Raw genomic sequence first — 113,734 nt, forward strand, 5'->3', positions numbered from 1 at the left:
GGTGCCTTTCAATCCGCGTTGGCGCGGTTTCCAGTTGGCGAATACACCGAACACGGCGTAGCTGTCGTTCTGCGCCTCGTCGTAGGGGGAATCGCTGGCCCAGTCGTCGCTGGGTACGCGGTCGGTTTTACGCACGTACTCGGCTTGCCAGCCCACTTGCATATCCAGCGGCACGATCTTCGCGCCGAGGGTGCCGTTCCATTTTGGTGATGGAATATCGCGCGCCCACACGTCGGGGCCCCAGGGGTTGAGGTAGGCACCGTCGTGTTTGCCGGTCATCCACGAATAGCTCAGCGAGCCGAACACCCAAGTGGAGTCGTAGAAGCTTTCGACCTCGAAGCCCTTGATGGTCGAGCCATTGATATTGCGGTAGATCGGCCGGTTGCCGGCGCCGCAGCGGGCGGTCAGGGAGCCGCCGTTAATGGACTGGTTTTCACAGTCGACGCCGAGGTTTTTGAAAATCTCGTCTTTGATTTCGTTGCGGAATACGGTGGTGCGCACTTGCAGGTTGTCGGCGCGGCCGATGTCGAACGACAGCACGGTGCCGGCACGCAAAGCGGTGATGCGCTCGGGGTCCAAATCACGGCTGGTGCGGTTGCGGGTGCTGGTGGCGCTTTGCACTTCGTACTGTTCGTCGATCACCGGCGCGCGCCAGGTTTTGCTGTAGTCGGCGAAGAAGCCCACCTGCGGCAGCGGCGCCCAGAATAATGACAGGCGCGGCGACCAGCCGCTGTAGGTCTGGCTGCTGTAGTCGTGGACGCCTGGCGTGTTGTACAGCGGCGCCAGGTTCTTTTTACCGTCGTTGCGCACTTGGTCGAAGCGCAGCGATGGCGTGAGGGTCAGGTCGCCCAGGGTGATGGCGTCTTTGATGTAGTGACCCTGGCTGTCGACTTCGCCGCGCGGCATAAAACCCGGCTGGTAGTAGCCGTAGTTGTACTGCGGTCGGTTGTAGGTGCTGCCGGGCATGTACATCAGGGTGTCGCGTTTGTGCTTGCGCAGTTGGCTGCCAACCGTGACGGCGTGGGCCAGCGGGCCGGTGTCGAACAGGCTGGTATTGCGCAGTTCGATGACATCGTCGCGGTACGAGGTGTCCATCTTTCGGCCACCCGTGGCGGGCTGGTAGAAGGCGTTTTCGCCGCGCTCGTCGGTCTGCTCGGTTTTGGAGTGCGAGTAGCTCAGCTCCAGGTCCACCAACGGGTTGTCCAGCGGCTGGTATTCGTACTTGGCCGACCAGGTGGTGTCGACCGTGGTGCGGTCGGCGAGCAAACGGCGCAGGGCACCTTCATAACCGTACAGGCGGATGTTGGTGGCGATTGGCGGCGTGGGGTAGCTGTTGGAGGAAAACGGCGTCATGCGCTCGCTGTTCGAGCGGGTGTAAGACAGGCCCAGGCTGTGCTCATCGTTGGGGTGCAAGTTGAGTTTGAACAGTTCGGCGTCCAGGTCTTGCGCGGAGTTGGGCAAGCGCTTGGGGTTGATCGGGTAGCGGTTATCCGGGTCGGGACGTTGATCGGCGAGCTTGAGGTCGCCGCCGTCGCGCTTGGTGTAATACACCAGCGCGTCGATCATGCCGTCTTCGGTACGGCCATACGTCGCACCGGTGTAGATCTGCTGATGATCGTTGCTGCTGTAGCCGTACTTGAGCATGGCGCCGGTGTCGCGGCCTTGTTCGAGCAGGTCGGGAGCGTCCTTGGTGGTCATGTTCACCGTGCCGCCGAAGCCGCCGTTGCCAGTGAAGGGCGAGTGCGGGCCTTTTTCCACTTCGATGCTCTTGATCAGCTCCGGCTCGATGAAAATGGTGCCTTGCTGGTAGCGCTCAAAGCCGGATTTGGGCGCGCCATTGAGGGTTAACGGCACGTCTTCGGCATCGCCCATGCCCCAGATATTCAAGGTTTGGCCGCCCGGCTTTGGCGAGCCGCCGGCGGTGACGCCCGGCAAGGTGGAAAGCAGGCTGCCAATGTTGTTGGGCTGGCGGCGGTCGATCTCAACCTGGCTTAACGTGGAACGGCCGACTGTCGCCGAATCCACCTGCGCGCCGTCGCCGACAATACTCAACGCGCCGAGGCTGATGCCCTGTTCCGTGGCCGGTACTTCGCTGGCGCGCACCACGTAGGTGTTATCGACCTTCACCAGGGTAAACGCGCTGCCGCGTAGCAATTGGCGAATGGCCTCGTCGGGGCTGAATTGGCCGCTAAGGGCCGGCGCCTGCACGTTGCGCAGCACAGTTTCGTCGAACAGCAACTGCGCCTGGGTTTGTTGCGCCACTTGGCTAAGGGAGACGGCCAGCGGCTGGGCGGGCAGGTTCAGGCTGAATGTCTGCGCCTGGGCTTGCAGGCTGAAGGCCACGCACAAGGCCAGCAGCGATGGGCGGGCGTAGCGGCTTTGGACGTAGTGGTGCACGCGAAACATGACTTCCCCCAAGGTGGCAATTGCCGAAAATTGGCCTGCACGGACGATGCAGACGGGAGGAAGACGCGGCACGGAGCAAAACCCTCATATGCAAATAACAAATATTCGCATCTATTTTTTTCGTGGCTCGATCTTGGCGCGTCCGTCGCCAAGAATCACCGTTCTCACCGGCAGCAAGGCCGGCAGCGCGCGCAGCAGAGCGTCCGGGTCGTTGACGTCCAGACTGCCGGACACCGTGTAGTTGGCTAACGCCGGATCGCTTAACTGCACCGGCTGGTCGCGGTACAGCGCCAACTCGTCGATCAGGCTGGCGAGGTCGCGGTTGCGAAACACCAAATGGCCACTGCGCCAATCGGCGACCTGGCTGGCATCGAGCAGCGTTTGCTGCACGCGGCCGCTGCGGTAGTCGTAACTGGCGCGCTGCTGGGCACTGAGCAGCGTGGGCGTGGCATCGGCCGTCGGGATCAGCGCAACCTGGCCATGGGCGACGGTCACCACCAACTGCCGCTGGCCGCGCCGCACGTCAAAGCCGGTGCCCACCACGCGCACCTGCGCTTCGCCGGAGTGCACCCAGAGCGGCCGTTCTTTGTCGGGCGCCACCTCGATATACAACTGACCCTGGAGCAGATGGATGTCGCGACGGTGGGCGGTGAAATCGATGCTCAGCCGGGTATTGGCGTTGACGAATAACGTACTGCCATCGGGCAATTGAACATCACGAACGCCCTTGGCCTGCGCCGCAATGTGTTGGCTGAACACGGTGTGTGGCGCGCCGAGGGTCATGGCCAGCAGGGCACAGAGCAGCGCGGCGGCAACGGCCAGCGCCGGCCGCCAGCCACGTCGACGACGGGCTGGGCGAAGCGCCGGCGCGCCGCGCAGTTCGCCCAGCTCAGCCCACAGGGCTTCGAACTCGGCATAGGCGCGGGCATGTGCCGGTTCGGCCAGCCACTGGGCGAAGGCTTGCGGGTCGGGGTTGCTGCCTCGGTTACGGCTGAACCACTCGGCGGCCTGGGCGTCGATGCTGTCGTCGCCCGGGTTATCGGCGGGCGCGTTCACTGCGCCGGCTCCTGAGTGTGGTCCTGCTCCAGCCGGCGCTTGCAATGCAGCAGGGCGAAGGCGATGTGTTTTTCCACCATGCTTACGGAAATTCCCATGCGGTCGGCGATCTGCGCCTGACTCAAGCCATCAAAGCGATGCAGCATAAGGGCTTCGCGGCGCCGCGGCGAGAGTTCGTCCAGCACGGTGCTGAGGCGTTCCAGATGTTGCTGCTGCTGGGCGCGGGCAAGCGGCTCGTTGCTGTGCAGGGGCGTCACGTGCACCTCGACCTCGCTGGGCTGCGCGCTGTGCTCGGCAAATACCGAATGCCGAACCTTCTGTTTACGCCAATGATCGCGCAGTAAATTGCGCGCCATTTGAAACAGAAACGCGCGCGGTTGCTCGACGCTGGCCTGGTCGCGATAGCCCAGCCATTGGGTGAATACGTCCTGGGTCATGTCGGCCGCATCACTGGCGTTATCCGTGCGTTTGCGCAGGTAATGCAGGATGTCCGCATAGAAGCTGCGATACGTGTGCGCGTCTTCAGGGTCGGGGTGGCGGCGAGACATGAGCGTCCTTTTCGGTGAGCGGCGGAGCAGGGCGCGGCGATGTTATCGAGAATGGTTAGCATTTGTCTCGTGCGAAATGTGTTTCGGTGAAATTCTCTGTTTCGTACAAATGACTTTCTTGCCGCGCCGCTTTCTCTTGTTGCGGCATCTGGCTAAGCTCGGCGTTCGTTGCCGCTTTCGTTGCCGCTTTCAAACGCAGCCGACCTTCACCTGCCGACCTTCACTGCCGAGAGTTTCTTATGCCCCAGCAATGGCCCGCCGCCGATATCGCCCGGTTGATCCTCGACGGCTTCGATGACTATCGCGAGCACTTCAAACAGATCACCGACGGCGCCCGCGCTCGCTTCGAACAGGCGCAATGGCAGGAAATTCAGCAGGCCTCGGCGGCGCGCATCAATTTGTACGAAGAGAAAGTGCACGAAGTCAGCCTGCGCTTGCGCCAGGCCCACGCCGATGAAGTGCTGCTCGACGTGCACCTGTGGCCGCTGGTGAAAAGCGCTTACATCAACCTGATCGACAGCCGCTTCGACGACGAACTGGCCGAAACCTGGTTCAACTCGATTTTCTGCGGTCTGTTCAGCCACGACCTGATCAGCGACGGCTGCATGTTTATTCACACCACGCGGCCGTCCTTGCGCAGCCACGAACGCGGGGCGCAAACCCGCACCTACATGCCGCAAGTGAACCTGGCCGGCATGCTTGAGCAGGTGTTCACCGACTACCAATTCAGCGTGCCCTACGAAGACTTGAACCGTGACCTGGCGCGCCTGGAAGGCCAACTGCGCGCCAACCTGCCGGACTGGGTGTGCAAAGACCCGGAGCTGTGCATCGAGCTGTTTTCTTCGGTGCTGTACCGCAACAAAGGTGCCTATCTGGTGGGGCGCATTTACACCCGCGATGAACAGTGGCCCCTAGTGATTCCGCTGCTGCACCGCGAGGAGCGCGGTATTCAGATTGACGCGCTGATTACCGATGAGGCGGAAGTGTCGATCATCTTCTCCTTCACCCGTTCGTACTTCATGGTCGATGTGGCGATTCCCGCCGAGTTTGTCGGTTTCCTCAAACGCATTCTGCCGGGCAAGCACGTCGCCGAGCTGTACACCTCGATTGGCTTTTACAAACACGGCAAGTCCGAGTTTTACCGCGCGCTGATTAACCACCTGGCCAACACCGACGACCGCTTCATCATGGCGCCCGGTGTGCGCGGCATGGTCATGAGCGTGTTCACGCTGCCGGGCTTCAACACCGTATTCAAAATCATCAAAGACAAATTCCTCGCCGTCGAAAAACGTCGACCGCGCCACGGTGATCGAGAAGTACCGCATGGTGAAAAGCGTCGACCGGGTAGGGCGCATGGCCGACACCCAGGAATTCGCCGACTTCCGTTTTCCCAAGTCCAAATTCGACCCGGAGTGCTTGGCCGAGCTGTTGGAAGTGGCACCGTCCACTGTCGAGCTGGAAGGCGAAACCGTGCTGGTGCGCCACTGCTGGACTGAACGGCGTATGACGCCGCTGAACATCTACCTCGAACACGCCAACGAAGCCCAGGTGCTCGAAGCGCTGGAAGACTACGGCCTGGCCATCAAGCAACTGGCGGCGGCGAACATATTTCCCGGCGACATGCTGCTGAAAAACTTCGGCGTCACCCGCCATGGCCGCGTGGTGTTTTACGACTACGACGAAATCTGCGCCCTCACCGAAGCTAACTTTCGCGTCATTCCGCCACCGCGTTATCCCGAAGACGAAATGTCCTCCGAGCCGTGGTATTCGATTGGGCCGCTGGACGTATTCCCTGAGGAATTCCCGCCGTTCCTGTTCGCCGATATGGGCCAGCGCAAGCTGTTCAGCGAGCTGCATGGCGACCTGTACAACGCGGACTACTGGAAGAGCCTTCAGGACGCGATTCGCGCCGGCAAGGTGATCGACGTGTTCCCGTATCGGCGCAAAGAGCAACTGAACTGACTGCCCATGGCAGAGGCGATTTTCTCCCGCTCCTCGTGGCTTAACTCGCTGCATATGTCGACGCTCACCGTGAGCCTGTTGCAGGCCCACGGGCACGCCGCCGAGACCGTGCTCGAAGGCAGCGGCATTTCCACCGACGACCTGCGCGGCATGAAACGCCTGATTGGCCCAGGCCAGGAACAGCAGGTGTTCGCCAACGCCTTGCGCCTGAGCGCGCAGCCGGCGTTGGGCTTGCAACTGGGCGTGCGCACCCGTATTTCTGCCTATGGTTTGCTCGGTTACGCGCTGCTCTCGGCGCCGACTTTTGGGGAAGCGCTGCGCATTGGTTTGAGCTACCCGGTGCTGCTGGGCACTTACTTCAACCTCAGCCTGGTGCGCGAAGGCGACGTCGCCTGGTTGGTGGCCACCGGTTATGGCGAAGACGAAGCGCTGCGGCCGTTCAACGTCGAGCTTTGCCTGGCTTCGCTGAACGTGGTGTGCGCCGACCTGCTCGGCCAGCCGTTGCCGCTGGAGGCCGTGCAGTTTGACTACGGCGACACGCCTGAACGGCGTCAGGCCTACCGCGACTGTTTTGCCTGTGCGCTGCACTTCGACCAACCGCGTAACGCCATCGGTTTCGCCGCCCGCTGGCTTGATGCAGCGCTGCCGCTGGCCGACCCGATCACCCACCAGGAAATGCTCGACCAATGCCGCCGGCAGAACGCCGAACTGGCCGCCAGCCGCGCCTGGCTGGAGCGTGTGCGCGAGCTGCTGGCCGAGCGCTTGCAGCAACCGCCGAATCTCGACGAACTGGCGCGGCACATGAACTGCTCGGCCCGCAGCCTGCGGCGCTATTTGCAGCAACAACACACCAGCTACCAGCAACTGCTCGACGAGCTGCGCTTCAGTCGCGCCAAAGAGCTGCTGCAACAGGGCGATCTGCCCATCTACCGCATCGCCGAGCTGCTCGGCTTCAGCGAAACCGCAGGGTTACGCCATGCGTTCCAGCGCTGGAGCGGGCAGCCGCCGAGTTATTTTCGCGTTTAGTTCTGGCGCTTTCTTTTCCAGGATTCGAGGCTAAAGCCTCTCCTACAGGGAACCGAAGCCGTCCTGTAGGAGAGGCTTTAGCCTCGAGCTTGTGTTCTGTATTCGGCCAACCAAATTGGCCATTTCGATCCCCTTTTGGCCACTGCCAGCGTTCTCGCCAGCGCGGTTGCGTGCCCACAATGCGGGCACAACAACACTGATGAGGTAGCGCCCATGTTGACCGTGTATAGCGACGATCACCGTCTTCACCATGGCCAGTCGGAACTGGTCGATGGCCAGCTGCAGCCCTGTTTCGAAATGCCTAGCCGTGCCGACACGGTGCTGGCGCGGGTGCAGCAGCAACAGTTAGGTGAGGTGATTGCGCCCAAGGATTTCGGCCTGGCGCCGATAGCGCGTGTCCACGACGCGGCCTACCTGACCTTTCTACAAAACGCCTGGGCGCGCTGGGCGGCAGAAGGGCACAGCTGCGACCTGCTGCCCTCGACCTTTCCCGGCCGCCGCCTGCGCCGCGACGGCCCGATTCCCCGCGCGCTGATCGGTGAGCTGGGCCATTACCGCTTCGATACCGAAGCGCCAATTACCGCTGGAACGTGGCAAGCCATCTACAGCTCCGCGCAAGTTGCGCTGACCGCCCAGGACCACATGCGCCAAGGCGCGCGTACCGCCTTTGCGCTGTGCCGCCCGCCAGGCCATCACGCGGGTAGCGACTTTATGGGCGGCTACTGCTTCCTCAATAACGTCGCCATCGCCAGCCAGGCGTTTCTCGACCAGGGCGTCAAGCGCGTGGCGATTCTTGACGTCGACTACCACCACGGCAACGGCACGCAAGAGCTGTTCTACAAACGCGGCGATGTGCTGTTCGCCTCCATTCACGGCGACCCGCTGGACGAATACCCGTACTTCCTCGGCAACGCCGATGAAACCGGCGAAGGCGAGGGCGCCGGCTGCAACCACAACTACCCCCTGGCGCTCGGCAGCGGCTGGGCGCAATGGAGCGCGGCGCTGGACGACGCCTGCGAGAAAATCGCCGCCTATGCACCCGACGTGCTGGTGGTTTCCCTGGGCGTAGACACCTACAAAGACGACCCCATTTCCCAGTTCAAACTCGACTCGCCGGACTACCTGAGCATGGGCAAGCGCATCGCCGCCCTCGGCCTGCCGACGTTGTTTGTGATGGAGGGCGGTTATGCGGTGGAGGCCATCGGCGTGAATGCCGTGAACGTGCTGCAAGGTTTTGAAGAGGAGGCTGCCCATGCGCCGGAATAAATTGCTCAGCCTGGTCGCCAGTGCCAGCCTGCTGGCCAGCGCCACACTGATGGCGGCAGAGCCGGTGGTGCGAATCTACAACTGGTTCGACTACATCGGTCCGGACACCCTCAAAGGCTTCAAACAGGAAACCGGCATCGAACCCAAGTACGACGTTTACGACAGCAACGAAGTGCTCGAAGCCAAACTGCTTTCCGGCCATTCCGGCTACGACCTGGTGGTGCCCAGCGATGTTTCTTGCCCAACTACATGAAGGCGCAGGTGTTCCAGAAACTCGACAAGAGCAAGCTGCCGAACTGGAAAAACCTCAACCCGGAATTGCTCAAGGTGCTGGCCGCCAAAGACCCCGGCAACCAGTACGTGGTGCCGTACATGTGGGGCACCAACGGCATCGCCTATAACGTCGACAAGGTCAAAGCCATTCTTGGCGACGACGCGCCGCTGGATTCGTGGGACTTGCTGTTCAACCCGGAAATTCTCGCCAAGCTCAAACAGTGCGGCGTGGCGTATCTGGATGCGCCGACGGAAGTGATTCCTGAAGTGCTGCAATACCTTGGCCTGTCGCCCAACAGCCACAACCCCGAAGACTACAAAAAGGCCGAAGCGCACCTGAACAAACTGCGCCCGTCGATTACCTACTTCAGCTCGTCGAAGTTCGTCACCGACCTGGCCAACGGCGACATCTGCGTAGCGCTGGCCTGGTCGGGCGGCGCCATGCAAGCGGCGGCGCGGGCGGAGGAGGCGAAGAACGGCATCAAAATCGAATACCGCATTCCCAAAGAAGGCACGGCGGCATGGTTCGACGTACTCGCCATTCCACGTGATGCGCAGAACGTTGACGAGGTACACGCCTTTATCAACTACGTGCTGCGCCCCGACGTGGTGGCGCCGATTTCGGATTACGTGGCGTACGCCAATCCGAACAAGGCGGCCGACGACTTGATCAGCCCGGCGTTGCGCAATAACCCCAACGTGTATCCATCGGCGGAAATGCAGGCGAAGTTGTACAGCGTGGAGATGCTGCCGCCGGCGTTGGAACGGTTAAGGACGCGGACGTGGACGAAGGTTAAGACGGGGAAGTAGGGGCTTTTTGGCTGGTGATGGTGGGGACTTGGGGGCGGTGTTCGACGCACCATTCTGGATCCCCGCGTGCGCGAGGATGACGGAAGTCTATCTTCACATCACCGTCATCCTCGCGAACGCGGGGATCCAGAATCTTTCAGGAAAAGCCACTCGCTCTGCCAACCGCCTTTACCATTAGCCCGATTCTGGATTCCCGCCTTCGCGGGAATGACGGTGATAGGTGGAAAACCTCCGTCATTCCGCGCAGGCGGCGGTCCGACGATTCGGAATCCAGAATCTTTTCAGGAAACGCCGCTCGCGCTGCAAAACCTACCCACCAAAACCCCCTTGATCCCAACGCCCCCACTAAGCCACGCTTCAACCTCCCCAATCCCACCCGGAACCAACCGTGGTCCTACTCAACTGCGACATGGGCGAAAGCTTCGGCGCCTGGTCCATGGGCCTTGACGCCGAGGTCATGCCTTTTATCGATTGCGCCAACATCGCCTGCGGTTTCCACGCCGGCGACCCCGGCACCATGCGCGCCACCGTGGCCTTGGCGCTGGAGCACAAGGTGCGCATCGGCGCGCACCCGGCGTACCCCGATCTGGTCGGCTTCGGTCGCCGCTCCATGGCCTGTTCCTCGCAAGAAGTCATCGACCTGCTGCACTACCAGATCGGCGCATTGGCGGGCGTCTGCCGTGGGCAAGGCGGGCAGGTGGAGTACGTGAAGCCGCACGGCGCGCTGTACAACGACATGATGAAAAACCCGGCGCTGCTGCGGGCGGTATTCCAGGCCGTGGCCAATTCTGGCGACGGCCTGCGCCTGATGCTGATGGCGCGCGCCGACGACGCGGCAGCCGAGGCGCTGGCCGCTGAGTTCGATGTGCCGCTGTGGTTCGAAGCGTTCAGCGACCGCGCCTACGACGGCGCCGGCCATCTTCTGTCGCGCCAGCTGCCGGGCGCGGTGCACCACGACCCCGAGCGCATCGTGGCCCAGGCGCTGGATCTGGCGCAGGGCAAACCGTTGCTGGCGAGCGACGGCAGCGCTCTGCAATTGCACGTCGACAGCCTTTGCGTACATGGCGACAACACAGCCTCGGTGGCGGCGGTGCGGCGTATTCGCGAGGCGTTGGACGCGTTGAAGTCGGTATGAAACCAAAGGTCGAAGCGGTGGCGGTCGATTGCCTGATGCTGCGGCTCTTCGACGACATCAACGAAGCCCACATGCCCTGGCTGATCGCCGCCGCCCAGCGTTTGCGCGCGGTGTTTGCCGATTCGCTGATCGACCTGGTGCCGTCGTACACCACGTTAATGCTGCATTACGACGTGCTGCGCATTGACGGCGCCCAGGCCCGCACATTGATTAACGATGCCCTGCGCGACTTGCAGCCGGCCGATGAAAACAGCGGTCGCAGCCATGCGTTGCCGGTGTGGTACGACCCGCAGGTCGGGCCGGAATTAACGCGGTTGGCGCGGCGCAGTGGCCTGTCGGTCAGCCAGGTTATTGCGCTGCACAGCGGTCACGCCTACCGCGTATTCGCCCTCGGTTTCGCGCCCGGTTTCGCTTACATGGGCCTGGTCGACCCGCAACTGGCAGCGCCGCGTCTGGACACGCCACGGCCGCGTGTTCCCCGAGGCAGCGTGGCGTTGGCGGAGCGCCAGACCGCGACGTATCCGCAGGTGTCGCCCGGCGGGTGGAATGTACTGGGACGCACGCCGGTGGCGCTGTTTGATCGCGCCCTGGACGGCTACAGCCTGTTGCAACCTGGCGACCGCGTGCAGTTTGTGCCGGTGGAGCGCGCCGAGTTCCTGCGCTTGGGCGGCGACGATACGGCGCTTGAGGCCTTGCCATGAGCCACGCAACGGTAGAACAGAGCACGCCGCTGGTGCAGCTGCAGGACGGCGGCCGCTTCGGCGTTCGTCATTTGGGCGTAACCCAGGGCGGTGCGGCGGATTGGCTGTCGATGCGTTGGGCCAATTGGCTGCTGGGCAATGACTTAAACGCGGCGGTGGTGGAAGTCACCTTGGGCGGCTTTGCCGTGCTGATGGAGCACGACGGTTGCCTGGCCCTGACCGGCGCCGACCTGGGCGCCACGCTGGACGGCGAGCCGTTGCCGCCTTGGCGCAGCTTCAGCGTGCGCGCCGGGCAACGGCTGCACTTCAATACGCCGCGTCAGGGCATCCGCGCTTACCTGGCGGCGCCGGGCGGCTTCGATTGCGCGCCGACACTCGGCAGTGCCAGCACGGTGAGCCGCGAGGGATTTGGCGGGTTGCATGGCGACGGCACGGCGCTGGTCCGTGGCGATACCTTGACGTGGAACGGGCCGACCGTGGCGCCTCGGCAGTTGCCTGAACAGCACATTCCCGTGTTGAGTCTGGAGCAGCCGCTGGAACTGATGCTCGGTGCGCAACTGGGCGAGTTCAGCGGCCAGGCGCTGTTCGATTTATTCAATGCCAACTGGCACCTCGACACCCGCGCCGACCGCATGGGCATTCGCTTGCTGGGCCCGACGCTTGGCTACCAAGGCGCTGGGTTGATTTCCGAAGGCATCCCGCTGGGCGCCGTTCAGGTGCCGCCAGACGGGCAGCCAATTGTGCTGCTCAACGACCGGCAAACCATCGGCGGCTATCCACGCGTAGGCGCGCTCACACCGCTGGCGCTGGCGCGTCTGGCGCAAGCGCAACCCGGTGACAGCGTGCGTTTCAAACCGGTTGTCCAGCACGTTGCCGAGCGCGAATACGTGCAGCTGCTCAAACGCTTGAGCACCCCGGCTTAAGCCGGTACCAGATCGAAGCCGGTGGTTCCCAGGCGCTCGCCGTTCACCAGCACGTGCACGGCGTGATGCCCCATGTAGTGTTTGCGCGTAGTCAGCTCGCGCATCTGTTGCGCGCGTGACAACACCACGCTGGCACCGCCGGGCAAGTCGAAGGTTTTCAGCTTGAACACTTTGCTGGCGGTTTTGCCGGAGGCTTTGACGTAGTCGATGGCGTAGTCCACCACCAGGCGCTGGGACTGCGCGTTCGTGGAGGTGAGCGTGAACGCCAACGTCATGCTGTGGCCCAGCGGCACGGTTTCGGGGCTGACGCTCAGCGCGGTTAGCTTCACCTGAGCCGGTTCGCCGGCACCGAGCACCGCCAGCGCGCGGCGGTCGCCAGCCTTGATCAGCGTGCGCAGGGCATGGCGGGCAATCCAGGCGGTGCGCGGCTGGTGCAGCGGCCAGGCTTCTATTTGGTCGAGCAACGTGTCGGGATGGTCTTTGCTGATGTCGTTTAAATGGTTGGCCACCGACTTGCGAACATACAGGCTGGGGTCGTCGTTCAGCGCCTGCAGAATCGGCCAGGCGCGCCACGGTTCAGCCTGCATTTGCGGCAGCCTGAACGACCACGGTAAACGCGGGCGGCTGCCTTCGCTGGCGAGGCGGCGCACATGCTCGTTGCTGTCGAACGCCCAGTCATTCATCAGCGCCAGGCTGCGCTCCAGGTCTTGCAGCAAGAAATGGCGGATGGCGAATTCGGACGAGCCGAAGCAGGTGAAATACTTGAGCGCCTGCATCGACAGTTCGAACTGGTCACGCCCGTAGACGGCGACGTATTGCGGCAAACACATGCTCACAAATCCACTGTTCAGGCGCGGCGCCAGCTCTTTGAGGAAGGCCCAGCGCCGTGGCGAAGTCGGCGGGCAGAGTGGCGTGCAAACTGTCACTGACCCGCGCCATGCGCTGCATCACTGACAAATTATCGAGGCCGTCTGTGGCCAGCGTCAGGAACCGTCTGCGGTCGAACGCCGGGTAGACCGCTGCGGTTTGCTCGGCGATGTGGTGCAGTCGGTCGCGGTTGAAAATTTCCTTGAGGGCGGGGGCGCTGGTTTGCGTAGTGCTCATGGCTGACCTGGGGAAGATTGCTGTCAGGGAAGTCTACCGGCTGGGTAGGACATACCGTATATCGGCAAAGCGCTACTTTTCCCGCTCCGACAGGGCCTGGCAAGTGGCGCGGTGCCAGTGTTAGTGCCACTCTCAGCGTGTAGCCCGGCCGATGTGGCGGACTACAAAAGAGTAACGTGACGTTGCCATCAATCAATCGGACCGGATATCCATCGGAATAGGCTGCTATAAACGTAAGCAGATTCTGAAAAACTTCCTGATAAGCCAACGTGACTGTTTAGGCTTGAGTTCCGAGGAGACGGCCGCACTTAACAGGCGACCGCCCACTCGCTGTTTAGAGAGGAACAAACGATGAAAATGTGGCTGCGTACTTTGGCCTGGAAACTGTCCGTTCTGTTGGGCACCGCCCGCCTGCAACCCATCCCGATTCCAACCGAGGAACAGCAACGCCGGATGGCTGCGCAGCGCCGCAGACGTTAATCGACGTTGCGATTCCAGCCTGGCCGTGTAAACGCCGGGCTGGCCGATTATGTCCCCCAGCGTGGCGCTTTTCGTGACTCCTGGGCGTTCTGGCCGGTGCTAGCATCCTCGGACTTTTCCGGGGAGCAGTGCATTCGATGGAGCGTCTGATTCAGGCCAATGGCCAAGCGCATTACGGCATTTTTCCCCACGCGGTGGATGAGGTTAACTACCGCGACTTCGACTTCCGCTCGCCGATGGGCCGCCGTCTCGGCGCCTTGGCCAAGTGGCGACGCTTCCACCAATTCCAATATTTCGGCGTCATCAGCGACCAGCTGATTGGCGGCTGCGCGCTCGCCAACTTGAGCCTGGCCGGCATCGGTTTCGTCTACCTGTACCACCCAGCGAGCGGGCGCATGATCGAGCGCCAGTTCAAGTTGCCGCTGGGCATCGGCAGCCAATTTTCCCAACACCCCAATGACGGCGTTTGTGAGCTGCACAGCGGCAAAAATCTGCTGCGCCTGGAAAACAGTGGCAGCGAAAAACGCCTGTGGGTTGAGCTGGATGACGGCACGCGCATAGACGCGCGTTTCAACGAACACGAGCCGCCGTTCCAACCGATGTGCCTGAACACTCCAACGGCCAGCAACGGCTGGGTGTATGCGCAAAAAGTCGCGGGCGTGCGCTGCGCGGGCAATGTAAACAGCGCGCTGGGCAATTTCGACCTCGGCGCCATCGACGCCTTTGCTCATCACGATTGGTCGGCCGGCTATATGCGCCCGGAAACGTGCTGGAATTGGGCCTGCCTGTCGGGGCAGGCGAGGGCGCAGCGCGTAGGGTTGAATCTGTCGTGCGGGGTGAACGAAACCAGCTTCACCGAGAACTGTTTCTGGCTGGACGGCGAACTGATCAAGGTCGACACCGTGCGTTTTGACTTCGATCGGCAAGACCCAATGAAGCCTTGGCGCATTAAGTCCTTTGACGGCCAGGTCGACCTGCATTTCGAAGCGCGCGGCCTGCATAAAGAGCGGCTGAACTTGGGAATTATCGCCAGTAACTTCAAGCAAATTTTCGGACAATTCCGAGGCGAGCTGCGGCCAAAAGGTCGGCCAGTACTGGCAATCAATGACCTGTGGGGCTTTGTTGAAGACCAATACGTGAAGTGGTAACTGCGACAATTTCGCCTGCACGAAGCGACTATGTCTTACAACTCAACGTCTTCCACTTTACCGAGGGTTATGGTTAGCTGGCTAATTATTAGTTTTAGCTATGACCACGAGCGTTTTCTTATGCCCCACACAGATCAACACCGTTTTGGTATGCAATTGGCCCAACTGTCGCGCTCGTGGCGCGGTGAGTTGGACCGCCGTCTGGCCGGGCTGGGTTTGTCTCAGGCGCGCTGGTTGGTGTTGCTGCACCTGGCCCGTTTCCGCGATGAATTGCCCACTCAGCGTGAGTTGGCGCAAAGCGTTGGGGTAGAAGGCCCGACTTTGGCGCGTTTGCTCGACAGCCTGGAAACCCAGGGCTTGGTGCGCCGTCAGGCAGTGGTTGAAGACCGCCGCGCGAAAAAGATCAGCCTCGACGATTCGGCCCGGCCATTGATTGAGCAGATTGAGGCGATATCTACGCAACTGCGTAAGGAGTTGTTTGACGGCATCGACGAAGACGAACTTCGCCGCTGTCAGTTAGTTCACGCGCGCATCCTCAGTAACCTCGAAAAGCGTTAAGGCCGGCGCAAACGGGGAGGGCTGCAATGGCTTTCCCCTGTAGCCAAAACCTCTTTTGTAGGGCTTTTGACACTGGCGTCCTACGTCGCTAAGTGCATCTTTTCTTTGCCATTTATTTGACTGTTTTTCCGCTGTTTTGCGTATCATGGCCAAATGCCGGGATAACTGCGTCACAAATAAAAGAATCGTGACCATACTCTTAGGCAAGGGCCTACATGGATGTCCTCCCTACTTCAGTCTTTTGCTAAACCTTTTGTTAGCACCACAACGTTGGAACTGCGCCGATAGGTGCGCTGTGGTGTGAACATGGAGCAGTACTTTCCGGGAGGCGTCGATGGTGCAGGTTCGACATTTATTACTTGGCTTGGCCTCCGGCTCGGTTTTGTATTCGGGGTTGGCGTCCGCCTTGGGCTTGGGCGACATCACGTTGCATTCAGCGCTCAACCAACCCCTGGAAGCCGATATCGAACTGCTGGAAGTGGGCGACCTCAGCGCCGCTGACATGAAGGTGCACCTGGCGCCCGATGCCGTTTTCGCCCGTTCCGGTGTCGACCGCATCTACTTCCTCAACGACCTGCGCTTCACGCCGTTACTACGTGGCGGCAAAAGTGTGATTCGCGTGGTGTCGAGCAAGCCGGTGCGCGAGCCCTACCTGAATTTCATCGTCGAATTGGCGCGGCCCAACGGCCAGTTGTTCCGCGAATACACGCTGTTGCTCGATCCACCCAATTCCTCCGCCTATAACGCAGTGGCTGCCACGCCAGCGGCGACCTCAGCCAAACCTGCCACGCGTTCCACGGCTGGCGCACCCGCTGCGGCGAAGCCAAAAACCGCGCCGCCGCCAGCCGCGCTCGGCAAGCGCTATGTGGTAGCCCGAGGCGACAACCTGTGGACCATCACCGCCCGGCTGCGCGCCCAAGGCAGCAAGTCGTCGCAACAACAGTTGATGGATGAAATCCACGCGCTGAATCCGCAGGTATTCACCGGCGACGACACCAGTCGCCTGCAAGTAGGCGATAGCTTGCTGCTGCCGGACACTGCTCCCGCAACGGCCACTGCATCGACCCCGGCTAACGCGTCTGGCCCGGCTTCCAACGTCGGCGCTGCCAGCGATGCCGAGGCGCCGCCAACCCTCAGCGTGGTATCGCCAGACGATGAGCCGCTGCCCGTGCCGACCACGCCGCTCGACCCGCAAGCGGAAATGATCGTGCAAATGCAGCGGCGTCTGGACAACGAACTGGCCCAGCGCGCCGACGAGAACACCAAGCTGCAACAAAGCCTGGCGGAGCTGACGCTGCAAGTGCAGCAGTTGATGGAGCAATCCGCCGCCAAGGACAAACAGCTGGCCGACCTCAAAGCCCAGCTCAGCGCCCAGCAGTCGCCGACGCCGGTGCAGGACAGTAACGCTGCCAGCCCATCAGCCCCCGTGGTTGCGCCACAGCCTGCCGATAACACCTGGTATGGCGCGCTGTGGGCCTTGGTGGGCGCGCTGCTACTGGCGCTGCTTGGCGTGCTGTTCTGGCGCCGCAAGCGTCAGGAGCCCGAGCCGCAGCCGGTGATCGTGGTCGCCCCAGCAGGCCAAGCGCAGGATGAAGACGACGACTTCGACCTGGACGATTACGACAGCGAACCCGTTGCCCCCGCGCCGGTAGTGGCCAAGCCACGCGCCGCCGTCGCCCCAACCGAAGCGCGTGCCGCCAGCCCGACCGACACCCTGGAAGGGGCCAACATCTACATCGCCTATGGCCGTTTCAGCGAAGCGGCCACCAGCCTGCGCCGCGCCCTGGATGCAGAGCCGCAGCGCAGCGATATCCGCTTCCGCCTGCTTGAAGTGTTGGCTCAGCTGGGCGATGCCCGTGGCTTCCAGCGCGAGGAAGAGATTCTGCTCGACGCCGGTTACCCCGACGCGCCCATCGCTCAGCTCAAAGCCCGCCACCCGGAAATGTTTGAACGCCCGCTGGCCGAAGAACCGGCTGCCGACGTGTTCGACGACGCCGTGTTGGCGCTCGACGAGCCGCAGCCGCTGGTAAGCCAGCCGGTGGCCGAAGACGATCAGTTCAACCTCGACGACTTCTCCCTCGACCCCGACTGGGACCTGATCAGCCCGTTCTCTGCCAACGCCCGCAACAAAGCCGAAGCGGCGCAGAAAGCCAGCAATGATCCGGCGCCGGAGATGGAGAAATTGGACTTGAACAGCCCGTTCGCCGAGTCGTCCATGGTGGTCGAAGAAACCCACGACGAGGGCTGGTTCGGCAAGGGCGTGGACGACGGCGAATACCTCAGCCAACCACTGGTTGAAGAGGATGAGCCGCTGGCGGACCTTGACCATCTGGACTCGCGCCGCGATAACCTGGCCAAGTTCAATCAGGCCCTCGCTTATATCGAGCAGGGCCACTTGGAAAGCGCCTGCGACATCCTCAATGAACTCGTCAACGAAGGCGACGAAGAGCAGAAGCGCGAAGCCTCGAGGCTGCTGGCTAAAATCGCCTGAGCCAGGCCCTAGCAAAAAGCCCGCGTGTTCTATGGCCGCGGGCTTTTTTTATGTTTTCAGGAGTGCACCATGGACCGTAAAACCGACGTCAGCATCACCTACTGCACGCAATGCCAATGGCTGCTGCGCGCCGCCTGGTTGGCGCAGGAATTGTTGTCCACCTTTGGCCAGGATTTGGCCAAGGTCAGCCTGGAACCCGGCACCGGCGGCGTGTTCCGCATCACCTGTGGCGACGTGCAGATTTGGGAACGCAAGGCCGATGGCGGGTTTCCCGAGGCCAAGGTGCTGAAACAGCGGGTGCGCGACGTAATCGACCCTGAGCGCGACCTCGGCCATAACGACCGGGCCACGCCAGCGGCGGACTAGCCGCTCATGGCCGCGCGGGTTGGGCGTCCACCGGCTCGACCGGCTTGCCGTCGCCCATGCGGGCGGAAAGAAAAATAGCGAAGATGATCAACGCACCGCCGCCCATCATGCGCAGCGTCGGCGTTTCGGAAAAAATCAGCCAGGCGAAGGTGATGCCGTACACCGGCTCCAGGGCGAACACCACGGCGGCGGTGCGAGCTTTGAGTACGTCCAGACTGGCGACGAACAAGCTATGGGCGACGCCGGTGCAGAACACGCCAAGCAGCGCAATCCACAACCAATTCATGGCCGACACGCTCGGCAGCTCCGGTGCCGCAAAGGGCAGCAGACACAGCGCCACGACCAGGTTCTGACACAACGCCGACTGCACCGGCCCGACCTTGCCGGAGCCGGCGCGGTTAACCAATGACAACAGGGCGAACAGCAGGCCCGAGAGCACGCCCCACAGCAGTCCGGTGGTGGCGCCGCTGGCCAAGTTGAAATCAGGTGTGACCAGCACCAAACCGATGCTCACCAGGCACACCAGCACAATCTCATTGCGGCGAATGCGCTCGCGGAAAATCAGGCCTTCGAGAATCACCGTCAGCGCTGGAAAGCTGGTGAAACCGAGTGTGGCGATGGCCACGCCGGCCACCTTCACCGAGATAAAAAAGCTCACCCAATGCCCGGCCAGCAACACACCGCCCAAGGCCAGCCGTGCCCAATCGTTGGCGCGTAAACGCTGCCAGGGAATGCGCGCGATCAGCGCCGCAAACACCGCCAAGGCCAGCACCGCAAACAGCGCGCGGCCGAACACGATCATGCTTGGTGTGGTGGTCGCGAGCTTGCCCAGCACGCCGGTAAAGCCAAACATCAGGGCGCCGCAGTGCAGAGCGGTGAGGGCGGAGCGGTGATTCATGGGGGTCCTTAAATTTGATTCAAAAGCATCGCGGCGAAGCCGCTCCCAAAGGGCATTGAGAACCTGTAGGAGCGGTTGGGCGGCATTCCGATTAGCCGCGATCCCTGGAAACACAGCTATTCAGATAATTCTAAAAAAGCATCGCGGCTAAAGCCGCTCCTACACGAGGGTGAATACCTACGCCAACCGCGCACCGTTAGGCAACGCATGCTCAAAGCTGGCCAAGACTACCCGATTTTCCCCGTCATACGCGCCGGTCACCAGCACCTCGGAGCGCACGCCCGCGATGGACTTTGGCGCGAAGTTGCACACGCATAGCACCTGCTTGCCGATCAGGCTTTCGGCGCTGTAGTGGTCGGTAATTTGTGCGCTGGAGGTCTTCAGCCCGAGCGGGCCGAGATCGATTTGCAGCACATAAGCCGGCTTACGTGCCTTGGCATTGGGTTCGGCGTGGCAGATGGTGCCGACGCGTAGCTCCACGCGCTCAAAGTCTTGCCATTCGATGGTGTTCATAGCAGCTCCAGGGACACTGATCGGCGCAGTGTAGGCAGCGCCCCGGAGTCTGTCTGTCGCCAGACTCGCGGCCATTGTCGCCAGGCTCTCGCCGTTAGTGCGCGCGCCGCAGTTGCCGGGGCGTGGTGCCGACATGCCGGGCGAGGGCCGCCGTGAAAGCGCTTTGCGAGCTGTAGCCGACCCGCTGCGCCACCTCGCCGACTGGCAGCGCGGTGTCGCGAAGCAGGTCAATGCCCTGTTGCAGTCGACGCTGGCGAACGTAGTCCATCGGCGTTTGCCCGGTTTGTTGGAGAAACCGGGCGTGAAAGCGCGCTGCCGACAAACCGCTGAGGCGCGCCAGGTCGGCGACCTGCAAAGGGTGCGCGGCATGCTGGTCAATGTAGCGATCAAGGCTCGCCAGCGGCAGTTCGCCAGCAACAGGCGAAGCGGAGGGCGCGCTGGCCAGGCTGGCTAGTAGCAGCGCCGCGCCTTGCTGGGCGATGACCGGGTCGGCAATCGGGCTGGCGATCAGCCAATTCACCAACTGCTGTTGTGCGCCGCCGAGGGTCAGCGTTTGCGGGCGGTCGAGCAGGCGTTGGCCATTATCGGCGTGGGCGCCGAGGCGACTGCGCAGCCAGTGGCTGTCGGGCACATCGAACACCATGCAATCGCTGCCTTCACGGCTTTCGCAGGCGTGGTGCGAGCCGCTGGGAATCACCAACAGCTGTTGGCCGCGCAGCAGGCTGCCGTGGCCTTCCACTTCAAATTCCAGGCGACCGTTAAGGCCGAAGACAATTTGCGCGTGGCTGTGGCTATGGGCGATCAACTCATCGCTGTAATGGCGCAGGGACAAAATCGAGTGCATGGCGGGCTCCTCAGCACAGAGGCGCAGTTTACCGATGTGCACCTTTGGGGGAAGCGTTGTCATCAGTTTGTCTTGGGCATGTCACACGCAGGTCACCCGCAGCCTTCAACCTCCATTAAACCCTGCCGGAGGCCGCGCCCATGAGCAGCGCTCAGCTCGTAAAACCCAGCCGTAAGCAACGTGTACGTACCCTGTGGATTTCCGACGTGCACTTGGGCACGCGCGATTGCCAGGCCGAACACCTGTCGCAGTTTCTCAAACGCTACCAGGCTGACAAGGTTTACCTGGTAGGCGACATCATCGACGGCTGGCGCCTGCGCAGCGGCATCTTCTGGCCTCAGGCCCACACCAACGTGATTCGCCGGCTGCTGACCATGAGCAAGCGCGGCACCGAAGTGGTGTACGTCACCGGCAACCACGACGAATTCCTGCGTCGTTATTCCAAGCTGATTCTGGGCAACATTCAGTTGGTCGACGAAGCCGAGCACATCACCGCCGATGGCCGTCGCCTGCTGGTGATCCACGGTGACCAGTTCGACGTAATTACCCGCTACCACCGCTGGCTGGCCTTTCTCGGCGATTCGGCCTACGAATTCACCCTCACCCTGAACCGCTGGCTCAACCACTGGCGGCGCAAGTACGGCTACGGCTATTGGTCGCTGTCGGCGTACCTGAAGCACAAGGTGAAAAGCGCGGTGAACTTCATCAGTGACTTCGAAGAAGCCATCGCCCACGAATGCAACAAGCGCGGCTTCAATGGCGTGGTGTGCGGCCATATTCACCATGCCGAAATCCGCCAGATGGGCGAGGTGGAATACATGAACTGCGGCGACTGGGTGGAAAGCTGCACCGCGCTGATCGAACACCTGGACGGCAGCATCGAGCTCTATCGTCTGGCCGACGACCACGCCCGCCAAGCGCAGCAAGCCGCTGCGGAACAGGCCGCAGGCGACGTGGCCACCGCCGCCCTTGGTACCGTGATGGCGACGCCGCCGGTCGTGGCTGCCGATGCAGCCGCCCGCGAAACCACTGCATGAGGATTCTGATCGTCACCGACGCCTGGACGCCGCAGGTAAACGGCGTAGTCACCAGCCTGCAAGCGCTCATCGCCGAACTGCGTGGACTGGGCCATCTGGTCAAGTTGCTGTCGCCGGCTGACTTTCGCCACGTGCCGTGCCCCACTTACCCAGAGATTCCGCTGGTGTGGGACCTATGGCGCGTCGGCCCGGCGATTCGCGACTTTCGCCCCGACTGCGTACACCTCGCCACCGAAGGCCCGCTGGGCTGGACCGCGCGGCGCTGGTTGAGCAAACGCGGGCTGGCGTTCTCCAGCGCCATTCACACGCGCTTTCCCGAATACGTGCACACCCGCTGGCCGCGCATTCCGTTGGCCTGGGGCTACGCCTACCTGCGCCGGTTTCATCAACCGAGTCAGGCCGTGCTGGTCAGCACCGAGCGGCTGCGCAGCGAGTTCGCCGGTTGGGGGCTGCAACGCCTTGGACTGTGGAGAAAGGGCGTCGACCTCACGCGCTTTACGCCGACCCTGCACACGCCGGGGAAACTGGTGTTTCTCTATGTGGGGCGGGTCGCGCCGGAGAAAAATCTGGACGCGTTTTTGCGCCTGGATCTTCCCGGCGAGAAACACGTGATCGGCGACGGCCCGCAGCGTGCCGAGCTGCAAAGCCGCTACCCGCAGGTGCGTTTTCACGGTTATCAGCACGGCGCTACGTTGGCCCGGGCGTATGCCGAAGCCAGCGTGCTGGTGTTTCCCTCGCGCACCGACACCTACGGGCTGGTGATGCTTGAAGCGCTGGCCTGCGGCACGCCGGTGGCAGCGTTTCCCGTGGCGGGTCCGCTGGATGTGCTGGAGCAGGGCGTTAGCGGCGTGATGGATGAAGATTTGCGCGGCGCGTGTCTGGCAGCGTTGAGCCTGGATCGGCAGCGCTGCGCCGAGGCGGCGCAGAAGCAATCGTGGCGGGCGTCGGCGTTGGAGTTTTTGGCGCAGCAGCCGCTGATTGATGGGGAAGTGGTTGAGCCGGTGGTTGAAAAGGCTCTGCTGAACTAACCGCTTTTCGTAGGAGCCAGCTTGCTGGCGAAGCCTTGGGGAACTGAAATCAAGGGCTTCGCCAGCAAGCTGGCTCCTACGAGCACCGCGTGATTTACACGATCACCTTATCGCGCAACTTCTCCGCCGCCAGGTTCAGCGCCTGAATCACGCGCTCTTTGTCGTAGTTCTGAATGCCGTTGGTATCCAGATACATAGAGAAGCCTGGCAATTCGTGCTCCACATAGCTGGACGCAGCGCCCAGGTCGCGACGGAAGTCGACCACTTGGTAAATCTGCACCGGGCGGGTGAAGCCTTTGACGGTGATCTGGCCTTTATCGCGGCACATGATCACGTCTTTGATCAACGAGTAGGTCTCGTGGGAAATCAGAATCTCCCCGGACTCGGCGGCGCTTTCCAGGCGGCTGGCGAGGTTCACGTCGCGGCCGATGATGGTGTAGTCCATGCGCGTGTCGGCGCCGAAGTTGCCCACCGTGCAATAACCGGTGTTCAACCCCATGCGAATTTCCAGCGGTTTGGTGATGCCCTGCGCTCGCCATTGTTGGCGCAACACTTTCATGTGCTTGCGCATGGCGATGGCCATGGACACGGCGTTCACCGCATCTTTCTTGGCGCCCTGGCTGGACGGGTCGCCGAAAAAGACCATCACGCAGTCACCAATGAACTTGTCGATGGTGCCGCCGTATTTCAGGGTGATCTTCGACATTTCATTGAGGTAGGTGTTGAGCAGATCGGTCAGCGCTTCGGCTTCCAACTCTTCAGACAGCTCGGTAAAGCCCTTGATGTCAGAGAAAAACACCGTGAGCTTTTTGCGCTGGGTTTCCAGGCGCACGCTTTTCTTGCCGCTGAAGATCGATTCCCACACCTGCGGAGACAAGTATTTGGCGAGGTTTCGCGCCAGGCGTGCGGCTTTTTCCTGCTCGCGCTTGATTTCGTTGCGCGCTACGTCCAGACGCAGCCCTTGTTGGTGCACGAAATAGGCGGTGATGCAGATGTACAACGTGCTGAACACCACGCTGATCAGCGACACCAAGGTGGGCGTGGTGGCTTTGACTTCCGGCTGCACGATGACGCTGGTGAGCACCACGCCGCTAACGGTAATCAGCAGGGCCAGGCCCAGGTAACGCAGGCCGCCAATGATCAGCGCGCTAAACACCAGCGTTAGCACGATCATCAAACTCGGCACCACCGAAAAACCCAGCAGGGCAATGGCGGCGCCGCAGTGCAGCGAGTCGATAAACAGCAACACCAAATCGGTTTCGCGCGCGTGCTCGCGTTTGAAACGCTGGCTCAGGTGATGGGCAAGATGGGGATAAAGCAGGGCGTAAGGCACCATCCAGAGGATGTTGTAGCCGAAATACTGCACAAAGGTGCCAGCCGCGATGCTGGCCGCCATGGCGATATAAGCCAGCACCCGCGAGTAGTACTCGCGCAGAGGTAAAGAAGGTAAGTCAATCGGACGATCGATACTGGCTGACTTCATAGCGTTGACACGATCCCTGCTGGTTTTCTGACGTCTCTGTAGGACGTCTTCGCTCTCTGCAAAACAGAGGCCATGCTTTTGGTTGGTGCGGGATCATAACCAGCAAAAGATGGACCGCCAATACCGCCCGCCGAAAGGCTGGAGACAAGGGCTCCAGCGGTCGGTGATAGCACTATGGTTTCAGATCGATGGCTCGGTTACAGCCTTATAAACCGAGTTTTTTGGCTGGGCAAACAGGCGCCGCAGCATCGGTTCGAAGAACTCCAGCGGCAGGTGCTCATAGGCCGGGTCGAAAGCGGCGGCATCGTACTTGGCGCAGAACTCAATAGTGCGCAGGTACTGCGGGTGGTCCTTGAATTGCTCACGCAGCAGCCGGTCCATGCCCAGGTGATGAAAGAAGTAATAACCCTGGAAAACGCCGTGTTTCTCCACCATCCACAGGTTTTCCTCACTCACAAACGGCTTGAGCATGGCTGCGGCGATATCCGGGTGGTTGAAGGTGCCAAGGGTGTCGCCGATGTCATGCAGCAGCGCGCACACCACGTATTCCTCATCGCGGCCATCACGGTGGGCACGGGTGGCGGTTTGCAGTGAATGGGTCAGACGGTCGACGGGAAAACCACCGAAATCGCCATCCAGCAGCTTGAGGTGCGTCATCACCCGGTCGGGCAACAGCTTGGCAAACGCCATGAAATCTTGAGCGATGATCGCCCAGTCCTCGGCGGTTCCGTCTTGCATATGGGTGAAGCGGGCGTGAGCGTTCATCAGGTTCTCCGCGATTGTTTTTGTTTTTTTAGATGAAAGTTGCGTAACGGGTCTGAGCGAGGGCCAGGCAAGGCGAAAGTGGGTGAGAAAAGCGGAGTTGGCTGTAGCCAATGAGCATTTTCGAATCCCGCTTTCAACGCCGCATGGCCGAAGATCTGCCACGTCTTAACGGGTCTGAGCAAAGGCCAGGCAAGGCGAAAGTGGGTGAGAAAAGCGGAGTTGGCTGTAGCCAATGAGCATTTTCGAACCCGCTTTCAACGCCGCATGGTCGAAGATCAGGCCCGTTAAAAGGGAATTCGGCCGGTGAAGGCATCTTTGAGCATCACCCAATCTCCGGCGAGACTCCACAGCGGATAGTCAAAAGTAGCGGGCCGATTTTTCTCAAAAATAAAATGCCCCACCCACGCAAACCCATAACCGGCGAGCGGCATGGCCAGCAGCCACAACCACTGCTGCGTAAAAAGGGCATAGCCAAGAATGCTCAGCACCAACAGGCTGCCAACGTAGTGCAGACGGCGGCACACCGGGTTGCTGTGCTCTTGCAGGTAGTAGGGATAGAACTGCGCAAAGCTGGTGAAGCGTTCGGCGGTTTGCGTGCTCATGGCACACCTCCTGTTGTTTTCTTAGGTATGGCTGTCTGTAGGACACGGTGCACTGAAGTGTAGGTCGAGTGTCTTCGTGGGCCAGTGACAATCAGCGCCACTTTAGTATCCTTGCGCTCGTTCCGCCTTCGCGCGGCTCCCGTGACTAGAACAAGAACTCTTGCATGAGCGAACGTACGACTTCTTCGAGTTGGGTACTGGCCATCGTCAATGGGCTGGAAATGGGTGGCGTCGATTGCCGTCAGCTGTTTGCCGAGCTGGGACTGGATTACCAAGCCTTGAATGACCCCGATGCGCGTTTTTCCCAAGACGGCATGACCCGCGTCTGGGGCCGCGCGGTGCAGCTCTCCGGCAACCCGGCGATTGGCCTGAACCTGGCCAAGGTGGTGCGCCCGGCGTCGTTTCATGTGGTGGGCTACGCGTGCATGTCCAGCCGCACGCTGAAAGAAGCCTTCACCCGCCTGGTGCGTTTCCAGCGAATCATCGCCGAAGGCGCCGACCTCAACTTCCGCCCGCTGCCTGAAGGCTACGCCTTGACCCTGGCGATTCACGGTGATCGCCTGATTCCGGCGCGGCAGAGTGCCGAAGCCTCGTTGGCTTACACCCTGTCGTTTTGCCGTTGGATCACCGGCAAGGAATTGCGCCCGCTGAAAGCCTGCTTTCAGGGCGAACCGCCGGCTGATCTGGCGCCGTATCAGCAAGTGTTCCAGGCGCCGCTGCAATTCAACGCCGAGCACTACGCCCTGGTGTTTGAGCGCGCCGACCTCGACGCGCCGATCCCGAGCGCCAACCCGGCACTGGCGCAATTGCATGACCGCTTTGCCGGCGAATACCTGGCGCGCTTTTCGGAAAGCCGCATGACCCATCAGGCGCGCCAATTGCTCTGCCGCTTGCTGCCGCAAGGCGAGCCCAAGCGCGACACCGTGGCGCAGGCGTTGCACCTGTCGCAACGGACCTTGCAGCGCCGCTTGCAGGAGGAGGGCACTAGTTTTCAGCAGTTGCTCGACGACACCCGCCGCGAGCTGGCGGTGCAGTACCTGGCGCAGCCGGAGCTGACGTTGTTGGAGATTGCGTACCTGCTGGGATTTGCCGATCCGAGTAATTTTTTCCGCGCATTCAGGCGCTGGTTCGACAGCACGCCGGGGGAATACCGGGCGCAGATGTAGCAGTTACCGCGGCGCTCAAGCTGTCAAAGCGCCTGAAGGATGGCCGGGAAATCCGGCCGCTCTGCCACGTTCGGCGTCACACAGGCGCGCTGCAACTGCCACAACCGCTCCGGCGCCTCGCCGCAGCGTTCCAGCAATTCCTCCAGCAAACAGCCAAACGCTCGCGCTTCGATGCGTTGCAGCGCGTGGCCCTGCGCGCTTCCTGGGTCGAAGAACGAGGCGGCGCCGAAGTCGCCGAGCAGGCTGTGGCCGGCGTCGTTTACCAGCAGGTTATGGGCGTAGAGGTCGCCATGCAGAATGCCGTTGCCATGCAGGTGGGCGGCCGCCGATGCCACGGCGCGGGCGATGGCCACGGCTTGCTTCAGCGTAAAGCGGCGCGCTTCGGCATAGCAGTCGCGGATGCAGCTGGCTAACGACGGCGGCCCGGCCAACACTCGGTAGTCTGCATTGATGCGTTCCAGCAACAGGCCAGGCGGCGCGCCGGCTTGCGCCTGAAGGGGGCCGGCCACGCCGATCAGATTCGGATGATTGCCCGCCGCCAGGCATGCGGCCATTTCACTGTGGGGCAGGCCGTCGCTGGTGACCTCGCCGCGAAACAACTTGGCGGCCATGGCGCGCGGCGCCTGGCCCGGCGCTTGCCACTGCGCCGCGTGAATCACCCCCGAGGCACCTTCGCCCAACACGTCGCCTAGCTGCAACTGCGCCCGGGCAATGGCCGCCACCGGGTGAGCGGCCAACACCGAGCGCTCTGCGACATCACTGGCCGGATTGCCGGCATACGCCAGCCACGCCAGCTGCGGCAACTCCAGCAACCAGCCAGGAAGATGCTCGAAGCGGTTGGCGGCGATACGCAGCAGTTGCAGGTTGGAAAGAGCGCTCAGGCTTTCGGGTAGGACGCTCAGGCGATTGCCCGCCAGCATCAGTTTTTGCAATCGCGGCCGCTCGCCCAGTTCAGCTGGCAAGTCGCTCACTTGGTTGTCGCTCAGAATCAGCCAGCGCAACCGAGTCGGCAACGCAGCCGCCGGCACATGGGCGATGCGGTTGGCCTTGAAACCGACCATCTCCAACTGCGCGCAATCACCGAGCACTTCGGGCACGTGGGTGAACGGGTTGTCGGAACAGAACAGCACCTTGAGCTTAGGCAGGCGCGGCAAATCCGAGGGCAGGGCGGTGAGCTGGTTGCCGGATAAGTTGAGCACTTCCAGGCTGTCGGCCAGCGCAAAGATCTCGTCGGGAAACTCAGTCAGCCCGCAGGACAAATCCAGCCGCGTAATGCCAGCCAGCTCGCCCCGGCGCAGTTGTTCAAGCGTATGCATAGAAAAGAGTTACACGCGTATAGATTCCCCTCTCCCGTTTCGGGAGAGGGGCTAGGGGTGAGGGCAAAAACCGAATGTAGGTTGGGTTGAGCAAAGCGAAGCCCAACGAGTTACGGATTAGTTGTCATACCCCAAATTCGGCGCTAACCACCGCTCGGTCACGGCCAAGTCCTGGCCCTTGCGCGCCGTGTAGCTCTCGACCTGATCCTTATCCACCTTACCCACCGCGAAGTACTGCGCCTGCGGATGGGCGAAGTACCAGCCGCTGACCGCTGCCGCCGGGAACATGGCGTAGTGCTCGGTCAGGAACACGCCGCTCACGCCCGCTTTGTTCTCCTCGGCGGCCGGGTCGAGCAGGGTGAACAGCGTGCCTTTCTCGGTGTGGTCCGGGCAGGCCGGGTAACCGGGGGCAGGGCGGATGCCCTTGTAGGCTTCCTTGATCAGCTCGTCGTTGCTCAGCGTTTCTTCCGGGTCGTAGCCCCAGTGGGTTTTGCGCACTTGTTGGTGCAGCCACTCGGCGCAGGCTTCGGCCAGGCGGTCAGCCAGGGCTTTGACCATGATCGAGTTGTAGTCGTCGCCGGCGTCTTGATAAGCCTTGGCCACTTCCTCGGCGCCGATGCCAGCGGTGGTGATAAACCCGCCCACGTAGTCGGTGACGCCGCTGCTTTTCGGCGCCACGAAATCGGCCAGCGAGAAATTCGGCTTGCCGTCGGTTTTGATGATTTGCTGGCGTAGGTGATGCAGCTTGGCCAGCGGTTTGCCGTCGTCGCCGTACAGCTCGATGTCGTCGTCCTGCACCTGATTGGCAGGCCAGAAGCCAAACACCGCGCTGGCTTTGATCAGCTTGCCGTCGATGAGTTTGGTGAGCATCTCGCGGGCGTCTTTGTACAGCGCGGTGGCCGCTTCGCCGACCACTTCGTCGGTGAGAATGCGCGGGAATTTGCCGGCCAGGTCCCAGGAGATAAAGAACGGCGTCCAGTCGATGTACTCGGCCAGCACGTTGAGGTCGATGTCTTCCAACACCTTCACGCCGGTAAAGGTCGGCACGCTGGGCTGGTAGCTGGCCCAGTCGAACTGCGGCTTCTTCGCCACGGCGGCGGGGTAGCTCAGGCGCTCGGTGCGGGCGCTGCGGTTGGCGGTGCGCTCGCGTACTTCTACGTAATCTTTGCGGGTGCTTTCGACGAAACCGGCTTTCAGTTCCTTGGACAGCAACTGCGTGGCGACGCCCACGGCGCGCGAGGCGTCGGTGACGTACACCACGGCATCGTTCTGGTACTTGGGCTCGATCTTCACGGCCGTGTGCGCTTTGGAGGTGGTGGCGCCGCCGATCATCAGCGGCAGGGTGAAGCCCTGGCGCTGCATTTCGCGGGCGACGTGCACCATTTCGTCCAGCGACGGCGTGATCAGGCCCGACAGGCCGATGATGTCGCACTTCTCGGCAATCGCCGTTTGCAGAATCTTCTCTGCCGGCACCATCACGCCCAGGTCGACGATGTCGTAGCCGTTACAGCCCAGCACCACGCCGACAATATTCTTGCCGATGTCGTGTACGTCGCCTTTCACCGTCGCCATCAAAATCTTGCCCTTGGCTTCAGGCTTGTCGCCTTTTTCCAGCTCGATAAAGGGAATCAGGTGAGCCACAGCCTGCTTCATCACGCGGGCGGACTTCACCACCTGCGGCAGGAACATTTTGCCAGCGCCGAACAGGTCGCCGACCACGTTCATGCCGGCCATCAGCGGGCCTTCGATCACCTCGATGGGCCGCTTGCACTGCTGCCGCGCTTCTTCGGTGTCTTCGACGATGTGTGTGGTAATGCCTTTGACCAGCGCGTGTTCCAGGCGCTTGCCGACGGTCCAGGAACGCCACTCTTCGGTTTCCGCTTCTTTAACGCTGCCGTCGCCCTTGTAGTTGTCGGCGATGGCCAGCAGGGCGTCGGTGCCGTTGGGCGTGCGGTTGAGCACCACGTCTTCCACGCGGTCGCGCAGCTCGGCGGGAATCTGGTCGTAAATCTCCAGCTGGCCGGCGTTGACGATGCCCATGGTCAGGCCGTTTTTGATCGCGTAGTACAGGAACACCGAGTGAATCGCCTCGCGCACCGGGTTGTTGCCCCGGAACGAGAACGACACGTTGGACACGCCGCCCGAGCTCAAGGCGTAGGGCAGGTGGTCGCGGATGTAGGCGCAGGCGTTGATGAAGTCGACGGCGTAGTTGTTGTGTTCCTCGATGCCTGTGGCCACGGCAAAAATGTTCGGGTCGAAGATGATGTCCTGCGGCGGGAAGCCGACTTGATCAACGAGAATGTCGTAGGAGCGTTTGCAGATTTCGATTTTTCGTTGTTCGGTGTCGGCCTGGCCGAGTTCGTCGAACGCCATCACCACCACCGCCGCGCCGTAGCGCTTGCACAGTTTGGCGTGGTGAATGAACTGGTCGACGCCTTCTTTCATGGAAATCGAGTTGACGATGCCCTTGCCCTGAATGCACTTGAGGCCCGCTTCGATCACTTCCCACTTGGAGGAGTCGATCATGATCGGCACGCGGGAAATGTCCGGCTCGGAGGCGATCAGATTGAGGAAGGTGACCATCGCCTTCTTCGAATCGAGCATGCCCTCGTCCATGTTGATGTCGATCACCTGGGCGCCGGCTTCCACCTGTTGCAGCGCCACTTCCAGGGCTTCGGTGTAGTTGTCCTCACGGATCAGGCGGGCGAACTTGGCGCTGCCGGTGATGTTGGTGCGCTCGCCGACGTTCACAAACAACGACTGACGATCGATGGTGAACGGCTCCAGCCCGGAGAGGCGGCAGGCTTTGGGAATATCCGGAATCACGCGCGGCTTGTACTTGCCCACCGCCTCGGCGATGGCCTTGATATGCGCCGGCGTGGTGCCGCAGCAGCCGCCGACGATGTTAAGAAAGCCCGAAGCGGCAAATTCTTCGACCACCACGGCCATTTCCGCCGGGCTTTCGTCGTATTCACCAAAGGCATTCGGCAAGCCGGCGTTGGGGTGAGCAGACACATGGGTGTCGGCCTTGCCGGCCAGTTCTTCCAGGTACGGACGCAGTTCCTTGGCGCCGAGCGCGCAGTTCAAACCAACGGAAATCGGCTTGGCGTGGCTCACCGAGTTCCAGAACGCTTCGGTGGTCTGGCCGGAAAGGGTGCGGCCGGAGGCGTCGGTGATGGTGCCGGAAATCATGATCGGCAGCTCGAACCCCACTTCTTCATAAACGCCTTGCACGGCGAAAATTGCCGCCTTGGCGTTGAGGGTGTCGAAAATAGTTTCGATCAGAATCATGTCCGCGCCGCCTTCGATCAGGCCGCGGGTGGCTTCGGAGTAGTTCTCCACCAGCTCGTCAAAGGTGACGTTGCGGTAGCCGGGGTTATTGACGTCGGGCGACAGCGAACAGGTGCGCGAGGTTGGGCCAAGCACGCCGGCAACGAAGCGCGGACGGTCCGGGGTCTCCAGGGTTTTCGCATCCGCCACCTGGCGCGCCAGACGGGCGCCTTCCACGTTCAGCTCATACACCAGCGCTTCCATGCCGTAATCGGCTTGCGACACTTGCGTAGCGTTGAAGGTGTTGGTTTCCAGAATGTCGGCGCCGGCATCGAGGTAGGCCTTTTCAATGGCCTGAATCACATCGGGGCGGCTGAGCAGCAGCAGGTCGTTGTTGCCCTTCACATCGCTCGGCCAGTCGGCGAAGCGCTTGCCTCGGTAGTCTTCTTCCTCCAGGCGATAGCTCTGAATCATCGTCCCCATCCCGCCGTCGAGAATCAGAATGCGCTCGCTCAGGGCGTGCTGAAGAGACTGGAGTCGGGCTTGGCGATCGGACATGTAGGCATTACCTGAAAAGCGCGGAATTTAGTGGGCGCGATAATAGCAAAGCTGCAACGGGCTGGAGCACATGGCGGGTTTACATGAATTTGGCTCATGTTGGAGCTGCTCCACTCCCTGTAGGAGCCAGGTTGCTGGCGTACCGTGCGCACACCGGCCTGAATATCGGCTGCGGCATTCGCCCGCAAGCTGGCTCCTACCAAACCAATTAGCGGGCGCCCGCGATTACAAAAAAACACCGCGAAACCCCTCGCCGTCGGTGCCTGGGGCCGCGCATATCGTTAGACTCGCGGCTTGAGATTTCAGGATGTTTCCATGTCATACCGCTCCTACGTCGCAGCCGTCTTATGGTTTTTTGCCATGGGTGCCGACGCCGACTCCATCTCCTACAACCGCGACGTTCAACCGATCCTCACGGAGAAGTGCGTGGCCTGCCACGCCTGCTATGACGCGCCGTGCCAGCTGAACATGGGCAGTGCTGAAGGCGTGTCGCGCGGGGCGAGCAAAATTCCGGTGTACGACGGTGGCCGGACGGTAGCGGTCGACACCACGCGCCTGTATCTCGATGCCCACAGCCCGGCGGCGTGGCAGCGCAAGGGCTTTTCGTCCGTGCTCGACGCCCAGGGCGGCCAGGCCGCGTTGATGGCGCGCATGTTGGAACTTGGACAGCAACACCCGGTAGAGCCCAACGCCAGGCTGCCCGAGAGCATTCAGCTCGGGGTAGAGCGGCCAAATTCCTGCCCCACGCCGGGCGAATTCGACGGTTACGCCAAGACGCATCCGCTGGAAGGCATGCCGTTGGGCGTGACGGGGCTGACGGCGGGTGAATTACAGACGCTGCAACAGTGGCTGGCCGCCGGCGCGCCGCTGGACCAGCAGGCGCTGGTGGCCAACGGTATAGAACTGGCGCAAATCAAGCAGTGGGAAGCCCTGTTCAATGCCCCAGGCGCGCGCGAGGGTTTGGCGGCACGTTGGCTGTACGAGCATTTGTTCCTGGCGCACCTGTACTTCCAGAACGGCGACAACCGCCATTTCTTCCAAGTGGTGCGCTCGCGGACGCCAAGCGGTACGCCGGTTGATCTGATCGCCAGCCGCCGACCGAACGACGACCCCGGCACCGTCTTCTATTACCGCCTGATTCCGGTCCAGGGCGTGATCGTGCATAAAACCCACATCACCTATCCGCTCAGCCCGCAAAAGCTGGCACGGGTGAAGGAGCTGTTTTACGGCAATGACTGGCAGGTTCAGGCCTCGCCGGGGTATGGCCCGCAGCGTCGCGCTAATCCATTCGATACCTTTGCCGCCATTCCGGCGCGGGCGCGGTATCAGTTCATGCTGGAAAACGCCGAATATTTTGTGCAGACCTTCATTCGCGGTCCGGTATGCCGGGGCCAGATCGCCACGGACGTGATCCGCGATAACTTCTGGGTCATCTTCCAGGATCCCGACCACGACCTGTTCGTCACCGACCCCAACTACCGGGGCCAAATCACCGAGAAGCTCGCCTTGCCCGGTCAGCTCGACGACTTGGGCGCCACCTTGAGCCTGTGGCGGGCGTACCGCGACAAACGCAACGACTACGAAAACGCGCGCAAAGATGCTTACGCCGACGCGCCGGCGCCAAGCTGGTCGCACATCTGGGCGGGCAACGACAACGCCGTGTTGTCGATTTTCCGCAACTTCGACAGCGCCACCGTGAAGAAGGGCTTGATTGGCGAGGTGCCGCAAACGCTGTGGTGGATGGACTACCCGCTGCTGGAGCGCACCTATTACCAGTTGGTGGTCAACTACGACGTGTTCGGCAACGTCTCGCACCAGGCGCAGACGCGGCTTTATTTCGACTTGATCCGCAACGGCGCCGAGCAGAATTTTCTGCGCCTGATGCCGGCCGACGCGCGCGACGAGATACTCAGCGACTGGTACCAGGACGGCGGCAAACTGAAGATGTGGATGGACTACCAAGACATCGACGACGACAGCCCCACGGGCTTGTTCCTGCCGGAAGCCAATGCGAAAAACATCTTCGCCAAGCAACTGATCCAGCGTTGCGCCGGCTTCAACATGCGGCCCGACCCGATCAACCGCTGCGCCGACGCCAACTGTTACCGCCGCAACTTCCCGAAACCGCAGCAAGACGCCGAGCAGGCGCTTAGTCGCCTGACCAACAAACCGGCGGCCGGGCTGAAAGTGATTCAGGACCTGCCCGAAGCGACCCTGTTGCGCGTGGAAGAAGCAGACGGCAGCTACGACGTCTACAGCCTGCTGCGCAACCGCGCCCACAGCAACGTGGCCTTCATGATGGGCGAGAGCCTGCGTTATCAACCCGGCCTGGACACGCTCACCGTGTACCCCGGCGTAATGAGCAGCTACCCGAACTTCATGTTCAACGTGCCGGTGAAACAGGTGCCGGAGTTCGTCGCGACCCTGGAGCGCGTGCGCGACGACGTGGCGTTTGAACAAGTGGTGCAGCGCTGGGGCATCCGCCGCTCACATCCGCAGTTCTGGCAGTACTTCCACGACCTGGACCGCTACATCCAGCGCACCGAGCCAGTCGAGGCGGGGGGTTCTCGACATGAATAGGTACGAGAATTTATAGGCTGCGAAACCCGCCTTCCTCCTGTGGGGGCGGTTGGGCGGCATTTCGATTAGCCGCGATTCTTTGGATATTCGAGATCCAACAGCATCGCGGCTAAAGCCGCTCCTGCGGGAATGTGTTTCTGCGGCATCATTAGCGCTTCCCCCTGATTTATGGACCTTTTCCCCCGCCGTTACGGTCAACCCTGTAACGCGAGGTGGCGCGCCGTGGTGTCGGTTTGCCATGTGCGCGCCGGGTTCTGGCGCCTGACGGCGTCGTGGTTGGGAGCAGCGGATTTATGCTGATTTCAGTGCAAGCGCTAAGGGCGCTGGCGGCGTGGTTGGTGGTTGGTCATCACATCATGCAAGTGTTCTTCGATTTCAAAGCCGACAGTGCGTTTGGCCAATTTTTTATCGACAAAGGCGCCGTGGGCGTCGACATTTTTTTTGTGATCAGTGGCTTTGTCATCTACCTCTCCACCCAGGGCAAAGATATTGCCGCCGGGCGCTTTCTGCTCAATCGCGTGCTGCGAATCGTGCCGGCTTACTGGCTTTTTTCGTTAATGGCGGCCTTGCTGATTGTCTACGCCCAACCCGTGATGCCGGGACAAAGCTTCGAGCTGCAGCACTTCGTGCTATCGCTGCTGTTTATACCTGCCGACAACCCTGGCGGCTTCGGTCTTTACCCCCACCCTCAGCGTGGGCTGGACCCTCAACTACGAGATGTTCTTCTACCTGCTGTTCGCACTTGGCTTCAGTGTGCCGGAGCGCTACCGGCTGTGGCTGATTGCCGGTGCGCTGTTTCTGATTGGCACGGTGGCGACTCGGGAAAGTTGGGTGAGCGATTTCTACCGCAACAGCATCGTTTATGAATTTCTGTTCGGCATCGTGCTGGGCATGGTGTATCAGCGGGGTTGGATTCAACCGGGGCGCTGGCTACCAGTTATGGTCATTGTGGGGTCGTTATTGACCATCTATCACCTGGACACCGCCGTGCGCATGTTGCATTGGGGCGTGCCGAGCGCCTTGATTGTGGCGAGCTGCATTTCGCTGGAAAGCTATTTCCGTGGCAGTCGCGTGCTCAAGTCGCTGGGCGATTGCTCGTACTCGGTTTACCTCGTGCACGTGCTGGTTCTGTCGCTGGGCTGGTACCTGACGCAGCGCTTCGACTTGAACATTTATTGGGTGATCGGCGCCTGCATTCCGGCTATCGTGCTCGCCTCTTGGGGGAGCTACGAGCTGATCGAGAAGCGCTTTTTCCAGCAAGCCAAAGTCTGGCTGGACGATCAGAAGCCCCTTACGAACAGATCGGCTATTCCTGACTGATTTACTAGGGCTTTATTCGCCCGCCCCATGGGCGTAAACTGCGCCCATGTTTGCGAGGAGTTGCCATGACTGCCATCACCATTACTGAAGCTGCCCACGATTACCTAGCCGACCTGCTGAGCAAGCAGAGCACCACCGGCATCGGCATCCGCATCTTCATCACCCAGCCGGGCACCCAATACGCTGAAACCTGCATCGCCTATTGCAAGCCAGGCGAAGAGAAGCCAGACGACCACGCCGTAGCGTTGAAAAGCTTCACCGCTTATATCGACGCCTTCAGCGAAGCCTTCCTTGAAGACGCGGTAGTCGACTACGCCACCGACCGCATGGGCGGCCAGCTGACCATCAAGGCACCAAACGCCAAAGTTCCGATGGTTAACGAAGACAGCCCCATCAACGAGCGCATCAGCTATTACCTACAGACCGAAATCAACCCGGGGCTGGCCAGCCACGGCGGTGAAGTTAGCCTGATCGACGTGGTCGAAGACGGCATTGCCGTACTGAAATTCGGCGGCGGCTGCCAAGGTTGCGGACAGGTTGACCTGACTCTTAAAGAAGGCATCGAGAAAACCTTGCTCGAGCGTATTCCCGAGCTCAAAGGCGTTCGCGACGTGACCGATCACACCAACAAAGAAAACGCCTACTACTAAATAGCGTTCGATGACAAAAAAGCGGCCCTCGGGCCGCTTTTTTCATTTTTGCAGGTTCGTTTCTGCCCCCTTCACTGGGGAATCCGTGGAGTTTTAGCTTCGTTCTGCAAAGCTAATCGGAGCCTTCATACAGGCTCTAGGTCGTGCTTTTCATAGGGTTTATGTATTGAGCCCTAGGGGAAGAAACGCCATGAACAAACACTGCTTTCGTCTTATTTTCAGCAAGCCTCTGGGCTTTTTTATTCCCGTCGCCGAAATCACTCGCGCCCAACGCAAACCTGGGCAGCGGCAGGGGCCTGCTGCTAGTGCAGTTGCACCTAAACCGCCGGCTTTTTCGATTAAGCATCTCGCACTTTCTATGTGGGTGGCCGCTGTTCCAAGTTGGGCCACCGCAGAAATTTTGCTGGATCGCAGCACCGGCGCCACGGTATCCAGCGCCGTCAATGGCGTGCCCGTGATCGAGATCGCCAAAGGGGGCATTGTTGACGAGGTGCGATACCTGCTCAATACAAAGGAAGATATTCAAACGCGCGTCAAAGGTTACTCCACATCGATCATTATCGATGGCAACGGTCACAAACTGCCTGTTTCGGCTGATACCGTCGGCGCGCTGGGAAAAGACGATCCGCTTAGTCCGGGTGAAAGTACCCCCCACCTTACCGGCACCGAAAACGATCCCCATAGCGAAGGTCCAGAAACAGCAAAGCCCAACCATATCTGGGAAGCCTACAATAAAAAGATGATTAGCATGGAGGCTGCCGAGTTTCTGTCTCATGTGAAAAACAAAGTCGAGTATGACTTGCAACTGGGGCCAGTTTTTCTGGGTGAGGCCCATAATTTACCTTCGGCGTGGTTACTGACGAAGCAGTTGTTATCCGACGGGGCGTTAAAGCGAGCTGTCTTGGAGAGTGTTCCGATCTACGACTCGTATGAGCTCGCGGATAATGCGGCTGTCGAACAGGCGCTGGCAATGAAAGGTTATTCATCGCTGGATGATTATTTTAGTAATTTCGACTTGCTGGAAAAAGATACTACCGGTTATAAAATTATCAAGCAGGAGTTTGCCGCTGAAGTAGCAAAAATTAATCGCTATTATGCTGGGCTCTTGCGGTCGGACGTACTGAATAACGATATCAGATTTGACTTTATTGACAGTGGGCGATTGGAGGACCGACCCGCCAATGATCTGGAGGAAATAACCGTGCGAAATATCGCGATGGCTGAACAACTAAATAGTGATCTTAAATACAAGCTGCCGGGTGTGCTTGGAATATTCGGCGCCGAGCATCTGCGCAGGCACCCGACTCATAACAATACGGCGGGTCCGGCCGTTCAGGAATTGGTGGATCTACCGCAGTACAGAACGTATGACTTAACGCCGTTATTTAACGATTATTCAACCGGAAAGGATCTGTATCGGTGGTCGCAGCTTAGTGATAGCCGGCCCCTGGATGCGGGAATATCGGAGGCGACCCCTTACAAACCTTCAGGCGCCAACATTGGGGAGCCTATTCAAATTAGAAAATATAAAAAACCAACTGGTACTCAACGCAGCAGGTGAGCATGCGCAGCCGGCAATAGATCAAGTCAGAGCAAATTATCCATCCACCTCTATCGTCTTCGATGCTCAGGAAGGGGGCAATCTCGAATATGTCGACGGTGCGGCGGCAAGCACTTCTCGCGAGCGGCTGACGAAGGTATTTCTTTGCCGATAAAGAGCCCGCTCTATCCGATAAGCACCGCTGGTTAACACTGGCCAGTAATAAATTGTACCGAGCCCCCAAATACTTGAACCTCAAGGAGTTTCATCTAACGGCTCAGGGCACATTCGAGTTCGTCCCCCCCGGCTCGCTGTCCAACCCAGTGCCGTTTAATGATCCTACGCAGTAGGGACCGCAGGACGCGTTAAAGCGGCGTAACCACGCGCCGCTCCCTGGCCGGCCATAGCATCACCAGCGCCAACGCTACTAAGGGCAAGACACCGAGGTTGATGGCGGTCCAACCCAGCCCGGTGATCAAGGCACCGGAGGCAAATGAGGCACAGGCGGCGACGGAACCGTTGACCAGTTCCATGACGCCTTGCGCCTGACCACGTTCGCTTGGGGCGTGACCTTCTGCGAGCAAGGTGGTGCCCGCGATCAGTGCCAGGTTCCAGCCCAGGCCGAGCAGGAATGAACTCACAAGAAAATGCCCGTTTGCTCAGGCCGACGAGCGCGACCACGGCGCTGGCGAGCAAAATGCAGCCGCCGAGCACGGCGACGCGGCGGCTGCCGAGGCGGTCTACCAGCGGACCGGCGACAAATGCTGGAAGAAACATGCCGAGCATGTGCCACTGAATGACGCCCGCGCCCACTGCCACATCAAAGCCACAAAAACTCATGGCCAGTGGCGTGGCGTTCATTACCAACACCATCAAGCCGTGGCCGATAGCGGTGGTGGCAACCGCTGCGCGCACCACTGGCCGTGCCAGCAGTTCGCGCATGGCGGCAAAGCCCGCTTTGCCTGGCGCCGGCGCGGCACCTTCGCGTAATCGGCTGAGCAACAGCAAGCCGAAAGTAGCGAGCGCCGCGATGGCCAAATACGCCCCCACATACGGTTTACTCAGCACGGTGCGCGACCACAACGCCAAGCTGGGTGCCAGCAAAGCCGCAAGCACACCGCCTCCGACGACATACGCGGTGGCACGGCCTTTCTGATGTTCGTCTACCGCTTCCAGCGCGGCGAAACGGTAGTACATGGCCGACGCTTGATAGGCGCCGATGGGCAAAGCGCCGAGGCAGAACACGATGAAGTCGCCCACCCAAACGCCCAACGCGCTGAGTAAGCCGCCCGCCACGCCACAAGCCGCACCGAGCATCAAGCCCGGTCGCCGGCCGTGACGCTGCATAAACAGCGACAGCGGCTGCACGGCCAGCAAATTGCCGAGCACCAGCAGCGCCAAGGGAAGGGTGGCCAGCACGTTGCTCGGCGCCAGTTGCAAACCGACCAGCGAGGTCAGGGTGATGCCGATGAGCGAGCAGGACCAATACAGGGCCTGGCCGGCGAACAGCAGCCGAACGGAGGCATTACGCAGCAGCAACATGATGGTGTTTCCTTGGCGGATGGTGACGTCAGCTGGCGTTGGCGCAGCCAGCTGGTTTGTGCACGCGTTCGGTGGAAGCGGGGTTGTTGAGCAACTTGGCTGCCGGGCGGCGAGGGCGTTGCAGCAGTTCGCCGCCGCAGTTCGGGCATTTGCCCTTGAGGTGGGTGTCGGTGCAGTCCTGGCAGAAGGTGCATTCGAACGTGCAGATGCGCGCGTCTACCGAGTCGGGCGGCAGGTCGCGGTCGCAGCATTCACAGCTTGGGCGTAGTTCGAGCATGGCGTAGTCCTTACGTGGGTGGCTTTGAATGAGGATGGCGGGCGCTTATAGCGCCGGCTCGCGCAGTGGGGCGTCGCCAAAGCGCTGCGAATATTCCTGGGGGCTGACCGCCAGGTGGTTGTGAAATGTGCGCCGCAGGTTTTCCGGATGGCCGAAGCCGGTCAGGCGCGCCACGGTGGCAATCGAGGCTTGGGCGTCTTGTAGGAGCAAGCGCGCCGCTTCAAGCCGCACGCGCTCGACATAGCGCCCCGGGCCCATGCCCAATTCCTGGGTAAATACGCGCGACAAGGTACGCGGCGTCATTTTCGCCTGGTGCGCCAGGGCTTCCAGCGACAAGTCTGCCCCGATGTTGGCGGGCAGCCAGTCGAGCAGCGCAGCCAGGCGCGGCACGCGGGTCGGTTCCGGGGTGAGCAGGGCGCTGAACTGCGTTTGTCCACCAGGACGACGCAAAAACATCACCAAGCGCCTCGCGACGCTCAAGGCCATTGCTCGGCCCAGGTCGGCTTCAACCAGGGCCAGCGCCAGGTCGATACCGGCCGTGACGCCCGCCGAGGTGAACACATGGCTGTCGCCGTCGAGATTGCGCGGGTCGAAGGTGTGCAGGCGGTCGCTTTCGATCAGCACCGAGGGAAACCGGCAGCGCAGCTCGTCGACGTCGGCCCAATGGGTGGTTGCCTGGCGGCCGTCGAGCACGCCAGCGGCGGCCAGTATCAGTGCGCCGGAACAGATCGACCCCCAGCCGCCGCACCTGCGGCTCGGCCTGGCGCAGCCACTCAAGCAACGGCGCGGCGAGCATTTGCTCGTTAACGCCGAGGCCGCCGGGCACTAGCAGGGTGCTCTAGCTGCGCGACATTCAGCGTTTGCCAGGTGCGGTCCACACACAGGCGCATGCCGGCAGACGTGGGCACGGGCGCAAGGTCGGCGCCTACCAACAGCAACTCATAAAACGGCGGCAAGCCCTGTCGCCCGCGCTCGACGTTGGCCGAGGCGAACACTTGCATGGGGCCGGTGACATCCAGGCTCATCACCTGCGGGAAGATCAGGCAGGCGACGGTGCGCAAGTGGTTGGAATGAGGAGGCGTGGCCATGGGGGGCACCTTCTTGACGAGGGTGCCATTCTGTCGCGCGATGGGCTTGGCAACAATGACAATAAGCCCACAGATCTTGCCAATTTATTGGGCTTGTAGGAGCCAGCTTGCTGGCGAATCCTGGACACTCCGATGTGGAGATCGCCGTTTCCAGGGTTCGCGACCAAGGTCGCTCCTACAAAAAAACAGCGCTGGGCAGCCGCCAGCGTTTGGTCGGTACATGTCCCTCATTGCGGATTCAGCCGCTCCAAAACCGCATCAACGTAGTCTCTTCATCCCGCAAACCTTGCGGCTGCGCGACTTGTTCAACGAGGCCAATTCACCTGCAATGAAGTGTTCCAGCACGGCCGGATGCACGTAGCACTTGCGGCAGATGGCAGGGGTGTTGCCGAGCTGGCTGGCGACATCTTTGATCACTTCGTTGACGAGGCGTTTTTGCTCGGTGGCCGAGCGTTCCTCGTGGGGCAATTGGCGCAGGCGGTCGAGGGCCAGGGCGGTGCCGGCCCAGGTGCGGTAGTCCTTGGCGGTGAAGTCGCTGCCGCTTTGTTCTTGCAGATACTGGTTGATATCGGACGAGGTCACGACACGGCGCTGACCGTCGTCGTCCAGGTATTGGAACAGGTGCTGGCCTGGCAATTCGAGGCAGCGGCGAATGATTTTCGCCAGGCGCGGGTGCTGCAGGCTCACTTCGTGCTCGACGCCGCTCTTGCCGCGAAAGTGAAAGCGGATGCCGGCGCCTTTCACGTCCACGTGGCGGTTACGCAGGGTGGTCAGGCCGAAGGATTTGTTGTCACGGGCGTACTGCGTGTTGCCGACGCGAATCAGGGTCGAGTCGAGCAGGGCCACCACCGTGGCGACCACTTTGTCATGGCCAAGCCCCGGCAGTTGCAGGTGTTCTTCGGTGCGCGTGCGCAGTTTCGGCAGGGCGCGACCGAATTCCAGCAGACGCTCGTATTTGTCGGCGTCGCGAATTTCGCGCCAGCGCGGGTGATAGCGGTACTGCTTGCGCCCACGGGCGTCGCGGCCTGTCGCTTGCAGGTGGCCTTGCGGGTCGGGGCAAATCCATACGTCTTCGTAGGCCGGCGGAATGGCCAGCTTGTTGATGCGCTGAATCACGTCGGCGTCGCGGATGCGCTCGCCCTTAAGGTCGAAGTAGACGAACTTGCCGCGCAATTTACGTCGGCGAAAACCCGGTTGGCTGTCGTCAACGTAGTGCAAGTCGGGCGGCAATGCGGGACAGAGCAGGGTGCCGGTGTCGCCGCCTTCATCATCGGGGAGCGGCCGTTCGCCTTTGGCCAACGGCAATACGTCGGGCTTGATTGCGCTGGTCATGGTTAGCCTTGCCTCGGAGTGTTGATGGCTTCGCTCCATTCATCATGCTCGCAGCGCTGACATGTGGCGTGCTCGCCGGCCTGCAGCTGCGTGGTGTTGCCGCACCAGATGCAGGCGTACAACGCGCTGCTCGGCACTTCCCGATATTGCTGGCGAAGCGGGCTGGGCAATACCGACAGGCCATAGCGCACCTGGTCGTCGGGCAGGAAATACAGGCTGACGTCGCCGTTCACTTCCATGATGCCGATGCGCACTTGGCCCAGGTGCTCGACGCCTTTCTGGCGCAGCTCCATAAAGAATTCGTCGGTGGAAATGTTCTTGCGGGCCAGCGCCGGCACGTCGCACACGCCGTTTTCAATGATCAGCGCCGGGCGGCCCTCCAACCAGTCACCGAACCGCGGCAAGCGCTCCATGGCGAAGGTGGTGACGCGGTAGAGCAGCAGCAACGTAGCGAACACCACAACGATGGGCAGCAACGGCACGTCGTCATAGAAGGTGACGTCGCCTGCGGCCGAACCGAGGGTGAGGATCACCACGAGTTCAAACAGGGACAGCTGCCCAACGCCACGGCGTCCCGAGATTTTCAAAAAGGTGAACACCACCAGATAAGCGAACAGCGTGCGCACCGTGACTTCGAGCAAAAACGGTACGGGCAGCTTGTCGATCAGCATCCGCTGCCAATCGAAAGCGGTCATGGCCAGAGGCCTTGGTGACGAGGGGACATGGGCGGTTTCCTACCTGACTGCGGGTAACAAAATAGACGCTGACCGGCGGTTTTAGGTTCGGTGTATTTGTGCGTCAGGGGCAGGTGAACGCCGGCTCGACGCGTAATGCCTGAAAAGCATGTTTTTTATGCTCTTTAGGTTTGAATGAATAAAAAGTCATGAAAATCAATGTGTTAAAAATTGTAATTCTTTTAGGTTATTACAAAATAGTTAAAAGTTACTTTTTGAGATAAGCCCTCTCCTCAATCATTGCGCCCAACACGTCGAACCGCTCTGCAACGGCCACTTGCCAGACAGCGCGGGCGCTGGGTCACCGCGCTGTTGACCGGCGACATACGCAATTGCGAGGAGTTTTAAATGGGCAATGTTCAACCAGCCGCATCAGCGCAGCGGCAATGGCAGGCGCCGGCCAGCGCCGATCTGGTCGACCTCGGTCACCGCCACCGCGAGCCGCTGGCCCAGAGCCGGCGGCATCACGTGGCGCCAGTCGGCGTATTGAGTCGGCGCGAAAAGCTGTTGCTGGCGGTGCTCGCGGTGGTCGCCCACGGTGGGCTGATTTACTGGCTCAACCAGCAGACCCCGCCGCCGCTGCCGGTAGTGCCGCCAGAAATTCCGCCCATGGAAATCGAATTCACCCGTCCGGCGCCGCCGGTGGTGGAACCGCCGCCGCCGCCACCGCCACCGCCCGTGGTTGAGCCGCCACCACCGCCACCGCCTGTGGTGGATGAGTTGGCTGCGAAGCCGGCGCCAAAACCGATTCCGAAACCCAAGCCGACACCGCCGCCCAAACCGGTACCGAAGCCGGCACCCAAGGCCGTGGAACCGCCGCCCCCAGCGCCGACACCAGCGCCCGTTGCGGCACCGGCGCCACCCGCGCCGCCGGCTCCGGCGCCGGTGACACCGCCATCGGCCAACGCGGCGTATTTGAAGAACCCGGCGCCGGAATACCCGTCGCTGGCCCAGCGTCGCGGTTGGGAAGGCACGGTGGTGTTGCGGGTGCATGTACTGGCCAGCGGCAGCCCGGCAGAGATTCAGATTCAAACCTCCAGCGGCCGCGAGCTGCTGGATAACGCAGCCGTACAGGCGGTCAAGCGCTGGTCGTTTGTGCCGTCCAAGCAAGGCGATGTGGCGCGGGACGGTTGGGTCAGCGTGCCGATCGGCTTCAAGTTGCACTGACAGCGACCACGCATTAGCGAATTTATAGGAGAGAGTTGAATCATGAGCGTATTGGCCACATCCCCCCTCGAGTCGATTGAAAGCGCGGTCATCTGGCTGCTGGTCGGTTTCTCTGTTGTGACCTGGGGCCTGGCCCTGCTGAAGGCCCTGCAATTCGGGCGTCTCAAGCGCCAGGACCGCAAATTTCAGAAGCTGTTCTGGGGCGCCTCCAGCCTCGATGGTGCGGCGGAACTGGTGAACTCCCAGCCCGGCGCCGTCTCCCGTGTTGCCCAAGCCGGCTTTGGCGCGATTCAGGTGCAAGAGCACGCCCAGGACCTTAGCCAGGCGATCAATCACCAAGACCGCCTCGAGCGCGCCCTGCGTCAGCAAATTCAACGGGAGCGTCGTTCGTTGGAATCGGGCTTAGCGGTGGTCGCATCCATCGGCAGCACGTCGCCCTTTATCGGTCTGTTCGGCACCGTATGGGGAATCATGGAAGCGCTCAAAGGCATCAGCCTGGCCGGCTCGGCCAGCCTGGAAACCGTGGCCGGCCCGATTGGGGCTGCGCTGGTGGCCACCGGTGTGGGCATCGCCGTCGCCGTGCCGGCGGTGCTGGTTTACAACTACTTCCTGCGCCGCCTGAAGCTCAACTCGGCTGACCTGGACGACTTCGCCCACGACTTCTACAGCCTGGCGCAGAAATCAGCCTTCAAACTCATCCAACTGCCTGGCGGTAAAGCCGCACCGCAGAAAGTGAAGGAGGCTTCGTAATGGCGTTCTCCACTCAAGACAGCGATGAAGTGCTCAGCGAAATCAACGTAACGCCGCTGGTGGATGTGATGTTGGTTCTGCTGGTGGTGTTTATCGTCACGGCGCCGCTGCTGACCAATGCCATCCCGATCAACTTGCCGAAGACCGAAGCCGTGGCGCCGGTTGAGCAGAAAGACCCGCTGGTGGTCAGCATCGACGGCGCCGGCAAAGTGTTCCTTAACAAGGACGAGATTCAGGCCGACTTGCTGCAAACCAGCCTGGAAACCGCCAAGGCCAAAGATGCCGAATTGCGGGTGCAGTTGCAGGCCGACGAGAAGGTCGACTACGGCCAGGTGGCCAAGGCCATGGCGTCGATCGAACGGGCTGGGATTACCAAGCTGTCGGTGATTACTGCGCGTTAACGACCTCCCGATTTTGGTCGCCCTGCTTCAGGCAGGGGCAGGGCGGCCGCTTTTGTTTGTTCCCGGACACGGTGAAACCGCTGCGCTCGCTACGTTTCATCGCGCCCGGACCATAAAGAACGCGTTTTGGCAGGGGAAACCTGATGACTTCCACGCTCTATATCTCGCCGGGCGCTTGCTCGTTCGCCGCTCACGTGGTCGTGCATGAGCTGGAGTTGCCGATTCAGGTAGAGCGCGTTGCGTTGCGTACGGCGGGCTCGCCGATTCACCAAATCAACCCTTTGGGCCGCGTGCCGGTGTTGCAGTTGGACGATGGCCGCCGCATTACCGAGAACAGCGCGATTTTGCCGTATCTCGCGGACCTCAAACCGGGCACTTCGCTGTTCGCGCCGGCGGGCAGCGTGGAGCGCGCGCAGATTCAGAGTTGGATGGGTTACCTGGCCGCCGAGGTGCACGCCGCCTCGTTTCGCCCGCTGAACCGGCCGGAGCGCTACAGCGCCGATGAAAGCGCCCACCCGGGCATTCGTGCGCAGGCGCTGGAGCAGTTGTACAAGGCGTTTGCGCACATCGACCAACACCTGCAAGCCCAGCCTTTCTTGGGCGGCGAGCAGGTACAGCATTGCCGATGCTTACCTGGGCGTGTTCGCTGGCTGGGCAGGGCGCGTGGGCGGGCGCTTGGATGAGTTGAAGGCGTTGGCGCGCTTTCGTGAGCACTTCAACGCGCGGCCGGCGGTCCAGCGCGCGTTGGTGGCTGAGGGCTTTTAGGCCTCAGCCGTTTTCCTCTTCGTAGCGGTCCAGCGTGTCGCTGGTGATGATGCGGCCCAGTTCGATCAACTCGGGCGCTTTGTAGAACTCGAAAAAGCGGCAGGCGCGGCGCGGTACGTTGACCAGAATGTCGGGCGGGTAGCCCGCGATCTTGTATTGCGCGAGTGAGGTTTGCATCACCTCGAAGCTCTGGTTGACCAACTCCAGCAGTGACGCAGGGCTGCCCGTTTCCGCAACCCGTGAACCGGTGGCCGAGTTTGGCGTCGGGCTTTCGTCCGGGCGCGGCGAGGGCGCGGCGGCCGGTGGGTCGAGCCAGGGGTTGGGCTCGGCGCTGGCGGCGGCTTCGAGTAACGCCGCTTCTTCGGCGGGGCCGGCCAGTTTGCGGCGAAACGGAATGCGTGAACCAATGCTGTCCATCAAGCCGTCGAGCTTGCCTTTGAATGCGGCGGGGCGCTCGATGACCGGCAGTTGGTAATGGCGCTGGCCGTTGGCGTTGAGGTTCACGGCCACAATCAAATCGCAATGACTGGCCACCACCGGCACGATGGGCAACGGGTTGAGCAGGCTGCCGTCTACCAACATGCGCTTGCCCTGGATCACCGGGGTAAACAGGCTGGGAATAGCGGCCGAGGCGCGCATGGCCTGGTGCAGGTTGCCTTGCTGAAACCAGATTTCCTGCTGGAAGGTGAGGTCGGTGGCGACGGCGGTGTAGGGGATGCGCAGGTCTTCGATATTGATCTCGCCAACCATTTCGCGAATGCGCCCGAAGACTTTTTCGCCGCGAATGGCGCCGAGCCGGAAGCTGACGTCGAGCAGACGCAGCACGTCGATGTAGTCGAGGCTTTCAATCCACTCGCGGTATTCCGGCAGCCTGCCGGCGGCATAGATGCCGCCGACCACCGCGCCCATGGAGCAGCCGGCGATGCAGGCGATGTCATAACCGCGCCGCTCCAGTTCCTCGATAGCGCCAATGTGCGCATACCCCCGTGCGCCCCCCGCACCCAACACCAGCGCCACGCGTTTACTCATCACCCGCTCCTGATTACTATCGCCGACCGCTTGGCACGGCATTTTGCGACCATACGCGCGCCGGCTTGCGCCGCCAAGGCGTAGGCGATCGCCGCTTCGCTTGATCGCACTTTTTCGCGGCGCTGGCGTCTGATCAACACACGTGCTTAATGACGTTTAACCTGCTGTTTCTCTTATTTGGAGCAATGTTATGAAAGCCTGGATCTGCTTACCCCTGATGGTGCTGGCGTTGTCCGGTTGCGCCGCCAAAACTGCCTACCGCGACAGCTGCGCCGCGCAGTCGGACGCCGCCTGGCGCGAGCTTGATCTGGCCAAGGCCGAAGGCTTTGCCGGCACCGTCAGCTACTCCAAAGCGCTGTCGCTGCTGACCGGCGCCAAGACCTCGCAACAATTCGAGGGCTACGAAAGCTGCACCAAGAACGCCAAGAAAGCGCGCTTCTACATCAGCGAATCCCGCGCGGGGCGTTGATCTCGGTTGAGTTGTAGGTTTGTTGGGCTTCGCCTTCGGCTCAACCCAACAAGGCGTCCCGCAATCCAGGTCGTAGGTTGGGCTGAGCCATCGGCGAAGCCCAACACGCCACTTCTGTAATCCAGCACAGCAATACAATCTCTTCCCATCTGCATCTCTCACTATCAGCTCATACGAATCTGACAGTGAGCGCCCCATGGCCAATCCCGTTTCCCGCAGCGCTTTCACCGCCAGTGATTGGGGCTTGCTGTGGCTACGCGTTACCGGCTCTGCCTTGCTGCTGCATGTGCACGGCTTGCCAAAACTCCTGCACTTTCAAGAACAACTCAGCCTGATCGAAGACCCCTGGCACCTGGGCGCGACCTTCACGCTGAGTCTGGCGATTTTCGCCGAAGTGCTGTGCCCGCTGCCGATTCTGCTCGGCGTGCTCACCCGTCTTTCTTGCTTGCCCATTCTCGCCGTGCTGCTGGTGGCGCTGGTGGCCGTGCACCCGGAATGGAGCGTGGCCGACGGCCAGTTCGCCTGGTTGCTGCTGATAATTTTCAGCACGGTGTTTATCGCTGGCCCAGGGCGCATTGCCTTGTCGCAACGCCTGCCCGGTAAGGCGCGGGCGCTGGTCTATCTTCAGTGACGGCTCGGTTTCTTACGTTCAAACAGGAGGCGTCAGCCCATGAGTAGTGTGGAAGTATTCGAAGAGGTGGCGACCTTGCTGGTCCGTCACCGCGTCAAAGCTGGCCAAGACGCCGCCTATGAAGCGTGGCTGCGCCGCATCATCAGTACCGCGCGCGAGTACGCCGGGCACTTGGGCATCGACGTGATGCGCGGCCACAGCCAGGGCCTGACGCAGTTCACCTGCGTGCTGCGTTTCACCAGCACCGAGCTGCTGCAAACCTGGCTCGACTCCGACGACCGCCGCCGCTTGGTGGCCGAAGTGGAACCGCTGCTGGCCGACGGCGATAAAACCGAAGTGAATGCCGACCGCGAATTCTGGTTTACCCCCGCTGAAATCGGCACCGCCAAACCGCCCGCGCGCTGGAAACAGGCGTGCGTCACCTTTCTGGTGATTCTGCCGCTGAGCATGGGCGTGCCGCTGTTGTGGAAGCCGGTGTTCGCCAAACTGCCGTTTTTGTCTGGCTACCTGGCCAGCAGTGTGGTGATCACGCTGAGCATCGTCCTGCTTGTGGTGTACGTGTTTATGCCGCGAGTGACACGCCTATTTGCGCGCTGGCTTAACGCCTAGCGCTGCTTTGTGAAAGGAGAGTAATCCTCATGGCTGATGAAACCCCCTCCAAAGGCCCCCGGGCGCCGCCAATTTCTGGCAGCCAGTTCAGTGCTTGGCGCTGCTGGCGCGCTGTGGTCTGCCTTGCCTTTTTCCGCTTACGCCACCTCATCAGGAGCTGCGATGAACGCCGATCTAATTCTCTTCAATGGCCGGTTGCACACGGTTGACCGAGAAAAAACCGACCGCCACGGCCGTCGCCATCAAAGACGGCAAGTTCATTGCCGTGGGCAACGACGGCGAAGCCATGGCCTTTCGCGGCGGCTCGACCCGCGTGGTCGACCTGCAAAAGCGCACGGTCATTCCGGGCCTCAACGACTCGCACCTGCACTTGATCCGCGGCGGCCTCAACTACAACCTGGAGCTTCGCTGGGAAGGCGTGCCGTCGTTGTTCGATGCCTTGCGCCTGCTCAAAGACCAGGCCGACCGCACGCCCGCCCCGCAATGGGTACGCGTAGTGGGTGGCTGGAACGAATTCCAGTTTGCCGAAAAGCGCTTGCCAACCATTGAAGAGTTGAACAAAGCCGCGCCCGACACCCCGGTGTTTGTGCTGCACCTGTACGACCGCGCCTTGCTCAACCGCGCCGCGCTCAAGGTGGTGGGCTACACCCGCGACACGCCGAACCCACCGGGCGGCGAAATTGTGAAAGACGCCAATGGCGAGCCCACCGGCATGTTGGTGGCGCGCCCGAACGCCATGATTCTGTACTCCACGCTGGCCAAAGGGCCGAAGCTGCCGCTGGAATACCAGGTGAACTCCACGCGTCAATTTATGCGCGAGCTGAACCGACTGGGCGTTACCAGCGCCATCGATGCCGGTGGTGGCTACCAGAACTACCCGGACGACTACCAGGTTATCCGCGAGCTGGCCGCCAACGACCAACTCACCGTGCGCATCGCCTACAACCTGTTTACCCAGAAGCCCAAAGAAGAACTGGTGGACTTCAAAAACTGGACGCAAATCGTCAAGCCCGGCGATGGCAATGACTTCTTCCGCCACAACGGCGCCGGCGAAATGCTGGTGTTCTCGGCCGCCGACTTCGAAGACTTCCTCGAACCGCGCCCGGATCTGCCGCAAACCATGGAAGAAGAACTGGAACCGGTGGTGCGTCACCTGGTAGAGCAGCGCTGGCCGTTCCGCCTGCACGCCACCTACGACGAATCGATCTCGCGCATGCTCGATGTGTTCGAGAAAGTGAACCGCGACATTCCGTTCAACGGCCTGCACTGGTTCTTCGACCACTGCGAAACCATCACGCCGAAAAACATCGAACGTGTACGGGCGCTGGGCGGCGGTATCGCCGTGCAGGACCGCATGGCGTTCCAGGGCGAATATTTCGTCGACCGCTACGGCAAAAAAGCCGCCGGAGCCACGCCGCCGATCAAACGCATGCTCGCCGAAGGCGTGCCGGTGGGCGGCGGTACGGACGCCACGCGGGTGTCGAGCTACAACCCGTGGACCTCGCTGTACTGGATGGTCAGCGGCAAAACCGTCGGCGGCATGGAGCTGTACCCCGAAGGCTTGCCGCGCGAAACCGCACTGCAACTGTTCACCCACGGCAGCGCCTGGTTCTCGACGGAGCAGGGTAAGAAGGGCCAGATCAAAGTGGGCCAGTTGGCAGATTTGGTCGCGTTGTCGGCGGACTTCTTCAGCGTCGATGAAGAAGCCATCAAGTGGATTGAATCGGTACTCACCGTGGTGGACGGCAAGATCGTTTACGGCACCGATGAGTTCGACAAGCTCGCACCGCCTGCGCTGCCGGTGACCCCGGACTGGTCGCCGGTGGTGAAAGTGCCCGGCCACTGGCGTCAGCAAACTGCACTGGCCGCGGCCGTGCACCAGTGCTCCGGCCCGTGCGGCGTGCATTCCCATAGCCATGAAAAAGCCCGTCTTTCCTCGGCACCGGTGAGCGATCACCAGGGCTTCTGGGGCGCGTTCGGCTGTTCCTGCTTCGCCTTCTGAATTCGTTATCCAACCCATCAGGCCCGGTGCGGGCCTGATTATTTCGAGGAAATATCATGAGCAAGAAATACAACCGCTTGGACAAAGACAACGCCGTGGTGCTGCTGGTTGACCACCAGGCCGGCCTGATCTCCCTGGTGCGCGACTTCACCCCGGACGAGTTCAAAAACAACGTACTGGCCCTGGCCGACATCGCCGCGTTCTTCAAGCTGCCGACCATCCTCACCACCAGCTTTGAAAACGGCCCGAACGGCCCGATGGTTCCCGAACTGAAAGCCAAGTTCCCGGACGCCCCGTACATTGCCCGTCCTGGCCAGATCAATGCCTGGGATAACCCGGACTTCGTGGCCGCCGTTAAAGCCACCGGCCGCAAGCAAATTATCATCGCTGGCGTTGTGACCGACGTGTGCGTGGCGTTCCCGACCTTGTCGGCGATTGAAGAAGGCTTCGACGTGTTCGTGGTGACCGACGCTTCCGGCACCTTTAATCCGCTGGTTCGCGAGTCGGCGCTGAACCGTATGGTGGAAGCGGGCGCGCAATTGATGAACTGGTTTGCCGTAGGTTGCGAGCTGCAACGCGACTGGCGCAACGACATCGAAGGCTTCGGCGCCATCCTCGGCGGCCACCTGCCGGCGTATGCCAACCTGATGCAGAGCTATAGCCAGAAAGCGCAGTAATTTTTCGGCTGGACGTGTAAGACCCCAATCGAGGCTGAAGCCTCTCCTACAAGTGGTACATCGCTTGTGGGAAAGGCTTCAGCCTCGATTTTCTTTAGGACGACAATTTGATTTTCTCGCACTTCAACGCTGTGGTCCGACCAACCATTCTGGATCCAGAATCTCGACGTTTACGACGCCTCTCGACGTCGCACCGATGCTAACTCACTGCCCCCCATGGCGCCGGTGCGCCGATCAACCGTCCCATGGCGCCTTTGATGCCCAACTCTTTCAACGCGGTGAGTTCACCTTGGGTTTCGACCATTTCGGCAATTAACGGCAAGTCGATGCTGTTGGTGGCGCGGAACATGGCTTCGATAAACATGCGTTTGTCGCTTTCCTCGTCGATGGCGCGGATGTAGGTGCCGTCCACTTTCAGGTACGCAAGGCCCAGGTGGGTGAGGTTGCCGATGAGGCTGAAGCGGCCGCCGAAATGTTGCAGGCCCAGGTTGAACCCGGCCAGGTGAACGGCCTGGCTGAGGCGTTCCAGTTCGGCAGGCGGCGGCAAGTGGCGTTCGTCTACCTCAAGGGTCATCAGGGTGGCGTGCTGGGGGTTTTCCCGGAGCAGCGTGATCAGCTGCGCCTGGGCGTCGGCTTCGCGCAAGGTGGCGGCCGACAGGCTCAGGGCGATGGGTTGCTGATGCGCGGCGAGGTGGGCGAGGGCGTGTTTGAGCATCGCCAGGTCGAAGCGGGCGGTCCAACCCAGGCGCTCAATCCAGGGCAGGAAACGGCCGGCAGCGATGGCCTCGCCTTGCGGGTCGATCAGGCGCGCCAGCACTTTGTGGTGCAGCACGCGTTGGGTGTCGGCGCAGTCCACCACCGGTTGGAAGTACAGCTCCAGCTTGCCTTTGTTGAGCGCTTCGTCGATCCAGCCGCGCCAGTCGTTGAGGCTCTGGCTCGGAGCGGCGTTGAAGTCGTCGAGGCGGTCCCAGAACTTGGCGGCGTTGCTCTGCGCCTGGGCCAGCGCTTGATCGCCACGGCTGATCACCGCCGTTACGTCTTCGCCGGGGCGGAAGGCGGCAATACCCAGATGCGCCACGGGCGTGCAGTCACTGGCGCCGGTTTGGCGCAGGCTTTCCAGGCTGTCGATCAGTTGCAGGGCGAGGCGGTCGGCGTCGTCGCCGGCCAGCCCTGGGGCCAATAAGGTGAACTCACCGCCACGGCTGCGCGAGGCCAGCCAGTCGCTGCGGTCGGGGTGTTCGAGCGAGCGTTTCAGCAGCTCGCCAATGGCGGCGATCAGGGCGTCGGTGCGTTGCCCGCCGAGGCGCTGGTTGAGGCCGCCAAGGTCGTTGACCCGCAGCATGATCAGGTAGCCCTCGGCGTGCTGTTCGTGGGCGCTGAGTTGGTTGGCCAGGTTGATGTCGAACAGGCGGCGGTTGGCCAGGCCGGTGAGGGTGTCCTGGTAGGCTTCTTCGCGGAGTTTTTCACTGCGCGCGGCTTCTTCGGCGAACAGGTTTTTCAGTTTCTCGACCATCTGGTTCATGGCCAGCACCACGCGCTTGAGCTCGGGTGTGCGCGGAACGCGGGGCAGGGTGAAGAACTCGCGACGGCTGATGGCGTGGGCCTGTTGCACCATGTTGTCGAGCGGTTTGAGCTGGGTACGCAGCAGCCAGCCGCCGAGAATCGAGCTGACCAAGCCGCAGAGCAATAACCAGGCGGCGCTGCCCAAGGCGCTGTCCCACAGACGCGACAGGGCGAATTGCGGATGGCTGAGCACTTCGACGCGGGCGGCCTGATCCCAGCCGCGCATGATCATGGCGTCGCCGCCTTCGGGTTCAAGGTCGATCAGTTTGACGAACCAGGCCGGCACGTTTTCCGAGGTCGTGGTGGTGCGGCGTTCAACCATGGTTTCGCCGTTGTCGACGCGCACCACGCGGATGGTGGCGTAGTAGCCGCTGTCGAACACCGAGCTGACCATCAACTCGATCATGGCCGGGTCGTCGACATGCGGGGTCATGGACAGCGCCAGTGCAGTGGCGGCGTCTTGCGCGTGGGAACGCAACTGGCTGAGCAATTGCTCGCGCGAGCTTTCCACACTGGTGATGAAACTGCCGGTGAAGGCCACTACCAGAAACAGGCAAATGGCGAGAAACAACTGCTTGAGTAACGACATAAGGTTCTCCTAACCCTCACCAACGGCAAAGCCTTCGGCATTCATTTTTTCAATATGTCCTGCCAGCGCGAAAGCTTTTTTGCTGTCACCGCGTTTGCCGGAGGAGCCCGGCAGGTACAAACCTTCGGCATTGAAGGAATACACCGGGAGTAAATCTTTACGTTGCGAGGCGGGGCGAATATCGCCGATCAAGTTGTCCAGTACCAGCGGCTGGGCGGTGGGGCTGGAGTAGTAGGTGAGCACCATGTGGGCCTGGTTGTAGTTCAAGGCTTTGACGTAGGTGATGCGCAGCTTTTCGCTGGGAATGCCCAGGCGCCGCAGGGTGAAGTATTTGGCGATGGAGTAGTCCTCGCAGTCGCCAGCGCCCTTGACCAGCGCTTCGAGCGGCGTGGCCCAGTAGTCTTCTTGGCGCCAGTTGCGCATGTCATCAACAAAGCGCAGCTCGCGGTTGAAGAACTTGTTCACCACAACGAGCTTTTCGCTTTCGGGCAAGCCCCCGCTTGAGCTGACCAGATCGCCCCAGGCGAGAATGCGGGCTTCGCTTCGCCGAGATTGCCGTAGCGGGTTTCGGCGGTTTTGACGATGACGGCGAAATCCCAATCGGCAAATACACTGGCAACGCCCACCAGCAACGCCAGCAACAAAGACGCACAGACGCGTGCCGAAAACAGGCGTCTGTGTCGTCCTTGAAAGCGCTGCCGAAGCTGCATGTCGCGTCTCCGCCGATGGTGGGGTGATTCTAGGCAGTTGCAGGGGAATTTGCTGTATGGGCTACGGGAATTTTCTACGGCGTCGCTGCGCTTGTATCCGAGCGGCTACGGGCGCTTGAGGGTTTTCTGCCTGAGGATATAAATCGTCACGCACACCGCGCTGGTCAACATAAACGTGCGCGCCCAGAACATCGGCACCAAGTAGCAGGAAAAGCCGATGCTCAGCCACATCAAACCGATGGCGTATACCTTGCCTTTGAGCGGTATGCCGTTGCCGTCTAGGTAGTCGCGAATCCATGGGCCGAGCTTGGGATGGTCTACCAGCCAGTGGTAGAAGCGCTCGGAACTGCGGGCAAAGCAGGCGGCCGCCAGCAGCAGAAACGGTGTGGTGGGCAGTACGGGAAGAAAAACCCCGATAACCCCAAGCACCACGCTCAGCCAACCAATGGTCAGCAGGGCGTAGCGAATGGCGGGGTTACGGTTTTCGTGGACTTGGCGCGTCATCCACGGTCCTTATCGTGCGGTGACGAATTAGTGGTGACGAGGCTTGAGCAGCGCAGGTTTTTCGTCAGGCGCCTGACAGATCAGGAACAGCGCGGTGAGCGCTTCGGGAATTTGCTCGACCATGTCGTCCATCAGGTCGGCGTCTTTGGCGATGTCGGCGAACTCGGCTTCTTCATCGAACAAACCGGAACCCACCATGATCGGCAGCAGCAGTTCGCTGACTTCTTCTTCGGCGGTTTCAAACCAGGCGGCTTCGCGCATAAATACGCCTTCCATAAAGCCGATGCACCAGCCACGAATATCGGAATCGTCCGGCTCTTCGCCCAGATCCAGATCACACGGCAGTTCGAGGTCATCGTCGGCGGCGAGCATGCGGCCGATGTGCGCTTTGAGTTGGATGAGGGTGGCTTCGATTTCGTCGCGCTCGGCGTCGTCACGGTAGTGCGGCGGCTCGGAGAACAGGGCGTCGATCCACTCGCGCTCCGATACTTGCTCGGTGCAGATCGACAGTGCGGTGAGGAAGCCGTGAGCGGCTACATAGTCCAGGGCTTCTTCATGCAACTCATCGGCGTCGAGGAAGGCTTGCAGGCGGGTCAATTGCGCGGCGAAGGACATTACGGCACTACCTAATGGGACTGAATGCGCAAGATTTTAGCCTGTATAGCGCCGCTGGCGCGGCGCTCTTGGCAGATTTTTTCGCCGCTGCCGCTTGCTGGCAGGATTTTTCGACGGGCAATCACCGATAGGCGTCGTCCCTTGCCTGGGGGTGCTGACGTATACTGCGGCGCTTTTCCGCCTGCACCTTTTGCAACGCTTGGGGTTTTTATGCTCGAACCGGCTCTGCGCATCCTTAAAGACGTTTTTGGCTACGACAGTTTTCGTGGGCGTCAGGGTGCAATCATCGAGCGCGTGGCCAACGGCGGCGACGCCTTGGTATTGATGCCAACCGGCGGCGGTAAATCCCTGTGTTTCCAGGCGCCGGCGCTGTTGCGGCCCGGTTTGGCGGTAGTGGTTTCGCCGCTGATTGCCTTGATGGAAGACCAGGTGGCCACGCTGGACGAGCTGGGCGTGGCAGCCGTGGCGCTGAACTCGACCCTGAGCGCTGCCGAGCAACGGCAGATCGCCGACCGCATTCGCCGCAATGAAATCAAGCTGCTCTATGTAGCGCCCGAGCGCCTGGTGCAGCCGCGCATGCTCGAGTTTTTGCAGGACTTGGACATCGCCCTGTTCGCCATCGACGAAGCGCATTGCGTGTCGCAATGGGGTCACGATTTCCGTCCCGAATATTTGCAACTGGGCCAACTGGCCGAGCTGTTTCCCCATGTTCCGCGCATCGCCCTGACCGCCACGGCGGACATGCGCACCCGCGAAGAAATCGTTACGCGCTTGCACTTGCAAGACGCCGAGCGGTTTCTGTCGAGCTTCGACCGACCCAATATTTTCTATCGCATCGTGCCCAAAGAGCAGCCGCGCAAGCAGCTACTGGCGTTTCTTAAAGAGCGCAAGGGCGACGCCGGCATCGTGTACTGCATGTCGCGCAAAAAGGTCGAAGAAGTCGCGGCCTTTCTGAGTAAGGAAGGTTTCGCCGCGTTGCCGTATCACGCCGGTTTGCCCCACGAACTGCGCGCCACTCACCAGAAGCGTTTCCTCAATGAGGAAGGCTTGATCATGGTCGCGACCATCGCCTTCGGTATGGGCATCGACAAGCCCAACGTGCGCTTCGTGGCCCACCTGGATTTGCCCAAGTCGCTGGAAGCCTATTACCAGGAAACCGGCCGCGCCGGCCGCGATGGCTTGCCCGCCGACGCCTGGATGGCCTACGGGCTGCAAGACGTGCTGCTGCTTAAACAGATGCTGCAAAGCTCTGAAGGCGATGAACGCCACAAGCGCCTGGAGCAGCACAAGCTCGACGCCATGTTGGCCCTGTGCGAGCAGATTCGCTGCCGCCGCCAGGCGTTGCTGGCGTACTTCGACGAAGAAATGCCCAACCCCTGCGGCCATTGCGATAACTGCGTCGACAACGTGCAAACCTGGGATGCCACCGAGCCGGCCCGCCAGGCGCTGTCAGCGATCTTTCGCAGCGGCCAGCGCTATGGCGTCGGCCATTTGGTCGATGTTTTGTTGGGGCGCGACAACGACAAAGTGCGCAGCAGTGGCCATCAGCACTTATCCGTTTTCGGCATGGGCAAAGCCCTGAGCGAAGGCGAATGGCGTTCACTGTTTCGCCAGTTGGTGGCGCGCGGTTTGGCCGATGTGGATCTGGAAGGCTACGGCGGCCTGCGCCTGAGCGAAACCTGTCGGCCGCTGCTGCGCGGCGAGGTGACGCTGGAACTTCGTCGCGACCTGAAACCGCAGCTGGCGGCGAAATCCTCGTCGGGTGGCGGCAGCTCGGCCAGCCAACTCGTGCGCCCGGACGAGCGCGAGCAGTGGGAAGCCCTGCGCGCACTGCGGCGCAAACTGGCAGAAGAACACGCGGTGCCGCCGTACGTTATTTTCCCCGACTCGACGTTGCTGGAAATGCTGCGCAGCCAGCCCGGCTCGATGGCGGAAATGGCCGAGGTCAGCGGTGTTGGCGCGCGCAAACTGGAACGCTATGGTGCGGCATTCTTGGAAGTACTGAGCGGCGCTGCGGAAGTGGCGCCACCGGTGGTGGATATCCGTCACGAGTTGGTCAGCCTCGCCCGCGCCGGCATGACGCCGCAGCAAATTGCCGGGCAACTGAAATGCACCGAAAAGAACGTGTACAGCCTGTTGGCCGAAGCCATTGGCCGGCAGCAGTTGTCGCTGGAACAAGCCATGGATTTGCCGGCTGAGCTGCTGGGCGAAATTCAGGATGCGTTTCTCGATGCCGATGGTGAGTTGCCAGCGGTGGCCGCCATTGCCGAGCAGTTTGCCGGGCGCGTGCCGGAAGGCGTGCTGTACTGCGTCCGCGCGGCGTTGCAGGCAGAGTTCGAGGTGTAAAGTCGGCGCTCAGCTCCGTGTTCGGCGGGGCCGTTTTTATGGCGTCAGAAATTTTGCCCGGGTTGTTGCGCGCACTTTCTGCGGCTATGGTGTCAAAAAGCCTCCCCACCAAGAGAAGAGGTAACGGGTGCCGCTCCATCAAGCCTGGCTGGACGATGTCCGCCCCAATCCTTATGCCGACCAACTGTCTTTAGGCTTCCGCCTGCTGCGTTTCGTGCGCCCGTTGGAAAATGAATACCGTCAGTACATGCGCGAGGACAGCTTCGACCTCAAGCGTATTGCCCTGAGCGTGGGCATGGTGCTGTGGATGGCGTTCGCGGTGCTGGATTTCTCTCTGATCGACGGGCCTCAGGTCTGGTGGATGCTGGGCGTGCGGCTCAGCGTGCTGGCGATGCTGCTGGTGTGCGCCCTCCTTATTCTGCAACGCAAACACTTCCATCTACTGGTGCCCTTGAGCATCACCTGCATTGGCGGGCTCGGGCTGGGCGCGGCCTCGGTGGTGGCCATCGCCCACACGGTCGACATGACCTACCCCTACGAAGGCCTGCTGCTGGTGTGCATGGCGGCGTATTTTCTGGTCGGCTTGCGCTTATCCGAGGCGCTGGCCACGTCGCTGATGGTGCTGCTGGCGTATGTGTTTCTGGAGCTGCTCGTGGGGCTGCCGATTCCCCGTCTGATCAACAACGTGTTGTTTCTGCTGTTCGGCAATTTGATGGGCGCCATCGGCTGTTACCTGTTGGAGTTCAAATCGCGCGAGCACTTTTTGGTCAGCCGCCTGATGCGCGTGCTGGCGGATCACGACAGCCTGACCGGCCTGCATAACCGCCGCAGTTTCAATCGTCAGCTGGAACGCTTGTGGCGCCAGGCGCAGCGCGAGAACCAGCGGCTTGCGCTGTTGCTTTGCGATATTGATCACTTCAAAGCCTATAACGACTGCTACGGGCACCAGGCCGGCGACAACGTGTTGCAGCGCGTCGGTGCGGTGCTGGCGGATGCGGCGCGCCGGCCGCTGGATATGTCGGTGCGCCTGGGCGGTGAGGAATTTGCGGTGTTGCTCTACGACATCACCGATGCGCAGGCGCGCGAGCGGGCAGAGGCGCTGCGTTTGGCGCTGGAGAAGCTCGGCATTCGCCATGAACGCTCTGATACGGCGGCGATGGTGACGATGTCGGTGGGCGTGTCCTGCCTGCTGCCGGCCGAGGAACGCGACGTGGGCCAGCTGTATGAGCGAGCAGACCGGGCGCTGTATGAGGCCAAGGCGTTCGGGCGCAATCAAGTGGTGGCTTAACGCAGCACGCATAAAAAAACCCGGCGTGAGGCCGGGTTTTTTTATGCGCTTTCTACCTTGGGGCTAGATGCCCATGCCCACCAGGCTTTGCACGATATTGCGCAAGGTGCCGGCAATGGTCGGGTGTTCCACCTCAAAGCGTTCAACGGCGAGGTTCACGCCGTCCACCAGATTGGTGTCCGGTGCGCTGGCTTCGCGTTGCAGTTGCAGTTCGATCTGTTGCGCCAGGGCGTTGAGTTCTTCGCGTTGCTCGTCGGAGACGGGCGTCTGGCTGTTCAGTTGCTCGCGCAGTAAGTCCAGTTGATGCTGCAATTCGCGGGCAGGCATGGTGTTTCTCCCTCTGTGATAGGCAACAGCATTGACCCTGAGCGTGCGCCAAAGGTTCGAGTGTTGAGGGTAATCCATGCTCTGCCGCTTTGCCCGAGCGCAGGCGCGGCAAGGTGTAACACCTTACGGCTTTTCACCTTTTTGCCGGCGCTGGGCCAGGTCTGTGAGGCTAGGGCCGAGGTCCGCCAGTTGATCGATCACCGAATGCACGCCGAGGCGATAAAGGCTCAAGGTTGCCTGCGCGCGCAAGTGGTCGCGCTCGGGGGCGGGCAGGGCTTGCCAGTCGTCTGGCGCCTGGCCACAGAGCGGGCCGCAAGCGGCGAGTCCTACGGTCCATAAGCCGGCATTCAAGCCCGCCTGCAGTAAACGCGGTTCGCCGCTGATCAGCACGCAGCCGTCGAGGTTGTTCACCTTTAACGCCGACAGCGACTGCCAACAGGCATCGGGCGCCGGCCACGGGCGGGCGGAGCTGGTGTCGGTGCCGACCAGCCAGGCGGGCAGGGCGCAGGCCAGTTGTTGGCTGGCGACGGCGGGAAGCTCGTCCAGCCAGGCGCAGGGCACGCCTTGCTGTTGCAGGGTTTCCAGCACATGCAAGGCGCCGGGCGTGACGTGCGCGTAATCATTGGCGCTGGCTTGTAGGGCGCTTTGCAAGGCGCTGAGGTCGGCGCTGTGAGGCTCACGGCCCAGCGCGGCGCTCAGCGCGGCATGTGGTGACAAGAGATGGCAGGGCTGATTGGCGGCGTCGGGAAACAGCCGCTGCAAGGTCACGGGCAAGGCGCGGGCGCCGAAGTCCACCAGGCAGCCAGAGAGGCCAAACAGCACGGCGGTGAAGTCGGCAGATGATGAGGCGAGTGCAGGCATGACGCGCATCCGAAGGGGCTTGTTAGCAAAGTAGTTACCCGCGATGACGGTGCGATGAATACTTTGTGACAATTGCCGCGAAAGCAGCCGCAGCGACAACAAATACGCACGCAAGCCGCGCTGCCAAAGCCGGTTGTCAGCCCTTATACTGGGCGCCTTTTGCGCCAGCACCTATGCTGGCAAAGCGCGCGCCGCGCGTTCCCCGTTCTGCCTTTGGAGCCTTGCAATGGAAGTGTTTGCCAGCAATTGGGCCACGCGTTTTGGCCAACTCTGCCTGTGTGCCGGTCTTGCGCTGGTGGCGCAGGGCGCTTGGGCGGCGGAAAACGACCCGTGGGAAGGCTTCAACCGCCCGGTGTTCACCTTCAACGACACGGTCGACACCTACGCGCTGAAACCCGTCGCGCAGGGTTACCAAGCGGTTACGCCGCAGTTTCTGGAAGACGGCATTCACAACGTGTTCAGCAACCTGGGCGATGTCGGCAACCTGGCCAACAATCTGCTGCAGGGCAAAGTGGCGGCGGCGGGCGTCGATACAAGCCGTTTGATCTTCAACACCACCTTCGGCCTGCTCGGTTTCTTCGACGTCGGCACCAAGATGGGCTTGCAGCGCAGCGATGAAGATTTCGGCCAAACCCTTGGCGCGTGGGGCCTGAACAGTGGGCCGTATCTGGTGCTGCCGCTGCTTGGGCCAAGCACCGTGCGCGATGCGTCGGGCAAGATTCCGGACAGCTTCCTGGAACCCTATCGCTACATGGACCACGTGCCGACGCGCAACGTGACCCGTGCGGTGGATGTGGTCGATACCCGTGCGAGCTTGCTGTCGGCCGAGAAATTTATCAGCGGCGACAAGTACAGCTTTATCCGCAATGCGTATCTGCAGATGCGTGAGTTTAAAGTTAAAGACGGTGAAGTCGAAGACGACTTCTGAGTAAGACATCGATCGGCTGCGCGTCGGCGGGGCGGCGTTGGAAATGGCTCTTCAATGCTCATGGGCTATAGCCCACTGCGCTTGAAAGGCCATTTCCGCCTTGCTCCGCTCTAGCTCGCTCGATCTTGAGCGGCGTGATTCCGAGAAAAAGATCAAAACGAAAAAAGGCGACCTCAGGGTCGCCTTTTTTCGTTGATGGGTGCGGGGTTACTTCATGGAAAGAATGGCCAACCCCAGCGATTGTTTGCCGCCATCCAATGCGCTTGCGCGGATGACTTCGGCTTCGGCGTCGAGGCCGCGTAATTCGTTGTGTTCCGATGCGATGTGGACGCGAACCTTGTCGCCCACTTTGGCGTCGCTTTCGGCTTCTAACTGCATGCCAGTACTGGACAAGTCGAGGCAGAGGGCGGGGATGTCGCGGCCGCCGTGTTTCAAGGTGACGGGTGCTTCCAAGCGCATACGGATGTAGTCGCGTTTCTCGGTGTAGGCATGATCACTTTGGCTCATCGACCCGCTCCTGTGGTTTTTATTGGACTCTCCGACGGCTCTTATAACCTTGCCATCTTTCGCCTGTAAAGGCGTCAGACGATGATCGGCGCACGCTTGAATCGCCGCACGGATGGGAGTACCGTCTGCGCCTTGACCGTCCACGCGTCCCGGCTGATCGGCCTGACGTACACGCCAACCACCCCCTGGCGCCGTTTGCCTGGTACCCCATGCACAATTCCAGTGCCTCGCTGCTGATTATTGATGACGACGAAGTAGTGCGCGCCAGTTTGGCCGCTTACTTGGAAGACAGTGGCTTCAGCGTTTTGCAAGCTAGCAACGGCTTGCAGGGTTTGCAGATCTTCGAGCAGGAGAAACCTGACTTGGTGATTTGCGATTTGCGCATGCCGCAAGTCGATGGCCTCGAGCTCATTCGCCGCATAAACGCGCTTGAAGTGCAGACGCCCGTTATCGTCGTTTCCGGCGCTGGCGTGATGAGCGATGCCGTCGAAGCGTTGCGTTTGGGCGCCGCCGATTACCTGATCAAACCCCTTGAAGACCTCGCCGTGCTGGAGCACTCAGTACGCCGTGCGTTGGATCGCGCCAATCTGCGTATCGAAAACCAGCGTTACCGGGAAAAACTCGAAGTCGCCAACCGCGAGCTGCAAGCCAGCCTGAACCTGCTGCAAGAAGACCAGAACGCCGGTCGCCAGGTGCAGATGAACATGCTGCCGGTCACGCCGTGGAGCGTTGATGGCTTGGAGTTCGCGCACCAGATCATCCCTTCGCTGTATCTGTCGGGCGACTTCGTTGATTACTTCCGCCTCGATGACCACCGCATTGCTTTTTACCTGGCCGACGTTTCGGGCCACGGCGCGTCGTCGGCGTTTATCACAGTTCTGCTGAAATTCATGACCACGCGGCTGCTGTACGAATCGCGCCGTGGCGGGCAGTTGCCCGAATTCAAACCTTCGGATGTGCTGGGCCACATCAATCGCGGGTTGATCAATTGCAAGCTCGGCAAGCACGTCACCATGTTGGGCGGCGTGATTGATGAGCAGAGTGGCAAGCTCACGTACAGCATCGGGGGGCATTTGCCGCTGCCGATCATGTACAGCGAAGGCTCGGCGCACTATCTGGAAGGCCGCGGCCTGCCCGTGGGGCTGTTTGATGAGGCAACGTACAGCGATCACGTGATCGATTTGCCGCAATCTTTCAGCCTGACCCTGCTTTCAGACGGCATTCTGGACCTTTTGCCGAGCGATACACTCAAAGAAAAGGAAGCGTTGCTCCCTCAGTTGGTGTGCACGGCGGGTGGCAGCCTGGATGGCTTGCGCCAGGTGCTTGGGCTGGCCAATCTCTCAGAGATGCCAGATGATATTGCCTTGCTGGTGTTAAGCAGGAACCTTGCATGATCTGTATGACCGCGCGCCCCATGAGCCTTATGAGCCGCATAAACGATAAAGGTACAGTGGCATGAGTACCGGTCGAATTCAGTTTGCCGAGCAGAACGGCACCTTCGTTCTGAAATTCGTGGGCGAAGTGCGCCTGACGCTCTGTTCCGCATTAGATGCCACGATCGAGAAGATTTTCACTGCGTTGAATTTCTCCGCCATCGTCATCGACCTGACCGAAACCCGCAGCATCGACAGCACGACACTCGGCCTGCTGGCCAAGCTGTCTATTCTGTCGCGCCAGAAAGTCGGCCTGCTGCCCACCGTGGTCACCACCCACGCCGACATCACCCGGCTGCTGCAATCCATGGGTTTTGATCAGGTGTTCAATATCGTCGACCAGCCGTTGGCCTGCCCAGGCAGCCTGGCGGACTTGCCCTCGCAAGATCAATCCGAAGAAGTGGTGAAGGCCAAGGTGCTGGAAGCGCACCGTATTCTGATGGGCCTGAACGAGTCGAATCGTGAAGAGTTCCACGATCTGGTGAACGCCCTCGAGCGCGGCTAACGCCGGTCGAAGCGGCACCCAAACAAACGCGCGAGCGGCCTAAGCTCCTCGCGCGTTTTGCATTTCAGCGTTTGGCGGCGAGCAGGGCTTCGAGTTTTTCCTGATCGCGGGCGAACTGGCGAATGCCTTCGGCCAGCTTCTCGGTAGACATCGCTTCCTCATTCAGCGCCCAGCGGAAACTGCTTTCGGTCGGCACCTGTTTCGGCTCGCCCGGATTGCCGTCCCGCAGCACGCGTTCCAGCGAGCCTTCGTCTTCGGCCAGTTGTTGCAACAGCTCGGGGCTGATGGTCAGACGGTCGCAGCCGGCCAGTTGCTCGATCTGGCCCAGGTTGCGGAAGCTGGCGCCCATCACCACGGTGTCGTAGCCGTTGGCCTTGTAGTAGTTGTAAATGCGCGTCACCGACTTCACGCCCGGGTCTTCAGCGCCAACGAAGTCGCGGCCTTCGGCCTTTTTGAACCAGTCGTAGATGCGGCCTACAAACGGCGAAATCAGGAAGATGCCGGCATCAGCACAGGCGGCCGCCTGAGCGAAGGAGAACAGCAGGGTGAGGTTGGTTTGAATCGCCCGCGCGCTCGAGTTGCTCAGCGGCGCGGATGCCTTCCCAGGTAGCGGCAATTTTGATCAGGATGCGCTCGCGGCCAATGCCGGCGCGGTCGTACAAATCGACCAGGCGCTGGGCGCGCAGCAAGGTGGCTTCGGTATCGAACGACAGGCGTGCGTCCACTTCTGTAGAAATACGGCCCGGAATCACCTTCAGAATGCCCTGGCCAACGGCGACGCCAAAACGATCACTAGCCAAGCCAAGGTCGCCATTGCAATCGGCCACGGCCTGATTCAGCAGCTCGGCGTAACCCGGCATAGCGGCAGCTTTAAGCAGCAGGGAAGGGTTGGTGGTGGCGTCCACCGGCTTGAGGCGGGCAATCGCATCGACGTCGCCGGTATCGGCAACCACGGTGGTGAACTGTTTGAGTTGTTCGAGCTTGGAGGTCATGGCGCGGCCTTGTGGTAACGGATGGCTAGACCTTACCCGAGCAACCAGTCGCGCTCAACGGCTGGCGCGTGACATTCAGCGGTGTTTTTGACGTTGTGCGTGAAAGGCGCCAGTTTCCCGACGAATACAGCTGCGCTCGATGCGCTCGTAGAAGCCAGCTTGCTGGCGAACCGCGCAAACGCCGTATTCGGTGTTTCCAGGGTTCGCCAGCGAGCTGGCTCCTACGGGGCGAGCACTGTTACGAGCGGGAGGCCACGGTTGCCGGGGTCTGCCAGCCGCCGCCCAGGGCTTTATAGATCGACACGATGCCGTGGTAGACATCCACCTCGGCCTGCGCCTGAGCATCCTCAGCCGCCAGGCGCTCGCGTTCGGCGTCCAGCAGCACGAGGAAGTCGGAGGTGCCTTCGCGGTAGCGAATCGATGCCTGCTCGGCAGCGGCGCGACTGGCTTCGCTCTGACGCAGCAGCGAGATCAGGCGTTCCTGGCGTTTGCTGTAGTCGGTAAAGGCGTTTTCCGATTCTTCCAGCGCCACCAACACTTGTTGCTCGTAGTTGGCGAGGGCACCGTCGGCATCCGCTTCAGCGCCGCGCAAGCGGGCCCTTACGCTGCCCAGATCGAACGCCGCCCAACTGATGGTCGGCGCCACGCCCCAGGCCCGCGCGGCCGATGAGCCCAGCTGCGAACCGCGTGCCGAGGTAAAGCCTAGGAAGCCGGCCACGTTTACCCGTGGGAACAGGTCTGCGGTGGCGACGCCGACGTTGGCGGTGGCCGCAGCCAGTTGCCGTTCGGCAATTCGCACGTCAGGACGACGGCGCAGCAATTCGGCCGGGTCGCCAATGGGCAGCGCCTTGGCAATTGCCGGAATCGCCCGAGGGCTTAAATCCACGGTCAATTGCTCAGGCCGTTGCCCCAGCAGCGTGGCGATGCGGTTGCGCGAGCGGGCTTCCTGAGCTTGCAGTTGCGGCAAGGTGGCCTCGGTGGCCGCCAGGCGCGCATCGGCACGCAATACATCCAACTCGCTGCCCACGCCGGCTTCACGCATGGTGTCGGTGAGGTTGCGCGACTCCTGCTGGTTTTTCAGGTTGCTGCGAGCAATGCCCTCGCGAAGTTGCGCACCGCGCAGTTCGCCATAGGCATCGACCAGCTCGGCGATCAGGCTGACTTGCAACTGATACAGCTCGGCCTCGGCAACGTCCTGCTCGGCGTCGCTGGCTTCCAGTTGACGTTGAATACGCCCGAACAAATCCACTTCCCAGGCCATGTCCAGGCCCAGGTCGTAGCGTTCATTGCGCACGCGGCGGTCGGTCACGCCCGGTTGCTGCGCTTTGCCGTTCTCGCTGCTGGCGCGGCTGGTGACCACGGGGAAGCGGTCATTGGCCACGTCGTCGCGAATGGCGCGGGCCGCTTTCAGGCGGGCAAAAGCCACGTGCAGTTCGCGGTTTTCCTGCAACGACTGGGCGACCAATTGGTTCAGGGTCGGGTCGTCGAACTGCTGCCACCAGGTCACTTCAAAGGTGCTGCGGTCGTACTTGCCCTGATTGGCGTCACCTTGGGCGGCGGTGAGTTTCGCCGCTTCGGTTTCCGGCGCTTTGTAGTCCGGGCCCACGGCACAGGCGCTTAGAGCGAGTGCCAGAAGGGCGGGGGTGAAGGCTTTCAAACTCATGATGCGTGTGCCTCCAGCAGGCGAACTTTGCGCGCTTCGCGGCGTTCCACGAAGTTGCGGATCAATACATAGAACACTGGCGTCAGCAGCAGACCGAAGAAGGTCACCCCGAGCATGCCGGAGAACACCGCCACGCCCATGGCATGACGCATTTCAGCACCGGCACCGCTGGAGAACACCAGGGGCACCACGCCCATCACGAAGGCGAACGAGGTCATCAGAATCGGGCGCAGACGCAGGCGGCATGCTTCCAATACGGCGGCCAGCGGGGTCATGCCTTCCAGCTGTTTATCCTTGGCAAACTCGACGATCAGAATTGCGTTCTTACACGCCAGGCCCACCAGTACGATCAAGCCGATCTGGGTAAAGATGTTGTTGTCGCCGCCGGAAATAATCACCCCGGTGATGGCCGACAGCAGCGTCATCGGTACGATCAGAATCACCGCCAGTGGCAGGCTCCAGCTTTCGTATTGGGCGGCCAGTACCAGGAAGGCCAGCAATACGCAGAGCGGGAACACGAACAACGCGGTGTTGCCCGACAGGATTTGCTGATACGTCAGGTCGGTCCATTCGAACGTCATGCCGTTTGGCAGCTCATCTTTCAGCAGTTTCTCGATGGCTTTTTCCGCTTGGCCCGAGCTGTAACCCGGTGCGGCGGCGCCGTTGATTTCTGCGGTGATAAAGCCGTTGTAGTGCATTACGCGGTCCGGGCCCGAGGTGTCGCTGACCTTCAGGAAGGTCGCCAGCGGGATCATTTCGCCCAGGTTGTTACGCACTTTCAGCTGACCAATTTGCTCGGCTTCCAGGCGGAACTGCTGCTCTGCCTGCACGTTGACCTGATAAGTGCGGCCAAAGCGGTTGAAGTCGTTGGCATACAGCGAGCCGAGGTACACCTGCAGGGTGTCGAAGATGTCGCTGATGGCCACGCCGTGGGTCTTGGCTTTTTCACGGTCGATGGCTGCGTCAACTTGCGGCACGTTCACTTGGTAGCTGGTAAACAGCCCGGCCAGTTCCGGTACGTTCTGGCTCTTGGCAACGATGTTCATCGTTTCCTTGTACAGCTCTTCGTAACCCAGGCCGCCACGGTCTTCGATCTGCAAACGGAAGCCGCCAATGGTGCCCAGGCCTTGAACCGGCGGAGGCGGGAAGATCGCCATGTAGGCTTCCTGAATGCCGGCGTACTTGCCGTTCAGGGCGCCGGCGATGGCGTTGGCCGATTGGCTCGGGTCTTTGCGTTCGTCGAAGTCTTTCAACGCCACAAACACGATGCCGCTGTTCGGGCTGTTGGTGAAGCCGTTGATCGACAGGCCGGGGAAGGCGATGGCGTTGGCCACACCCGGTTGTTGCATGGCCATTTCCGACATTTGCTTAATCACCGCTTCGGTACGGTCGAGGCTCGCGGCGTCTGGCAATTGCGCGAAGGCCACCAGGTATTGCTTGTCTTGCGCCGGGACGAAACCGGTTGGCGTCGACGAAAAGCCTGCGTAGGTCAGCACCATCAGGCCGGCGTAAATCACCAGAGCGATGCCGCTGCTGCGAATAACCCGCGCCACGGTGCCGACGTAGCCATGACTGGCTTTGTCGAAGAAGCGGTTGAACGGACGGAACAACCAGCCGCCGAGCAATTTATCCAGCACCTTGGAGAAACGGTCCTTCGGCGCGTTGTGATCTTTCAGCAACACAGCGGCCAACGCTGGCGACAAGGTCAGCGAGTTGAATGCCGAAATCACGGTGGAAATAGCGATGGTCAGGGCGAACTGTTTGTAGAACTGCCCGGTAAGGCCGGAGATAAACGCCGCCGGAATAAATACCGCGCAGAGCACCAACGCCGTGGCGATGATCGGGCCGGTCACTTCACGCATGGCGCGCTTGGTGGCTTCGATCGGGGTTAAGCCCAAGCCAATGTTCCGCTCGACGTTTTCCACCACGACGATGGCGTCATCCACCACGATACCGATGGCCAATACCAGGCCGAACAGCGACAGCGCGTTCAGCGAGAAGCCAAACAGGTGCATCACGGCAAACGTACCGATCAGCGAAACCGGCACCGCCACCAACGGAATGATCGAGGCGCGCCAGGTTTGCAGGAACAGGATTACTACCAACACCACCAAAATCAGCGCTTCGAACAGGGTGTGAACCACCGCCTCGATGGAGCCGCGCACGAAGATGGTTGGGTCATAAACGATGCTGTAGTCCATGCCCTCCGGGAAGCCTTTCTTCAGCTCTTCCATGGCCGCACGCACTTCGTTGGAAATCTCGATGGCGTTGGAGCCTGGACGCTGGAAGATTGGAATGGCCACGGCCGGGTCATTGTTCAGCAGCGAGCGCAGGGCGTACTGGCTGGAACCCAGTTCAATGCGCGCGATGTCTTTCAGGCGAGTGATTTCACCGTCTTCGCCGGAGCGAATAATGATGTTCTCGAACTCTTCCTCACTCACCAGACGGCCCTGGGTATTCACCGAAAGCTGGAAGCTGGTGCTGCTAGGCGAGGGCGGGGCGCCGAGTTGGCCGGCGGCCACCTGACGGTTTTGTTCGCGAATGGCGTTGACCACGTCGGTCGCGGTCAGGTTGCGCGAGGCGGTTTTGTTCGGGTCGAGCCACACGCGCAGCGAGTAATCGCCCATACCGAACAGCTGCACATCACCCACGCCGCCGAGACGGGCCAACTCGTCCTTGATATTGAGCAAGGCGTAGTTGGACAAATACAGCATGTCGTAGCGCTTATCCGGCGAGGTCAAGTGCACAACCATGGTCAGGTCAGGCGATGCCTTGTCGACCGTGATACCAATGCGCGTCACTTCTTCGGGCAGCTTGGGCTGGGTGCGCGTTACGCGGTTCTGCACTTGCACCTGCGCGTTGTCCAAGTCGGTGCCCAGGGCGAAAGTGATGGTCAGGGTGATTTTGCCGTCGGCGGTCGACTGCGAGGACATGTAGAGCATGTTCTCGACGCCGGTGATTGCCTGCTCCAGCGGTGCGGCAACGGTTTCACCAATTACTTTCGGGTTGGCGCCGGGGAAGTTGGCGCGAACCACTACGGTAGGCGGCACCACTTCCGGGTATTCGCTGATCGGCAGCTGGAACAGCGAGATGGCGCCGGCGATCAGGATCAGCAGTGATAACACTGCGGCGAAGATCGGCCGTTGAATGAAGAACTGAGAAAAATTCATCGCTAATAATCCTTTAAGCCCAAGAGCTGTTAACTAACGGGCTTAGCCGCGTGCCGGAGCGGTGCTGGCAAGCTTCTGCACGACTTTGTCGTTCTTGGCTTGGGCCGCATTGTTGTTTTCCAAGGCTTGGCGCTGCTGCGCCAGGGCGTTGATGGTTTCATCGCTGGCCATCGGAATTACCTGAGGCTCGACCGGCGAACCAGGGCGCACGCGCTGCAAACCTTTCACCACAATCTGGTCACCCTTGGCCAGGCCGCTGCGCACAATGCGCAAACCTTCCAGCTTTGGCCCCAGCTCAACGGCGCGGTAGGCGGCTTTGTGCTCGGCGTCGATCACCAGCACAAACTTCTTGCCGAGGTCGGTGCCGACCGCTTCGTCGTTGATCAGGGTGGCGTTGTAGGTGCCGCTGCCAACCAGTTTCAGGCGGGCATACAGGCCAGGGGTGAAGCGACCGTCAGCGTTATCAAACACAGCGCGGCCACGGATGGTGCCGGTCTTGGGATTGACCTGGTTGTCGACGAAGTTCATCTGGCCCAGGTGCGGGTGGCCGTTTTCGCCAGTCAGGCCCAGGTACACCGGGCTGTTCTGACCGCGTTGGCCTTGGCGGGCGAGCTCGTTGTATTTGAGGAATACGCGCTCATCGACATCGAAGTAGGCGTATACGCGGTCGGTCGACACCACGCTGGTGAGCAGGGTTTGCCCGGCGTTGACCAGGTTGCCGGCGGTAATGTCGGCACGGCTGACGCGGCCATCGATAGGCGACGTGATGCGGGTAAAGCTCAGGTTAAGACGGGCGTTTTCCAGTTGCGCCTGGATATTCGCCACGCCAGCGCGGGCTTCTTGGGCGGCGCTGGTGCGGGCGTCAGCCAATTCCGCAGAAATGGCGTTGCTGGCACGCAGACGTTCGCCACGGCGCGCTTCGTTCTCGGTGCGGCTCAGGTTGGCGCGAACTTGTTGCAGCTGGGCTTCCAGGCTGCGCACTTCGGCTTCAAACGGGCGGGGGTCGATCTGGAACAGCAAGTCGCCTTTCTTCACCAGCGAACCTTCGGTGAACGCGACCTTGTCGATGTAGCCGGAAACGCGAGGGCGAATGTCCACGGCTTCTGGTGCTTCCAGGCGGCCGGTGAACTCGTCCCACTCATTGATCGGTTGTTGCAGCACCTCGGCAACGCTGACCTTGGACACTGGCATCTGCGCAGTGGCTTCGGGCGCCTTGCCACACGCACTGATAATCACCAGGGCGAGGGCGGCTAGGGGGAAACGCAAGGCTAAAAGGGACTGTTGCATCGGTGAGACTCCGCCATAGGTTTTTCAGAATGGGCGGAGTGTGATGGCCTAATGAGACGTCAGACGAATCGAACAAGCCGAAGTTGGATATCAATATGAATGATGTTTAGTTCATCTGACGGTAATAGTTCAGACAATTTTTCGAACTGTAGGAGCGGCTTCAGCCGCGATGCTCGTGATTTTGTGGTTTGCAGGAATCGCGGCTAAAGCCGCTCCCACAAATTACTTCGTTAAACCAAGCTATCCGGGTCGGCCACGAACATCTGAATGCGCGAGCGCAACCAACGCTCGGCCGGGTCGTTGTCTTGCGCGCCGCGCCAGGCCATCGACAGTTCAAACGAGCGCGCCGGTATGCCATCGGGCACATCTTCGGCCCGCACGCCGCCGGTGGCGGTGAGTGCGGCGGCGGTGTAGTCGGGCACGATGGTCACCAGGTCAGTGCCCGACAACAACGTGCCCAAACCATTGAACTGCGGCACCGCGAGTACCACTTTGCGTTTGCGCCCGACCTTTTCCAGTTCTTCATCGATAAAGCCGTTGAGGTCGCCCGCAAACGACACCAGCGCGTGGGGCCGCGCGCAATATTCGTCCAGGGTCAACTTGCCCGGCGCCGAGTCAGCGCGCAGCAGCTGCGGTTTGCTTTTGCGCAGGGTTTTGCGTTTGGCGTTGGCCGGCAGTTCATCGGTGTAACTCACGCCCACCGAAATTTCACCGGAAGCCAGCAAGTTGGGCATCAATAGATAGTTGGCGCGCCGAACCACAATCACCACGCCAGGGGCTTCGGCGCGTACGCGGCGCAGCAGGGCAGGAAGCAATCCGAACTCAACGTCGTCCGAGAGGCCTATACGGAAGACGGCAGTGCTGGTGGCTGGGTCGAATTCCGAAGCGCGGCTGACGGCGGTGGAGATGGAGTCGAGCGCTGGCGAGAGCAGGCCAAAGATTTCCGAAGCGCGCGCCGTGGGCTCCATGCTACGACCGGTTCGCACAAAGAGTGGGTCGTCGAATAGACTGCGCAGCCTTGAAAGCGCCGCACTGATGGCGGGCTGGCCCAGAAAGAGCTTTTCCGCCGCACGCGTCACGCTGCGTTCATGCATCAGCGTCTCGAACACGATCAGCAAGTTGAGATCAACGCGGCGTAGGTCGTTACGATTCATTCAGCGCTACCCTGTACCTGAGTGCTCTAGTGCGGTTCCTGGAGCGAAAGGCTGAAGGGCGGCGAGGCTGGCGTCAAGGCCGGCCATCATTGGTATTTATGTCGACTATCGATAGACGCGGGTGGTTTTGATAGTAAAGCCCCGATAAAGTCCGTGGCCATTGGGAGTCCACATGCGAGGTGAGCGATGTCCCGTGTAATCCGTTTCCATCAGTTCGGCCCAGCTGAGGTCCTGAAGCTGGAAGAACAAACTACCGCACAACCGGCGGCCGGAGAGGTATTGCTGCGGGTTGAAGCCATCAGCGTGAGCTGGCACGACGTGCTCTGGCGCCAGAACCTGGCCCCGTCTCCTGCACGTCTTCCCGCCGGTATCGGCCAGGAAGTGGCCGGTGTGGTGATTGCCGTCGGCGCGGGCGTAGACGATTTGAAAGTCGGCGATAAAGTCGCCAGCTTTCCCGGCCACAGCGCTAACCAATATCCCGGCTACGGCGATGAAGTGGTGCTGCCGCGCCAGTCGCTGACCCGTTATCCCGACGACGTGCTAAGCCCGGTGGAAGCGAGCGGCTTTTATACGCCGCTGCTGATTGCCTACTTTGCCTATGTGGAACTGGCGAAAGCCAAAGCCGGGCAAACCGTGCTGATCACCGATGCGTCGCACTGCTCGGGTCCTGCCTTTGTGCAATTGGGCAAGGCGCTGGGGCTGCGTATTGTCGCCGCCACGAAAGACCCTGAAGACCGCGAGTCGCTGATTGCCCTGGGTGCCGACAAAGTGATCGTCACCGAAGAGCAAGACTTGGTCGCCGCCATCAACAAATACACCGATAACCGCGGTGTGGATGTGGTGCTCGACGGCTTGGGTGGCCCGCAAATGTGCTTGCTCGGCGATGTCATTGCGCCGCGTGGTCGCCTGGTGCTGTACGGCCTGCAAGGCGGTAACCAGACGCCGTTCCCGGCCTGCGCCGCGTTCCAAAAGAACATTCAGTTCTTCGTGCACTGCATCGGTAACTTCACCGGCAAGCCGGAGCTGGATATTCCGCCGGATCAGGAAGCCGTGGCCAACGCCCTGACCGCGTTGAACCAACTGGCCCGCGACCGGGTGCTGCAACCGCGAGTCGAGAAGGTGTTCGCCTTTAACGACTTCGTCGAAGCGCATCACTACATGGAAAAATGCCCAAAACAGGGCCGTGTGGTTATCGAAGTAAACGAGTAACAGAGGAAGCGGCAGGCCAGCATGACTGGCTTGCCAGGGTAGGGCTTATCTACCCTTGAGCAGCTCGGCCGCCTGGTCGAGCAAGGCGAGCGGGTCGGGCGCTTTATGAATGTCGACCGACAACAGCTGGCGAAACTTCCGCGCTCCTGCGAACCCTTGCCCCAACCCCAACACATGCCGCGTCACGTGGTGCATCGCACCGCCGCTGGCCACATGTGCCGCTATATAAGGACGCAGCGCCTGTAGCGCTTCAAGTCGGCTGATCACCGGCGCGTCGCTGCCAAACAGCTGCTGATCCACGTGCGCCAGCACATACGGATTGTGATACGCCTCGCGCCCCAGCATCACGCCATCGAACGTCTGCAAATGCTCCTGGCACTGCTCCAGCGTCTTGATGCCGCCGTTGAGCACAATCTCCAACTCCGGGAAATCCGCCTTCAACTGCGCCGCCACGTCGTAGCGTAGCGGTGGAATCTCGCGGTTCTCCTTTGGCGACAAGCCCGCCAGAATCGCAATGCGCGCATGCACCGTGAAACTGCGGCAGCCGGCTTCTTTCACCTGACCGACAAAATCCACCAGCTCGGCATAACTGTCGCGCCCATCAATGCCAATGCGGTGCTTCACCGTCACCGGAACCGACACCGCATCGCGCATCGCCTTCACACAATCGGCCACCAACGCCGGATGGCCCATCAGGCAGGCGCCAATCATATTGTTCTGCACCCGATCGCTCGGGCAGCCGACATTCAGATTCACCTCCTGATAACCCGCCTCCTGCGCCATACGCGCACATGCCGCCAACTCGGCCGGCACGCTGCCGCCCAACTGCAACGCCAGCGGGTATTCCGCCGCATCGTGCTGGAGAAAACGCTGAGGATTGTCGCCACGCAGCAACGCGCCGGTGGTGACCATTTCGGTGTAGAGCAGGGCGTGTTTGGACAGCAGGCGCAGGAAGTAGCGGCAGTGGTGGTCAGTCCAATCCATCATCGGTGCGACGGAGAAGCGGCGGGAAGGTTCGGCTTGAGCGGGTACGAATGGCGCGGTCATCGTCGGTGTCTGGGGGACAGTTTCGGGGCGGGGAGTCTAACAGGAATAGTCCTGGGTTCCGATGGCGCGCGGCCTGGCGTTAAGGCTCGACGGTGTCCGTATGCAGGAGGGTGTAAGGCAGTACCAGAGTGTCTGCAACCAGGCTGAATGGAAGGTCGATGATTGCGATGGGGGCAAGAACAACCATGACGCCGGCGTTTTCTTCCGTTGCGCCCTTGATGACCATCAGGTCGACGGCAGAGCCGCAATAGGGATGGATACCGCAGTGTTTGCCATCGCCGAACGTTTCCGAAACCGTCGAGCAGCCTGCCATCATTGCCAGCGCTGTTGCCGTTATCACCATGCGCATGCGAACCCAACTCCCTAGATGAACCAGGGGCGAGACTCTAGCATTCAGCAGGGAATTAAATGCGCGAATGTAGCGACGTTCGAAGTCGTGGCGGATCGTTATTTTTGCAGGGGAGGTGGCGAGAGAAGTGCGGCGGATTAATCAGGAATGATTAATCCGCCCTCACTGAACAGCGGAACAGAAAATTACGCGTTAGGCGGGGTGCCTTCGGCGTTAGCGACTACGGCATCAATCTGAATAAGCGCGCCCAGTGGAAGCTCGGACACACCCACGGTGCGGCGGGCAGGGACGCCGCCTGGGAAGTACTTGCCGTACACCTCGTCAACCGCTGCCATGTCGTCAATATTCTTGAGAAAGATATTAACTTTGACGACGTCATTCATGACATGGCCGATGCTTTCAATAATGACCTTGATATTGTTCAAGCACTGAGCCGCTTGCGCCATGATACCGCCGGGCACCAAGTTGCCATTTGCCGCATCAATCGGTAGTTGTGCAGAAAGGTGGTTGTAGTGGGAAAACGCCACAGTTTGCGTCGAGAATGGGCAGATCGGTGCGCGTGAAGTGTTGTTGGCGTTGATAACAATGCCGTGGCGATCTTCAACGAGCTGCGGCGGCGTGCCGTCACCGTGCGATACAACAACTTCGATTTGAACCAGTGCATCCAATTGCAAGCCAGCAACCGGAACTACGGTGCGCGCCGGCATATAAGCAACGGTGCGGGCAATGGCCGAGTCGGGGAAGAATGTGGTGTAAACCTCATTAACCGCTTGAATGTCGCTGAGGTTTTTTACAAAAACGTTAACTTTGACAATGTCATCGAATGGAACGTCGATGCCTTGCAGAATGGCTTTTACATTTTTCAAACATTGCGCAGCTTGTTCCTTGATGCCGCCAGAAACCAATTTTCCGGTTGCCGGGTCGATAGGAAGTTGTGCGGAGAGGTTGTTGTAGTGCGAAAAGGCGACCGTTTGCGCTGACAACGAGTCTACCGGAGCATTTTCTACGTCGGCTGCGGATTTAATCAGATCACCGGCCTGAGGCGCTTGGGGAATGGTGCCTTCGCCGTTCGACAACAGTGCTTCTACCTGCAAGGCTGCGCCCATTGGCAGAGCGGCGACGCCCACCACGGTTACGACGGGAACGTAATAGGGAAAGAAGTCAGCGTATACCGAGTTAACAATATCCAAATCAGCCATGTCTTGAAGAAACAGGGTGATTCTGACTACATCTTCCAAGTTGTGATTAATGCCAGTGACGATGTCTTTAAGATTGTTAAAGCACTGTTCGGCTTGCGCGCGAATGTCATCAGATACCAAGTTCCCAGTCTTGGGGTCAATCGGTAACTGAGCGGACAAATTGTTGTAATGGGAAAATGCGACACTTTGTGAATATGGGCCGATAGGCTTGGCAGCGTTTTGCGGATTTCTTGCCAGTACTGCGTTATAGCCAGTCATAGTAGCGCTCACCTGATACAAAGGAAATTAATGCAGCGGTCAGTTTGTTTAATTCAAATGCCACTGCGTTTCCGGTCGCGGAGTTAGTCGCGCGGGTAGTTAAATAAATCGAAGGACCCGTTCGGATGAGCAGAGTGTAGAGGTGATCGCTCGGTGCGCTATGTACGATAGCTTTAGAACTCGGCGGGAAAATCCTGAGAGACCTGTGGGAAATTCCTTACTGCATAGATCCAACATGCAGTTGGTGCCAAAGCCTTTTCTGGTGAACGAGCGACTTTCCTAAAGAGCGCGGGCGGAGCGCCGGAAAAGTCGCACAGTTCAAAAATGCTTCAAACCACCCAACTGTACTCTTTCAAATTTCCGGCCATTGCACCGTTGGCAACGCCTCAAAACCCGGTCGGGCGAACAGGTAGCCCTGGAACAGGTTTATACCCAGCGATTGCAAATGGCGCAGTTCACCGACCGATTCAATGCCTTCAGCAATTACTTCAATTTCCAGCGCCCGGCAAACGCCCACAATTCCTTCAACAATTGCCTGGCGGACACGGTGGCTGTCGATGTCGCGCACCAGCGCCATGTCGAGTTTGATGATGTCGGGTTGGAACTCGGCAAGCAGGTTGAGCCCGGCGTAGCCGGCACCGAAGTCGTCGATGGCGGTGCGAAAGCCATGCTTGTGGTATTCGGTGACGATCTCTTTCAAGTGGTCTTTGTTGACCAGTTCTTCCCCCTCGGTGAGCTCGAAAATAATGCGCTCAGTGGGGAAGTTGAAGCGCTTGGCGGCCTCAAGCGTGGCCCGAATGCACGTAGCGGCTTTGTACACGGCGTTAGGGAGAAAATTGATGCTCAGCAAACACGGCATCTGCAGTCGACTTGCCAGTTCCACCGCCTTGACTCGGCAGGCTTGGTCAAACGCGTAGCGGTTGTGCTCGTTAACGCGCCCGAGCACTGAGGCGGCGCCGCTGCCGTCCGTACCACGCACCAACGCCTCGTAGGGCATAAACGCTGCGCTCGGCAAGGTTGACGATGGGCTGGAAAGCCATGGTGAAGTCAAATTCGAGGGCTGTACCGTCGCGACAGGCCTCGCAGCTAGGCTTGTTTGGTTGTGTAGTCATGGCGAAAAAACCCAAATTGGCCAGGGATAACGTCCGGAACGGTGTCCGGTTTTTTTCTATTGTGGCGAAATTTGGACCGTAGCAGATGAAGAAATGGTCGGTGAGTTTTTTGTACGCTGATCACAGCACCTCAAAGGTGAGGCCGGCGTAGCGCCTGAGTCGCTCGACGTAGCGCTGGTCGAAGGCGGTGGCGGGTGTCCAGAACCCGCCGCCCTTGCCGGCTTCTTTGGGAAGGTCCAGGGCCAGACTGATCGCGGCCTGGCCGAGCATTTTGCTGGTGGAGCCGTAGCCCGGGTCGCGGTCGCCGGTCACTTTCACGTTCAGCACCTGGCCGGTGGCGGTGCGGCCGAGAAAGCGCAGTTCGTAACGCCCCGCCTCTTGGGCTTCCGGGCTTGGGCCTTCGCCAGGCTTGGGCAAGAGAAAGCGCTCCAACAGTCGGCGAATAGGGGAAATCATCACGCCTAGCATGAAAAAGCCCAGCCCAAATACCAATGCGAACGCCACGAGGCGACCTTTCAAGCCAGGGCCTGTCAGCGTGGCTTCGTTGTAGGCGAAGGTTGAACCGTAGGCATTGCCGCTCAACGCGTTGGAGCGATGGACGACTCGCTCGTTAATGGCAGCCATGAGGAAGGGGCCGATCCACATACCGAAATCGCTGTCGTGTTCGACGCCGCGAACCGCATGTTGGCGGGTGGTGAATCCGTGACCCGGCGGGCAAATGGAGTAGGGGTTCATCAGTTCTTTGCGCAAGGCTGGGTCGGCGGCTGCTTCTTGCGCCACGTTGATGATGCTAGCGATGGTGCCGCCCGAAGCCCCACCTTTCAGTGTTTTCACGCGCATTTTCACCTGCGTGGCCGGCACACCGAATTGCGCCATGGCCTGTTGTTGCAGCACGTAAACGCCCATGTCGGAAGGCACCGAGTCAAAGCCGCAGCAATGGACGATGCGCGCGCCAGATTGTTTGGCGGTGCTTTCGTATTTGTCCTGCATGCGTTTAATCCATTGCACCTCGCCGGTGAGGTCGCAGTAGTCGGTGCCCTGTTGCGCGCAGACTTTTACCAACGGCTCGCCATACAAGGCATAGGGTCCAACGGTGGAGACCACAACACGGGTCTGTTCGCATAATGTGCGCAGCTGCGCCTCGTCACCGGCATCGGCAATCAGCGCCGGAAGGTTCTCGCCGAGGACGCCCAATGTGCGTTTGAGCGTGCTGAGCTTGGCGGCGGAGCGCCCCGCGATTGCCCAACGCAGTGCCGGCGCTTCGCTGGGTAAGTGCTCGGCCAGATAACGGGTTAGGAGCTGGCCGACAAAACTGGTGGCACCGAATACGACGAGGTCATAGGCAGGAGCGGTCATGCAGGTTTTCCCAGGCAGTGGCAGGGTCGTGGCAGGGCAGTGCCACAGCGTGAAGGCAACAGCGCGTTGGGTTAACGGTAGCTGAATCGGCTCCCGGCGACGTGTGGAAAATACCGCAGGTTGTTGCAGTGCTCGCCTGACTTGCGATTAGTCAGGCATACCCGCTGCGGTGCGACTCTCCCTACAATGGCGCCTCACGTTTTCGCCGAGCCGCGCCATGGATATCGAACTCGCCCGCACCTTTTTGCAGATTGTCCGCAGCGGCAGCCTGGTGGCCGCTGCCGAGCAGCTTCATGTGACGCAAACGGCGATCACCGCGCGGGTGCAGAATCTGGAGAACCAGCTGGGCTGCAAGCTGTTCGTGCGCAATCGAGCGGGCGCGAAGCTGACGGTCGATGGCGAAGCCTTTGTGGTGTTTGCCAACCAGTTGGTGCAAACCTGGGAGGCGGCGCAGCGCGATTTACCGTTAATGCCGGGCTATCGCACGGTGCTGCGCTTGGGCGGGGAGGTAAGCCTGTGCAACCCGTTGATGCTTAGCTGGGTGCAGCAAGTGCGCCAGCACATGCCGGCGCTGGCGGTACGCGCGCAAATCGGCGACGGCCAGGCGCTGCTCAAACAATTGGAACTGGGTGTGCTGGATGCCGCGCTGGTTTACCAACCGTCCTATTGGCCTGGCTTGCAGGTTGAGCAAGTGTTGGAAGAAAAGCTGATTCTGGTGCGCCAACCGCAGACGCCGGAGCCTTACGTGTACATCGATTGGGGCGAGGACTTTCGCCGTCAACATGACGCAGCCTTGCCTGATCGCGCGAAGGCGGCGCTGGGGTTCAACCATGGTCCGCTGGCGCTGCAGTACATCTTGGCTTCCGGCGGTAGCGGGTATTTCCGTACACGGGTGGTGCAAAGCTATCTCGACAGCGGCGCGCTGGAACGGGTCGAAAAAGCCCCGGAATTCAATTACCCGACTTACCTGGTTTATGTGCGCGAACGTGACAGTGAGGCGCTGCAACAGACGTTTGCCTTGTTGCGCGAGGTGATTCGCAGCGGGGCGGATTGGTCGCAGCGTTGGGACCCCGCCTAGGGTTAACCCAGGTGCATCAACAGGTCACGGTGCAAGGCCGCGATCAAGTCGGTTTGCGTGACGATGCCCAGCAACTCGCCTTTGTCGAGCACGGGCAGGCAGTGCAGACCCTGATCCGACAGCAGCGGAATCATCTCCACCACATGGGTGCTGCGCTGCACGGCGATTACCGGGTGGCTCATGACTTCTTCCAGCACTACATCCCGCTTTAAACCGAGGCGGCCCAAGAGATTGCGGCGGCCTGAGCGGCGGCTGTGACTGATGAGGTCGATTAGGCTGACGATACCGACTAAATGACCTTGTTCGTCCAGCACGGGCAAGGTCTTTAAATGGTGATGCTTGAGCAGGCCCAACGCCTGCTTGAGGGTGGTTTGCGGCGTAGCGGTTTGCACATCGCGCGACATGATCTGTTCGGCACGGATGTCGCCCATGCTACGGCGCAGCGCGTTCTTCTCGGTGGCGCGAATGATTTGCTTGAGGTCTTCGCGCTGAATATCAACGAAACCGCCCAGCTCGTTCAGCGCTTCGTCCAGGTCGGCACTGGTGATGCCCATACGCTCCTGCGGCGGCCGGTCTTGCGTGGCGTGAGCGTTGGCCGCCGGCGCGGGGAGCTTGGGATAGCGCACGCCGGTGAGGTTGTTGTAGAGCAGGGCGCACGCTAGCAATGCCAAGGCATTGAACAGCGTTGGGTAAAGCACGTGCCAGCTCAGATCCGTCAGGCTCGGCCCACCGAACACCACGCAAATGGTCAGCGCCGCGCCCGGAGGGTGCACACAGCGCAGCAGAAACATGCACACCAACGTACCGCCCACGGCTAGCGCGGCGGCAGCAATTCCGGGCGGACACATGTGCAGCGTGCCGACCGCCACTACGGTGGCCACTGCGTAGCTGCCGACAATCGACCACGGCTGCGCCAGCGCGCCCGACGACACGGCAAACAGCAGCACTGCGGAGGCGCCGAGGGGGCCAAGCAAATGCGCTGCCACCTCCGTACCGAACAAATGACTGCCCGCCCACGCACAGGCTAAAACGCCCAGGGCAGCGCCATAAGCGGCGCGCAGCCATTCGGTGGGGCGGGTGGGAGTAGCGGAAGGCAGGAAGGTTTTTAACCAGGCGGCGAACATCAGGTGAAAAGGCTCGGCAGACAGGACGGCGGCGAGTGTGGCGAGCGCCTAACGGCTGCACAACTGAATAATAATGCTGGTTAAACGCAACAAAATTGCACTAAACGGGGCGGCGGGGATATTGCCTACGCGCTCTTGCAACCGCAGCTTCATCCTCTTCAGACATAGCCACTATCGACCCGACTGATTTCCGCGCGCTGGCGCGGCGCCGTAACGTAGCGCCATACCGAATTGCGGAGGTGGTTATGACGAACATCAACATCATGTCAGTGGTTGGCAGTGCCGTTCCGGCCACGCTGCGCGCCGACGGCGTTCTCGCCTGCTGGTACGTGATGGTCGATGGCGTGCAGCGCTCCGGCCCGTTTAGCTCCTTCGAGGTGGCGGTGGCCAGCAAAACCCTCTGGACCTTCGAATCGCTTTTACGCAGCAAGCCGAACCACGCGCTCGCTGCCTGAGTTTCACGCTGCTCCCCCGGCGTCCCTTGGCAACTCCCCGGTTGCCTCTTTTATTTCTGCGTTGCTCCACGCCTTTTGCCCGTCCTTGTGACGGGCTTTTCTTTTCTCGCGATAAACTGCCGCGTCTTTTATCGGAAGCATCGGCGTGAAGTGGGACATTTTCTGCAGCGTGGTGGATAACTTCGGCGACATTGGCGTGACCTGGCGCCTTGCTCGGCAACTGGTCGCCGAGCACGGTTGCGCGGTGCGGCTTTGGGTCGACGATTTGTCTGCGTACGCGCGTGTCTGCCCTCAGGGCGACGCGTCTGTCGCCCAACAGTGGCAAGACGGCGTTGAGGTTCGGCAATGGCCCGCCATCTGGCAGCCCGTGCTGGCGGCAGACGTGGTGATCGAGGCTTTCGCTTGCACACTGCCGGCCGCTTATATCCAGGCAATGAGCGAACGAGAGCGGCCGTCGCTGTGGCTGAACCTGGAATACCTGAGCGCCGAAGCGTGGGTCGAGGGCTGCCATGGCTTGCCGTCGATGCAATCCAACGGCCTAAAGAAGTTCTTCTTTTTTCCTGGATTTACCGAGAAAACCGGCGGCTTGCTGCGCGAACGCGACCTGCTTGCCCAGCGCGACGCGTTGCAGCTGGATCCGGCAGCGCGGCAGCGGTTTCTCGCCTCGTTAGGCGTGATTCAAGCGCCTGGTACGCAGCTGATTTCCCTATTCGCGTACGAACTGCCGATGCTTGGCCAATGGCTCGACGCTTTGGCCCAGTCGAATGAGCTAGGCCATTTACTGGCGCCGGAAGGGCGAGTGCTCGGCGACGTACAGCGCTGGCTCGGCGCAGAGACCTTAGCGGTTGGCGATGTGGTGGAGCGGGGCAACTTGCGCGTGCAGATTTTGCCGTTCATGTCGCAGCAAACCTATGACCGATTGCTCTGGTGCTGCGACTTCAATGCCGTGCGTGGCGAGGACTCGTTTGTGCGCGCGCTGTGGGCGGGGCGGCCCTTGGTGTGGCACATCTACAAACAGCAAGACGACGCCCATCTCGAAAAACTTCAAGCATTTCTGGCGCTGTACCAGCAGGGGCTGCCGGCAGCGGCGCAGGGGGCGTTGCGTGATTTTTGGCTGGCGTGGAATACCGAAGGCGCGCTAGCCGAGTCGTGGAACAATCTGTCGGAGTGTCGCTCCGACTTCCATCGGCATGCTGGGCAGAAGGCTCTAGAATGGGGCTATCAGGCCGATCTTGCATCGGCGCTGGTACTGTTTTACCGAAATTGGCTATGATACGCGGCCTAGAATTCTGTACCTCCATCCAAATTCGGATACTCGTATGAAAACCGCACAAGAAATGAAGCCAAACAGTGTGGCCCTGATCGACGGCCAGCCATGGCTTATCCAAAAGGCCGAATTCACTAAATCCGGTCGTAACAGCGCCATCGTTAAAATGAAGTTGAAGAACCTGCTCTCCGGTTCTTCCACTGAAACCGTTTACAAAGCCGACGACAAAATGGAACCAGTCATCCTGGACCGCGTTGCCGTGACTTACTCCTACTTCAGCGAACCGAACTACGTGTTCATGGACGAAGAGTTCAACCAGTACGAGCTGAACTCCGAAGACTTGGAAAGCGTTCTGCCGTTCATCGTTGATGGCATGACCGACGTCTGCGAAGCCGTGTTCTTCGAAGGCAAAGTGGTTTCGGTTGACCTGCCGACCACCATCGTTCGCCAAATCGCTTACACCGAAGGTTCGGCTCGTGGCGATACCTCGGGCAAAGTGATGAAGCCTGCCAAGCTGAGCAACGGCACTGAAGTCAAAGTGGCTGACTTCTGCGAGATCGACGACTGGATCGAAATCGACACCCGTACCGGCGAGTACAAATCGCGCGCTAAAGCTCCGGTTTAAATCCGACTTTATTGCCGACATGAAAAAGCCCGACCTAGGTCGGGCTTTTTTGTGCCTGTTGCTTTTACACAGCGACGTTCAGGGTTACCTGGATGTTGCCGCGAGTAGCGTTGGAGTACGGGCAAACCTGGTGGGCTGCATCAACCAGGGCCTGGGCTTCAGCTTGATCAAAGCCTGGCAAGCTGATGTTCAGTTCCACTTCCAGACCAAAACCGCCGGGGATCTGGCCGATGCCGACTTTGCCGGTGATCGAGCTGTCAGCGGGCAGTTGTTTCTTCTGCTGGCCGGCAACAAATTTCAGCGCGCCGATGAAGCAAGCCGAGTAGCCGGCAGCGAACAGTTGTTCCGGGTTAGTAGCTTCGCCACCTTGACCGCCGAGTTCGCGAGGGGTGGAGAGTTTCACGTCGAGCACGCCGTCCGAAGAAACAGCGCGGCCGTCGCGGCCACCGGTGGCGGTTGCAGTAGCGGTGTACAGAGCTTTGATGGTTTGCATGGTCGTTCTCCAGTCGTCTATTTGGTTTGCTAAAGTTTTGTGCGCTAAGCAGTGCGTGGAGTGAAATTTAGTGTCTATTTAGTTTGCGCGCAAGCTAAATAATTGAACTAATTTGTTCTAACCATTCTTTATTTGTGGAATAAGCTTCTAGACCGAGCCTTGCAGCGCGTCTCGCAGGGTGACCAGCTCGTTTTTAAGCTCCATAAGCTCGGCTGGCTGCTGCGCTGTGGCCTTCAAAATGCAGGCGGGAACGCCCATGGCCTGTTCCTGCAAGGCGCGGCCCTTGTCGGTCAGGTGCAGCTGCACCACGCGTTCGTCCTGGCTGCTGCGGGTGCGGGTGAGCAAACCTTCCGCTTCCAGGCGTTTGAGCAGCGGGGTGACGGAGCCGGGGTCGGTGAGCAAGTGCTGGCTCAGTTCCCCGACGGTAATGCCATCGCCTTCCCACAGCACCAACATCGCCAAGTACTGCGGATACGTGAGGTTGAGCGCCTGAAGCAGCGGCTTGTACACCTTGGTCATCGCTAGCGATGTGGAGTACAGGGCGAAGCACAGCTGGTTATCGAGTTTGAGCTGTTCGGGCGTGGCCATGGTGCCTCCGGCAGATACGTAAGGGATGCATAAAGTTAGCGCGCTTGTCTTTAATGCGCCATCGGTTGCAGCGAATGGCTGTTCGCCCACCGCCGTTTCACATGCGGAAGCCTTCGACGATGTGCTCCGCCAGGCTCTCGGTCACTGGCGACTGCGTGCGTGTGTTGCGCAGCAGCACAATGCTGCACAGCGGCAGCTCCGGCAGGTTCTCGGCTTTTCCCAGAATGCGCATGTCAGGGGTAATCAAGCTTTGCAGCTGGGCCGTGACCGCCAGCCCGGCGCTGACTACCGCCATGATCGCCGACAGGCTCGGGCTGGTGTACGCCACGCGGTATTGCCGCTCCATCGTGTCCAGCGCATTGCACGCCCACAGGCGGCAGAAGCAATCGTTGTTGAACATCGCCAAGGGCAGCGGCGTTTGCTCGTGCGGACTGAAGCCCAAGGCCTCGGCCCAGACGAACCGTTCCTGGCGCAGCAGTTGGCCGATTTCATCGCCCGGCATACGCGTGACGATGGATAAATCCAAATCCTGTCGCTGCAACAGTTGCGACGACGACTCGCAGTGCACTTCCACCTGCACCATCGGGTAGGCCTGGGCGAAGCGCGACAAAATGCCCGGCAAAAAGCGCATCACGTAGTCATCCGGCGTGCCGATGCGCACCGAGCCGACCATGTGCGGCTCGCGCAAGGTATTCATCACCTCGCCATGCAGTTTCAAAATGCGCCGCGCATAACCGAGCAGCACTTGGCCCTCGGCCGTCAGCCGCACCTGGCGTCCATCGCGCTCGAACAAGGCGCGCTGTACCACGTCTTCTTCGAGGCGCTTCATCTGCATGCTCACCGCCGACTGCGTGCGGTTTACCGCTTCCGCCGCGCGGGTAAAACCGCCCAGATCGGCGATCGCGACAAAGGTCCGTAACAGTTCGCTGTCGATGCCGACATAGCTGCTCATTCATCAACTCCCCAGATGGGTCGCATAAGAAACATTCGTTGGATTGATCTTAGCGCCGGGCGGACACTCTCGCCATCCCCTTCGCGCAGCAGTTCGTCGCACACCTAACGGGGAGCATTGAACAAGGAGAGCTGATCATGAAAGCGCAAAAAGGTTATGCCATCGTCGCCGCCTTGCCACGTTCGCAGCAGGGTTCCCAAGGCCTGTTCGCCCGGCTGTGGCTGCAAGTGAAACGCTGGCACCAGCTGGCCGCGCAACGCCGCCTGCTGGCGAGCATGCCGGACGCTACGCTCAAAGACCTGGGCCTGTCGCGCTCGGACATCGAGCAGGAAGTGGAACGGCCATTCTGGGACGACCCCCTGAAACGTTGAGCCCACACCACCGCAACCAAGGAAGACCGCATGAACCCGCAGTTCCATCTGGCGCAAGTCAACATTGCCCGCACCAAAGCCCCGCTCGATGACCCATTGATGCGGGGCTTCGTTGAGCAACTGGACCCCATCAATCAATTGGCTGACCGCAGCCCTGGTTTCGTCTGGCGGCTGCAAACGGAAGAGGGCGACGCCACCTCGATTGTGCTGTTCGACGACCCGCGCCTCATCGTCAACCTCTCGGTCTGGACCTCGTTCGAGGCGTTGAAGGCCTACGTGTACAGCGGTGACCACCTGAGCGTGCTGAAGTCGAAGAAGAGCTGGATGGAAAAACTCGACACGCCCTCGCTGGCTCTCTGGTGGCTGCCCGTTGGCCAACTGCCAACGCCCGCGGAGGCCAAAGAGCGCTTGGCGCTTTTGGCAAAAAACGGCCCCAGCGCGACTGTATTCACGTTCGCCAGGCCGTATCCTGCACCCGAAGCCGAACCAGGTGCAGCCGATGTCCACACCGCTATCGCTATCCCTTAACCAGGCCCGCCGCCTGGCCTTGAGCGCCCAAGGTTTTGCCGACCGCAGCCGCGCCAGCGAAGTCAAACCGGCGCGTTTCAACGCGTTGATTGAGCGCTTGGGCGTGGTGCAGATCGACTCGGTGAACGCCGTGGTCCGCTCCCATTACCTGCCATTGTTTTCCCGCCTCGGCGACTATCCGCCCAGCCTGCTCGAGCAGGCTGCATGGGGTCGCGGCAAGCGCCGAACCCTGTTTGAGTACTGGGGCCACGAAGCCTCGCTAATGCCGTTCGCGTTATACCCAATGATGCGCTGGCGCATGCAGCGCGCCGCCCACGGCCGGGGCATCTACCAACACCTGGCGACATTCGGGAAGGAGCAACAGCAGGTGGTGCAGCGGGTGCTCGCCACGGTGCGCGACAGCGGCGCGACGGGCGCGGGTGCGCTGACGACCCGGGTAGAACGCGCCGGCCCCTGGTGGGACTGGAGCGCAGAGAAAATGGCGCTGGAATGGTTGTTCGCCGCTGGCGAAGTGACCGTAGCCGGGCGACGCGGCTTCGAGCGGCTATATGACTTGCCCGAGCGCGTGGTCCCCCACGCCTGGCTCAACCACCCCGACGTGCCGGAAGCCGAGGCGCAACGCCAGCTTCTGCTACACGCGGCTGCGGCGTTGGGCGTGGCCACCGAAAAAGACTTACGCGATTACTTTCGCCTCGACCCCAAAGACAGCCAGGCGCGGCTGGCCGAGTTGGTCGAAGCCGGCGCGTTGCAACCGGTGACCGTGCAGAGTTGGGACAAAACCGCCTATAGCCTTCCAGCCCTCAGCATCCCCCGTAGCGTAAAAGCCTCGACGTTGCTGTCGCCGTTCGACTCGCTTATCTGGGAACGCGCGCGCACCGAGCGGCTCTTCGACTTCCGCTACCGCCTGGAGATTTACACCCCGCAAGCCAAACGCGTGTACGGCTATTACGTGCTGCCATTCCTGCACAACGAGCGGCTGGCCGCCCGGGTCGACCTGCGCGCCGAGCGCAGCAGCGGGCGTCTGTTGGTGCATGCGCTGCACGAGGAAACGGTGGGCCTGGATGAGGAGGGCGTGCAGGCCCTGGCGCGTAATTTAATAGCCATGGCGCAATGGTTAGGGTTGTCGCAGGTGGAGGTGAATTGCCCGAAAGGTGAGAGCCAACGGCTGCGCAGCGCGCTTCGCGCCTAATGGCATGGCCGCCCGGCCGGTCTGCAGCTCGCCTGCGCGGAATCACTTACTCCGTCACCCCCGCGAAGGCGGGGGTCCAGGCGCGGTGATTGACGGGTTTACCCCAGACCGCTCTTTCGCCGTCCCACCGCATCGCGGCTAAAGCCGCTCCCACAAAAAAACAGCTGGCAAGCGTCGCGGCTTCGCTCTTTTGTGGGAGCGGCTTTAGCCGCGATGCTCTTGCTCTAAGCGCTTACCCCTGAAACGGCGACTTGCTCAATATCACCCCCGTCTCCGCCACGTACTGATGCCAATGTTCCAGCAACACGGCCAGCTTCTCGGGCTCACCTTCGGCCAGGTCATGAATCTCACCCGGGTCGCTGCTCAAGTCATACAGCTGCCAAGTAGAAGGCCCAACCGGGCCGGGAATAAACACGGCTTTCAGGTCGCCTTGGCGAATGGCGCGCATGCCGAACAACTCCCAGCCGGTGACGGTGTTCTGGTCGTGAATCTGCTCGGTCTCGCCGCTCAGGTAGCCCAGCCACGATTTGCCGCGCGGCTCCGCCACCTCGCGGCCTCGCCACTGCTTGCCCGGATGGCGAACCCCTGCGAGATCAAGAATGGTGGGAGTGATGTCCATCACCGTGCTGAATTCCTTAACGATCTGCCCCTGCCGGTGGAAGGCGGGGTAGCGCACCAGCGCCGGCACGCGAATGCCGCCTTCAGTGGTGAAGGCTTTGTATAGACGCGAAGGCGCTGTCGCCGCCTGGGCCCAGCGCGGTCCGTACCACACGTAGGAATTGGCGCGGCCGATGTTGTCCAGGCTGTTGTCGTAGTGGTTGTCGAGGTAGGTGAGCAGCGTTTCGCCGAACAGCGGAAACGCCTCCAGCAGCAGGCCTTCGGCGCCGTTGTCGGACATGAACAGCACAAAGGTGTTGTCCAGTTCGCCTTGCTGGCGCAAGTAATCCACCACGCGACCGATATTCCAGTCCATGCGCTCGACCATGGCCGCATAGGTTTCCATGGTGCGCGCAGAGATCGCCCGCTGCTCGTCGCTGAGCGCCTGCCATTCCTGGTTCTGCGCGATCACAGGGTGGGCTTCCACGTCCTGCCCGACCAAGCCCAATTCCTTGAGTTTGGCCAGGCGTTCCTGGCGCAATACCTCGGGCCCGGCGTCGTAGCGGCCCTGGTAATTGGCCACCACGTCGGCGGGCGCTTGCAGCGGCCAGTGCGGGGCGGAGAAGGGCAGGTAGGCGAAAAATGGCCGCGCCTGGTCGCGCTCTTTCAGGTACTGCAACAGCTTGTCGCCAAAGGCGTCGGATGAGTAGAAATCGTCTGGCAGCGTATCGACGAATTGGTCGTCTTCGATGTACAGCACGGGTGTCGCTTTGATGATGCCGGGGGTGTTTTCGTCTTCCGGTGGTTCGTAGCCGTAATGGTTGGCGGCGCCGGGAAGCAGCGAGAACGACCGCTCGAAACCGCGAGCGTGCGGCGCCTGGTCAGCGGTCAGGCCGAGGTGCCATTTACCGGCCATCAGCGTCTGGTAGCCGGCTTCACGCAGCAGTTCGGGCAGGGCCACCACGCGCTCGTTCAAATAGCCTTCGTAGCCCGGTTGGCCGAGTTGCTCCGGGCCGATGGCCTCGGCCATGGCGCCGATGCCGGCGATGTGGTGGTCGGTGCCGGTGAGCAGCATGGAACGGGTTGGCGAGCACGTGGGCGCGGTGTGGAAGTCGGTCAGACGCACGCCGGCGGTGGCCAGGGCGTCGAGGTTCGGCGTGGCGATCTCGCCACCAAAGGCGCCGAGGTCGGAGAAACCCAGGTCGTCGGCGACGATCACCAGGAAATTCGGGCGTTTACTCATGGCACAGCATCCTTCTTTTAACCGGTAGAAATCAGTAGGCGATATAAGCCAGCGGCAGGTCTTCCACGCGCACCACAGGCGGGGCCACGTAGACGCCGTCGCTGGTCAATTCATGCAGCAGTTCTTCGCGCAGTTGATGGAATTCGAAACTGCTGCGCGCCCGTGGGTGCGGCAGGTCGATGGCCACCACGCGCTTGATTCGTCCGGGGCGCGGCTCCATGACCACCACGCGGTCGGCGAGAAAAATCGCTTCCTCGACGTCGTGAGTCACCAGCAGCGTGGTGATCGTTGCGCGGCGGCGAATGGCCAGCAGTTCGTCTTGCATGTGCTGACGGGTGAGTGCGTCGAGCGCGCCGAACGGTTCGTCGAGCAGCAGAATTTGTGGGCTGGCAACCAACCCTCGGGCAATCGCTACCCGCTGCGCCATGCCGCCCGATAGCTGATGCGGGTAGGCGCGTTCAAAGCCTTGCAAACCCACCAGATGAATAAACTCGCTGACCCGGCGAAAGCGCTCGGCCTGGTACAGGTGTTCGTTAACCAAGCCCAGGCCGATGTTCTGCTCCACCGTCAGCCACGGAAACAGACGGTGCTCCTGGAACACAATGCCGCGATCGCCGCCGATGCCCTGCACCGGTTTGCCGGCCACTTCAATCTGCCCGCGAAATTCGCTATCCAGGCCCACCAGCAAACGCAGCAGGGTGGATTTGCCGCAGCCGCTGGAGCCGACGATGGCGACGAATTCGCCGGGCGCGATTTCCAGATTGAATTCACGGATGGCTTCCAGCTCGCCGCCGTCGACGGCGAAGTGTTTGGCCACGTGGTTAAAGCGCACCAACGGCGCGGCGGTCGCTTTGGCCGTTGGAAAGGCGAGTGTGCTCATGCGGTTCTCCAGCGCGTTGCCCGCGCTTCGATAAATTGGCCGAGGGCGTTGAGGGCGGCGCCGGTAAGGCCGATGAGGAGCATGGCGGCCATTACCTGATCCATGCGAAACAGCTGCTGCGCACCGATCATCAAGGTGCCGATGCCGTAGCCCGAGGCCATGAAATATTCCGCGCCGATGGTGCCGAGCCAGGCGTAGATCAGACCCAGGCGCAAGCCCGCGAAAATGGCCGGCGTGGCGCCCGGAAGAATCAGCAGGCGCAAGCGCTGAAACAGATTCAGGCGCAGCGCCGTAGCCGCTTCGCCCAACTGCGGCGACAGGTTGCGAATGCCCCGTTGGGTAGCCACCAGCAAGGGGAAAAACGCCGCCAGGCCGACGAACACCAACTTCGCCAATTCCCCCAGACCGAACCAGGCGGTGAGCAGCGGCACCCAGGCGAAAATGGCGATCTGGCGCAGCGCAGAAAGACTCGGGCCCAGTAGCCGGTCGGTGCGCGACGACAAGCCCAGCACCACGCCCAGTACAAAGCCCAGACCGCCGCCGACCAGCAAACCGGCCAGCGCGCGCAGCAGGCTGTGGCCCATGGCGGTCAGCAAGGTGCCGTCGCCCAAGCCTTCGTATGTGCTGAGCAGCACCTGCCACGGGCTAACCAGAATGTTGGCGTCTACCCACTGCAATTGACTCACCACCTGCCAAATAGCCACCAGGCCCAGCGGCAGCAGCCACGGCTGCCAGCGTTGCCAACCGCTGCCCACGGGGCGGCGGCGGAACTCGGCGGTGGGCGGGTGCGGCCAGAACAACAGCGCGCGGTCGAGCAGGGTGATGCCGCGTTCCATCAGCACGCCGACGATGCCGATGATGAGGATGCAGACGAACACCACGTCGAGCATGAACAACTGGCGGCCCCAGACCATCAGGTAGCCGATGCCTTCACTGGAGGCGAGCAACTCCACGGCCAGCAATGACGACCAGCCGGTGGCCAGCGCCAAGCGCAAACCCGCCATAAACGACGGCAGGGCGGCGGGCAACACCAGGCGCCATATCAGCAGGTAGGTCGGCAAGCGCAACACGGCGGCGGCTTCGCGCAATTTCGGTTGGGCGTCGCGCACGCCGACCATGCTGTGAATGGTCACCGGCACCACCACGGCCTTGACCAGCACCACCAGCTTCAAGGTTTCACCAATGCCAAACAGCAGCATGAACAGCGGAATCCAGGCCAGGGTTGGAATCTGTGCAAGCGCGCTGAAGGTGGGGAATATCAGCCGTTCCGCCCGTGGGCTGAAGCCCAGCGTGGCGCCCAACACTGCGCCAACCGCCACGCCAACCGACAACCCCCAAAACAAGCGCTGCAGGCTGATCCACAAGTGACCGAGCAAATCGTCGCGGCCCAGTTCCACAGCGCTTTGCCAGACCAAAGCCGGCGCCGGCAGGGTTTGCGCGGACATCCAGCCGTAGCGCGCGGCCAGCGCCCAGAACACCAACAACAAGGCCGGCACCACCCAAGGCCACAGCGCTTGGCGCGCAGCGGTTGGGCTGAAGGCGAAGCGTCGAGTGGGCGGATTCAACGTAAGGGGGCGGGCGCTTGCCATATCAGTCACCCCGCCACACTAGGGCGCTGGAGAAAGGCTTAGATATATTCTTCATAGGAATATCAAATTCAGTTGTCTGCGCTTTTATAAGCTAAGGATCGCATTTAAGGGCTGGCCCAACTCGCGAGCAAATGCCTTTGCTGAATACTTTTTATGCTTTTGCCGCATGTGCAGCGGAGCCCGCGCTAGATAGCACTTAGGTCGAACGGTTACTAAAAAATAATTTATTAGTATTTAAAGTTTTGTTCCTGCTGTGCCTTATTCGCGGCTCTAGCTGGCGCGGTGCCGGCATTTTTTTTGGCGGGAGCCCACAACGATGAATACCTTCTTCAACTCGGCCTTGAGCCTCTTCGCCTCGCCGCTGCTGGCAGGACTACTCGGCGTGTTTCCGCTGGTGGCTCACGGCGCGCCAGAACCGCTGACGGAAATTCGCATCGCCGTGCCTGACCTCAGCGCGGTGGCCACCCACAGCGGCGGCGGCATTGTCGACGTGGTGCGCGAGCAGCAGCTTTTCGAAAAAGCGCTGGCGGCCGACGGCATCAAGGTTCAGTGGAATTTCTTCAAGGGCGCCGGCCCCGCAATTAACGAAGCATTCGCCAACGGCCAGGTCGATCTGGCGTACCTGGGCGACCTCGCGGCCATCGTCGGTAAATCCAACGGCCTCGACACCCGGCTGCTGAGCGCCACGGCCCGCGACGTGAAGCTGTATCTCGGCGTGCTACCGGGTTCCGGTATTCAGTCGCTGGCGGATTTGAAGGGCAAGCGCGTGGGCATCTTCCGGGGTACCGCTGTGCAACTGTCGTTCGACGCCGCGCTCGTGAGCCAGGGCCTGACGGAGAAAGATATCAAGGTCATTAACCTGGACTTCACCGCGTCCACCTCGGCGCTGGTGGCCAAGCAAATCGACGCCACCTGGGGCGCTTCCAACCTGACGGCGCTGCGCGCGCGCGGCCTGGTCGATATTCCGCTGACCACCAAAGACCTCAACGGCGCCGGCAGTGTGCAGAGCGTACTGGTGGGTTCGGGGGCCTTTGTCGATGCGCACCCGGACATCGTCAAACGCCTGCTCAAAGCGCAGGAAACCGCTGTGCAGTGGGTGAGTGATGAGGCGAACAAAGAGGCGTACATCCAACTGGTGTCGCGCCTGGCGGGTTACCCGGCGGTGATCCTGCAAACCGACCTGGGCGATGAGCAACTGGGCCACCTGTTCCAGACCCGACTGGACCCCGAGTTTCTCGGCAAGCTGGATGCGTCGATCAAACTGGCCGGTGAGCAACGGCTGATTCGTAAACCCTTCAGCACCGCCGAGTGGGTGGCCAAAGACGTGGCAACTACGCAGCCGGCGGCGGCTGCGCAGTAGCCGGTTTACTGTTTGGCGAGAAAGGCCTTGGCGGCCCGCGACCCGTTGGCCTTGCCCAGCACGTCGCAAATGCCTTGGCCGGCCGCGATCAGTTTCGCCATGTCGATGCCGGTGCTGATGCCCATACCGTTGAGCATATAAAGCACGTCTTCGGTGGCGACGTTGCCGGTGGCGCCCCTGGCATACGGGCAGCCGCCGAGGCCGGCGACGGAGCTGTCGAACACGGCGATGCCTTCTTGCAGGCTGGCGTAGATGTTCACCAGCGCCTGGCCGTAGGTGTCGTGGAAGTGGCCGGCGAGTTTGTCGCGGGCGATATCGCGACCGACCACCTCGAACAGCCGTCGGGTACTGGCCGGCGTGCCGGTGCCGATGGTGTCGCCCAGCGACACTTCGTAGCAGCCCATGGCGAACAGCTCGCGCGCGACCCTGGCCACTTGCTCCGGCGCAATCTCGCCTTCATACGGGCAGCCGAGCACGCACGACACATAACCACGCACGCTGATGTTGTGCTGCTGCGCCAACGCCATCACCGGCGCAAAGCGCGCCAGGCTCTCGCTGATGGAGCAGTTGATGTTCTTCTGCGAAAACGCTTCCGAGGCCGCCGCGAATACCGCCACTTCGCTGACACCGGCTTCAATCGCCGCTTCCAGGCCCTTGAGATTGGGCGTCAAGGCGCCGTACGTAACGCCGGGCTGGCGCTGGAGCTGGGCAAATACCTCGGCGGAGCCGGCCATTTGTGGCACCCACTTGGGCGACACGAAACTGCCGACCTCGATATAGCGCACGCCAGCGGCCGACAGCTGATCGACCAAGCGCACCTTGGCGTCGACGCTGATGGCCTGTTGTTCATTCTGCAAACCGTCGCGCGGGCCGACTTCGACCAAGCGGACGTGGGTGGGCAAGACCATTTCACTCTCCCAAAACAACATCGTTCTACTGTACGAGCGAGCTTGCTCGCGAATGGCGTTTGCAGGGTTGGCGAGCAAGCTCGCTCCTACAACAGCACCAGCAGTTGCGTTTATTCCAGGTCCACCAACACCGCACCTTCGGCCACCATTTCGCCTTCGGCGCAGTACAGCGCTTTGACGGTGCCATCGTGCGGGGCGCGGATGCTGTGTTCCATTTTCATGGCTTCCAATACCACCAGCGGCGTGCCGGCTCGAATGGTCTGGCCGGCTTCTACCAGCACGCGCACGATACTGCCGTTCATGGGCGCCGTCAGCCCGCCGTGCTGCTGATGGCTGGCCTCGGCAGCGGCGATGGGGTCGAACTGTTGCACGGCGTGCAGCTCGTTATTCCAGCGCAGGAACAAGGTCGCGCCTTGGCGGATGGCCAGGTGCTGGGTGGTGACGCCGTTGGCGTTTACCCGTAGCTGATCGCCTTGGCGCGTGATGGTCGCGTCGGCGTCGCGAAGGCGCACCACGCGTTGTTCGCCAGCGCAGGTCAAGTGCCAGTCGGTTTCGCTGGCCAGACCGGCGCGCCAACCCGTGCTGGCGGCCCACGGGCTGTGCGGATCATCGTCACGCGACACAGGCGTTGCGGTCAGCTGCCAGGCGCGGGCGGCCAGTTGCCAGAAGGCTTCGGGCCGTTCACCGGGAGGCGGCAGCAGCTCGGGCTGAAAGCGCGGAATAAAGCCGGTATCCAGCTCGGCGGCGGCGAAGGCGGGGTGCGCGAGAATGCGCTGCAAGAACGCCAGGTTGGTCTTCACGCCGCCTACGGCAAATTCGCCGAGCATGGCCAGCAAACGCAGGCGCGCTTCCTCGCGGTTTTCGCCCCAGGCGATCAACTTGCCCAGCATCGGGTCGTAGAACGGCGACACCGCGTCGCCTTCCGCCACACCGCTGTCCACGCGCCGACCCGCGCCAGGTGCCGATTCGCGGTACAGCTGCAAGGTGCCGGTGGCGGGCAGGAAGTCGTTGTCGGGGTCTTCGGCGTACAGGCGCACTTCAATGGCATGGCCTATCAACGGCACCTGCTCTTGCGTTAGCGGCAGCGCTTCGCCGCGCGCCACGCGAATTTGCCAGGACACCAGGTCGAGGCCGGTGATGGCTTCGGTGACCGGGTGCTCCACTTGCAGGCGCGTGTTCATTTCCATAAAGAAAAAGTCGCCGCGCGCATCCAGCAAAAACTCCGCCGTGCCGGCGCCCACGTAGCCGATGGCCTGGGCCGCTTTAACGGCCGCTTCGCCCATGGCCCGGCGCTGCTCAGGGCTAAGGCCGGGGCGGGGGCTTCTTCGACGACTTTCTGGTGGCGGCGCTGAATCGAGCAATCGCGTTCGTTGAGGTAAAGGCAGTGGCCGTGCATGTCGGCGAACACCTGGATTTCCACGTGCCGAGGTTTGAGCACGTATTTTTCCACCAGCATCTGGCTGTTGCCAAACGAGGACAGCGCCTCACGCTGCGCAGAGGCCAACGCTTCGGCCAACTCTCCCTCGTGCTCGACCACTTTCATGCCTTTGCCGCCACCGCCGGCCGTGGCTTTGAGCAGCACCGGATAGCCGATGCGCTGGGCGGCGTCGCGGAAGGTGGCGAGGTCTTGCGCCTCGCCGTGGTAGCCGGGCACCAGCGGAACGCCAGCTTTTTCCATCAGCGCTTTGGCGGCCGACTTGCTGCCCATGGCGTCGATGGCAGAGGCGGGCGGGCCGAGAAAAACCAGCCCGGCCGCTTCGATGGCCCGGGCGAACTCGGCGTTTTCGGAGAGAAAACCGTAACCGGGGTGGATTGCCTGGGCGCCACTGGTTTGCGCCGCGGCGATCAGTTTGTCGATGCGCAGGTAGCTCCCAGCCGGCTTGGCGCCGCCCAGATTCACGGCGCTGTCGGCCTCGCGCACATGGCGGGCGCGGCGGTCGATGTCGCTGTGCACGGCCACGGTGCTCAGGCCCATGGCCTTTGCGGTGCGCATCACGCGACAGGCGATCTCGCCTCGGTTGGCGACGAGTAAACGGTTGATCATGACTGCGGCTCCTGCCAGGCGGGTTTGCGCTTGGCCAGAAAGGCTTGCAGGCCTTCCTGACCTTCGGCGCTGACGCGGATTCGAGCGATGGCGTTTTCGGTGTAGCGGCGCAGGGCCGGGGTCAGCGCGCCAGTGCCTACTTCATGCAGCAATTGCTTGCTGGCCTGCATGGCTAACGGACTGTTGAGCAGCAGGTTGGCGACCCAGCTTTCTACTTCCGCCTCCAGCTCGTCAGGTTCGTAGCACTCGGCCAACAAGCCCAACTGCTGCGCGCGTTGGCCGTCGAAGCGTTCGGCGGTCAGCGCAAAGCGGCGCGCGGCCCGCTCGCCAATGGCTTGCACCACGAACGGGCTGATGACCGCAGGCGCCAGGCCGATGCGCACTTCCGACAGGCTGAACTGCGCATCGCGCGCGCCGATGGCCATGTCGCAGCAACTGATCAGGCCGATGGCACCGCCAAACGCCGCACCTTGCACCACGGCCACGGTGGGGATTTTCAACTGATGCAGGCTGTACATCAGGTCGGCCAACTCACGGGCGTCGTTGAGGTTGGCGCTGTAGTCGAGATTGGACGATTGCTGCATCCAGGCCAGGTCGGCGCCGGCGCAAAAGTGTTTGCCGCGCCCGCGTAGCAGCATGAAGCGAATACTGCGGTCGGCCTTGATGATGTCCAGCGCCAGCACCAGTTCGCGAATCATCTGGGCATTGAAGGCGTTGTTCTTCTCCGGGCGATTCAACCACAGGGTGGCGATGCCGTCGGTGCTGATAGCTAGTTCGATGGTGGTGAAGTTAGTCATTGCACGAATCTCTGTGTGGAGCTGGGCTGGCTTTCGTGGGAGAGGCTGAAACCTCTCCTACAGGAAACGCCGTTCAGCTGAACTACATCCGGAACACACCGAACTGGGTGGGCTCAATCGGCGCGTTCAGACTTGCGGAAAGTGCCAGGCCCAACACCTCGCGGGTTTGCGCAGGGTCAATCACGCCGTCATCCCATAACCGTGCGCTCGAGTAATAGGGGTGACCCTGCTGTTCGTATTGCGCCAGGATCGGCTGCTTGATCGCCGCTTCGTCTTCGGCGCTCAGTTGCTGGCCACTGCGTTCGGCCTGCTCGCGTTTCACCTGCGCCAGCACGCCCGCCGCCTGCTCGCCGCCCATGACGCCGATGCGCGCGTTGGGCCACATCCACAGGAAACGCGGGTCATACGCGCGGCCGCACATGCCGTAATTACCGGCGCCGAAACTGCCGCCGATAATCACCGTGAACTTCGGCACCTTGGCGCACGCCACCGCAGTCACCAGCTTGGCGCCGTGCTTGGCGATGCCGCCGGCTTCGTATTTCTGCCCGACCATAAAGCCGGTGATGTTCTGCAAAAACAGCAACGGGATGCCGCGCTGGCACGCCAGCTCGATAAAGTGCGCGCCTTTTTGTGCCGACTCGGCGAACAAAATGCCGTTGTTGGCAATGATCGCCAGCGGGTAGCCGTTGAGGTGGGCGAAGCCGCACACCAGTGTGCTGCCGAACAGCGCTTTGAATTCATCGAACACCGAGCCGTCGACCAGGCGGGCGATCACCTCGCGCACATCGAACGGTTGCTTGGCGTCGGCGGGAATTACGCCGTAAATCTCATCGCTGGCATACAGCGGCGGTTGCGGCGCGCGGCTGTTCAATTGGCCGTGCTTGCGCCAGTTGAGGTTGCTGATGCAGCGCCGCGCCAGGGCCAGCGCGTGTTCGTCGTCTTCGGCGTAATGGTCGGCAACGCCAGAGGTTTTGCAATGCACGTCGGCACCGCCGAGGTCTTCGGCGCTCACCACTTCACCCGTGGCAGCGCGCACCAGCGGCGGCCCGGCGAGGAAAATGGTGGCCTGGTTGCGGACCATGATGGTTTCGTCCGACATCGCCGGCACGTAGGCGCCGCCGGCCGTACACGAGCCCATGACCACGGCGATTTGCGGGATGCCCATGGCGCTCATGTTCGCTTGGTTGAAGAAAATGCGGCCGAAGTGTTCGCGGTCGGGGAACACCTCGTCCTGACGCGGCAGGTTGGCGCCGCCCGAATCCACCAGATAGATGCAGGGCAGGCGGTTTTCCTTGGCGATGGTTTGTGCGCGCAGGTGCTTCTTCACCGTGAGCGGGTAGTAGCTGCCGCCTTTGACCGTGGCGTCGTTGGCCAAAATCATGCACTCCACGCCCTCGACGCGACCGATGCCGGCAATCACCCCAGCGGCCGGCACGTCTTCGCCGTACACCTCGTGGGCCGCCAGTTGGCCGACTTCAAGAAAGGCCGAGCCGGGGTCGAGCAGACGGTTAATGCGTTCGCGCGGCAGCAACTTGCCCCGCGAGGTGTGGCGTTCCTGCGCCTTGGCACCGCCGCCTTGCTGCACCTGGGCGAGGAGGGCGCGCAAGTGATTGACCTGCTCGAGCATGGCATCGGTATTGGCCGCGAATTCGGGGCTGCGGGTGTTGATGTGGCTGGTGAGGATGGCCATGGGGCGCTCCGGGCGATGCGTTCGGTACCTGTGGGAGCGGCTTTAGCCGCGATGCTTTTAGATCAACAACATCGCGGCTAAAGCCGCTCCTACAGTCGATGTAGGGCTGGTGGTCAACGGGTCTCGTTAAACAATTCCCGCCCAATCAACATCCGCCGAATTTCGCTGGTGCCGGCGCCGATCTCGTACAGCTTGGCGTCGCGCAGTAAACGGCCGGTGGGGAATTCGTTGATGTAGCCGTTGCCACCCAGAATCTGGATGGCGTCCAAGGCCATTTGCGTGGCGCGCTCAGCGCTGTAGAGGATCACCCCGGCGGCGTCTTTGCGCGTGGTTTCGCCACGGTCGCAGGCATTGGCCACGGCGTAGAGGTAGGCGCGGCTGGCGTTGAGTTGGGTGTACATGTCGGCGACTTTGCCTTGGATCAGCTGGAATTCGCCGATGGCCTGGCCGAACTGTTTGCGGTCGTGGATGTAGGGAACCACCACGTCCATGCAGGCTTGCATGATGCCGACGGGGCCGCCGGACAGCACCACGCGCTCATAGTCGAGGCCGCTCATCAACACCTTCACGCCGCCATTGAGCACGCCGAGAATGTTTTCTTCCGGCACTTCAACGTCATCGAAAAACAGCTCGCAGGTGTTGGAGCCGCGCATGCCGAGCTTGTCGAATTTGTTGCTGCGCGAGAAACCCTTTAAGTCGCGCTCGACGATAAACGCGGTGATGCCGTGGGCGCCTTTTTCCAGATCGGTTTTGGCGTAGATCACGTAGGTGTTGGCGTCTGGCCCGTTGGTGATCCAGGTTTTGCTGCCATTGAGCACGTAGTGGTCGCCGCGTTTGTCGGCGCGCAGTTTCATCGACACCACGTCCGAGCCGGCGTTGGGCTCGCTCATGGCGAGGGCGCCGACGTGCTCGCCGCTGATCAATTTGGGCAGGTACTTGGCTTTCTGCTCAGCGGTGCCGTTGCGGTTGATCTGGTTCACGCACAGGTTGGAATGCGCGCCGTATGACAAACCCACCGAGGCCGAGCCGCGGCTGATTTCTTCAATCGCCACCACGTGCGCCAGGTAACCGAGGCCGGCGCCGCCGTATTCCTCGCTGACGGTAATGCCCAGCAAGCCCATGTCACCGAATTTTCGCCACATGTCGTGGGGGAACAGGTTGTCGCTGTCGATGGCCGCAGCGCGTGGCGTCAGTTCGGCGGCGACAAAGGCCTGCACTTGGTCGCGCAGCATGTCGATGGTTTCGCCGAGGGCAAAGTTCAGGGAAGGGTAAGTCATGGTGGGCACCTGCTGATTATTGTTGTTGAGCTGCCAGTAACGGGTTAAGCGGGAATTTGCGCCATGGCGGCCAGGCAGCGCTCTTCGGCGGTGTCCAGCTCCATTTGCATCTGCTCGATGTCGAGTAATTGCTGACGCAGCTGTTCGCGGCGCTCGGCGATCTTGCGCATAAAGGTTTCGAGTTGTTTGTGGTTGCCGGTGGGGTCGTACAGCTCGATCAGCTCGCGGCATTCGGCCAGGGAGAAGCCGATGCGCTTGCCGCGCAAAATCAGCTTGAGGGTGACTTTGTCGCGCGCCGAATAAATGCGCTCCTGACCACGGCGCTCGGGAGTGAGCATGCCTTGCTCTTCGTAAAATCGAATGGTGCGGGTGGTTACGTCCAGCTCGCGGGCCAGGTCGGAAATGCTGTAAGTGGTCGGCATAGGAAAATGCTTACTCGATAAGTTACCTTTACGTTAACGTAAGGCAACTTTCCTTACAGCGTCAAGCGAGCTTTTGTGGGTGTTTTTGGCGTCAGGCGGTTTTGCGCGGCGACTGTGGCGGGGCATTGATGCCCATCGATACGTAGATGCTGGTGAACGCATCCACACCAATATTGGCCGGCTTCACCCATTCCACCGGCACATACAGCAGGCCGCCGCCGATGGGAATTGGCGCGGTGGGCACCAGCACGGCGTAGTAGTGGCGACCGTCGATATCAATGGGTTCGGGGTTGGGCATCAGCGCCAACACCGCCACGCCGTCGCCGCCGAAGAAGCACCACACCGGGCTCATGGCGTTGATGTCGGCGCCTTCTTTTTTCTCCAGCAGCGCCACGAAGCGGTCGGCCAGGTTGTACAGCTTGCCGAACAGCGGAATGCGCCGCAGGGTGACGTCGGTCAACCAGGCCAGCGGCTTGCGCAAGCCGTGTTGCACGGCCAAACCCAGCACATAAATCGCGATTACCAGCAGCACGGTGCCCAAGCCGTAGGCGAGGTAGGTGTTGCTGGCGAATGGTTGGCCCATGGCGGCAAACAGCCGGCCGACGTAGGTCGACGGCCCGACGATGCGGTTGAGCAGGCTGACCACCCAGGTGAGCAACACCAGGGTCAAGGTCAGTGGCAATAAAACGATCAACCCCGCCAACCAGGTGGTCAGCAGGGAATTGAAGCTTTTCTTCAGCATCGGGAATTCCGCGGCAATCAAGCGATGGCTTTGAGGGTGAATACCTGGGTGATCTGTTGCAGCTGGCCGTCCCACACGTAACGCAAATGCTCGCCCTGCACCGGAATGCTGGCGGCCGGCGGGCGGAACAGCGCCGCGCATTCGCCGTTTTCGTTGCGCACGCTGCGGTACAGCAAACCCCACGAGCGCGCTTTACGGCGCTCGGCGGCAAAGCGTTGGGACAGGGCGTAGGCGTTCGGGTCGGGGTCGTAGAGTTCGTCGTAGCCTTCGCGCACGTCATCCAGCGGCTGCACCACTTTGCACACGTAGGTGCGCAGGGTCAGCTCCATGCTCGGCTCGTGGGTGGCGCGCATAAAGCGTTCGCGGTGGAAGCGGGTTTCGGCGATGGCGGTTTGTAAACTGTCGCCGCAGTAGTACACGCCGTATTGGCCGTCGGTGAAGCGGCTTTTGGCGCCCACGTGAGTAAAGGCAGCCATTAACGGCGAGGCGCCGGGGCCGCACACGCGGTCTTCGGGGGCCACATGGCTAAGCAGGCCGGCCTCTTCGCGCAGGCGGTCGTTGGTCAGGCTTTCAATCAGAAAGGCTTGTTCCAGATCGGCGGGGTCCAGCACATCTTCAAACACCGAGATCGGCGGGAAGGCGCTGGAAACGATGCGATAGGCCCGCATCCATGCAGGCAGCACTTGAGTCGGTTGTTTCAACCACGTACTCCATCCAGGTAACGACGTACCACGGCAATATCCATCACGCCGCCGGCCAGCATCACCTGCAAAGCGCTCATGCCGTTGAAGGGTGCTTCGCTGTTGGCCTTGCGAATCCATTCGTACGTCGACGGTTTATCGCCAAACAAAATACGCAAGGTTTTATGGATGCCCATCAGATAGGAAACCCGCTCTAACGTGTCGCGCGGTAAGCGAATTTCGGGCAGTTGGCGGTACTTGTAGAGCGTGCTGCGGCCGATGGAGCCCAGCAGCACGGTTTGTTCCTCGACCGAGCAGTTCCATTTCTCCATCAGGTTGAAGAAAAACTTCAGCGCCACCTGCCCGGCATGAGCCGAGTCGAGGTCGAGAACAGCGCTGTTGGACGGGCTGGCGAGGGACATGGTGTTTCTCCACAAGTGGACAGTGATGTCACTTTAGTCCGCATATGGAAAAACCGCAAGTGCCCGATACCCAGCGCGCTTATGCCTGCCCGGCGTCCTGCACGCTGATCTGCTGCGCCAACTCGATCATCTGCTCACGCATCCAGCGGTTCGCCGGGTCCTGGTCGGTGCTTTCGTGCCAATACAGGTGCGTTTCCACGGCGGGCACTTCTACCGGCACGCCGACGTAGTGCAAGTCGTGGCTGCGGGCAAAGCGCTCGGGCACGGTCATGGCCATGTCGGTTTTCTGCATCACCATCGAAGCCATCAGGTAATGCTGGGAGCGCAGGGCGATCTTGCGCTGAATGCCCATTTTGCCGAGGGTGAGGTCGACATAACCCAGCCCGCTGCGGCGGCTGGAGATGTGGATATGGGTCAGCGACATATATTCGTCGAGCGTCAGCTTTTCCTTGGCCAGCGGATGGCCTTTGCGGATCGCGCACACATAGCGGTCAGACAGCAGCTTGACGTGGCGCACCTGCGGGTCGGTGTTCAGCGGCGCGTCCACGGCGAAGTCGAGGCGGCCGGCGGCGAGCTCTTGGTGGTCTCGCGACGCTTCGACAAAAAGCTCTCAATCTGCACGGCCGGCGCCTGGCGACGCAGGCGCTGGAACAGCGGCGGCAGAATGATCTCTTCGGTGAGGTCGGTCATGCTGATGCGGTAGGTCTTGTTGGCTTGCAGCGGGTTGAACGTGCGGCTTTCCTGCACCGAAACACGCAGCAGCGACAGGGCATTGCGGACCGGACCAATGATGTTCTGCGCCATGGGCGTGGGCACCATGCCTTGCGCGGTGCGGACGAAGAGCGGGTCGTTGAAGGTTTCGCGCAGGCGCGCCAGGGCGTTGGATACGGCGGGTTGGGTGATGCCGACAATCTGCCCGGCACGGGTCAGGTTGGCCTCGGTGTAGATGGCGTCGAAGACGATAAAAAGGTTGAGATCGACCTTGCTCAAGTTCATTGCCAACGCGCTCCTGGTCTTATTGGTTTGGTGTCCCGGAATCAGCTAATCATATATCGGTGATGAATGTTAATACACGCCGAGAATAGGTTAGATAAATCTTCATCCCTGTTCTAGGATCTTTTCCAACCTCACAACAGCCCGTCAGAAGGTGCCTCCGATGGATTTCGCTTATTCCCCCAAGGTTCAAGAACTGCGCGAACGCGTTACCGCATTCATGGACGCTTATGTCTATCCCGCCGAAGCGGTGTTCGAAGCTCAAGTGAACGAGGGTGATCGCTGGCAGCCCACCGCGATCATGGAAGAGTTGAAAGCCAAGGCCAAAGCTGAAGGCCTGTGGAACCTGTTTCTGCCGGAGTCGAAACTCGGCGCCGGTCTCACCAACATGGAATACGCGCCGCTGGCCGAAATAATGGGCCGCTCGCTGCTGGGTTCCGAGCCGTTCAACTGCTCCGCGCCAGACACCGGCAACATGGAAGTGCTGGTGCGTTACGCCAACGAAGAACAGAAAAAACGCTGGCTCGAGCCGCTGCTCGCTGGCCAAATTCGCTCGGCATTTGCCATGACCGAACCGGGCGTGGCGTCGTCCGATGCCACCAACATGGAAGCCCGTGCCGAGCGCGTGGGTGATGAGTGGGTTATCAACGGCCGCAAATGGTGGACATCGGGCGCCTGCGACCCGCGCTGCAAAATCATGATTTTCATGGGCCTGAGCAACCCGGACGGCCCGCGTCACCAGCAGCACTCCATGATCCTGGTACCGACTGATGCGCCCGGCGTAAAAATTCTGCGTCCGCTGCCGGTGTTCGGCTACGACGACGCCCCCCACGGCCACGCCGAAGTGCTGTTCGAAAACGTGCGCGTACCCTACGACAGCGTGTTGCTGGGCGAGGGCCGTGGTTTTGAAATCGCTCAAGGTCGCCTTGGCCCAGGCCGTATTCACCACTGCATGCGCTCCATCGGCATGGCCGAACGCGCCCTGGAATTGATGTGCCAGCGCGCCGTCAGCCGTACTGCGTTCGGCAAGCCGCTGGCCCGCCTGGGCGGCAACGTCGACATCATCGCCGACTCGCGCATGGAAATTGACATGGCCCGTCTGCTGACGCTCAAAGCGGCTTACATGATGGACACCGTGGGCAACAAAGTGGCGAAAAGCGAAATCGCGCAGATCAAAGTTGTCGCGCCAAACGTCGCCCTGCGCGTAATCGACCGCGCCATTCAAATGCACGGCGGCGCGGGTGTGTCGAATGACACGCCGCTGGCCTACATGTACGCCATGCAACGCACCCTGCGCCTGGCCGACGGCCCGGACGAAGTGCACCGTGCAGCCATCGGCAAGTTCGAAATCGGCAAGCACATGCCTAAAGACATGCTCAAGAGCCACTAAGCCCTAGCGCATGAAAAAGCCCGCCCGGTTTAGCCGTGGCGGGCTTTTTTGCGTCTGCCGTTCTGCCCCGTTACTCGCGGTAGAACACTTGCACCAGGTGATAACCGAACTGGCTTTTCACGGGGCCGTGCACGGCGCGCACTTCCTTTTTGAAAATGACCGAGTCGATGGACTTCACCATCTGCCCAGGCCGCACTTCGCCTAGGTCGCCACCTTTTTTGCCGGACGGGCAGGTGGAGTATTTTTTCGCCAATACATCGAACGCCTCGCCCGCGGCGATGCGTTTTTTCAGCGCGGCCGCTTCCGCCTCGGTTTTCACCAGAATATGGCGGGCCATTGCTTTTGCCATGGGGGCTCCTCGGAATCTTCTTTATTTGCCAACGCATCGAGGCATAAGCCTCGGTTACGGGGCGCGTAGTGTGCCAGTATTTGCGGCGGCGTTTTACTGGCGCCAATAACATGGCCGCCAGTGTGCTTACTTTGACCTACCGTATTACTTCCACGACCCAAGGAGGCTTTGCCCATGGACCTGAACCCGATGCTGAAAATTCTGGCGACTCAGGACGGTTCAGACCTGTACCTGTCCACCGGCGCGCCGCCCTGTGCCAAGTTCAATGGCGTGCTCAAGCCCTTGAGTGCCGAGCCGCTGAAGTCGGGTGAAATCGCTGCCGTGGCGGATTCGATCATGGACTCGGCGCAGAAAATCGAGTTTGAGCGCGAGCTGGAAATGAACCTCGCCATATCGCTGGCGGGCATTGGCCGCTTCCGCATCAACATCTTTAAGCAGCGCAACGAAGTGTCGATTGTGGCGCGCAATATCAAGATGGAAATCCCCAAGTTCGAAGACCTGAAGCTGCCGGAAATCCTGCTGAAAACCGTGATGGAAAAGCGCGGCCTGGTGTTGTTCGTGGGCGGCACGGGCTCGGGTAAATCCACCTCGCTGGCGGCGCTGATCGACTACCGCAACCGCAACAGCGGCGGTCATATCATCACCATCGAAGACCCGGTCGAGTACGTGCACCGGCACAAGAAATCGATCATCAACCAGCGCGAAGTGGGCGTAGACACCCGCAGCTTCCACGCCGCCCTGAAGAACACCCTGCGCCAGGCGCCAGACGTCATCCTCATCGGCGAGATTCGCGACCGCGAAACCATGGAACACGCCCTGGCCTTCGCCGACACCGGGCACTTGGCGATCTCCACTTTGCACGCCAACAACGCCAACCAGGCGCTGGACCGCATCATCAACTTCTTCCCCGAAGAGCGCCGCCCGCAGTTGCTCAACGACCTGGGCAATAACCTCAAAGCCTTCGTTTCTCAACGCTTGGTGAAAACCACCGACGGCAAGCGTCGTGCAGCGGTGGAAGTGCTGCTCGGCACGCCGACGGTGCGTGATTTGATCAAGCGCAGCGAGCTTAGCGAGATCAAGGAAATCATGGAGAAATCGCGCAACCTGGGCATGCAGACCTTCGACCAGGCGCTGATCGAGCTGGTTAACGAGGGGGCGATTGATGAAGAAGAAGCGGTGAAAAACGCCGACTCGGCCAACAACGTGCGCCTCAAACTCAAGCTCTACCGCGAGACGCCCGCCGTGGCTGCGGCGCCGGTGGCTGCTCCGGTGGCGCCCGTCGCGCCAGTGGCGCAAGCCAGCGATTGGGGCATGGAGTTGAAGCTGGAAGACATCGAAGAAGAGCCGGCGCCGCCGGAAGATCCGGGTCGCCACGGCATTTAACCCCCGACTATTTCGTCGGCGGGTTCATATAGCGCTCGCGGATGCGCTCTACGCCGCCATTGGCGCGCAGTTTGGCAATGGCGGCGCGCATGCGTTTGATCACCGTGGCGTCGCAGGTTTTTGAACACGCCAGGTACATTTCCGTGGTCGCCATTTCTGGGCTCATCAGCAGCGGGTCGCGGGTGTTGCGGTTCCAGGCGAACTGGCCTTCGGGCACGGTGGTGAACCAGGCGTCGATGCGTTTTAACTCCAGCAGCCGAAGCGGCTTGTCGCCCAGTTGCAGCGGATAAATCTGCTCGCGGCTAAACCCTTGGCTGAGCAGAATTTCCTCTTGCGCCGAGCCGATGCCAACACCAATGCGCTTGTACTCCGTGCGCGCTTGCTCGAAATTTTTCAGCGGTTCGCTGAAGCTAAAAAACGCCCGGGGCAGCGGCAGCACGGAGGCGATCCAGGTGTACTGGGTTTCCCGACCCGGCGTTCGCGACAGCGGCAGAATCAGTAAATTTTTCCCCTCCCGCACGCGCTTTTGCGCCCGCAGCCACGGCTCGGAAATAATGTTCACCCGGTACCCCGCCAGCGCTGCCGCTTCCAGCACGGCGTCGCCCACCAGCCCATGGCCCAATGGGTCGTTAGGGGCGGCTAGCGGCATGGCGTCGGGAATGTACAAATTAAAAACAGGCGGGGCAGCCAACGCGCTGGCGCCGAGCAGGGCCAGCAACAAACCGACTATTCGGGGCAGCATGGCGACGTCCGTAGGAGGGCAGTGGAAGGAGTATAGGTGAGGTTTTGCGCGCCGATTAGCAGGGTCCATATGACTTCACACGGTCAAATTGACTCGCACTCAGGGTGAGTCGTTGTGACTGCGCTAACGGCTAATTTATTGATTTGGATCAATAAAAAATGTGGCACGCATTCTGATTAGTCCTGGGTACGCAACGGAAAGCCTTTCCGGCGTTCACTCGGAGATTCACCCATGTTTGCCTACCTGAGCAGTCCGAAAAACGTGATGCACCTGTCCAACCAATTGCTGATGGCGGGCCTGGTGGTGTTGCTGGTCGGTGTGTTCGTCGCCTACGGCTACGAGGGCAGTTTGAATCTGCCCACGCTGGTCGCCGCCCACGCCGGTGTGATTCTCGGCCCAACGGCGCTGAAGATCGGCTATGTGATGCGGTTGATCGCCCAATACAACCTGCGCAAGGCCCCGGCTGTGGCGTACGCGTGAAATCAGGCGCCAGCGGGCACGATCAGGTCGACCAGCGAATCCGCCGTGGCCTGCAACCGCGCGGTGTCCGGGTACAGACGTTCGATCACCACGATGCCGCGCGTGAGCGTCACCAGCAGCCGCGCGGCGTCTTCAATGGGCAACGCCAGCGGCTCGGTGGCCTGGCTCAGGCGCTCGGCAAGCAAACCTTCCAGCCCGTCGACCATGCCGCGCAGCACGTCACGAATCGGCTCTGCGCTGGCGTTTTCATCCACCGTGGTTTTGGTCGACAAACAGCCGCGCGCCGCTTCGCCGGATTTCATCGAGGCGATGGCAAAGGTGAAAAAGGCTTTGAGCGCTTCGCGGGTGTCGGGGGAGGTCAGGGTTTCGCCGGCAGCGGCCAGAAAGCCTGCTTTGTAGCGAGCGAACACGGCGAGAAACAAGCCTTGCTTGTCGCCGTAGGCGTTGTACAGCGAGCCACGTTGCACGCCCGTGGCTTCGGCAAGTTCCGGCATGGAGGTCGCGCCGAAGCCTTTACGCCAGAAAACTTCCAGCGCGCGTTCGAGGGTTTGGTCTTCGTTGAACTGTCGTATTCCGGCCATGGCGGCAATTTCACTCTTGTTTGACAGGTCTGTCAATAATGCCTTGACAGGCGCTTCGTTGCTCACAACACTAGCAAGCATGACAGGTATGTCAAAGATGGCGTGGACAGCCGATCAGCCTTTTTGCCAAGCGAGCCTCGAATGACCAGTGAAGCCAGCGTCACCCACAGCGACAGCGGCCCCCGCCAACCCAGCGTGATGCACGCGATTATCGCCGGCCTGTGCGCCAGCCTGGTCGGCATCGGTCTGGCGCGTTTCGCCTATACGCCCTTGATTCCCTCGCTGATCGAAGCGCAGTGGTTCGCCGCCAATGACGTGATGTACCTCGGCGCTGCCAACCTGGTCGGTTACCTGGCCGGCGCGCTTAGCGGTCGGCCTATCGCGCGCCGCCTCGGTGGGCCATGGACGCTGCGGGTGATGATGCTGTTCGCCTCGCTGGCGTTTCTGGCCTGCGCGTTTCCGGTGTCGGTGTTGTGGTTCTTCGCCTGGCGCTTCGTTTCCGGGCTGGCGGGCGGCGCGATCATGGTGCTGGCCGCCACCAGCGTGCTGCCGTTTATTCCCGGTGCGCGCAAAGGCCTGGCCAGCGGCGCGATTTTCCTGGGTCTCGGCCTGGGCATCGCCGCCTCGGGCACCTTGGTGCCGCTGCTGCTGAACCTCGGCCTGCAACAAACCTGGATCGGTCTCGGTGTGCTGTTCGCCGTGCTCACCGCCGTGAGCTGGAGCGGCTGGCCGACCGTGGCGACGCCAACGCCGGTCATTACCGCCGGCACCGAAAGCAAAACGCCGACCGCCATGAAACTGCTCTACGCCCAATACGCGCTGATGGCCGTGGCGTTGGTGCCGATGATGGTGTTTCTAGTCGACTACGTGGCGCGCGGCCTGCAATGGGGTGCGCATTGGAGCGCGATGGTGTGGGTGGTCTACGGCATTGGCGCGATTCTGGGGCCGATGGTGTACGGCGCCTTGGCCGACCGCATCGGGTTTGCCACCACCAGCCGCGTGGTGCTTGGTATTCAGGCGCTGGCGATTGCCTTGTTGGCGTTGGACCACAGCGTGCCGGCCTTGGTGGCGGCGGTGTTGGTGATCGGCTCGTTTCCGCCCGGCATCGTGCCAGTCAACCTCGGCCGTATTCAGCATTTGCTGCCGGGCGACCTAAGCGCGCAGAACCACGCCTGGAGCCGCGCCACCACGGCGTTTGCCTTGTTCCAGGCGCTGGCCGGTTACGCCTATTCGTACCTGTACGCCCTGAGTCACGGCAACTACACGCTGCTGTTTGTCATCGGCGGGGCGGCGGTGGTGCTGGCCTTGTTGCTCGACCTGATTCCCAGCGCCAGCCGCCGCGCCGCCGTCGATTAATGCAGCGGAATGTCGTGCGGCACCGCTTTGAGCCGTGGCAGCCACCAGGCCACGGCGAAGTTGAGCGCCAGCAGCAACACGCCGAACACCGGCAGCAGCGGCAAGCCCAGGTGCGCGCTTAACCACAAACCGCCAAACCAGGCGCCTGCCGCGTTGCCCAAGTTGAATGCCGCGTGACTCAGCGTGGCAGCCAGGCTGGCCGATTCACCGGCTTGCTCCACCAGCAGCAATTGCAGCGGTGTGGACACCGCAAAGGTGGCGATGCCCCAGCACAGCAGAATCGCTAGGGTCGGCAGTTGCCACTGCCCGAACAGGTACAAACCCAACACCATCAGCGCTCCGCAGGCCAAGGCCATCGGCACGGCGCGCTGCACACCGCGATCAGCCAGGCGCCCGCCAAGCACGTTGCCCAGGGTCAAACCGACGCCCATCAGCAACAGCGCGCCGTTGCTTTGGTCTGGCGTAAAGCCGGTGACTTCCCGCAGGAACGGGCTGATATAGGTGAACACGGTAAACAGCGACACCGACGTCAGGCTGCACACCAGCAAGGTATGCAACACCGGGCGGCGGAAGATGCCGCTCCAGCTGCCGCTCGCGCTGCGCACCGGCCGGGCAGTGGGCGGCAGCCAGATAAATTGCGCGATCACCGTCAGCGCCCCGATACCGGCCACCACGAAAAACGTCACGCGCCAGTTCGTGGTTTGCCCCAGCCAGGCCCCGAGCGGCACGCCGAGCACGTTGGCGATGGTCAGGCCGCTGATCACCATGGCCATGGCCGAGGCCTGGCGATGGGGCGGCGCGAGGTCGCGGGCGAGCAGGGTGGCGCAGCCAAAGAAGCCGGCATGGCTGATGGCCGTGGCCAAGCGCGCGGCGAGCAGCCAGTGATAATCCGGCGCCAGGGCGCAGGCCAGGTTGCCCAAGGTGTACATAAACATCAGCGCGATCACCGCTTGCCGGCGTGGCGCGCGGTCGAGCATCGGCCCCAGCAACGGCGCGCCGACCACCACGCCCAGGGCGTAAGCGCTGACCAGCAGGCCGGCGTCGGCCAGGCTCACATTCAGGTCGGCGGCGAGTTCGGGCAGCAAGCCCATGATGATGAATTCACTGCTGCCGACTACAAAACCGCCGAGGGCGAGGGCGAGCAGGGGGAGGGACATGAGGGTGCGGGCGTGCATTGAGCGGGGGGTTCCAATCGGGTGGGGCGGTTAGGCTTGAGACGGCGTTACATTCAAGATTCTGGATCCCCGCCTTCGCGGGGATGACGGAGTCGTTTGGATTACCACCGTCATCCCCGCGCAGGCGGCGGTCCGACGATTCGGGATCCAGAATCGTGAGGGGAGCGCCGTACCATCGGCAAAACGCGACCCCCCCAAGGCCGCGCATTTTAAGCGCTTTCCCGCTCCACCAGTTCACATTCCAGCAAATTCAATTGCTGCAACGGCTCATCCCCCTCGATCACCCCCAACGCCTGCAACACCCGCCGCGCTGCCACTTCGCCAATTTGCCGGGCGGGCGGTTTGATGGTGGTCAGGCTCGGCAGCAGCATTTCGGCGAAGGCGTAATCGCCAAAGCCCACCACGGCGCAGTCTTGGGGAATGCGCAAACCGGCGCGCTGGCCGGCGAGCAGGCCGCCAGCGGCAACGTTGTCGTTGGCGAAGATGATCGCGTCGGGGCGCGGGGTGCGGTTCATCAGCGCGTCCATCGCCTGCTTTCCGCCTTCAAAGGGCGTGGCGTCGCTGCTGGGCACGAACACCCAGGGCTCGCGGCCAGCTTCGCGCAGGGTTTGCGCGTAACCGTCGCGGCGTTCCAGGGCGCTGAAGTCGCCGGCCGCGCTGTTCTGCACGAAGGCGATGCGCTGGTAGCCCTTGTCCAGCAGATAGCGCGCGGCGCGTACGCCCACGTCGTGGTGCAGAAAGCCGACCTGCATGGGGCTGCGCTCGGGCTGGTAATCCCAGATTTCCACCACCGGAATGTCCGCCTCGGCGAGCATTTTGTCGGTGCCCGGCGAGTGGAAATGGCTGGTCACCACCAAGGCCGCAGGCGACCAACCGAGAAACGCCCGCACGGCATTTTCTTCCTGGTCTTCCGAGAAATAACTGGAGGCCAACAGCAACTGATACCCGTGCGCGGCCAAGGTGTCGCTGAAGCCCTGAATGGTGTTGGCAAAGATCGGCCCGGAGATGTTTGGCACCACCATGCCGACGATGCGCCCACGGGCTGAAGCCAGCCCGCCGGCCACCAGATTGGGCACATAGCCCAACTCGGCGACCACCGCGTGAATGCGCTCGCGCAGTTCGGGCGATACCTGTTCCGGCTGGTTGAAATAGCGCGACACGGTGATGGCCGAAACACCCACCTGCTTGGCCACGGTGCTTAACGTCACACGCCCGGCGCCACGGCGTTTGCGGGTGGTTTCTTTGTCGCTGCTCACGGTAAAAGCCGATCCTGGGCGAGGGGAGTGGCGGCCACCTTACTGCATTTGGTAGCGCTAACAAAAGATCCGCGCTAAATCACTTTATGGAATATAAAAGTAATTTATTAGTATTTGACGGTCTATAAATGCCCCGTTGATACTGGTGATGTTAGCGCTAACAAGCGCCGCGCTGTCGCCACGCACTGCCACTCGTACGAGCGAGACCAGACACCGACAGCGCTCTACAGAGCCCACCGCAGCAGTGGGCCACGTCTGGGTCTTTAAAGGGGCAGTCCACCATGAACACCGCAGCATCCACTTTTCCGCGTCGCAGTCCGTTGGCCCTGGCCGTTTTGCTCGCCGCGCTGGGCCAGTACAGCGTTGCCGCCGAGCCGTCTGAGCCAACCGAAAGCGCCGAGCAAGCGCCCACCCTGAGCACCGTTACGGTTACCGCCACCCGCCGCGAAGAGTCGCTGCAAAAGGTGCCGGTGGCGGTGTCGGTGGTCGATGGCGAACAGCTTGAGCGCGACAACCGCAACAACGTCTCGAGCATCGTTCAGCAAGTGCCCACGCTCAACTACCGCAGCGGCGCCTCGAACAAAGACACCTCGTTGTTTATCCGTGGCGTGGGCACCATCACCACCTCGCCGGGCATTGAGCCCACCGTGGCGACTGTGATCGATGGCGTGGTGCTTGGCCGCCCCGGTCAGTCGACGCTGGACCTGCTCGACCTGGAACGCATCGAAGTGCTGCGCGGCCCGCAAGGCACGCTGTTTGGCAAAAACGCCTCGGCCGGCGTGCTGAACATCGTCAGCAAAGCAGCGCCGGAAGAAACCCACGGTTACGTCGATTACTCGCACTTCGGCGGCGGCAACGAAAACCGCCTGCGCTTTGGTATTGGCGGGCGCCTGACCGACACCGTGAAAGGCTCGCTCACCACCTTGCTGGGCACGTACGACGGCAACGTCGAGAACGAATACAACGGCCATGACGTCAACGGCTACGACCGCAAAGGCGCGCGCGGCAAGTTGGAAATCGAGCCGAACGACGACGTAAAAGTCACCCTGATCGCCGACTACACCGATGGCAAAGACACCATTCCCAACGGCGTCATCACCCAAGCCAGCCCCGCGTTTGGCACCGCTCTGGGCAGCAGCGTTAGCCCCAGCGACCACAATCGCAGCATCAACAGCGACTTCAACACCCGCGTCTACGACCGCAACCAGGGTTTGTCTGGCCAAGTGGACTGGAGCCTCGGCGATTACACGCTGACCTCCATCACCGCCTGGCGCGGCTGGAACAACACCCAGTACCAGGACGGCGACCGCCTGGCGCAAGTGGCGGTCGGCTTCCCGCAATCCCACGACAAAGGTCAGCTCGACTACGACCAATACTCACAAGAACTGCGCCTGGCCTCGCCCAAAGGTGAATTCAACGAATACGTGCTCGGCGCGTTTTACATGCACGGCAAAAGTGAAGAGAGCTACCAGCGCGCCGTCACGCCGGTCAGCTTTGTCACCCAACGCGGCCGCGCCGACTACGAAGCCACCAACGACAGCTACGCCGTGTTCGGTGAAAACACCTTCAACTTCACCGACGACTTTCGCGGCATTCTCGGCCTGCGCTGGACCCACGATGACCTGGAATACAAACACCAGCGCGTATCGACCGCCGCGGCCACTGGCATTCAGCCGAGCTACGCCAGCAACGGCTCGGTGGACGAAGACGGCTTTACCGGCCGTGCCGGGTTCCAATACGACATCAACGACAACCTGACCAGCTACATCACCTACTCGCGTGGCTACAAAGGCCCGGCCTACAACGTGTTCTTCAACATGCAGCCGCGTGACACCGAAGCGTTGAAACCGGAAACCTCCAACTCCTGGGAAGTGGGCCTGAAAAGCACCGCCTTCAACAATCGCCTGACCGCCAACCTGGCTGCGTTCCACACCGAGTACGACAACTACCAGGCCAACTTCTACGACGTGGTGGCCGGCGCCGTGGTAACCCGCCTGATCAACGCCGGCAGCGTGAAAACCGAAGGCGTGGAACTGGATGTGAGCCTGCAAGCCACCAGCCAACTGAAATTCTCCGGCGCCGTGGCCTACACCAAAGCGCGCGTCGACGAATTCAGCTGCCCGGTCGGCGCCGCCGCCTCGTGCGACATCAACGGCAAACCGCTGCCCTACAGCCCGGACTGGAAAACCTACGTACGCGGCGACTACACCATCCCGCTCGACAACGGCCTGGATATCGAACTGAGCACCGACTACGCCTGGCAAGACCACGTGCAATACAGCCTCGACCAGAACGCCAACACCATCCAGGGCGCCTACGGCATCTGGAACGCCAGCGTGGCATTGGCCGACTACAACGACGGCTGGCGCGTAGCGGTGCTGGGCAAGAATCTGGCGGACAAGAGTTATTCCAATGGGCTGGCGTATAGCGGCGCCAACTA

89 protein-coding genes and 15 pseudogenes (2 of these 104 cut by a window edge) are annotated in these 113,734 nt (G+C 61.2%); 47 read left to right on the forward strand and 57 right to left on the reverse strand.

The annotated features are described in order from the left end of the window. The 3 genes from ACZZZP_RS09645 to ACZZZP_RS09655 form a co-directional block, all read right to left on the reverse strand. Nucleotides 1-2,406 carry the 5' portion of a TonB-dependent receptor gene (locus ACZZZP_RS09645; RefSeq protein ID WP_463382540.1) on the reverse strand. It extends 117 nt beyond the left edge of the window, so only the first 2,406 of its 2,523 coding nucleotides appear in the window; the start codon lies at nucleotides 2,404-2,406; the stop codon falls past the left edge of the window. Between the two features lie 111 nt (nucleotides 2,407-2,517). Next, complete coding sequence (locus ACZZZP_RS09650; protein ID WP_463382541.1) at nucleotides 2,518-3,462, reverse strand: FecR family protein; 945 nt, start codon at nucleotides 3,460-3,462, stop codon at nucleotides 2,518-2,520. Next, nucleotides 3,459-4,010 (reverse strand): RNA polymerase sigma factor, encoded by a 552-nt coding sequence (locus ACZZZP_RS09655; protein ID WP_463382542.1) that lies wholly within the window; start codon nucleotides 4,008-4,010, stop codon nucleotides 3,459-3,461. Before ACZZZP_RS09655 ends, ACZZZP_RS09650 begins: the two co-directional genes overlap by 4 nt. Nucleotides 4,011-4,249: 239 nt before the next feature. Here ACZZZP_RS09655 and aceK point away from each other — a divergent pair. From aceK to ACZZZP_RS09690, 7 genes and pseudogenes are all read left to right on the forward strand, one after another. Further along, nucleotides 4,250-5,972: pseudogene (gene aceK, locus ACZZZP_RS09660) on the forward strand (bifunctional isocitrate dehydrogenase kinase/phosphatase). Between the two features lie 6 nt (nucleotides 5,973-5,978). Beyond that, nucleotides 5,979-6,998 (forward strand): AraC family transcriptional regulator, encoded by a 1,020-nt coding sequence (locus ACZZZP_RS09665; RefSeq protein ID WP_463382544.1) that lies wholly within the window; start codon nucleotides 5,979-5,981, stop codon nucleotides 6,996-6,998. 213 nt (nucleotides 6,999-7,211) lie between these two features. Beyond that, a complete protein-coding gene (locus tag ACZZZP_RS09670) occupies nucleotides 7,212-8,264 on the forward strand; it encodes a histone deacetylase family protein (protein ID WP_463536469.1) in 1,053 nt (350 codons plus the stop codon). Then, a pseudogene (locus tag ACZZZP_RS09675) lies at nucleotides 8,251-9,347 on the forward strand (extracellular solute-binding protein). Before ACZZZP_RS09670 ends, ACZZZP_RS09675 begins: the two are co-directional and overlap by 14 nt. 388 nt (nucleotides 9,348-9,735) lie before the next feature. Continuing rightward, on the forward strand, nucleotides 9,736-10,482 hold the full coding sequence (locus tag ACZZZP_RS09680; protein ID WP_463536470.1) for a 5-oxoprolinase subunit PxpA: 747 nt from the start codon (nucleotides 9,736-9,738) through the stop codon (nucleotides 10,480-10,482). Next, nucleotides 10,479-11,183 carry a 5-oxoprolinase subunit PxpB gene (pxpB, locus tag ACZZZP_RS09685; RefSeq protein WP_463382548.1) on the forward strand — a complete coding sequence of 235 codons (705 nt, stop codon included), beginning with the start codon at nucleotides 10,479-10,481 and terminating at the stop codon, nucleotides 11,181-11,183. Before ACZZZP_RS09680 ends, pxpB begins: the two co-directional genes overlap by 4 nt. Then, nucleotides 11,180-12,106: a 5-oxoprolinase subunit C family protein gene (locus ACZZZP_RS09690; protein ID WP_463382549.1), complete on the forward strand. Its 927-nt coding sequence runs from the start codon at nucleotides 11,180-11,182 to the stop codon at nucleotides 12,104-12,106. The genes pxpB and ACZZZP_RS09690 overlap by 4 nt, the downstream gene beginning before the upstream one ends. On the opposite strand, the pseudogene ACZZZP_RS09695 reads toward ACZZZP_RS09690, so the two are convergent. Continuing rightward, nucleotides 12,103-13,210: pseudogene (locus ACZZZP_RS09695) on the reverse strand (DNA alkylation repair protein). The gene ACZZZP_RS09690 and the pseudogene ACZZZP_RS09695 overlap by 4 nt on opposite strands. 351 nt (nucleotides 13,211-13,561) lie before the next feature. Between ACZZZP_RS09695 and ACZZZP_RS09700 the strand changes: the two are divergent. The 5 genes from ACZZZP_RS09700 (at nucleotide 13,562) to ACZZZP_RS09720 (ending at nucleotide 18,253) form a co-directional block, all read left to right on the forward strand. Further along, nucleotides 13,562-13,690, forward strand: coding sequence for a PA1414 family protein (locus tag ACZZZP_RS09700; RefSeq protein WP_277423748.1), 129 nt, complete (start codon nucleotides 13,562-13,564; stop codon nucleotides 13,688-13,690). A 137-nt stretch (nucleotides 13,691-13,827) separates the two neighbouring features. Further along, nucleotides 13,828-14,838, forward strand: coding sequence for a DUF2804 domain-containing protein (locus ACZZZP_RS09705; RefSeq protein WP_463382551.1), 1,011 nt, complete (start codon nucleotides 13,828-13,830; stop codon nucleotides 14,836-14,838). A 120-nt stretch (nucleotides 14,839-14,958) separates the two neighbouring features. Further along, nucleotides 14,959-15,396, forward strand: a complete 438-nt coding sequence (locus ACZZZP_RS09710; protein WP_122498346.1) for a MarR family transcriptional regulator — start codon at nucleotides 14,959-14,961, stop codon at nucleotides 15,394-15,396. Nucleotides 15,397-15,730: 334 nt separating this feature from the next. Next, a complete protein-coding gene (locus ACZZZP_RS09715) occupies nucleotides 15,731-17,887 on the forward strand; it encodes a FimV/HubP family polar landmark protein (RefSeq protein WP_463382552.1) in 2,157 nt (718 codons plus the stop codon). 69 nt (nucleotides 17,888-17,956) lie between these two features. Continuing rightward, entirely contained in the window at nucleotides 17,957-18,253 is a 297-nt protein-coding gene (locus ACZZZP_RS09720; RefSeq protein ID WP_463382553.1) for an Rdx family protein, read from the forward strand. Between the two features lie 4 nt (nucleotides 18,254-18,257). On the opposite strand, the gene ACZZZP_RS09725 is transcribed toward ACZZZP_RS09720, so the two are convergent. The 3 genes from ACZZZP_RS09725 to ACZZZP_RS09735 form a co-directional block, all read right to left on the reverse strand. Next, nucleotides 18,258-19,151, reverse strand: coding sequence for a DMT family transporter (locus ACZZZP_RS09725; RefSeq protein WP_463382554.1), 894 nt, complete (start codon nucleotides 19,149-19,151; stop codon nucleotides 18,258-18,260). 177 nt (nucleotides 19,152-19,328) lie between these two features. Continuing rightward, nucleotides 19,329-19,664 carry a tRNA-binding protein gene (locus ACZZZP_RS09730; protein WP_463382555.1) on the reverse strand — a complete coding sequence of 112 codons (336 nt, stop codon included), beginning with the start codon at nucleotides 19,662-19,664 and terminating at the stop codon, nucleotides 19,329-19,331. Nucleotides 19,665-19,758: 94 nt separating this feature from the next. Then, nucleotides 19,759-20,508 (reverse strand): helix-turn-helix transcriptional regulator, encoded by a 750-nt coding sequence (locus tag ACZZZP_RS09735; protein WP_463382556.1) that lies wholly within the window; start codon nucleotides 20,506-20,508, stop codon nucleotides 19,759-19,761. A gap of 140 nt (nucleotides 20,509-20,648) precedes the next feature. Between ACZZZP_RS09735 and ACZZZP_RS09740 the strand changes: the two are divergent. Next, nucleotides 20,649-21,455: pseudogene (locus ACZZZP_RS09740) on the forward strand (UDP-2,3-diacylglucosamine diphosphatase); the annotation flags it as partial. 86 nt (nucleotides 21,456-21,541) lie between these two features. Continuing rightward, nucleotides 21,542-22,573, forward strand: coding sequence for a glycosyltransferase family 4 protein (locus ACZZZP_RS09745; RefSeq protein ID WP_463382557.1), 1,032 nt, complete (start codon nucleotides 21,542-21,544; stop codon nucleotides 22,571-22,573). Nucleotides 22,574-22,667: 94 nt separating this feature from the next. Here ACZZZP_RS09745 and ACZZZP_RS09750 read toward each other — a convergent pair whose 3' ends face one another. The 3 genes from ACZZZP_RS09750 to ACZZZP_RS09760 all read right to left on the reverse strand — a co-directional run bounded on the left by ACZZZP_RS09750 (nucleotide 22,668) and on the right by ACZZZP_RS09760 (nucleotide 25,423). Next, complete coding sequence (locus ACZZZP_RS09750; RefSeq protein WP_122453149.1) at nucleotides 22,668-24,056, reverse strand: adenylate/guanylate cyclase domain-containing protein; 1,389 nt, start codon at nucleotides 24,054-24,056, stop codon at nucleotides 22,668-22,670. A 180-nt stretch (nucleotides 24,057-24,236) separates the two neighbouring features. Then, nucleotides 24,237-24,821, reverse strand: a complete 585-nt coding sequence (locus ACZZZP_RS09755) for an HD domain-containing protein (protein WP_122498357.1) — start codon at nucleotides 24,819-24,821, stop codon at nucleotides 24,237-24,239. 284 nt (nucleotides 24,822-25,105) lie between these two features. Further along, the gene (locus ACZZZP_RS09760) at nucleotides 25,106-25,423 is read right to left on the reverse strand and encodes an Mpo1-like protein (protein WP_122498359.1); all 318 of its coding nucleotides are present in this window, start codon (nucleotides 25,421-25,423) and stop codon (nucleotides 25,106-25,108) included. A 164-nt stretch (nucleotides 25,424-25,587) separates the two neighbouring features. Between ACZZZP_RS09760 and ACZZZP_RS09765 the strand changes: the two genes are divergently transcribed. Continuing rightward, a complete protein-coding gene (locus tag ACZZZP_RS09765; RefSeq protein ID WP_463382558.1) occupies nucleotides 25,588-26,589 on the forward strand; it encodes an AraC family transcriptional regulator in 1,002 nt (333 codons plus the stop codon). Nucleotides 26,590-26,612: 23 nt separating this feature from the next. Here ACZZZP_RS09765 and ACZZZP_RS09770 read toward each other — a convergent pair whose 3' ends face one another. Continuing rightward, entirely contained in the window at nucleotides 26,613-27,905 is a 1,293-nt protein-coding gene (locus tag ACZZZP_RS09770; protein ID WP_463382559.1) for a leucine-rich repeat-containing protein kinase family protein, read from the reverse strand. A gap of 117 nt (nucleotides 27,906-28,022) precedes the next feature. Then, entirely contained in the window at nucleotides 28,023-31,733 is a 3,711-nt protein-coding gene (gene metH, locus ACZZZP_RS09775) for a methionine synthase (protein WP_463382560.1), read from the reverse strand. 315 nt (nucleotides 31,734-32,048) lie between these two features. Here metH and ACZZZP_RS09780 point away from each other — a divergent pair. The 4 genes and pseudogenes from ACZZZP_RS09780 to ACZZZP_RS09795 all read left to right on the forward strand — a co-directional run bounded on the left by ACZZZP_RS09780 (nucleotide 32,049) and on the right by ACZZZP_RS09795 (nucleotide 37,844). Continuing rightward, nucleotides 32,049-34,329: pseudogene (locus ACZZZP_RS09780) on the forward strand (fatty acid cis/trans isomerase). Between the two features lie 277 nt (nucleotides 34,330-34,606). Then, nucleotides 34,607-35,633 (forward strand): annotated as a pseudogene (locus tag ACZZZP_RS09785) (acyltransferase family protein). 65 nt (nucleotides 35,634-35,698) lie between these two features. Further along, on the forward strand, nucleotides 35,699-36,283 hold the full coding sequence (gene nfuA, locus ACZZZP_RS09790) for a Fe-S biogenesis protein NfuA (RefSeq protein WP_122498371.1): 585 nt from the start codon (nucleotides 35,699-35,701) through the stop codon (nucleotides 36,281-36,283). A gap of 190 nt (nucleotides 36,284-36,473) precedes the next feature. Then, nucleotides 36,474-37,844, forward strand: a complete 1,371-nt coding sequence (locus ACZZZP_RS09795) for an ESPR domain-containing protein (RefSeq protein ID WP_463536471.1) — start codon at nucleotides 36,474-36,476, stop codon at nucleotides 37,842-37,844. A gap of 344 nt (nucleotides 37,845-38,188) precedes the next feature. Here the strand turns inward: ACZZZP_RS09795 and ACZZZP_RS09800 are convergent. From ACZZZP_RS09800 to ACZZZP_RS09820, 5 genes and pseudogenes are all read right to left on the reverse strand, one after another. Then, nucleotides 38,189-39,362, reverse strand: a pseudogene (locus tag ACZZZP_RS09800) (MFS transporter). A gap of 31 nt (nucleotides 39,363-39,393) precedes the next feature. Continuing rightward, a complete protein-coding gene (locus ACZZZP_RS09805; RefSeq protein WP_463382563.1) occupies nucleotides 39,394-39,642 on the reverse strand; it encodes a DUF1272 domain-containing protein in 249 nt (82 codons plus the stop codon). 45 nt (nucleotides 39,643-39,687) lie between these two features. Next, nucleotides 39,688-40,730: pseudogene (locus ACZZZP_RS09810) on the reverse strand (GlxA family transcriptional regulator). 238 nt (nucleotides 40,731-40,968) lie between these two features. After that, nucleotides 40,969-42,062: pseudogene (locus ACZZZP_RS09815) on the reverse strand (DNA topoisomerase IB). Between the two features lie 2 nt (nucleotides 42,063-42,064). Then, nucleotides 42,065-42,757 carry a DUF421 domain-containing protein gene (locus ACZZZP_RS09820; protein WP_463536472.1) on the reverse strand — a complete coding sequence of 231 codons (693 nt, stop codon included), beginning with the start codon at nucleotides 42,755-42,757 and terminating at the stop codon, nucleotides 42,065-42,067. Between the two features lie 387 nt (nucleotides 42,758-43,144). On the opposite strand from ACZZZP_RS09820, the gene ACZZZP_RS09825 reads away from it, so the two are divergent. The 4 genes from ACZZZP_RS09825 to ACZZZP_RS09840 all read left to right on the forward strand — a co-directional run bounded on the left by ACZZZP_RS09825 (nucleotide 43,145) and on the right by ACZZZP_RS09840 (nucleotide 45,797). After that, nucleotides 43,145-43,963, forward strand: a complete 819-nt coding sequence (locus tag ACZZZP_RS09825) for an energy transducer TonB (protein WP_463382567.1) — start codon at nucleotides 43,145-43,147, stop codon at nucleotides 43,961-43,963. A gap of 42 nt (nucleotides 43,964-44,005) precedes the next feature. After that, a complete protein-coding gene (locus tag ACZZZP_RS09830) occupies nucleotides 44,006-44,713 on the forward strand; it encodes a MotA/TolQ/ExbB proton channel family protein (RefSeq protein ID WP_122451013.1) in 708 nt (235 codons plus the stop codon). Beyond that, the gene (locus tag ACZZZP_RS09835) at nucleotides 44,713-45,114 is read left to right on the forward strand and encodes an ExbD/TolR family protein (protein WP_122451012.1); all 402 of its coding nucleotides are present in this window, start codon (nucleotides 44,713-44,715) and stop codon (nucleotides 45,112-45,114) included. The genes ACZZZP_RS09830 and ACZZZP_RS09835 overlap by 1 nt, the downstream gene beginning before the upstream one ends. Nucleotides 45,115-45,257: 143 nt before the next feature. Further along, entirely contained in the window at nucleotides 45,258-45,797 is a 540-nt protein-coding gene (locus tag ACZZZP_RS09840; RefSeq protein WP_463536473.1) for a glutathione S-transferase N-terminal domain-containing protein, read from the forward strand. Nucleotides 45,798-45,882: 85 nt separating this feature from the next. On the opposite strand, the gene ACZZZP_RS09845 is transcribed toward ACZZZP_RS09840, so the two are convergent. Continuing rightward, nucleotides 45,883-46,908 (reverse strand): patatin-like phospholipase family protein, encoded by a 1,026-nt coding sequence (locus ACZZZP_RS09845; protein WP_122498391.1) that lies wholly within the window; start codon nucleotides 46,906-46,908, stop codon nucleotides 45,883-45,885. A gap of 190 nt (nucleotides 46,909-47,098) precedes the next feature. On the opposite strand from ACZZZP_RS09845, the gene ACZZZP_RS09850 reads away from it, so the two are divergent. The 5 genes and pseudogenes from ACZZZP_RS09850 to ycaC all read left to right on the forward strand — a co-directional run bounded on the left by ACZZZP_RS09850 (nucleotide 47,099) and on the right by ycaC (nucleotide 51,296). Further along, the gene (locus tag ACZZZP_RS09850) at nucleotides 47,099-47,377 is read left to right on the forward strand and encodes a hypothetical protein (protein ID WP_122451010.1); all 279 of its coding nucleotides are present in this window, start codon (nucleotides 47,099-47,101) and stop codon (nucleotides 47,375-47,377) included. Nucleotides 47,378-47,573: 196 nt separating this feature from the next. Then, nucleotides 47,574-48,008 carry a DoxX family protein gene (locus ACZZZP_RS09855; RefSeq protein WP_463382569.1) on the forward strand — a complete coding sequence of 145 codons (435 nt, stop codon included), beginning with the start codon at nucleotides 47,574-47,576 and terminating at the stop codon, nucleotides 48,006-48,008. Between the two features lie 39 nt (nucleotides 48,009-48,047). Continuing rightward, nucleotides 48,048-48,617, forward strand: a complete 570-nt coding sequence (locus ACZZZP_RS09860) for an antibiotic biosynthesis monooxygenase (RefSeq protein ID WP_463382570.1) — start codon at nucleotides 48,048-48,050, stop codon at nucleotides 48,615-48,617. A gap of 162 nt (nucleotides 48,618-48,779) precedes the next feature. Next, nucleotides 48,780-50,619, forward strand: a pseudogene (locus ACZZZP_RS09865) (amidohydrolase). Nucleotides 50,620-50,675: 56 nt separating this feature from the next. Then, nucleotides 50,676-51,296: an isochorismate family cysteine hydrolase YcaC gene (gene ycaC, locus ACZZZP_RS09870; RefSeq protein ID WP_122451006.1), complete on the forward strand. Its 621-nt coding sequence runs from the start codon at nucleotides 50,676-50,678 to the stop codon at nucleotides 51,294-51,296. A 199-nt stretch (nucleotides 51,297-51,495) separates the two neighbouring features. On the opposite strand, the gene lapD is transcribed toward ycaC, so the two are convergent. From lapD to ACZZZP_RS09890, 4 genes and pseudogenes are all read right to left on the reverse strand, one after another. Continuing rightward, the gene (gene lapD / locus ACZZZP_RS09875) at nucleotides 51,496-53,448 is read right to left on the reverse strand and encodes a cyclic di-GMP receptor LapD (protein ID WP_463382572.1); all 1,953 of its coding nucleotides are present in this window, start codon (nucleotides 53,446-53,448) and stop codon (nucleotides 51,496-51,498) included. Nucleotides 53,449-53,457: 9 nt separating this feature from the next. Next, a pseudogene (lapG, locus tag ACZZZP_RS09880) lies at nucleotides 53,458-54,158 on the reverse strand (cysteine protease LapG). A 105-nt stretch (nucleotides 54,159-54,263) separates the two neighbouring features. Continuing rightward, the gene (locus tag ACZZZP_RS09885) at nucleotides 54,264-54,662 is read right to left on the reverse strand and encodes a YbaN family protein (RefSeq protein ID WP_122498403.1); all 399 of its coding nucleotides are present in this window, start codon (nucleotides 54,660-54,662) and stop codon (nucleotides 54,264-54,266) included. A gap of 27 nt (nucleotides 54,663-54,689) precedes the next feature. Next, entirely contained in the window at nucleotides 54,690-55,277 is a 588-nt protein-coding gene (locus ACZZZP_RS09890) for a UPF0149 family protein (RefSeq protein WP_463382574.1), read from the reverse strand. A gap of 210 nt (nucleotides 55,278-55,487) precedes the next feature. On the opposite strand from ACZZZP_RS09890, the gene recQ reads away from it, so the two are divergent. Beyond that, nucleotides 55,488-57,623 carry a DNA helicase RecQ gene (gene recQ, locus ACZZZP_RS09895; protein ID WP_463536474.1) on the forward strand — a complete coding sequence of 712 codons (2,136 nt, stop codon included), beginning with the start codon at nucleotides 55,488-55,490 and terminating at the stop codon, nucleotides 57,621-57,623. A 127-nt stretch (nucleotides 57,624-57,750) separates the two neighbouring features. Continuing rightward, a complete protein-coding gene (locus ACZZZP_RS09900; protein ID WP_122498409.1) occupies nucleotides 57,751-58,911 on the forward strand; it encodes a GGDEF domain-containing protein in 1,161 nt (386 codons plus the stop codon). A gap of 63 nt (nucleotides 58,912-58,974) precedes the next feature. On the opposite strand, the gene ACZZZP_RS09905 is transcribed toward ACZZZP_RS09900, so the two are convergent. After that, nucleotides 58,975-59,238, reverse strand: coding sequence for a DUF4404 family protein (locus tag ACZZZP_RS09905; RefSeq protein ID WP_122498411.1), 264 nt, complete (start codon nucleotides 59,236-59,238; stop codon nucleotides 58,975-58,977). A 123-nt stretch (nucleotides 59,239-59,361) separates the two neighbouring features. After that, on the reverse strand, nucleotides 59,362-60,099 hold the full coding sequence (locus ACZZZP_RS09910; protein ID WP_463382576.1) for an HAD family phosphatase: 738 nt from the start codon (nucleotides 60,097-60,099) through the stop codon (nucleotides 59,362-59,364). Nucleotides 60,100-60,325: 226 nt separating this feature from the next. Between ACZZZP_RS09910 and ACZZZP_RS09915 the strand changes: the two genes are divergently transcribed. Continuing rightward, entirely contained in the window at nucleotides 60,326-61,027 is a 702-nt protein-coding gene (locus tag ACZZZP_RS09915) for an MlaA family lipoprotein (RefSeq protein WP_463382577.1), read from the forward strand. 207 nt (nucleotides 61,028-61,234) lie between these two features. On the opposite strand, the gene ACZZZP_RS09920 is transcribed toward ACZZZP_RS09915, so the two are convergent. Beyond that, nucleotides 61,235-61,534 (reverse strand): PilZ domain-containing protein, encoded by a 300-nt coding sequence (locus tag ACZZZP_RS09920; RefSeq protein WP_122498417.1) that lies wholly within the window; start codon nucleotides 61,532-61,534, stop codon nucleotides 61,235-61,237. A gap of 209 nt (nucleotides 61,535-61,743) precedes the next feature. Here ACZZZP_RS09920 and rssB point away from each other — a divergent pair, with 209 nt between their 5' ends. Next, complete coding sequence (gene rssB / locus ACZZZP_RS09925; RefSeq protein WP_122498419.1) at nucleotides 61,744-62,928, forward strand: two-component system response regulator RssB; 1,185 nt, start codon at nucleotides 61,744-61,746, stop codon at nucleotides 62,926-62,928. Nucleotides 62,929-62,989: 61 nt separating this feature from the next. Beyond that, nucleotides 62,990-63,472 carry an anti-sigma factor antagonist RssC gene (gene rssC, locus ACZZZP_RS09930; protein ID WP_122498421.1) on the forward strand — a complete coding sequence of 161 codons (483 nt, stop codon included), beginning with the start codon at nucleotides 62,990-62,992 and terminating at the stop codon, nucleotides 63,470-63,472. A 64-nt stretch (nucleotides 63,473-63,536) separates the two neighbouring features. On the opposite strand, the pseudogene tal reads toward rssC, so the two are convergent. The 5 genes and pseudogenes from tal to ACZZZP_RS09955 all read right to left on the reverse strand — a co-directional run bounded on the left by tal (nucleotide 63,537) and on the right by ACZZZP_RS09955 (nucleotide 71,738). Then, nucleotides 63,537-64,464: pseudogene (tal, locus tag ACZZZP_RS09935) on the reverse strand (transaldolase). Between the two features lie 238 nt (nucleotides 64,465-64,702). Continuing rightward, entirely contained in the window at nucleotides 64,703-66,127 is a 1,425-nt protein-coding gene (locus tag ACZZZP_RS09940) for an efflux transporter outer membrane subunit (protein WP_463382578.1), read from the reverse strand. Beyond that, a complete protein-coding gene (locus ACZZZP_RS09945; protein WP_463382579.1) occupies nucleotides 66,124-69,297 on the reverse strand; it encodes an efflux RND transporter permease subunit in 3,174 nt (1,057 codons plus the stop codon). Before ACZZZP_RS09945 ends, ACZZZP_RS09940 begins: the two co-directional genes overlap by 4 nt. 42 nt (nucleotides 69,298-69,339) lie before the next feature. Continuing rightward, complete coding sequence (gene mexE, locus ACZZZP_RS09950) at nucleotides 69,340-70,584, reverse strand: multidrug efflux RND transporter periplasmic adaptor subunit MexE (protein ID WP_122498427.1); 1,245 nt, start codon at nucleotides 70,582-70,584, stop codon at nucleotides 69,340-69,342. A gap of 230 nt (nucleotides 70,585-70,814) precedes the next feature. Then, complete coding sequence (locus tag ACZZZP_RS09955) at nucleotides 70,815-71,738, reverse strand: LysR family transcriptional regulator (protein ID WP_463382580.1); 924 nt, start codon at nucleotides 71,736-71,738, stop codon at nucleotides 70,815-70,817. 186 nt (nucleotides 71,739-71,924) lie between these two features. Between ACZZZP_RS09955 and ACZZZP_RS09960 the strand changes: the two genes are divergently transcribed. Continuing rightward, nucleotides 71,925-72,947: a zinc-dependent alcohol dehydrogenase family protein gene (locus ACZZZP_RS09960; RefSeq protein ID WP_463382581.1), complete on the forward strand. Its 1,023-nt coding sequence runs from the start codon at nucleotides 71,925-71,927 to the stop codon at nucleotides 72,945-72,947. Nucleotides 72,948-72,992: 45 nt separating this feature from the next. Here the strand turns inward: ACZZZP_RS09960 and dusA are convergent, their stop codons facing one another. From dusA to ACZZZP_RS09985, 5 genes and pseudogenes are all read right to left on the reverse strand, one after another. Beyond that, nucleotides 72,993-73,994 (reverse strand): tRNA dihydrouridine(20/20a) synthase DusA, encoded by a 1,002-nt coding sequence (gene dusA, locus ACZZZP_RS09965; RefSeq protein ID WP_463382582.1) that lies wholly within the window; start codon nucleotides 73,992-73,994, stop codon nucleotides 72,993-72,995. A gap of 79 nt (nucleotides 73,995-74,073) precedes the next feature. After that, nucleotides 74,074-74,343 carry a YceK/YidQ family lipoprotein gene (locus ACZZZP_RS09970; RefSeq protein WP_463382583.1) on the reverse strand — a complete coding sequence of 90 codons (270 nt, stop codon included), beginning with the start codon at nucleotides 74,341-74,343 and terminating at the stop codon, nucleotides 74,074-74,076. A 185-nt stretch (nucleotides 74,344-74,528) separates the two neighbouring features. After that, the gene (locus ACZZZP_RS09975) at nucleotides 74,529-75,800 is read right to left on the reverse strand and encodes a RidA family protein (protein ID WP_463382584.1); all 1,272 of its coding nucleotides are present in this window, start codon (nucleotides 75,798-75,800) and stop codon (nucleotides 74,529-74,531) included. Between the two features lie 352 nt (nucleotides 75,801-76,152). Beyond that, nucleotides 76,153-76,912, reverse strand: a pseudogene (locus ACZZZP_RS09980) (EAL domain-containing protein). Between the two features lie 120 nt (nucleotides 76,913-77,032). Further along, the gene (locus ACZZZP_RS09985; protein ID WP_463382586.1) at nucleotides 77,033-78,268 is read right to left on the reverse strand and encodes a saccharopine dehydrogenase family protein; all 1,236 of its coding nucleotides are present in this window, start codon (nucleotides 78,266-78,268) and stop codon (nucleotides 77,033-77,035) included. Between the two features lie 217 nt (nucleotides 78,269-78,485). On the opposite strand from ACZZZP_RS09985, the gene ACZZZP_RS09990 reads away from it, so the two are divergent. Further along, a complete protein-coding gene (locus tag ACZZZP_RS09990; protein WP_463382587.1) occupies nucleotides 78,486-79,346 on the forward strand; it encodes a LysR family transcriptional regulator in 861 nt (286 codons plus the stop codon). A gap of 2 nt (nucleotides 79,347-79,348) precedes the next feature. On the opposite strand, the gene ACZZZP_RS09995 is transcribed toward ACZZZP_RS09990, so the two are convergent. Continuing rightward, nucleotides 79,349-80,470, reverse strand: coding sequence for an HPP family protein (locus ACZZZP_RS09995; protein ID WP_463382588.1), 1,122 nt, complete (start codon nucleotides 80,468-80,470; stop codon nucleotides 79,349-79,351). Nucleotides 80,471-80,715: 245 nt separating this feature from the next. On the opposite strand from ACZZZP_RS09995, the gene ACZZZP_RS10000 reads away from it, so the two are divergent. The 3 genes from ACZZZP_RS10000 (at nucleotide 80,716) to efp (ending at nucleotide 82,817) form a co-directional block, all read left to right on the forward strand. Next, nucleotides 80,716-80,925 carry a hypothetical protein gene (locus ACZZZP_RS10000; RefSeq protein ID WP_463382589.1) on the forward strand — a complete coding sequence of 70 codons (210 nt, stop codon included), beginning with the start codon at nucleotides 80,716-80,718 and terminating at the stop codon, nucleotides 80,923-80,925. Between the two features lie 139 nt (nucleotides 80,926-81,064). Further along, the gene (gene earP, locus ACZZZP_RS10005) at nucleotides 81,065-82,198 is read left to right on the forward strand and encodes an elongation factor P maturation arginine rhamnosyltransferase EarP (RefSeq protein WP_463536944.1); all 1,134 of its coding nucleotides are present in this window, start codon (nucleotides 81,065-81,067) and stop codon (nucleotides 82,196-82,198) included. 46 nt (nucleotides 82,199-82,244) lie between these two features. Further along, on the forward strand, nucleotides 82,245-82,817 hold the full coding sequence (gene efp, locus ACZZZP_RS10010) for an elongation factor P (protein WP_122498446.1): 573 nt from the start codon (nucleotides 82,245-82,247) through the stop codon (nucleotides 82,815-82,817). A 64-nt stretch (nucleotides 82,818-82,881) separates the two neighbouring features. Here efp and ACZZZP_RS10015 read toward each other — a convergent pair whose 3' ends face one another. The 3 genes from ACZZZP_RS10015 to ACZZZP_RS10025 form a co-directional block, all read right to left on the reverse strand. Continuing rightward, a complete protein-coding gene (locus tag ACZZZP_RS10015) occupies nucleotides 82,882-83,310 on the reverse strand; it encodes an organic hydroperoxide resistance protein (protein WP_122498449.1) in 429 nt (142 codons plus the stop codon). 147 nt (nucleotides 83,311-83,457) lie between these two features. After that, a complete protein-coding gene (locus ACZZZP_RS10020) occupies nucleotides 83,458-83,898 on the reverse strand; it encodes a MarR family winged helix-turn-helix transcriptional regulator (protein WP_463382590.1) in 441 nt (146 codons plus the stop codon). 97 nt (nucleotides 83,899-83,995) lie between these two features. Beyond that, nucleotides 83,996-84,850 (reverse strand): LysR family transcriptional regulator, encoded by an 855-nt coding sequence (locus ACZZZP_RS10025; RefSeq protein ID WP_463382591.1) that lies wholly within the window; start codon nucleotides 84,848-84,850, stop codon nucleotides 83,996-83,998. 137 nt (nucleotides 84,851-84,987) lie between these two features. Between ACZZZP_RS10025 and ACZZZP_RS10030 the strand changes: the two genes are divergently transcribed. The 3 genes from ACZZZP_RS10030 to ACZZZP_RS10040 are packed head-to-tail and all read left to right on the forward strand — an operon-like array spanning nucleotide 84,988 to nucleotide 86,938. Beyond that, on the forward strand, nucleotides 84,988-85,221 hold the full coding sequence (locus ACZZZP_RS10030) for a DUF1127 domain-containing protein (RefSeq protein ID WP_463382592.1): 234 nt from the start codon (nucleotides 84,988-84,990) through the stop codon (nucleotides 85,219-85,221). A 30-nt stretch (nucleotides 85,222-85,251) separates the two neighbouring features. Then, entirely contained in the window at nucleotides 85,252-85,749 is a 498-nt protein-coding gene (locus tag ACZZZP_RS10035; RefSeq protein WP_463382593.1) for a DUF3291 domain-containing protein, read from the forward strand. Next, a complete protein-coding gene (locus ACZZZP_RS10040) occupies nucleotides 85,721-86,938 on the forward strand; it encodes a winged helix-turn-helix domain-containing protein (protein WP_463382594.1) in 1,218 nt (405 codons plus the stop codon). The genes ACZZZP_RS10035 and ACZZZP_RS10040 overlap by 29 nt, the downstream gene beginning before the upstream one ends. Before the next feature lie 232 nt (nucleotides 86,939-87,170). Here the strand turns inward: ACZZZP_RS10040 and ACZZZP_RS10045 are convergent, their stop codons facing one another. From ACZZZP_RS10045 to ACZZZP_RS10055, 3 genes are read right to left on the reverse strand one after another with little or no spacing between them, the layout of a single operon-like run. Further along, complete coding sequence (locus tag ACZZZP_RS10045; protein ID WP_463382595.1) at nucleotides 87,171-88,778, reverse strand: arylsulfatase; 1,608 nt, start codon at nucleotides 88,776-88,778, stop codon at nucleotides 87,171-87,173. A 31-nt stretch (nucleotides 88,779-88,809) separates the two neighbouring features. Next, the gene (locus ACZZZP_RS10050; RefSeq protein WP_463382596.1) at nucleotides 88,810-89,658 is read right to left on the reverse strand and encodes an ABC transporter ATP-binding protein; all 849 of its coding nucleotides are present in this window, start codon (nucleotides 89,656-89,658) and stop codon (nucleotides 88,810-88,812) included. Then, the gene (locus ACZZZP_RS10055; RefSeq protein WP_463382597.1) at nucleotides 89,655-91,247 is read right to left on the reverse strand and encodes an ABC transporter permease; all 1,593 of its coding nucleotides are present in this window, start codon (nucleotides 91,245-91,247) and stop codon (nucleotides 89,655-89,657) included. Before ACZZZP_RS10055 ends, ACZZZP_RS10050 begins: the two co-directional genes overlap by 4 nt. Nucleotides 91,248-91,563: 316 nt before the next feature. On the opposite strand from ACZZZP_RS10055, the gene ACZZZP_RS10060 reads away from it, so the two are divergent. Beyond that, on the forward strand, nucleotides 91,564-92,607 hold the full coding sequence (locus ACZZZP_RS10060; protein ID WP_463382598.1) for an ABC transporter substrate-binding protein: 1,044 nt from the start codon (nucleotides 91,564-91,566) through the stop codon (nucleotides 92,605-92,607). A gap of 5 nt (nucleotides 92,608-92,612) precedes the next feature. Here the strand turns inward: ACZZZP_RS10060 and ACZZZP_RS10065 are convergent, their stop codons facing one another. The 10 genes and pseudogenes from ACZZZP_RS10065 to ACZZZP_RS10110 all read right to left on the reverse strand — a co-directional run bounded on the left by ACZZZP_RS10065 (nucleotide 92,613) and on the right by ACZZZP_RS10110 (nucleotide 102,585). Continuing rightward, nucleotides 92,613-93,515, reverse strand: a complete 903-nt coding sequence (locus ACZZZP_RS10065; protein ID WP_463382599.1) for a hydroxymethylglutaryl-CoA lyase — start codon at nucleotides 93,513-93,515, stop codon at nucleotides 92,613-92,615. Nucleotides 93,516-93,625: 110 nt separating this feature from the next. After that, a pseudogene (locus tag ACZZZP_RS10070) lies at nucleotides 93,626-95,559 on the reverse strand (acetyl/propionyl/methylcrotonyl-CoA carboxylase subunit alpha). After that, nucleotides 95,556-96,356, reverse strand: a complete 801-nt coding sequence (locus tag ACZZZP_RS10075) for a gamma-carboxygeranoyl-CoA hydratase (RefSeq protein ID WP_463382600.1) — start codon at nucleotides 96,354-96,356, stop codon at nucleotides 95,556-95,558. The pseudogene ACZZZP_RS10070 and the gene ACZZZP_RS10075 overlap by 4 nt, the downstream one beginning before the upstream one ends. A gap of 82 nt (nucleotides 96,357-96,438) precedes the next feature. After that, complete coding sequence (locus tag ACZZZP_RS10080) at nucleotides 96,439-98,046, reverse strand: carboxyl transferase domain-containing protein (protein WP_463382601.1); 1,608 nt, start codon at nucleotides 98,044-98,046, stop codon at nucleotides 96,439-96,441. A gap of 113 nt (nucleotides 98,047-98,159) precedes the next feature. Then, on the reverse strand, nucleotides 98,160-99,323 hold the full coding sequence (locus ACZZZP_RS10085) for an isovaleryl-CoA dehydrogenase (RefSeq protein ID WP_463382602.1): 1,164 nt from the start codon (nucleotides 99,321-99,323) through the stop codon (nucleotides 98,160-98,162). 44 nt (nucleotides 99,324-99,367) lie between these two features. After that, nucleotides 99,368-99,745, reverse strand: coding sequence for a MerR family transcriptional regulator (locus ACZZZP_RS10090; protein WP_122498479.1), 378 nt, complete (start codon nucleotides 99,743-99,745; stop codon nucleotides 99,368-99,370). A gap of 91 nt (nucleotides 99,746-99,836) precedes the next feature. Then, the gene (locus ACZZZP_RS10095; RefSeq protein ID WP_463382603.1) at nucleotides 99,837-100,487 is read right to left on the reverse strand and encodes a DUF502 domain-containing protein; all 651 of its coding nucleotides are present in this window, start codon (nucleotides 100,485-100,487) and stop codon (nucleotides 99,837-99,839) included. A 17-nt stretch (nucleotides 100,488-100,504) separates the two neighbouring features. After that, nucleotides 100,505-101,155 (reverse strand): RES family NAD+ phosphorylase, encoded by a 651-nt coding sequence (locus tag ACZZZP_RS10100; RefSeq protein WP_463384687.1) that lies wholly within the window; start codon nucleotides 101,153-101,155, stop codon nucleotides 100,505-100,507. Nucleotides 101,156-101,184: 29 nt separating this feature from the next. Next, entirely contained in the window at nucleotides 101,185-101,589 is a 405-nt protein-coding gene (locus tag ACZZZP_RS10105) for an MbcA/ParS/Xre antitoxin family protein (RefSeq protein WP_463382604.1), read from the reverse strand. A 79-nt stretch (nucleotides 101,590-101,668) separates the two neighbouring features. Then, a pseudogene (locus ACZZZP_RS10110) lies at nucleotides 101,669-102,585 on the reverse strand (LysR family transcriptional regulator). 160 nt (nucleotides 102,586-102,745) lie between these two features. Between ACZZZP_RS10110 and ACZZZP_RS10115 the strand changes: the two are divergent. Beyond that, nucleotides 102,746-103,972 (forward strand): acyl-CoA dehydrogenase, encoded by a 1,227-nt coding sequence (locus ACZZZP_RS10115; protein ID WP_463382605.1) that lies wholly within the window; start codon nucleotides 102,746-102,748, stop codon nucleotides 103,970-103,972. Nucleotides 103,973-104,042: 70 nt separating this feature from the next. On the opposite strand, the gene ACZZZP_RS10120 is transcribed toward ACZZZP_RS10115, so the two are convergent. Continuing rightward, a complete protein-coding gene (locus tag ACZZZP_RS10120) occupies nucleotides 104,043-104,321 on the reverse strand; it encodes a peptidylprolyl isomerase (RefSeq protein WP_463382606.1) in 279 nt (92 codons plus the stop codon). 174 nt (nucleotides 104,322-104,495) lie between these two features. Between ACZZZP_RS10120 and ACZZZP_RS10125 the strand changes: the two genes are divergently transcribed. Next, entirely contained in the window at nucleotides 104,496-105,704 is a 1,209-nt protein-coding gene (locus tag ACZZZP_RS10125; RefSeq protein ID WP_463382607.1) for a PilT/PilU family type 4a pilus ATPase, read from the forward strand. Nucleotides 105,705-105,711: 7 nt separating this feature from the next. Here the strand turns inward: ACZZZP_RS10125 and ACZZZP_RS10130 are convergent, their stop codons facing one another. Continuing rightward, complete coding sequence (locus ACZZZP_RS10130) at nucleotides 105,712-106,446, reverse strand: substrate-binding periplasmic protein (protein WP_463536475.1); 735 nt, start codon at nucleotides 106,444-106,446, stop codon at nucleotides 105,712-105,714. A gap of 231 nt (nucleotides 106,447-106,677) precedes the next feature. On the opposite strand from ACZZZP_RS10130, the gene ACZZZP_RS10135 reads away from it, so the two are divergent. Then, entirely contained in the window at nucleotides 106,678-106,926 is a 249-nt protein-coding gene (locus tag ACZZZP_RS10135; RefSeq protein WP_463382610.1) for a transmembrane sensor/regulator PpyR, read from the forward strand. Between the two features lie 2 nt (nucleotides 106,927-106,928). On the opposite strand, the gene ACZZZP_RS10140 is transcribed toward ACZZZP_RS10135, so the two are convergent. Beyond that, nucleotides 106,929-107,543: a TetR/AcrR family transcriptional regulator gene (locus ACZZZP_RS10140; RefSeq protein ID WP_463536476.1), complete on the reverse strand. Its 615-nt coding sequence runs from the start codon at nucleotides 107,541-107,543 to the stop codon at nucleotides 106,929-106,931. Nucleotides 107,544-107,648: 105 nt separating this feature from the next. On the opposite strand from ACZZZP_RS10140, the gene ACZZZP_RS10145 reads away from it, so the two are divergent. Then, nucleotides 107,649-108,863, forward strand: coding sequence for a YbfB/YjiJ family MFS transporter (locus tag ACZZZP_RS10145; protein WP_463536477.1), 1,215 nt, complete (start codon nucleotides 107,649-107,651; stop codon nucleotides 108,861-108,863). Here the strand turns inward: ACZZZP_RS10145 and ACZZZP_RS10150 are convergent. Together ACZZZP_RS10150 and ACZZZP_RS10155 are read right to left on the reverse strand one after the other, a co-directional pair. Then, complete coding sequence (locus ACZZZP_RS10150) at nucleotides 108,860-110,020, reverse strand: MFS transporter (RefSeq protein WP_463382613.1); 1,161 nt, start codon at nucleotides 110,018-110,020, stop codon at nucleotides 108,860-108,862. The genes ACZZZP_RS10145 and ACZZZP_RS10150 overlap by 4 nt on opposite strands. A gap of 227 nt (nucleotides 110,021-110,247) precedes the next feature. Beyond that, nucleotides 110,248-111,294: a LacI family DNA-binding transcriptional regulator gene (locus ACZZZP_RS10155; RefSeq protein ID WP_463382614.1), complete on the reverse strand. Its 1,047-nt coding sequence runs from the start codon at nucleotides 111,292-111,294 to the stop codon at nucleotides 110,248-110,250. Between the two features lie 281 nt (nucleotides 111,295-111,575). Here ACZZZP_RS10155 and ACZZZP_RS10160 point away from each other — a divergent pair, with 281 nt between their 5' ends. Then, nucleotides 111,576-113,734, forward strand: the 5' portion of a protein-coding gene (locus ACZZZP_RS10160) for a TonB-dependent receptor (protein WP_463382615.1). Its footprint extends 67 nt past the window's final position; only the first 2,159 of its 2,226 coding nucleotides appear in the window; the start codon lies at nucleotides 111,576-111,578; its stop codon lies off the right edge, out of view.

The sequence above is a fragment of the Pseudomonas sp. AC211 genome, from assembly GCF_979258055.1.

What these genes read in the sequence shown, in the direction of transcription:
- ACZZZP_RS10145 (WP_463536477.1), top strand. Translation starts at nt 107,649, where the DNA reads ATGACCAGTGAAGCCAGCGTCACCCACAGCGACAGCGGCCCCCGCCAA.
- ACZZZP_RS10105 (WP_463382604.1), bottom strand. Translation starts at nt 101,589, where the DNA reads ATGTCCCTCGCCAGCCCGTCCAACAGCGCTGTTCTCGACCTCGACTCG.
- ACZZZP_RS10015 (WP_122498449.1), bottom strand. Translation starts at nt 83,310, where the DNA reads ATGCAAACCATCAAAGCTCTGTACACCGCTACTGCAACCGCCACCGGT.
- mexE (WP_122498427.1), bottom strand. Translation starts at nt 70,584, where the DNA reads ATGCAACAGTCCCTTTTAGCCTTGCGTTTCCCCCTAGCCGCCCTCGCC.
- ACZZZP_RS10085 (WP_463382602.1), bottom strand. Translation starts at nt 99,323, where the DNA reads ATGACTTACCCTTCCCTGAACTTTGCCCTCGGCGAAACCATCGACATG.
- ACZZZP_RS10150 (WP_463382613.1), bottom strand. Translation starts at nt 110,020, where the DNA reads ATGTCCCTCCCCCTGCTCGCCCTCGCCCTCGGCGGTTTTGTAGTCGGC.
- ACZZZP_RS09845 (WP_122498391.1), bottom strand. Translation starts at nt 46,908, where the DNA reads ATGAGTAAACGCGTGGCGCTGGTGTTGGGTGCGGGGGGCGCACGGGGG.
- ACZZZP_RS10115 (WP_463382605.1), top strand. Translation starts at nt 102,746, where the DNA reads ATGGATTTCGCTTATTCCCCCAAGGTTCAAGAACTGCGCGAACGCGTT.
- ACZZZP_RS09715 (WP_463382552.1), top strand. Translation starts at nt 15,731, where the DNA reads ATGGTGCAGGTTCGACATTTATTACTTGGCTTGGCCTCCGGCTCGGTT.
- ACZZZP_RS09670 (WP_463536469.1), top strand. Translation starts at nt 7,212, where the DNA reads ATGTTGACCGTGTATAGCGACGATCACCGTCTTCACCATGGCCAGTCG.
- lapD (WP_463382572.1), bottom strand. Translation starts at nt 53,448, where the DNA reads ATGTCGTTACTCAAGCAGTTGTTTCTCGCCATTTGCCTGTTTCTGGTA.
- ACZZZP_RS09735 (WP_463382556.1), bottom strand. Translation starts at nt 20,508, where the DNA reads ATGCACTCGATTTTGTCCCTGCGCCATTACAGCGATGAGTTGATCGCC.
- ACZZZP_RS10020 (WP_463382590.1), bottom strand. Translation starts at nt 83,898, where the DNA reads ATGGCCACGCCCGAACAGCTCAAACTCGATAACCAGCTGTGCTTCGCC.
- ACZZZP_RS09910 (WP_463382576.1), bottom strand. Translation starts at nt 60,099, where the DNA reads ATGCCTGCACTCGCCTCATCATCTGCCGACTTCACCGCCGTGCTGTTT.
- ACZZZP_RS09730 (WP_463382555.1), bottom strand. Translation starts at nt 19,664, where the DNA reads ATGAACACCATCGAATGGCAAGACTTTGAGCGCGTGGAGCTACGCGTC.
- ACZZZP_RS10120 (WP_463382606.1), bottom strand. Translation starts at nt 104,321, where the DNA reads ATGGCAAAAGCAATGGCCCGCCATATTCTGGTGAAAACCGAGGCGGAA.
- ACZZZP_RS09750 (WP_122453149.1), bottom strand. Translation starts at nt 24,056, where the DNA reads ATGAAGTCAGCCAGTATCGATCGTCCGATTGACTTACCTTCTTTACCT.
- ACZZZP_RS10025 (WP_463382591.1), bottom strand. Translation starts at nt 84,850, where the DNA reads ATGAGCAGCTATGTCGGCATCGACAGCGAACTGTTACGGACCTTTGTC.
- ACZZZP_RS09995 (WP_463382588.1), bottom strand. Translation starts at nt 80,470, where the DNA reads ATGTTCGCCGCCTGGTTAAAAACCTTCCTGCCTTCCGCTACTCCCACC.
- ACZZZP_RS09855 (WP_463382569.1), top strand. Translation starts at nt 47,574, where the DNA reads ATGGCCAATCCCGTTTCCCGCAGCGCTTTCACCGCCAGTGATTGGGGC.
- ACZZZP_RS09820 (WP_463536472.1), bottom strand. Translation starts at nt 42,757, where the DNA reads ATGACCGCTTTCGATTGGCAGCGGATGCTGATCGACAAGCTGCCCGTA.
- ACZZZP_RS10090 (WP_122498479.1), bottom strand. Translation starts at nt 99,745, where the DNA reads ATGCCGACCACTTACAGCATTTCCGACCTGGCCCGCGAGCTGGACGTA.
- metH (WP_463382560.1), bottom strand. Translation starts at nt 31,733, where the DNA reads ATGTCCGATCGCCAAGCCCGACTCCAGTCTCTTCAGCACGCCCTGAGC.
- ACZZZP_RS09770 (WP_463382559.1), bottom strand. Translation starts at nt 27,905, where the DNA reads ATGCATACGCTTGAACAACTGCGCCGGGGCGAGCTGGCTGGCATTACG.
- ACZZZP_RS09655 (WP_463382542.1), bottom strand. Translation starts at nt 4,010, where the DNA reads ATGTCTCGCCGCCACCCCGACCCTGAAGACGCGCACACGTATCGCAGC.
- ACZZZP_RS09760 (WP_122498359.1), bottom strand. Translation starts at nt 25,423, where the DNA reads ATGAGCACGCAAACCGCCGAACGCTTCACCAGCTTTGCGCAGTTCTAT.
- rssB (WP_122498419.1), top strand. Translation starts at nt 61,744, where the DNA reads ATGCACAATTCCAGTGCCTCGCTGCTGATTATTGATGACGACGAAGTA.
- ACZZZP_RS09985 (WP_463382586.1), bottom strand. Translation starts at nt 78,268, where the DNA reads ATGACCGCTCCTGCCTATGACCTCGTCGTATTCGGTGCCACCAGTTTT.
- ACZZZP_RS09805 (WP_463382563.1), bottom strand. Translation starts at nt 39,642, where the DNA reads ATGCTCGAACTACGCCCAAGCTGTGAATGCTGCGACCGCGACCTGCCG.
- ACZZZP_RS10125 (WP_463382607.1), top strand. Translation starts at nt 104,496, where the DNA reads ATGGACCTGAACCCGATGCTGAAAATTCTGGCGACTCAGGACGGTTCA.
- ACZZZP_RS09665 (WP_463382544.1), top strand. Translation starts at nt 5,979, where the DNA reads ATGGCAGAGGCGATTTTCTCCCGCTCCTCGTGGCTTAACTCGCTGCAT.
- ACZZZP_RS09860 (WP_463382570.1), top strand. Translation starts at nt 48,048, where the DNA reads ATGAGTAGTGTGGAAGTATTCGAAGAGGTGGCGACCTTGCTGGTCCGT.
- ACZZZP_RS09885 (WP_122498403.1), bottom strand. Translation starts at nt 54,662, where the DNA reads ATGACGCGCCAAGTCCACGAAAACCGTAACCCCGCCATTCGCTACGCC.
- ACZZZP_RS09905 (WP_122498411.1), bottom strand. Translation starts at nt 59,238, where the DNA reads ATGCCTGCCCGCGAATTGCAGCATCAACTGGACTTACTGCGCGAGCAA.
- ACZZZP_RS09710 (WP_122498346.1), top strand. Translation starts at nt 14,959, where the DNA reads ATGCCCCACACAGATCAACACCGTTTTGGTATGCAATTGGCCCAACTG.
- ACZZZP_RS09990 (WP_463382587.1), top strand. Translation starts at nt 78,486, where the DNA reads ATGGATATCGAACTCGCCCGCACCTTTTTGCAGATTGTCCGCAGCGGC.
- ACZZZP_RS10130 (WP_463536475.1), bottom strand. Translation starts at nt 106,446, where the DNA reads ATGCTGCCCCGAATAGTCGGTTTGTTGCTGGCCCTGCTCGGCGCCAGC.
- ACZZZP_RS09945 (WP_463382579.1), bottom strand. Translation starts at nt 69,297, where the DNA reads ATGAATTTTTCTCAGTTCTTCATTCAACGGCCGATCTTCGCCGCAGTG.
- ACZZZP_RS10045 (WP_463382595.1), bottom strand. Translation starts at nt 88,778, where the DNA reads ATGAGTAAACGCCCGAATTTCCTGGTGATCGTCGCCGACGACCTGGGT.
- rssC (WP_122498421.1), top strand. Translation starts at nt 62,990, where the DNA reads ATGAGTACCGGTCGAATTCAGTTTGCCGAGCAGAACGGCACCTTCGTT.
- ACZZZP_RS09850 (WP_122451010.1), top strand. Translation starts at nt 47,099, where the DNA reads ATGAAAGCCTGGATCTGCTTACCCCTGATGGTGCTGGCGTTGTCCGGT.
- ACZZZP_RS09755 (WP_122498357.1), bottom strand. Translation starts at nt 24,821, where the DNA reads ATGAACGCTCACGCCCGCTTCACCCATATGCAAGACGGAACCGCCGAG.
- ACZZZP_RS09825 (WP_463382567.1), top strand. Translation starts at nt 43,145, where the DNA reads ATGGGCAATGTTCAACCAGCCGCATCAGCGCAGCGGCAATGGCAGGCG.
- ACZZZP_RS10075 (WP_463382600.1), bottom strand. Translation starts at nt 96,356, where the DNA reads ATGACTAACTTCACCACCATCGAACTAGCTATCAGCACCGACGGCATC.
- efp (WP_122498446.1), top strand. Translation starts at nt 82,245, where the DNA reads ATGAAAACCGCACAAGAAATGAAGCCAAACAGTGTGGCCCTGATCGAC.
- ACZZZP_RS09920 (WP_122498417.1), bottom strand. Translation starts at nt 61,534, where the DNA reads ATGAGCCAAAGTGATCATGCCTACACCGAGAAACGCGACTACATCCGT.
- recQ (WP_463536474.1), top strand. Translation starts at nt 55,488, where the DNA reads ATGCTCGAACCGGCTCTGCGCATCCTTAAAGACGTTTTTGGCTACGAC.
- ACZZZP_RS09840 (WP_463536473.1), top strand. Translation starts at nt 45,258, where the DNA reads ATGACTTCCACGCTCTATATCTCGCCGGGCGCTTGCTCGTTCGCCGCT.
- ACZZZP_RS09720 (WP_463382553.1), top strand. Translation starts at nt 17,957, where the DNA reads ATGGACCGTAAAACCGACGTCAGCATCACCTACTGCACGCAATGCCAA.
- ACZZZP_RS10030 (WP_463382592.1), top strand. Translation starts at nt 84,988, where the DNA reads ATGAAAGCGCAAAAAGGTTATGCCATCGTCGCCGCCTTGCCACGTTCG.
- ACZZZP_RS10035 (WP_463382593.1), top strand. Translation starts at nt 85,252, where the DNA reads ATGAACCCGCAGTTCCATCTGGCGCAAGTCAACATTGCCCGCACCAAA.
- ACZZZP_RS09960 (WP_463382581.1), top strand. Translation starts at nt 71,925, where the DNA reads ATGTCCCGTGTAATCCGTTTCCATCAGTTCGGCCCAGCTGAGGTCCTG.
- ACZZZP_RS09795 (WP_463536471.1), top strand. Translation starts at nt 36,474, where the DNA reads ATGAACAAACACTGCTTTCGTCTTATTTTCAGCAAGCCTCTGGGCTTT.
- ACZZZP_RS09975 (WP_463382584.1), bottom strand. Translation starts at nt 75,800, where the DNA reads ATGACTGGCTATAACGCAGTACTGGCAAGAAATCCGCAAAACGCTGCC.
- ACZZZP_RS10040 (WP_463382594.1), top strand. Translation starts at nt 85,721, where the DNA reads ATGTCCACACCGCTATCGCTATCCCTTAACCAGGCCCGCCGCCTGGCC.
- ACZZZP_RS09970 (WP_463382583.1), bottom strand. Translation starts at nt 74,343, where the DNA reads ATGCGCATGGTGATAACGGCAACAGCGCTGGCAATGATGGCAGGCTGC.
- ACZZZP_RS09725 (WP_463382554.1), bottom strand. Translation starts at nt 19,151, where the DNA reads ATGAATCACCGCTCCGCCCTCACCGCTCTGCACTGCGGCGCCCTGATG.
- ACZZZP_RS10100 (WP_463384687.1), bottom strand. Translation starts at nt 101,155, where the DNA reads ATGCGGGCCTATCGCATCGTTTCCAGCGCCTTCCCGCCGATCTCGGTG.
- ACZZZP_RS09955 (WP_463382580.1), bottom strand. Translation starts at nt 71,738, where the DNA reads ATGAATCGTAACGACCTACGCCGCGTTGATCTCAACTTGCTGATCGTG.
- pxpB (WP_463382548.1), top strand. Translation starts at nt 10,479, where the DNA reads ATGAAACCAAAGGTCGAAGCGGTGGCGGTCGATTGCCTGATGCTGCGG.
- ACZZZP_RS10095 (WP_463382603.1), bottom strand. Translation starts at nt 100,487, where the DNA reads ATGCTGAAGAAAAGCTTCAATTCCCTGCTGACCACCTGGTTGGCGGGG.
- ACZZZP_RS09835 (WP_122451012.1), top strand. Translation starts at nt 44,713, where the DNA reads ATGGCGTTCTCCACTCAAGACAGCGATGAAGTGCTCAGCGAAATCAAC.
- ACZZZP_RS09700 (WP_277423748.1), top strand. Translation starts at nt 13,562, where the DNA reads ATGAAAATGTGGCTGCGTACTTTGGCCTGGAAACTGTCCGTTCTGTTG.
- ACZZZP_RS09690 (WP_463382549.1), top strand. Translation starts at nt 11,180, where the DNA reads ATGAGCCACGCAACGGTAGAACAGAGCACGCCGCTGGTGCAGCTGCAG.
- ACZZZP_RS09745 (WP_463382557.1), top strand. Translation starts at nt 21,542, where the DNA reads ATGAGGATTCTGATCGTCACCGACGCCTGGACGCCGCAGGTAAACGGC.
- ACZZZP_RS10060 (WP_463382598.1), top strand. Translation starts at nt 91,564, where the DNA reads ATGAATACCTTCTTCAACTCGGCCTTGAGCCTCTTCGCCTCGCCGCTG.
- ycaC (WP_122451006.1), top strand. Translation starts at nt 50,676, where the DNA reads ATGAGCAAGAAATACAACCGCTTGGACAAAGACAACGCCGTGGTGCTG.
- dusA (WP_463382582.1), bottom strand. Translation starts at nt 73,994, where the DNA reads ATGACCGCGCCATTCGTACCCGCTCAAGCCGAACCTTCCCGCCGCTTC.
- ACZZZP_RS10080 (WP_463382601.1), bottom strand. Translation starts at nt 98,046, where the DNA reads ATGGCCATCCTCACCAGCCACATCAACACCCGCAGCCCCGAATTCGCG.
- ACZZZP_RS10055 (WP_463382597.1), bottom strand. Translation starts at nt 91,247, where the DNA reads ATGGCAAGCGCCCGCCCCCTTACGTTGAATCCGCCCACTCGACGCTTC.
- ACZZZP_RS09940 (WP_463382578.1), bottom strand. Translation starts at nt 66,127, where the DNA reads ATGAGTTTGAAAGCCTTCACCCCCGCCCTTCTGGCACTCGCTCTAAGC.
- ACZZZP_RS09915 (WP_463382577.1), top strand. Translation starts at nt 60,326, where the DNA reads ATGGAAGTGTTTGCCAGCAATTGGGCCACGCGTTTTGGCCAACTCTGC.
- ACZZZP_RS09765 (WP_463382558.1), top strand. Translation starts at nt 25,588, where the DNA reads ATGAGCGAACGTACGACTTCTTCGAGTTGGGTACTGGCCATCGTCAAT.
- ACZZZP_RS10135 (WP_463382610.1), top strand. Translation starts at nt 106,678, where the DNA reads ATGTTTGCCTACCTGAGCAGTCCGAAAAACGTGATGCACCTGTCCAAC.
- ACZZZP_RS10050 (WP_463382596.1), bottom strand. Translation starts at nt 89,658, where the DNA reads ATGAGCACACTCGCCTTTCCAACGGCCAAAGCGACCGCCGCGCCGTTG.
- ACZZZP_RS09830 (WP_122451013.1), top strand. Translation starts at nt 44,006, where the DNA reads ATGAGCGTATTGGCCACATCCCCCCTCGAGTCGATTGAAAGCGCGGTC.
- ACZZZP_RS10000 (WP_463382589.1), top strand. Translation starts at nt 80,716, where the DNA reads ATGACGAACATCAACATCATGTCAGTGGTTGGCAGTGCCGTTCCGGCC.
- ACZZZP_RS10065 (WP_463382599.1), bottom strand. Translation starts at nt 93,515, where the DNA reads ATGGTCTTGCCCACCCACGTCCGCTTGGTCGAAGTCGGCCCGCGCGAC.
- ACZZZP_RS09890 (WP_463382574.1), bottom strand. Translation starts at nt 55,277, where the DNA reads ATGTCCTTCGCCGCGCAATTGACCCGCCTGCAAGCCTTCCTCGACGCC.
- nfuA (WP_122498371.1), top strand. Translation starts at nt 35,699, where the DNA reads ATGACTGCCATCACCATTACTGAAGCTGCCCACGATTACCTAGCCGAC.
- ACZZZP_RS09705 (WP_463382551.1), top strand. Translation starts at nt 13,828, where the DNA reads ATGGAGCGTCTGATTCAGGCCAATGGCCAAGCGCATTACGGCATTTTT.